The sequence below is a fragment of the Streptomyces sp. NPDC014623 genome (assembly GCF_043088245.1).
Lineage (GTDB): Bacteria > Actinomycetota > Actinomycetes > Streptomycetales > Streptomycetaceae > Streptomyces.
The window spans coordinates 558,735-669,655 of the sequence record NZ_JBIBZU010000001.1; the positions used below are offsets into that span (position 1 = coordinate 558,735).

Genomic DNA, 110,921 nt, shown 5'->3' on the forward strand with positions numbered 1-110,921 from the left:
GTGTGGCCGTCCATGCGCGTCACGGTGTCCTGGGGCAGATCCAGGCGTTGCAACCGGATCATCGTGGCGGGTCCTTCTGCTCCTCGTCGGCCAGATCCTTGAGACGAGCGGACATCTCGTCCAGCCGGGCCGTCGGCGAACTGGTGAGCAGCCGCTTGAGCTGCCTGTACCGGTCGGTCGTCTCGGCGTCGGCGTGGCCGCGCAGCAGATCCATTTCCAGCGCCACCAGTTCACCCCGCTTACGCTCGGCCTGCTCGGAGTAGGGGGTGTCCAGGCCGAAAAGGTCGGACAGCACCGCGTCGTCCCCACTGCCGTAGACCACGCGTTCGTACAGGTCCTCCCCGACGACTTCCGGACGGGCCTCCTCATCGACCCCGGGCAGCCGGATGAGGCCGCCCGGGTCTGCCGACTGACAGACATAAGGGCTGTGCGTGGTGACGATGAACTGGATGTTCGGAAAGTGCCTGGTCAGCCACGAGCCGATACGCCGTTGCCAGGAGACGTGGAGGTGGGCGTCGATCTCGTCGATGATGACGATGCCCGGCACCCGGTTGAAGAGCATCCCCTCGTCGGCGTCCGCCACCACCGCGTCACCGAAGGTGTCGTGGATCTGTTTGAGGATGTCGACGACCAGCGCGGCCACGGTCCGGAAACCGTCGCTCATCTCTCGCAGGGGGAACCGGACGTCGTCCCGCTCCACCCAGAGGCCCTCCGAGTCGACGTCGATGATGCGGTACCCGTCGGGCAGGAGCCCGTCCTGGAGGATGGCGAGTGCCGTGTTCTTCAGGACGGCCGCCCCGACCCGGCCCTCCAACGCCCGCAGGTGCTGTTCGATGAGCCAGGCCACTCCCTCGGCGAGCGAGGCGTCCTCGTGGAAGAGGCTCGCCAGCCGCGCCACCGGCCCGGAAGCGAGCATCAGCCGCTGGACCTCGCCCGACCCGCCCGCCATCCTGCGGAACGGACCGTACGCGGCGCAGAACCAGCCGACGGGGTTGTCCGCCCAGGGACCCCGCCGGGCGTTGCTGTTGGCGGCTTCGGTGTAGGCGATCTCTTCGAGTGAGGGCTGTACCCCGCGTCGCCCGGCCGGTCTGCCGTCCGGTCCACCGTCACCGGGTACGGCCCACAGGAGTCCAGCCTTGAACGGGCCGGCAGGCGGGGGGTCGTGCGAGAACCGGTCGTACTCGGTGTCCCGGGTGATTTCCAGCTCGATGCGTCCTTCGGCGGATCCGTGCGCCACCCAGTTGTCGAATCCGGGAACCAGTCCACGGGCGGCCACCGGACCGCTGAGTGCGAACGCGATCGCCCGCAGCAGAGTCGTCTTCCCGGCCCCGTTCCGCCCTGCCAGGACCGTCCATCCGGCGTGGGTGCCGTCCGGACGGGTCAGACGCAGGTCGACCTGGCGCGGACCGTTGAACGACTTGATGTCCTGGACGGAAACCCGGCTGACGTACATGAGAGCGGTGTCCGTTCGGTCGGTGGGGGTGTGAGTTGCTGGGAAGATTCTCCTACTCCACCTCGGCACCGGCCGGGATCTCGCCGCCGAGGGCCGCGGCAATGGCCGCGAACTCGCTGAGTGCCCCTTGGAGGTCCTGAACGATCTCTTGGGCGATGACCTCGGGCTGCAGTCGCCTGTCCGTATCGTCCAGAGCCGAGTCCTTCACCCAACTGATGTCGAGGTTGACCTTGTCCCGGGCAACCAGCTCCTCGTACGTGAACACCCTGAAGCGGCCGTTGGTGCCCTTCGACGCCACCCGCTCGGAGCGTGGGCGGCCGGGGCGGTAGGCCTCGATGAACTCGTCGAGGTCCGCGCGGGTCAGCGGGCGCTTCCTGAGCGTGAAGTGCTTGCCGGTGCGGAAGTCGTAGACCCAGAGCTTCTCGGTATGGGGCTTGCCGTCGGCACGCGGGGTCTTCTTGTCGAAGAACAGGACGTTGGCCTTCACCCCGCCCGCGTAGAAGATGCCGGTGGGCAGGCGCAGGATCGTGTGCAGGTCGAACTCGTCCAGCAGCCGTCGGCGGATCTTCTCACCCGCGCCGCCCTCGAAGAGGACGTTGTCGGGGAGGACGACGGCCGCACGGCCGTCGATCGCGGTCAGCGACATGATGTGCTGGAGGAAGTTCAGCTGCTTGTTGGGCGTGGTGGCGCGGAAGTCCTCACGGTCGTAGGAGCTGTCCTCGCGCTCGGACCTGCCGTCGCTGCCGATCACCGTGATCGACGACTTCTTGCCGAAGGGCGGGTTCGCGAGGACGAGTGAGGCGCGCCTGCTGCCCGGCTTCTTCGCGAGGGCGTCACCGACCTCGACCAAGCTGTCACCCTCGCTCCTGCCGATGCCGTGGAGCAGCATGTTCATCGCGGCGAGACGGGCGGTGCCGGGGATCAGCTCGTTGCCCCAGATCTTGCCCGAGCCGAGCGCGAGGCGCTGCTCATGGGTCAGGTCACGCATGTGGTGCTTGCGGATGTATGCGTGTGCGGCGATCAAGAAGCCGCCGGTGCCGCAGGCCGGGTCCGTGATCGTGTCCTCGGGCTGCGGGCGAACGGCGTCGACAATCGCGTCGATGAGCGGGCGGGGCGTGAAGTACTGTCCGGCGCCGGCCTTCGTGTCCTCGGCACCCTTGGCCAGGAGGCCTTCGTACGTGTCGCCCTTGAGGTCGGTGCCGATGATCGTCCAGTCCTGCTCGCCGATCAGGTCGACGAGCTTTTCGAGCAGAGCCGGCTCGGTGATCCTGTTCTGCGCCTTGGCGAAGATCGTGCCGAGCGTGGTGCCGGGGCGGGCGCCGAGCTTCTCCAGGATCACGCGGTAGTGCAGCTCAAGGTCCTGGCCCTTCTTCGAGGCCAGTGAGCTCCAGTCGTAACCCACCGGGACGATCTCGGTGGGGTCCCCACCGGAGGAGGGGTCGTTGGCGATCTCGTCGGCCATCTTGAGGAAGAGGAGATACGAGAGCTGGTCGACGTACTCGATCGTGGAAAGACCGTTGTCCCGGAGGACGTTGCAGTAGTTCCAGAGCCTGGCGACCAGCGTCTTGGTCTGCGCGACGACGGCCTGCGGCGCGGGTGCGGATGCGTCGGTGGTGGTCACAGCTCGAACTCCTGCTGTACGGCGGTGGCGGTGGTCGGTTCAGGCGCGGAGGGCCTTTTCGCCCTCCGCGCACGTTTCGTCCCAGGCTGATCCGCTCGCTCGGCCTGGATCCGGGCGAGCAGATCAGCGGCGGGGGCATCAGCGGGGTCTTGGGGGACGAGGCCGCCGGTAAAGGCGCGATTCAAAATAGCGCTCCGCAGACCCGCTGCACGCACCAGGCTGATCTCTGCCTCGGCACTCATGGCGTCGACACCGCTCAGCAACTCGTCACACCTCTGGACCAGCCGCTTCTGCACACCCATGGGCGGAATAAGAAATTCCATTCGCTTCAATCGCTCCAAAGAAATCCGAGCAACGTCTGCGGTGACATCCACCTCCCGCAGGAACCGCTTGGCGTGAAGATGCCTACGGAAGACCATGAGCGCCCATTCGGGCAGCACATCGGCACGCGCCCTGAATCTCAGGAGACTGTCGGCGAACGCGGCATCAGGCGGCATACCGCGATAGAGCGCAGGGGTCCCCACCCGGTTCGGACTCCACTCCCCGCCGATCAGCACATCACCGGAGTGAAGAATATGTTCTTCGAAGGATTCAGAGAGATCTATTTCGGTCACATCTGACGCATCGATACAGTCCTCCGAAATGTTCTCCACGCGGAGGCAGGGCCGCATCCCAGGACCTCGACTCCGGGCATGCAGCACCCGACCACGTCTGACCTCGCCTGCCCGCTCCACGGTCGTCGATACCCATCCTGCGGGCGGACCCTCAGGAACAAGGGAGAGAAGTATGGACCTCCGCAGGATAGCGAGCCGTCGGAGGGACCTCCTGATCGTCTTCGTCGCCGCATCCAAGCGGGAGAGCTGGGCTTCGAGCGCCTCGACAATCCGGGCTTGCTCCGCAAGTGGAGGCAAGGGAATGGAAGCATCGAGGAGTGCCTGCTGTGAAATATTGCGCGCGGAGTCATCCGACCCGGTTTCCGTTTCGAAAGTCGCGCCCCGGATCTGCGGAGACCTCAGAAAGTGAACGAGCCATTCCTTGTTGACGAGACCGCTCGGAACAAGACGCATGATCTCATCCGAGAGAAGGAGCTGCCGTCGGCACCGCCCAACCAGAACAGGATATCCGACGCAGTTTTCGGCGGCGCAACTCACCAAAATGTCACCGGGTCCAATCTCATACGTGGTGTCGATTTGCCGACCAGCCGGAACAGCCATGTTCTCGGATTCGTCGAAATTCCCACGCGCCGTGGAAGCCGCTTTGACGATGCCCCACTCGCCCGGGGCAGCCTGGCGAAGCTCACACGCGACAGGCTTGCCGACTTCAATTTTCAACAACACGTCGGCCAGGCGGACCGCGACCCACCTCTCCGGGAACCCATTCGCGCTCAAGCCAGTACCCGATTCAGTTCAGCCGGCAAGTCCAGCGCCCGCCCTTCCCCATCACATACGTTCACGAACCCCGCCTCTTGCCGCGCTTTGTGCACGGCTCGGTCGACAGGGCGGCGGTTCCATGCCGGGCCATGACGACCACGCCCTGGATGCATCCCAGCCACCACTGGCCGTCCGCGAAGCCACCCCCGCCTGGCTCCGGCGCGGCAACCAGCCCTGGAAACAACCTTCGGCCGCCGTTCGGACGGCCACAACTCGACGTCTGCGCCGTGCGTAGCGAATCTACCTTCGGAGTGAGCCTCGGTGCCGGTGAACGCCCTCAGCCCGCCGACCTGGCGGCCTCCCGCCCGCGCGGGTCGTGATGAGAGATCGAGTCCAGAGGCCCTGAACTAGCGGATGTCGGGTTTTGCGGCCCTCGTCGCACCCGGTCCGGTGCGCTTCCCCCGCCATCCAGGTCCTCGGTTCCGGAGTGCGGGACGCGTCCGGCGCTCGGCGCTCGCATCTCGGGACCCGAGCGCCGGAGGGGGTCCGGTTCACTCTTCGAGGTGTACGTGGAGGAGGCCGCGCCCGAAGCTCGGGCTTCGGGACCCGGGCGTCGGGATCCGAGCACCGGGATCCGAGCGGCTCTTACAACCGGCAGGTAAAAGAAGGGTTCTGGAAAACCTCCCCCCACCTCCCCCACCCGTCACGGCCAGCAAGTATGACCATTAGTGACCAACTTGCCGCGAAGTGTCACGGCTGCTTACGGTGCGACCGAACGAACGACCCCGACGCGGTGTTAGCAGCACCGGCCGGGGTCTCACCTCAAGATCGAATCGAGCGATCCCGTGGTTACCCAGCACCTTAGTCCCGCCCCCTGCGCCCCCGCGCTCTCCCGCCCGTACCCGATGGCCAATCCCGGTTACGGCAAGCGGTCCATGCCGGGCCGACCCGAACCGAGCGCGCACGACTTCGCGCTCCTGCCCGAGCGTGAGCGGTACGTCGCCGGGTTCGTCGACCACCTCCCCGACGGCGCGGCCATGGACGTGAAGAGCCTGGCCAAGCAGCTGCCGCTCTACGGCCAGCAGGCGGTCGGTTCCGCCCTGCGGGCCCTGTCCGTCGCCGGGCACCTGCGGCGCGTGCGGTGCCTCGTCGGCGAGGGCGACCAGGTGCGCTGGGTCTTCCGGACGTTCTGGTCCCGTACCGCCCGCGACAACGAGTGGTGGGCCTCCCACCTCGTCGCCGAGGACCGCGAGGCGGCGCCTGCCGCCGCGCCCCCGCCGCCTCCCTGGGCCCCCGTGGAGGAACCGGTGCCCGTGGCGGCCCCGCCCGCCGCCCCGGCCGTACCGCAGCAGCGGGCCCCGGAGCCCGCGTCGAAACCCGACGCCCCCTCACCCGCCTATCTGGCCCTGGCGCAGCTCGGCCGCGTCGATCCCCGGCTGGCGCTCTCCGCCGCCGACTGCGCGGTCCTGGAGGCGCGGGCCGCCGAGTGGCTGGCCCGGGGCGTGAGCACCGAGTACCTGACCCGGGCCCTCGTCACCGGGCTCCCCCCGCAGGTCGGCTCACCCGTGGGGTTCGTCCGAAGGCGTCTCGACGACAAGATCCCGCCGCGCGTGGCCCCCGTCGTCGCACCGCCCGCACCCGGTGGGCCCGTCCACCGCGCGATGCTGGAGTGCACCAAGTGCGGTGTGCCCGGGCGCCCGGAGGCGCTGCCCGACGGGTTGTGCCGCCCCTGCCACCGGCCCGGCCCTCCGGAGCCGGGGGCCCTTCCGGCCGGGGGCCTCGCCGAGTCCGGCGTCCGCGCCCGCGCGGGCCACGTGCACGAACTGCTGAGGTCGCGCTGAGCCGACGCCGACTCCCGAGCCGGAAGGCGCTGTGCTCGCACCGGCCACGGCGGACGGGCCCGTAGCGCCGCGACACGCTCGGGGCCGCAGCACCCGTGAGGGCCGGTGGTACGACGGACAGGGGTAGTGGGGTTCCGCTCCATGACCGGCCGATCCGGCCTTTTCAGCCTGACGTACCGTCAAGAATCTGATGGGTGAAGGAGTTACCGCTCCGGAGCCCTTATCGTGATCATCGCGGCCTGCGGTGGGGCGATCCGGCCACCGTGGTGGTGTGGACGCGTTCACCGCGGCAGCGACGGAAGGGCGGGGCCGGCGTGTCGATCGAACCGGCGCCGGAGGCGGTGCGGGCGGGCGTTCCACCGCCTACGCCACAGGGCCCTGGCACGCGGCGCCGGGGACGGTGCATCCGCCCCGGTGGTCCCGGCCCGCCCCCGCCACACGTCCGCCCGTGCCCTGGGGCGGTCCGCCCGTGCCGGCGTCGGCACCTGCGTCCGACACGGCGCCGAACGCGGTCCCGCCGCACGCCACCGGACGTGTCAGCCGCGTTCGCCGGTGACAGCAATCCCACCGGCACCCCCTCACCTGCGGCACCGCTGCCGGGGCGCCGCACACGCCGATGACGAAAGAGGCCGATGATGCCCACCCCTGGTTTTCCGCCGAACACGCTCGACTCCGAGGGAGAGCCGATATGGATCAGCGAGCTGGCCAACTGCGACCCGAACCACATCCTGCACGTCGTGCGCGGCATCGAGCCGGCGGAAGCGCTGCAGGTGCTGGGTGCCAAGCCCGGGTTGATCCGGTCCTGCGAGCTGCCCGACAGCAGGCCGGACGAGTGGACGTCACTGCCCTGTGCGGCTCTCGGCATCGAACCGGGAACCGCTGCGGCACTGTTGGCGGGACGCATCGGTGAGTGGACCTTCGTCTACGACGACTCCGGGTTCACCTACGACGACGAGACGACGAAGGCGCTGTCCGCCGATGGGCGGACAGCGGCCATGAGCGTGTACACCATCAACGGGGACGCCAGTCTCACCTACGCCGTCGACGGCGAGCAGATCGAGTGGGTCGACGTGGACGGCCTCGATCCGGAGAAGGACATCCCCGCCATGCCCGCCGGACTGCGCGCGGCATTCGAGGCCGCCGGCACCGTCGAGACGGAGGACTTCGAGCCCGGCGAGCCCGATGGGCTGGTCACCATGCGTGCCGCCTGCGCCCTGGCGGGCCTCGCGCTCACCCTGGACGACGTACGCCGGCTCCCGCTGCTGATCGTGCCGTTCGGCTGACGGCTCCGAAGGACGCCCGGGAAGGCCCCCCTGGAGCGATGCGCGGTGCCGGGGTCCGGGGGCTCCCGGACCCCGGTGCGTTCAGGCCCGGCGCGGCGCGGCGGGGGCGGGCCGACGGTTCGGGTAGGCGGCGTCCGGCACCTCGTAGCCCAGCGCCCTCAGGCTCGCGGCCGCCTCGGCGGGGCTCCGGCCGGTCCGGCTCGCGATGCCCAGGACGTCCTCGACGTACAGGGGCGCCCACCGGCGCCCGAGGGCCTCCAGCAGGTCGATGTCGTCCGTCCGGGGCGACGTGGGCAGCGTGACGGGATATCCGAGGCGGGCGAGCCGCGCGGCGATCTCCTCGGGGCTGCGGCCGGTCGCCCGTGCCGCGCGCAGCACGTGGAGCAGCGACGGGGTGCTGCCCCGGTCGAACCAGGGGCCACGGGAGTCGAGTCCCTGGCTGAGGAGGAGGATGTCCTCCTCGTCGTAACCGTCCAGCTCGGGCAGGTCCTGCCATCCGTAGCCGAGTTCCACCCTGCGGGCGGCGATCTCGGCCGGGGGGCGGCCGAGGACCTTCGCGGTGAGCAGGATGTGCCCGAGGCCGGAGGTCCCGGACCAGGGTGCGTCGCCGTCGGCGTTGAGGCTGAGGATCAGCCGGTCCTCGGGCCGCGGGGTGAAGGGGAAGGTGTAGCCGAGGGCGATCAGCCTCCGCATGACCTCGTACGGGCTGACGCCCAGTCTGCGGCCGGCACTCCACATGTGGTCGGCCGGCACCGGACTCGCGGGGTCGAGCAGGTCTCCCGTGGGGCGGCGGTCCCGGCTGACCAGGACGGGGTCGCCGGCGAACGGGGTGTCGGGCAGCGCGGCGGGGAGGCGGTGGAAGCCCAGGGCGCGCAGCCGCCGGCCGGTCTCGGCGGGGGCGACGGCCTCGGTAGCGGCGCGCAGGAGGATGTGTCCCAGCGGGATCTCCTCGTCCACCGCCGGCCAGTGGGGCGCCCACTCGCTGGTGCCGAGGCGGAACAGGAGGAGGTCGTCCTCGGACACGGAGGCGGGCAGCGGGGGCGCCGGGAGGGCGAGGCCGGTGCAGCCCAGCTCCCGGTAGCGGTCCACGGTCTCCTGGACGCTCCGGCCGGTGGTGGCGGCGGCGTGCAGGACGCGGCCGTACGGCACGGTGTTCTCCAGCCAGTTCGTGGAGCCCCGGCCGTCCGCGCTGACGAGCCGGAGATCGTCCTCGGTGACGGTCCGGTCGGGGACGGCGGGGAGGCACCGGAGGCCCAGCTCCGCCAGGCGGGAGAGGACGGCGGAGACGGACACCCCCCGGGCGTGGGCGGCCCGCAGGACATGGCTGACCGGCACGGGTTCGTCGACGCCGAGCCACCTGTCGCTGTCGTCGAACGACCTGTTGACGAGCCGTACGTCCTCGTCGGTCACCGTGGCGGGCAGCGTCACCTCGGGGATGCGGTAACCCAGTGCCCGCAGGCGGCCCATGATCTCGGCGGGGGGCCTCCCGGTCCGGGAGGCGGTCTTCAGGACGTGGGGGAACCAGCCGGGGTCCTCCTGTTCGAGCCAGGCGTGCCGGTCGCCCTGCCAGGTCGTGCGCGTGTATCCGGCCAGGGCCAGCTCGTCGGCGTCCACGTGGTCGGCCAGCGAGCCCTTGGGCAGGTGGCGGTAGCCGAGCCGGGCGAGCCGGATGACGAGCGCGTTGGGGTTGCGGCCGTGCTTCTGGGCGAGGTGCAGGACGTGGCCGACCGGCACGGGCCCGGCCTGGTCCAGCCAGGGAGGGACGCCGTTCATCTCCTGGCTGATGAGCACGAGGTCGTCGGCGGTGACCTCCGCCGCTCCGGGCTCGACGCGGTAACCGAGCCCCGTGAGGTCCCCGGCCACCCGGACGGCTGCCGCCGCGATCGCCTCCGGTTCCTTCGCGTCGTCCTCGGTGCGGTCGACGATCGTCAGGACCTGGCCGAGCGGCACGAGGGCGTCGTCGCCGAGCCAGGGGGCCCTGCCGTCCACGGAGTCGCTGGCCAGACGGCGGTCGCGGCGGCTCACCTCCTCCGGCGGGCTCCCCAGGCCGGGCGTCCGGTAGCCGAGGCGGGCGTACCGGGCGGCGACCTCGGCGGGTGGCTCCCCGAGCCGTTCGGCGGCCCAGAGGACGCGTCCCCGCATCGTGGCGGGCTCGGTCTCCTCGTACCAGGGCCACTCACCGGACAGTCCGTCGCTGACCAGGACCAGGTCGTCCTCGTCCACCTCGTCCGCCGACGCGGGGAACCGTCCGGGGTCCCGCACCTCGAAGCCGAGTGCGGTGTACGCGGCCGCGAGCTCGGCGGGGGAACGTCTCAGCTGGGTGGCCGCCCAGAGGATGAAGCCCCTCAGCCTCGGGGCGAAGTGGTTCTTGAGCCAGGGGGAGGCGGCGTCGAGGCCGTAGCTGACCAGCTGGGCCGCGTCCTCGGGGAGCTCGGCCAGCCGTTCGGGAGCGGGCACCCGGTACCCGAGTGCGGCGAGCTGCTCCCTGACGTCGTGAGGGCTGCGTCCACCGGCGAGCGCCGCCTGCAGGACGTGGAACAGCGGTACGGGTTCGGCGGGGTCCAGCCGGTCGGTCCCACGGTCCAGGTAGGTGCTGGTGATGAGCAGGGTGTGGGCGTCGAGGGGGTCGGTCGTGTCCGGCACGGGAGGCCTTTCGTGGGAGCGGGGTCCGGGAGGGGCTTCATTCGGCGGCGGCGATGTAGCGCCCGTCGTCGTCCTCGTCGTCGTCCTCGTCCTCTCGCCCGGACAGGTCGACCCGTACTCCCATGGGCTCGAGCGCCTCCCAGATCCGCAGCATCATGGCGTCGCTCAGGTAGTGGTGGTGCAGGTCGAGCGAGCGCAGGTGGGTGAGCGGCTGCCCGTTCAGCAGCGCCTGTGCCCCGACGTCGCCGAGTGTCCCCAGCGACAGGCTGAGCGATTCGAGGCGGGCGACGACGGGTGCGTGTGCCACGGCTGCGGCTATCTCGTCCTGGAAGGTGCTGTTCTGCAGTCCCAGGTGCCGCAGCGCGGGGAAGCGCGTGCCCTCCAGCAGCGGCGCGAGGTCCTCCAGGGTCGTGTCACAGCCGTAGTACTCGTCACCCAGCCACAGTTCCAGGTGCTCCAGTGCCGGCAGGTCGGAGGCCAGGACACCGCGGACCACCTCGGCGGGCAGCCCACCGCACTCGAAGCGCAGGGTGCGCAGTGCCTCGTGGCGCACGGCCGGGAACTCCAGGCCGGAGCTGCCCCGCACCGCGAGCTCCTGCAGCCGCGGGTAGGCCTCCAGGACGGTGGTGACGTCGGACTGCACCATCCAGGAGAGTTCGGACTCCTCGGAGACGAGGTCGCCGAGGAACACCGCTTCCAGGTTGACGAGCCGGGAGCTCGCCCCGACGATCTTCTCGGGCATGCCTCCCAGGCCGTGCTCGGTGTGCCACGGGTAACCGGTGATCAGCGCGCGCACGTCCTCGGCCGGCATGGTCGTGAGGAAGCGCTCCCAGTAGACGGCCGAGTCCTCGTCCCCCTCCCTGTCGTCGAGCTCGATACGCCAGGCCGCGGCATCGGCGGCGGGCAGGCGTGCACCGTGGGTGAACGGGGGGAAGGTATGGGCCGGGAGGCCGTGGAAGTGCCTCACATGATCGATCACAGTCGTCCTTCGGTGGCGTAACGGCTACAACTCCCGTCGTTCTACCAGGTGGTGACGACACGTCCGCTCACGCGCCCTCGTCGCCCCCGCCGCCCGGGAGCACGGCGAACGCCTGCCGGCTGTGCACGAGCAGCTCACGCAGCGCCGGATTGCTCCCGCTCCTCCACACCAGCGCGAGCAGCGCCGGCGTCTCGACGTCCTCGACGGTGCGGGCGGTGAGCCGGTCGCCGTGGCTCGCGGCCATGGAGGTGCTGAGGACGGCGACCCCGAGCCCGCGGGCGGCGAGGTCCGCGACGGCGTCCGCCGCACTGGCCTGCAGCGCGATCACGGGCCGGAGTCCCTGGGCGGCGCAGGCACGGTCGAGCAGCGTGCGCAGACCGGTGCCGGGGGGCATGCAGATGAGAGGACGCTCCGCCAGGTCGCGCAGGGTGACCCGCCGCCGGCGCACGAGGGGGTCCCCGTCCGGGACGGCCGCGACAAGCCGCTCGCTGATGATCGTCAGTGCGTCCAGCCCCTCGGGGGTGGGAGCCGGGGTCCCGATCAGGGCCAGGTCGACGGCGCCGGTGCGCACCCCCTCGACGAGCCGGTCGGAGTTGTCCTCCAGCAGGGAGATCTCGACCCCGGGGTGTGCCCGGTGGAATGCGGCGAGGGCGTCGAACAGCGGGGTGACGGTGCAGCCGATGACCATCCCGACGGTGAGCCGGCCGCGGATCAGTCCGGTCACCTCCCCCACCGCCCGGCCCACCGCCCCGGCCGCGGCCAGCGCGGCCCGGGCGTGTTCGAGCGCGGCCTTCCCGGCGACGGTGAGGGCGGCGGTGCGTGACGACCGGTCGAACAGCTCGGCGCCGAGCTCCCGTTCCAGCCGCCGGATCTGGGCGCTCACACCGGACTGGCTGATGTGCACCCGCTCGGCCGCCCTGGTGAAGTTGCGCTCCTCGGCGACGGCGACGAAGTACTCCAGCTGCCTCAGGTCCATGACCACAGATTCTAGTTCCCATCAGAACCATCTGTTGGACTTCTGACCGGTGGCCGACCAGGCTGGAAGCACGGAAGCCGGACCAGGAGGAACCTCATGCCCGAGTACGAGAAGGCCCTGCGCCCCGAGGACATCACCCGCCTGTTCGTCGAGCGGTCCAACGCCGGCGACGCGGCCGGAGTCGCCGCGCTCTACGAGGAGGAGGCGGTGCTGGCCTTCCCGCCCGGTGAGGTGACGGTGGGGCGGGAGGCGATCCGCGCGCTGTGGGAGAAGGTGCTCGCCGACCGCCCCCACTTCGGACAGGAACAGCCGCTGCCCACTCTGACCAGCGGTGACATCGCCCTGACGTCGACCCCGCCGGAGGACGGGGCCGGAGCCCGGGCCCAGGTCGTGCGGCGTCAGCCCGACGGCAGCTGGCTGCGGGTGCTCGACCGGCCGGAGTTCACCCCGCCGGGACGCTGAACGGGTCCGGCCGGGCCGGGACGGAGTCCCGTGCCCCGCCGCCCGGGCGGCGGGGCCTCCACCTGCTCACCGCGAACCGTCGAGACGCATGAGGGCGGAGTACGCCGACTCCGCCCTCCGGCCCGGGGCCGCCTCGGGGCGGGCGTGGTCGAGGAAACTCCGGGTTCCGCCGTGGTGGCGCACCTTCCCGGAAGCCATGAGGGTGACGGTGTCGGCCTCGTCGGCCAGATCGATCACGTCATGGGTCGACATCAGCACCGGGATACGCGTCGCGACCTCCCCGAGCACATCACGGAACACGGAACGCTGATGCGGGTCGAGACCTGCCGTCGGTTCGTCCAGCAGGATGACGCGGGCGTCGTGGGCGAGGGCGCAGGCGATACCGACGCGCCTGACCTGTCCCCCGGAGAGAGCGGCCGTCTTCTGCCCGGACTGTTCGGTGAGGCCGACCTGTTCGAGAGCGGTGCCTGCTCGCTCCCACGCCCGGGCACGGTTCTCGCCCTTGAGCCAGGCGATGTACGCCACGTACTCACGAGCGGTCAGCTGCGGGGACGTGGGCACCCGCTGGGGGAGCCAGGCCACGTGACGGCGGAACTCACGGGTGGTGGAAGTGATCTTCGAGTCGGTGAACAGGACCGTGCCCGCTGTCGGTTCGACCGTCCCCGCGAGAAGGGCCAGCGTCGTGGACTTTCCCGCTCCGTTGGGGCCGAGCAGGATCGTCAGGCCTTGGCCGGGCACCTCGTAGGTGAACCGGGAGAGGACAGGGCGCAGCCTGCGGCGGTAGGTGAAAGTGACGCGGTCGAGCAGGAGGGTCATCGGTCGGTCCTTGGCGCGAGGCAGGTGAGCAGGACAAGCCCCGTCAGGAAGACGAGGGCGGCGCCCGTCGCGGCGTGGGCGACATCGGCCTTCTCGGTGACGATCACCCAGGGATAGGGGTCGTCGGGATGTCTGCCCCCGGTGAACATGGCGAGGATCATCCAGAACACAGGCACGAGAACCGCCCGGTGTCCGAGAAGAGGCCAGCTTCCGAGGGCGAGACCGCAGAAGAGCAGATGGTTGCGCGCGGCTGTCCACATCGCGTCCGGGTCCAGCGGGGTCATGGCCGCCGCCGCCGCACCGGCGAGGAGGGCGAAGCCCGCCACCAGGGCGATGTCCATCGCGTCGACCCGGCGCACAGCCGATCGCTCCATGCCGGGCAGGCGTCTTTCAAGGCATGCGACGAGGGCGAGGGAAGGCACGAGACAGAAGAAGTCGCTCAGTTCCGCCGGTACGGGACGGCCGCCCAGGTACGCGGGAAGGACGAGGACGAAGTCCGAGGTGAGAGCGATGCTCAGGATGAAGACGAGCAGTGCGCAGGGCAGCAGGCCGAGAGCGCCTCGTTGACGCAGCCACCAGGTCATCCCGGTCGGCCGCCCTGGCAGGAGAGCCGCAACTGCTCGACGTACCAGGCCTTCTGCTCGTCCGGCGCAAGGGCGTTCACCCTGTCCATCTCCGCGAGGAGCTGCTCCTTGCCGTCCCCGGTCCGGAACGACCGCGATTCGCGGGAGAGCCAGGCGAGGTAGTCATCTGCCACCCCCATGGTCCGGGCGGTCCAGAGGGTGCCGTAGTGCAAGGTGTTCCAGTCCGGGGTCTCACAGGGCATTCCCACGATGCCGATCGCCACGCCGTCCCAGGGGACGTCCGGGTTCCCGGCTCCGAGGTCGAGTGTCCATTCCTTCCCCGCGGTGTCCGACTGCCGGGCACCGGACACCGTGATGTCGGTGATACGAGCAGGGATCTCCGAGATGATCCCCTTGGCGTGCAGCTTCGTCGCCATGCCGGCGAGTTCGGTCTGCACGGCCCGGAGGTCTCCGGAGCCCGCGGCAGGCATGCACACCTCCGGCACGCGGCCCTCGCAGGTGACCGGGGCCAGCCCCTTGGCGGCAGGAGCGAACGAGGTCCACTCCCGGGTGATGCCGTAGGCGCCCAGCAGGCCGCCGGCGGCGATCGCGAGGGACAACACGACAGCGCCCGCGCGGATACGTCGAGGGCCGAGGGCCACGACGAGGGCGAGGGCCAGGCAGACCGTCGGCACGACGGCGGCGACCGTCATGGGGAGGGAATACGCCTCACCGAAATTGATCTGCCCGATGGCTCCGGTCACATGGTGCGCCCACCAGCTGCTCGTGCCCAGGGGGAAACTGATTCCGACGAACACGGCTATGGCCGCGAGGGGTGCGGAGTACAACGCGTGGAGACGTCGCCCCAGGAGGAATCCGATGACCGCGTGCGCGGTGAGCAGGACCACGACCATGCCGAACAGCTGCAGCACGTATATGTCGGGAGCGACTCCGGCGATCAGCAGTGCGCCCGCCGTGATGCAGGCCATCAGGGCCGCCATGGTGAGCACGACGAGGAGGACCGGCTGGAGGGCGACGCGCACGGCGGAGCGTGCGGGGCCCGTCTCCCAGACTCCGAGCGCCCGTAGCCGTGTCGCCTCCACCGCGGCCAGCCCGGCGGCTGCGGCGGCCGCCAGCGGAACCGGTGCGTGTATGGCGAAGGCCGCGGCCTCGGCCGGCCAGGGAAGTGAGGAGAAATGGCCCATTCTCCCCTTGGTCGTGAAAAAGACGTAGGCGAAGAAGAAACCGGTCACCGGCAGAGCCAGCACGGCGGAACTGGTGCGTAGTGCGGTGAAGAAACGCATGGAGCCTCGAGGAAATGCAAGGCGGGCCGCCGCGCGGGGTGCACGGCGGCCCGGCGGGATCAGTCGGCCTTGGTCGTGTCCACGACTATCTTCCTGACACTCACCACGCAACTGAGGCACGCAGCATCTGTTTCGAAGTAATACGTGCCGTAAGGAAGGCCGGACTGCGTGTCGGTGCTGACGGCGTTCGTGCCGTTGAAACAGTTGGTGAATCTGAATTTGTCGCGCTGGGTGTCCGTCCCCCACGTGATCAACTGCCAGCGTTCGACCTGGATCCACTTGGTCGTCGCCGTGTGGCAGTCCTTGAACTTGATCTCGTTATAGGATTCGTCGACCCATTCCCGCGACGTGTTGTTATCACCCCACACGGTGGTCGCATCCGTCTCCCAGGCCCAGGCGGACGGGCTGGCGGCGAGCGTGACCACCGCGGCGGCAGCCATCACGACTCCGACGTTGCGCAAGCGCATTCCGAGCAACAGAAAACCCCCCTGCCCATTCGGTTGATGAGGCCCCCCTCAAAGCGAAAACCGAACGACCGGGCGACTGTAGCACCGGTGTCACTCACGGTGAGAGGTAATTGATGACCGGCCGGAGCGCACACTCGTCGCACCGGTGGGCATGTGCCGCGTGTCCGGGCAAGTGACCACCTCGGCGGTTTCTTTCCGGTATGGGGGAAAAGGAACTCGCACCATGCCGGAGCCGTCCGGAGGAACGGTCCGGGGAGGTGTTCGCTCTGCGCGCGTGCTGCCCGCAGGTCAGCCCAGGGCCTCGTCCAGCAGCGCCGCCCACTGCGCCACGACCCTGCGCCGGCGGGCGGTGTCATCGGTCAGCAGGTGCGCGAGGCCCAGCCCCCGGGCCATGTCGAGGAGGCCCTGCACCGTCTCGCGTACCCCGGGCCGGGTCTCGTCCGCGCCGAGGAGTTCGACGGCGATGCGGTGGGTCTCGCGGCCCACGCGCGCCTCCAGTTCGGTGACGCGGGGCCGGAGCTGGGCCTCGTTCGACGCGGCGACCCAGAGCTGGAGCGCGGCGCGGAAGAGCGGCCCCGTGTACAGGTCGACGAGCGCGGCGACGACCTCGGCACGCCCCTGGACGGGCAGGGCGCGCAGGGCCGCGGAGCGTTCCTCGGCGACGTACTCGACGGCGCCGGTGAACAGGTCCTCCCGGGTGGGGAAGTGGTGTTGGGCGGCGCCCCGCGAGACCCCGGCGTGTTCGGCGACGACGGAGACGGTGGAGCCCGCCCAGCCGTGTTCGGCGAGGCAGGCGACCGCCGATGCCAGGAGCCGCTGCCGGGTGGCGCGGCTCCTGTCCTGCTTCGGGGGTGTCACAGCACCCATGCGGGATCCCGTCGTTCCAGGAAGGCCGTCATCCCCTCCCGTGCCGCGTCGGAGGCGAAGAGCGCTGCGGAGCGGGCGACGAGGTCTTCGGTGTGACTGTCGAAACTCCGCAGCACAGTAGCCGTGACCAGCTCCTTCGATGCGGCCAGCCCCTGCGGTGACGCTCTGCGCAGTCCGTCCAGTACTGGTGCGAGCGCCTTGTCCGCATCGTCGGCGGCGGCACTCACCAGGCCGATCCGCGCCGCTTCCGCCGCGTCGAAGCGTTCCCCGGTGAGGTAGTAACGGGCCGCCGCGCGTGGGTCGAGGCGGGGCAGCAGGGGGAGGGAGATGACGGCGGGGGCGAGGCCCAGGCGGGATTCGGTGAGGGCGAACGAGGACTCGGGTCCCGCGACGGAGATGTCGCACGCCCCGAGGAGCCCGAGGCCACCGGCCCTCACGTGCCCGGTGACCCGGGCGACGACGGGCTTGGGCAGGGCGACGACGCTCCGCATGAGGGCGACGAGGTCGTGCGGATCGGGCGGCGCGGTGAGGTCGGCGCCCGCGCAGAACGTGTTGCCGGTGTGGGTGAGGAGCACGGCTCGCACGGCGTCGTCGGCCGCGCAGGCGTCGAGGGCCTCGGTGAGCTCACCCACGAGGCGGGCGCTCAGGGCGTTGCGGTTGGCCGGGTTGTCGAGGGTGAGCGTGGTGACGCCGCGCTCGTGGACCGGGGGTGCCAGGGTCATCGCGGCTTCTCCCGGTCGCGCAGTTCGCGCCGCAGGATCTTGCCGGAGACCGCGCGCGGTACGGCATCGATGAATTCGGCCCGTCTGACCTTCTTGTACGGGGAGACGCGGTCCGCGACGTACGCGATGACGTCCTCCTCCGTGAGGTCCTCCGCGCCGGGCCGGCGCACCAGGTAGGCCTTGGGGACCTCGTTCCCGTCGGCGTCGTGGACCCCGATGACGGCGGCGTCGGCGATCGAGGGGTGGGTGAGGAGGAGGGCCTCCAGGTCCGCGGGGGCCACCTGGTAGCCCTTGTACTTGATGAGTTCCTTGACCCGGTCGACGACGTACAGCCAGCCGTCCGGGCCGGCCCGGCCGACGTCCCCGGTGTGCAGCCAGCCGTCCTCGTCGATCATGGCGGCGGTGGCGTCGGGGCGGCCGAGGTAGCCCTTCATCACCTGGGGGCCGCGGATGAGGATCTCGCCGTCGGTGCCGGGGGCGACGTCGATACCGGGATCGGTGAGCGAGACGATCCGCATCTCGGTGCCGGGCAGCAGCTTTCCGACCGTCCCGGGCGGCGGGTCCGCCACGTCGAGGGGCACGACATGGGTTCCGGGCGAGAGTTCCGTCATCCCGTACGCCTGCCGCACGGCGGGGACGCCGAGCCGGGTGGAACAGGCGGCGGCGAGTCCGGCGTCCAGGGGGGCGGCGGCGCTGACGACGTACTCCAGCGACGAGAGGTCGTAGTCGCCGACGAGCGGGTGCTTGGCGAGGGCCAGGACGATGGGCGGGGCGACGTACAGGCCGGTGATGCGGTGGGTCTGGATCGTTTCGAGGAACTGCGCGAGGTCGAAGCGGGGCAGGACGACGACCGTGGCGCCGTAGCGCAGCGGCCCGTTCATGAGCGCGGTCAGCCCGTAGATGTGGAAGAAGGGCAGCACGGCCAGGATGCGGTCGCGCTCGCCGAGCGGGACGAAGGGCCGCAGCTGTTCCAGGTTGGTCGCGATGGAGCGGTGCGTGAGCATGACGCCCTTGGGGGTGCCGGTGGTCCCCGAGGAGTACGGGAGCACGGCGATGTCCTGGGCCGGGTCGAAGGCGATGTCGGGCTCGGGGGCGGTGGACCCCAGCATGTCCAGTACGGAGGTGTGGCCCTCGGCCTGGTCGCAGACGTAGATCTCCTCGATGCCGCCGGCGAGTCCGGCCGCCCGGCGGGCGACGTCCAGGAGCGGGGACACGGTGACGATCCAGCGGGCTCCGGAGTCCTTGAGCTGCTTGGCGAACTCCTCGGCGGTGGCGAGCGGATGGATCGTGGTGACGGTGGCGCCGGCCCGGGTCGCCCCGTAGAAGACGGGCGGGTAGGCGATCGTGTTGGGGCTGTGCAGGGCGAGGACGTCGCCCTTGCGCAGGCCCGCCGCGGCGAGGTGGGCGGCGATGCGCCGGTGGAAGGTGTCGAGCCGGCTGTAGGTGACGGTCGTCCCGTCGGTCCCGTCGATCAGGGCGGGGAGGTCACCGAAGCCCGCGGCGTTGCCGAGGACGGCCTCGTGGATGGGTGTTTCGAGGGGTGTGACGTCTGCGTACTCGCTGTGGAACACCATTTCGGTCCCCTTCGACGCGGATGGAGAGCCAGAATCGCCCCTGCCGGGGGCTGAGGGGGAGACCCGGGACGCGACCGGAGGCGTCAGTACGACTTCGGCAGGCCCAGGGTCTGGTGGGAGACGTAGTTGAGGATCATTTCGCGGCTGACGGGCGCGATGCGCGAGACACGCGCCGCCGTGATGAGGGAGGCGAGCCCGTACTCGCGGGTGAGCCCGTTGCCGCCGAGGGTGTGGACGGCCTGGTCGACGGCCCTGACGCAGGCTTCCGCGGCGGCGTACTTCGCCATGTTGGCGGCCTCGCCCGCGCCGATGTCGTCGCCCTCGTCGTAGAGCTTCGCGGCCTTCTGCATCATCAGCCGGGCCAGTTCCAGCTCGATGTGCGCCTGGGCGAGCGGGTGCGCGATGGCCTGGTGGGCGCCGATGGGCGCGCCCTTCCAGACGGTGCGGGTCTTCGCGTAGTCCACGGCCCGCTCGAGGGCGTAGCGGCCCATGCCGATGGAGAAGGCGGCGCCCATGATGCGTTCCGGGTTCAGGCCGGCGAAGAGCTGGAGCAGACCCGTGTCCGCCTCCTCACCGACGAGTGCGCCGGCGGGCAGCCGTACGTCGTCGAGGACCAGCTCGAACTGCTTCTCGGCCGCCTGGAGTTCCATGTCGATCCGGGTGCGGGAGAAGCCGGGGGCGTCGCGGGGGACGATGAAGAGGCAGGGCTTGAGTCTGCCGGACTTCGCGTCCTCGGTGCGGCCGACGATCAGGGTCGCGTCGGAGATGTCGACGCCGGAGATGAAGACCTTCCGGCCGCTGAGGATCCACCCTCCCCCGCCGTCGCGGCGGGCCGTGGTGGTGATGCGGTGCGAGTTGGAACCGGCGTCGGGCTCGGTGATGCCGAACGACATGGACAGGGAACCGTCGCAGAGGCCGGGGAGCCAGGCCCGCTTCTGCTCCTCGGTGCCGAAGCGGGCGATCACGGTGCCGCAGATCGCCGGGGAGACGACCAGCATGAGCAGGGGGCTGCCGGCGGCACCGAGTTCCTCCAGGACGATGGAGAGCTCGGCCATGCCGGCGCCTCCGCCGCCGTACTCCGCGGGCAGGTTGACACCGAGGTAACCGAGCTTGCCCGCCTCTTCCCACAGCTCGCGCGGGTGCTCGCCCCTGCGGGCGAGCCCGGTGCTGTACTCGCGGCCGAACCGCTTTCCGAGGGCGGCGACGGCGGCGCGGAGGGCCTGGTGCTCTTCGGTTTCGAGGACGGTGCTCATGGGGTCGTCTCCTCCTGGTGCGCGGGAGCGTGCACGGGTGCGTCCTGTACGACGGCGAGCAGAGCGCCGACCTCGACCTGGAGTCCGGGGGCGGCGTGGAGCGTGGTGAGGGTGCCGGAGGCGGGGGCGAGGACGCGGTGCTCCATCTTCATCGCCTCCAGCCAGATCAGCGGCTGCCCCGCCTCGACGGCCGCACCCGGTGCGAGTCCGTCGGCGAGGCGGACGACGGTGCCGGGCATGGGGGCGAGCAGGGAACCGGGTCCGGTGCGTTCGGCGGGGTCGGTGAAGCGGGGCGGGGCGGTGAAGGCGTACGCGCCGGCGGCCGTGTCCACATGGACCCGGTCCCCGTGGGGGGTGACCGTGAAGTGCCGGGTCACACCGCCGGTTTCGAGGGTGACCGCGCCGGGCCCGGCGACGACGACCCGCTCGCCGGTGCCGGGGGCGGGGACACCGTCCCGGCCGGTGCGGTAGGCGATCTCGTACTCGGTGCCGTCGGGTTCGCTCCGGTAGCGCCTGGTCTGTGGTTGCGAGGCGAGGTTGCGCCAGGCGCCGAAGCGGGCGGGACCGGGGCCGCTGCCGGCCGGGGCCGACGCCGCACCCACGGCCGAGGCGATGGCGGCGGCGGTGGCGGCGAGACGGCGGGCGGAGTCCTCGCCGGGGGAGCCGGCCGCCGTCAGGGCTGCCAGGTGCCGGTCGTAGAAGCCGGTGTCCGGCTGCCCGGCGGCGAAGTCCGGGTGCCGCAGGGAGCGGACGAGCAGCTCCCGGTTGGTGACCGGGCCGTGGATACGGGCGCGTTCCAGGGCACGGGCGAGGAGCCGGACGGCTTCGGTGCGGGTGGGGGCGTGGGCGATGACCTTGGCGAGCATCGGGTCGTAGTGCACCCCCACGGTGTCGCCGCCGGTGTATCCGGTGTCGAGGCGGATACCGGGTGCGCCGGGCACCTCCAGTGTGAGCAGTGCCCCGGTCTGCGGCTGCCAGTCACGTGCGGGGTCCTCGGCGTACAGCCGGGCCTCCACGGCGTGCCCGGTGGCCGGCGGGGGCGTGGCGGAGGGCAGGGCCCCGCCCTCCGCGACGCGCAGTTGCAGGGCGACCAGGTCGATTCCGAACACCGCCTCAGTGACCGGGTGTTCGACCTGGAGCCGGGTGTTCATCTCCAGGAAGTACGGGCGGCCCCCGGCCGACACGAGGAACTCGACGGTCCCCGCGCCCCGGTAGCCCACCGCCTGTGCGGCGGTGACCGCCGCGTCGTGCAGCCCCTGCCGCAACGCGTCGTCGAGGCCCGGCGCCGGGGCCTCCTCGATGACCTTCTGGTGACGTCGCTGGAGCGAGCAGTCACGGGTGCCGAGCGCCCAGACCGTGCCCTGCCCGTCCGCCATGACCTGGACCTCGACGTGCCGGCCCCGTTCGACGTACGGCTCGGCGAAGACCTCGCCGTCCCCGAAGGCGGAGGCGGCCTCGGCAGCGGCGGCCGTCAGCTCGGCCGGCAGCGATGCGAGTTCCCTGACGACGCGCATCCCGCGCCCGCCCCCGCCCGCCGCCGCCTTCAGCAGCAGGGGCAGATCGGCGGCGGTGGCGCTCGCCGGGTCGACCGGGGCGAGCAGGGGGACCCCGGCGGCGGCCATCAGTTCCTTGGCCCTGGTCTTGGAGGCCATCAGCTCGATCGACTCGACCGGGGGCCCCACCCAGACGAGGCCCGCGTCCAGCACGGCCCGGGCGAAGCCGGCGTTCTCCGAGAGGAAGCCGTATCCCGGGTGCACGGCGCCGGCGCCCGCGGCGAGCGCGGCGGTGACGACGAGGTCACCGCGCAGATACGTATCGGCCGGTGCGGCCCCCGGCAGGCGTACGGCGGTGTCGGCCTCCCGTACGTGCAGGGCGCCGGCGTCCGCGTCGGAGTACACGGCGACGGTGGCGATGCCCAGCTCACGGCAGGTGCGGAAGATCCGGCAGGCGATCTCGCCCCGGTTGGCGACAAGCAGTGCGGTGATCATCCGATTCCTCACATCCGGAAGACGCCGAAGCCGCGCGCGCCTTCGACCGGTGCCGTATGGATCGCGGACAGGCACATCCCGAGGACGGTCCTGGTGTCGCGCGGGTCGATGACCCCGTCGTCGTACAGCCGCCCCGAGAGGAACATCGGCAGCGACTCGGACTCGATCTGCTGTTCCACCATGGCGCGCAGTCCGGCGTCGGCCTCGTCGTCGTAGGGCAGTCCCTTCGCGGCGGAGGAGGCACGGGCGACGATCGAGAGGACGCCCGCGAGCTGCTGGGGTCCCATGACGGCGGACTTGCTGCTGGGCCAGGCGAAGAGGAAGCGGGGGTCGTAGGCCCTGCCGCACATGCCGTAGTGACCGGCGCCGTAGGAGGCGCCCATCAGGACGGACAGGTGCGGGACCCGGGAGTTCGACACCGCGTTGATCATCATGGCGCCGTGCTTGATGATGCCGCCCTGCTCGTACTCCTTGCCGACCATGTAGCCGGTGGTGTTGTGCAGGAAGAGGAGCGGGATGTCGCGCTGGTTCGCGAGCTGGATGAACTGGGCGGCCTTCTGCGACTCCTCGCTGAACAGCACGCCCTGCGCGTTGGCGAGGATGCCGACGGGATAGCCGTGCAGGCGCGCCCAGCCGGTGACCAGGCTCGTCCCGTAGAGCGGCTTGAAGGCGTCGAAGTCCGAGCCGTCGACGAGCCGGGCGACGACCTCGCACGGGTCGAAGGGGGTCTTGAGGTCGCCGGGCACGATCCCGATCAGCTCGTCCTCGTCGTACTCCGGCGGCTCGGCGGGACCCGGATCCGGGTGCGCCTTGCGCCAGTTGAGCCGGGCGACGATCCGCCGGGCCTGGCGCAGCGCGTCGTGCTCGTCGAGGGCGTAGTGGTCGGCGAGGCCGGAGGTGCGGGCGTGCATCCCGGCGCCGCCGAGCGATTCGTCGTCGCTCTCCTCACCGGTGGCCATCTTGACGAGGGGCGGACCGCCGAGGAAGACCTTGGACCGCTCCTTGATCATCACGGTGTGGTCGGACATCCCGGGGACGTACGCCCCTCCGGCCGTGGAGTTCCCGAACACGACCGCGACGGTGGGGATGCCGGCGGCGGACAGCCGGGTGAGGTCGCGGAACAGCGCCCCGCCGGGGATGAAGATCTCCTTCTGCGAGGGCAGGTCCGCGCCCCCCGACTCCACGAGCGAGACGCAGGGCAGCCGGTTGGCGAAGGCGATCTCGTTGGCGCGGAGCGCCTTCCTCAGGGTCCAGGGGTTGGAGGCGCCGCCGCGCACGGTGGGGTCGTTGGCGGTGATCAGGCACTCGACGCCCTCGACGATCCCGATCCCGGTGACGAGCGAGGCACCCACCGCGTAGTCGCTGCCCCAGGCGGCGAGCGGTGACAGCTCCAGGAAAGGGGTGTCCGGGTCGACCAGCAGCTCGATCCGCTCGCGGGCGAGGAGCTTGCCACGCCCCCGGTGGCGGGCCACGTACTTCTCGCCGCCGCCCGCCAGGGCCTTGGCGTGCTCGGTGTCCAGCTCGGCGAGCTTCACGAGCATGGCCTCACGGTGGGCGGCGTATTCGGGCCCCGTCGTGTCGAGTGCGGTGGGCAGGACGGTCATGCGTTCGCCTCCGGATCGTCGAGCAGCTGCACGGGGACGGGCACGTGCCGGGACCGCAGCCACTCCCCCACCGCCTTGGCCTGCGGATCGAAGCGGGCCCGCGCGGCGACGCCCTCGCCGAGGAGGCCGTGGACGACGAAGTTGAGCGCCCGCAGCCGGGGCAGGACGTGGCGTACGACGGTGAGCCCGGCGGTCTCCGGCAGCAGCTCCCGGAACCGCTGGACGGTCAGCTCGTGGGCCAGCCACCGCCAGGCCTCGTCCGTGCGGACCCACACCCCGACGTTGGCGTCCCCGCCCTTGTCACCGCTGCGGGCTCCGGCCACGTACCCGAGAGGGGCCACGCGGGTGGGCCCGGCGGGCAGGGGTTCCGGCAGGTCCGGCTCCGCCACCTCGCGGATCTCCCGGTACGGACCGGCCGCGGGGACGCGCTCCCTGGCCCCGCCGGGCAGCACGGCGGTGTGCTCGATCTCGCCCGCCGGTACGTACGCGGCCTCGAACACCCCGTACGGGGAGCCCTTCCCGGGTGGGGCGGTCACGTGGAAGCCCGGGTAGCTGCCGAGTGCCAGCTCGACGGCCGCCCCGGACACGGCACGGCCGACGGCCTCCGCGTCCGGGTCGCGCACGACGAGCCGGAGCAGGGCGCTCGCCGTCTCCTCGGTGGCGGCGTCGGCCCGGTCGGTGCGGGCGAGCTCCCACCGCACCTCGGCGGGGGCCGTGCCCGCGCGGTCGAGGGCGTCGGCGAACTGGTCCCGCACGAGCCGGGCCTTGGCCTCGATGTCGAGCCCCGTCAGCACGAGGACGACCTCGTTGCGCCACCCGCCGAGCCGGGTGAGACCGACCTTCAGCGTGGGGGGTGGCGCCTCGCCGCGTACGCCGCTGATCCGCACCCGGTCGGGCCCGTCCTGCGTCAGGGTCACGGTGTCGAGCCGGGCGGTGACGTCGGGTCCGGCGTAGCGGGCGCCGCCGGTCTCGTACAGCAGCTGCGCGGTGACGGTGCCGAGGTCGACGACGCCGCCCGTGCCGTCGTGCTTGGTGATGACGCTGCTTCCGTCCTCGTGGATCTCGGCGAGCGGGAAGCCGGGCCGGCGGACGTCGTGGTCACCGAAGAAGGCGTAGTTGCCGCCGGTGGCCTGGGTGCCGCACTCCAGGACGTGTCCGGCGACGACGGCCCCGGCGAGGGGGTCGTGGGCGTCCGGTGCCCAGCCGAAGTGGGCGGCGGCGGGCCCGGTGACGAGTGCGGCGTCGGTGACCCGGCCGGTGACGACGATGTCGGCCCCGGCCCGCAGGCAGGCGGCGATGCCCCCGCCGCCGAGGTAGGCGTTGGCGGTGAGACAGCCCTCGGGCACGGGACGGCTGTCGCCCTCGACGTGTGCGACGCGCACGGGTACGCCGGTCCGGTCCGCCAGCTCCCGTACGGCGTCGGCGAGTCCGGCCGGATTCAGCCCGCCGGCATTGGTGACGATCTTCACGCCCCGCTCGTGGGCGAGCCCGAGACTCTCCTCAAGCTGCCTGAGGAAGGTCGAGGCGTAACCGCGCTCCGGGTCCTTCAGGCGGCTCCGGCCCAGGATCAGCATGGTGAGTTCGGCGAGGTAGTCCCCGGTCAGGACGTCCAGCGGGCCGTCGGTGAGCATGTCGCGCACGGCGTCGAAGCGGTCGCCGTAGAAGCCGGACGCGTTGCCGATGCGCAGCGGCCGGGTCATCGGCCCGCCTTGGGGGGCCGCCCGGGGCCTGCGGGTCCCGCGAAGGCCTGGGCGATGTCCAGCCACCGCCCGGCGTCGGGGCCCACCGCCTCGAGGGCGAGGTCGTCGCGGTGGGCGCGCTGGGTGACGAGCAGGCAGAAGTCCAGGAGCGGCCCGGTGATCCGCTGGGCGGCGTCCTCGGGCCCGTGGACGGTCAGCCCGCCGTCGTCGGCGAGCAGTTCCACCCGGAACCGCTCGGCGGGCGGTTGCAGACCCCGTACGAAGTAGGCGTAGTCACGGGCCCGTACGCCGATCCTTGCCACGTGCCGCAGCCGGGCGGTCGGCTTCCTCGTCACGCCGAGCGCGTCGGCGACGTCCTGGCCGTGGGCCCAGGTCTCCATGAGCCGCGCACTCGCCATCGAGGCGACGCTCATGGGCGGGCCGTACCAGGGCAGTTTCGTCCCCGGTGGCTTCGCGCGGAGCGCGTCCTGGAGCCGGGCCCGTCCCTCCCGCCACTCCACGAGCAGCGCTTCGGGCGTCAGGGCTGTGACGGCTTCCTCGGCCGCCTCGCCGACGAAGGTCTCGGGAGCGGCCAGCGCCTTCTCGGCCTCGGCGGCGAAGGCGTCGGGCTCGGTGGCGGCGGTCAGGGCCACCTCGTCGGTCCAGTTGAGGTGGGCGATCTGATGGGCGACGGTCCACCCTTCGGCGGGAGTCGGAACGGCCCACTCGTGTGTTCTCAACCCCGCTACCAGCAGGTCGAGTTCACCGCTCTCCTCACGGAGGTCGTCGAGCACTGCGGCGGTCACGGCCGATGCGTCGGGCACGGTGCGCTCCCCTCGGGGCGTGGCGGTGTGCCCCGGAGCATGCCAGCGCACCGCAGAACGAACAAGCAGGCATGCATGATTTTTTTCGGCCGTCCCGCTCCCGGCGGACCGGGACCTGGGCGGCGGAACTCATCGGGCGGAGCTCATCAGGCGGGACATCGCGACGCTCCTCGACGACGCGGAACGGCCCGGCCGAAAGCTCCCGGTCCTCGGCAGCGGGCGCCCGTCCGCCCCGAGGCGATGGACGACTCGGCGTACGAGCGCATCAGGAGATCAGCGGCGCGCCGGTGAGCACCGCCTCCGGCGCATCCGCTCACCACGGCCCCGGGCCCCACCGCGCCCGGATTCCGCCCGCCGACGACCGGGCCACCGGCCCGTCCTACTCCGCTCGGTCCCCCTCGGCCTGCGAGGGTTCGGTCCGGGGGACGTCGGGGTGGGTCTCGGGGGCCTTGCCTCGCACGGCGGGCTCGTCGCGTTCACCCTCGGCCTGCGAGGGGGTGCGGGAGTACAGCCCGTCGTACTCGTCGGTTCCCTTCGCGGATTCCATGCGCGGGACTCCTTCCTTCGCTCCCCTCCATCGTGCCCCTCACACCCGTTCCCGGCGCGGTGGCGCCGCGCGCGCCTGGGGCGCGGCGGGCTCGTCACCGCCCCTTCGACGCCGCCTCGGCCATCTTCGCCGTGGTGCTGGCACCGTCCAGCGCCTCACGGATGATGTCGGCGTGGCCGCTGTGGTGGGCGATCTCGCGGAAGATGTGCCACAGGACGTGACGGACGGTCCGAACGACCGGCTCGGGAGGCGACCACGGGTACGACGGCAGCGTGATCTCGCGGTCGAGGTCGGCCTCCTCGCGCACCGTACGGTCGAACGCGGCCGCCGCCGCGTGGAATGCCTCCAGCAGCCCGGCCACCGTCTCGGCGTCGGTCATCCGGCTGCCGTCGGGGTCGAGGTCCGCCCAGCCGACCTCGGCGGGGGCGGTGCCCTCGACGACGTCGAGCCAGCCGCGCTGCACGAGTCCGAGGTGTTTCAGGATTCCGCCGAGGGTCAGCTCGCTGACCGTCGTCCGGGCGCGGGCCCCCGCGTCGTCGAGCGCCGCGACGGTGTAGAGGAAGTTGGTGCGCTGATCGGTCACGAGCGCCAGCAGATCGTCGCGTTCCGGCATGTGGTCCTCCAGGTCGGTCGTCGCGACCACCCTAGGATCGGACGCCCGGCCCCGCAGGCGGACCGGACGAGTCCCCCGCGCGGCGGACTCAGCGCTTACGGGCGCCCCGCCCCTGGCTGCGCACCGCGCCCATGCTCGCCCCGATGACCAGGGCGATGGCCAGGGCGTCCGTCGTGGAGAGGGCCTGGTCGAGGACGAGGAAACCCGCCGTGGCCGCGATGGCGGGTTCCAGGCTCATCAGGATCGCGAAGGTGGCCGCGGGGAGCCTGCGCAGGGCCATGAGCTCCAGGGTGTACGGAAGGACCGAGCTCAGCAGCGCCACCGCGACGCCCAGGCCCAGGGTGGAGGGGACCAGCAGCTTCGAACCCGCCTCCATGATGCCGAGCGGCAGCGAGAGCACCGCCGCCACCACCATGGCCAGGGCCAGCCCGTCGGCCTGCGGGAAGCGGCGGCCCGTCCGGGCGCTGAAGACGATGTACGCCGCCCACATGGCGCCGGCGCCCAGGGCGTACGCCGCCCCGGCCGGGTCCAGCCGGTCGAAGCCCCCGCCGCTGAGCAGGACGACACCGCAGAGCGCCAGGGCCGCCCACACGAGGTTGACCAGGCGGCGGGAAGTGACCACGGACAGGACCAGCGGGCCCAGCACCTCCAGGGTGACGGCCGCGCCCAGCGGGATGCGGTCGACTGCCTGGTAGAAGAGCGTGTTCATGCCGCCCATGGCGATGCCGAAGGCCACCACGGTGCCCCAGTCGGCGCGCGAGTGCCCTCGCAGTCCGGGCCGGCAGATGACCAGCAGGACGAGCGCGGCGGCGGCGAGACGCAGTGTGACGACGCCGAGCGCGCCGGCCCGCGGCATCAGCAGGACGGCGACCGCCGCACCGAACTGGACGGAGAGCCCGCCCGCCACCACCAGGGCGACCGGACCGAGCGCGCCCCCACGGCCACGGGAGCGGCCGTGGCCGGGTTCATCGAGCGCCGACGCCGCCTCGGGCAGGGCGACGGCAGCGGCCGGCTCGGCGGCAGCGCGCGGGTCGTTCACCGGAAACCCTTCCTTCAGTCCAATGAAATGCACTAGGGGGTTTACGATACGACACCGTTCGCGAGCCGCTCGCATCCTCACCGTAGAGACCCGCACGCTCCCCGTGAAATGCCGATTGCGCTCCCGTTATGCTCCGGACGCATGAGCACTGGACAGGGCACGGGGAACAGCGGCCGTGGCATCGAGGTCCGGCATCTGCGCGCCTTCCTGGCCGTCGCGGACGAGGGCGGTGTCACCCGGGCCGCCGCCCGGCTCGGGGTCTCCCAGCCCGTCGTCTCCCGCACGCTCGCCGCCCTCGAAAGGCGCCTGGGCGTGCGGCTGGTGGACCGGTCCACCCACCACCTCGCCCTCACCCCCGAAGGCCTCGCCTTCCGGGACAAGGCCGCCACGGCGGTCGGGGCCTTCGACGAGGCCCTCGATCCCGGCCGGCTGCACCACTGGCCGCTGCGGCTCGGACACGCCTGGTCCGCCTTCGGCCCGTACACCACCCCGCTGCTGCGGACCTGGCAGCAACGCCATCCGCAGACCCCGCTCGAACTGCTGCGCATCGACGACCGTACGGCCGGCCTCACCCGCGGCGAGGTGGACGCGGCGCTGCTCCGCGGGCCGGTGACCGCCCCGGGACTCGTCACCGAGGTGCTGTTCACCGAGGAGCGGGTGGCGGCCGTGGCGGCCGACGGCCCGCTCGCCGCCCGCGCCTCGCTGTCCCTGGCCGACCTCACCGGCGGCGCGGTCGTGCTGAACACCGTCTCGGGTGCCACCACGCCCGAGCTGTGGCCCCTGCACGCGCGGCCCGCCACCACCCTCACCGTCGCCAACACCGACGACTGGCTCACCGCCATCGCGGCCGGCCGGGGCAACGGGGTGTCGGGGGCGTCCACCGCGCAGATGCATCCGCACGCGGGAGTCACCTACGTGCCGCTGGACGACGCCCCGGCGCTGCCCGTCCTGCTGGCCCGGCGGGAGGGCCCCGGCCATCCCGCGCTGCCCCGACTGGCCGCGCTCGCCCGGGAGATCGTCGCGCGCGGACCCCGGACGCCACCCGGAGTACTCCCGGCCGACGGGGGATGAAGCACCGGCACAGGCGAGTCGGCACCCTGTACCGATCGGGTCGAACATTCCAGGGGGCACCTCATGGCGGGCACCATCACCGTGCACGGCACGGTCGCAGCCGGCTTCGAGGGCGTGCGGGAGGAGTTCGCCGCCGCACTGGCCGCGGACCACACCGAGCCCGGCGGGCAGCTCGCGGCGCACCACCACGGCCGGCTGGTGGTGGACCTGTGGGCCGGGGAAGGCGTCACCGGGGACTCGCTGCCCGCCGTGTACTCCTCCACCAAGGGGGCCGCCCATCTCGTCGTGGCCCTGCTCATCCAGGACGGCGTCATCGATCCGGACCGTACGGTGGCGTCCTCCTGGCCGGAGTTCGCCGCCGAGGGGAAGGGCGGCTCGACCGTGCGCGAGCTGATGTCGCACCGTGCCGGACCGGTCCGGGCGGACGGCGGGTCCGGCATCGGGGAGCTGGCCGACGACCGCGTCATCGCCCGGCGGCTGGCGGGTCAGCGGCCCTACTGGACGCCCGGCACGGAGTACGGCTACCACGCGCTGACGGCCGGCGCCCTCACCGGTGAGGTGGTCCGCAGGGCCACCGGGCGGTCGATCCAGGAGGTCTTCGAGGAGCGGGGGCGCGCCCCCCACGGACTGGACTTCCACCTGGGCCTGCCCGAGGCGCTCGAACCCCGCTACGTGCACATCCGCCCCGGCGTGCCCACCCCCGCACAGGCGGCGGAGGCCGCGGCGAACCCGCTCGACCCGGCCGGTCTGACGGCGCTCGCGTCCGGCCTCGCCGAGGACCCGCCGCTCGACCTGGTCGCCCTCGCCGACACCCGCGCGGTACGCGCGCTCGGCCCGGCCTCGGTCGGCGGGGTGGCCTCGGCGCGGGGGCTCGCCGGGATGTACGCCGCGGCGGTCTCCGGGCTGGACGGCCGGGCACCCCTGCTCACGCCGGAGACGGTGGCCGGGGCCGGCCGGGTGCGGTGGAAGGGCACCGACGTCGTGACCGGCCGGTCCGATGCCTTCGCCCTCGGCTTCGAGGCGGTGGGGGCGGTCTGTCCGGCCCTGGGTGAGGGCGCCTTCGGCCACTCCGGGGCCGCCGGTTCACAGGCGTACGCCGACCCCGTCAACGGCGTGGCCTACGGCTACACCCGTCGCCGCTTCGCCCTCCCCGGCGGCGCGGCCCCGGAGAACGAGCGGCTGTCGGCAGCGGTGAGCGAGGCCGTCGCCGAGCTCTGACGCCGGAGCACCCCTGGTCGCCGCCGAGTTCGCGCCCTGACGCCGGAGCACCCCCGGCCCTCACCCCGCACGGCCCTCCCCTCCGGGCGAGGGGGGCCGGCCGGTCCGGCCGGGCTACTTGGCGCAGACCGCCTTGTCCGCCTCCACGCGCTGGATGTCCTCCGGCGCCTTCTCGGGAGCGGTGAGCGGGCTGCCCGCCTGCTTGAAGTCCGGGCCCAGGGTCAGCGCCATCGGTTCCATCGCGCCGGCGTCCGTCGTCGTCGGCTTGAGGGCCGAGGCCGACAGGCCCATCATGGCGGCGAGCCGCCGCGCCTGGTCCGCCTGGTTGGGGGCGTAGACGAGCTGGGTCTTCTTCACGTCCTGCGGGGCGTTCGCCTGGTTCGTGGACTTCAGCACACCCCCCTCGTTCTGCAGCCAGTCCAGGGCCGCCTGCGCGGAACCGGCCTTGGCGCCGCCGTTGTAGACGTCGACCCGCACGTCCGCCGGGGCGGCCATCTCGCCCTTCAGCTTGGCTTCCGCCTCGGCCTTCGCCTCGGCCTTCTCCTTCTTCTCCACCGCGGTGAAGGAGACGTCCTCGCGCATCATCGAGAAGACCTGGGGCGCCTTGGACTCGTCGAGGATGACGGTGGCCTTGTCGTTCGGGTTGTCCAGCACCGGGACCGTGGTGAACGTGATGTTCTTGGGGTCGACCGACGCCAGCTCCATCCCCAGCTGACGCAGCCGGTTTATGTCGGCGATCTTGTCGTCGACGGTGAGCGCCTTGGTGGCCGCCTCCGCGAGTGACCACATCTTGGTGGGGCTGGTGAGGGTGTCGTTGGACTTGAGCTTGCGCATCAGCGAACCCAGGAACTGCTGCTGGATCTCGATACGGCTCAGGTCGCTGCCGAAGCCGACGGAGTGCCGGGTGCGCAGGAAGGCCAGCGCCTGCTCGCCCTCGAGGGTGTGCTCGCCCTTGGACAGCTTGAGGTGCGAGTCCTTGTCGTCGATGTCCTTGGCGAGGCAGACGTCCACGCCCCCGACGGCGGACGTCAGGGACTTGACCGCGTTGAAGTCGGCCACCATGAAGTGGTCGACCTCGATGCCGGTGAGCTCGGTGACGGTGCGCATGGTGCAGCTGGGGGTGCGCTCGGACTGCCCCAGGCTCATGTTGAAGCGCCCGCCGGGGGTTCCGGGAATGTCCTTCTCCTCCCCGCTCTCCAGCTGCGTGGGACAGGTCGGGATGTCCGTTATCAGGTCCCGGGGAATGCTCAGCGCGGTCGCGTTCGTGCGGTCCTTGGAGACGTGGAAGAGGATGTTGGTGTCGGCGTGGCCGACACTGCCCGCGTCCCCGTAGCCCTCGTTGCCCTCGCCGGTCCGCTTGTCGGTCCCGATCACCAGGACGTTGATCGCCCGGTCCTTGCTGAAGCCGCCGGTGCCGGCGCCGTCGCTGGAGACGGCGGTGATGTTGCCGTTGAAGTGCTGGTACACGAAGTAACCCGCGGTGCCGGTGCCCACCATCAGGAAGGCGAGCGCACCGCCGGTCCAGACCAGCGCCTTCTTCTTGCGGGACCTGTCCGGCTTCGCCTTGCGGCGCCCGGCCGCCGGTGCCGCCGCGCGGCCTCCCGGCTTCCGTGCCCCGTCCCGGTCACCGCGTCCGCCGCCGGCGCTCCGGCGTCCGCCGCGCTGACCGGGCACGGAGACCCGCTCCCCGGACCGGGGGGCCTCCGGCTTCGACCTGCGGCGTGAGCCGGGCGTTCTCACGTCCGACGTCCCGGCCGGCGCGGATGATCGCCCTGGGGAGGGGGTCAGTCGCAGTTCGTAATCACCGGTGTCGGGGTTGAGTACCCACTGGTCTGCGGGATCGAATCCCTCGTCCCGCCCACGGCCTTGCGCGTCCACGGTTGCCTGCGTCCTCCGTCGGGGCCACGCGGCGCCTCCCCCTTCAAGGCGCGCGGTGTGTCTTACGGCGGTGCCGGCCCTGAAAGCCGACTGCACCGGAGCGCTCACCCTAGCTGGCAACCGGCTCACGGGCGACGATCGTGATAAATCAAGCATCACACAGGGGATATACCGGAGCATTCGCCACCACTCGGCCGTGCGATCCATGACTCATCACGCGCAACTCCGGCCCCATAGCCTTGCCGCAGCTACTTCAAGCCAGATTTCATACAGAAGTGGCCACAAGGAATCCCCAAACAAGTCGCCAATTCTCCTATAGTTGCCATGACTTGATCAGGAACAATCAGTTCCAGTTGTGCTCCTTTCGTCACCGCCAACCGATACATCCCGAACGCCCCCTTCCGCCACACCTGTCCCTTCCTCCGTACCGTCCGTCCCGAGGACTCCGATTGCGCCCTTCACTCCGGCCGACCGCACTCGCCCTGCTGATCTCGGCAGCCGTTACCGGTGCTCTGTGCCTGTGGGCGGTCGCCGCCGCTCCCGCCTCGGTACGGAACCCGCTCGCATGGGGGGCGGGCTCCGCCGCCGTGCTGCTGTGCGTCGCGGTGACCGTCGCGGTCCACGCACTCACCACCGCCCGTAATCTGCGTGCCCTGCGGACCGCCGAATCCGAACGCTTCACCGCCGAGACCTCCCGCCTCGTCTCGACCTCCGCCGCCGAGGCCCAGCGCTTCACCGCGGAGACCGCCCGGATCAGAGCGGCCGCCTCCGCCGAGGCGGCCCGGGTCACCGCCGAGGCGGACGACCGGGTCGCCCGGGTCACCGCCGAGGCCACCGAGCAGCACGAGCGGCTCACCGCCGAGGCCGCGCGGCTGGCCGCCCGTGCCCGGCGCGCCGAGAACGAGCGTTCCGCGGCGATCGCCGCCTGCGCCAACGCCGCGGGCCGGATGCAGGCCCTGGCCACGAGCATGCTGGCCGACCTGCGCGAGATGGAGCACCGGCACACCGCCGAGGACGTGCTCGGCGATCTGCTGCACCTGGACCACCGCACGGCCCAGGCGGGCCGTCTCGCCGACTCCATCGCCGTGCTGACCGGTGCGCGCTCCGGGCGCCGCTGGGCCAAGCCGATCGTCATGGAGTCGATCCTGCGCGGCGCGATGGGCCGTATCGGCGGCTACCAGCGCATCCGCCTCCACTCGACGAGCGATGTGGCGATCGCGGGGCACGCCGCCGAGGGCGTCATGCACGCCCTGGCCGAACTCCTCGACAACGCTGCCAATTTCTCGCCGCCCACCGCCGAGGTGCACGTGTACGTCGAGGAGGTGCCGGCCGGCATCGTCATCACCGTCGAGGACAGCGGCCTGGTGATGAGCGACGTGCAGCTGCGGCGTGCCGAGCGGGCCGTGTCCGGCGCGAGCCAGGACCTCACCGGTATCTCCGGCACCCGGCTCGGCCTCGCCGTCGTCGGCCGGCTGGCCAGGAAGCACGGCCTCACCGTCTCCTTCCGCCCGTCGGCCCGCGGGGGCACGGGGGCGCTGATGATGCTTCCGCAGGAGCTCATCTCCCGCACGCCCGCGCCCACTCCCCTCGTCGAGCCCGCCCGGCGCCCCGAGCCGGAGCCGGACCACGCGACGCCGGACACGGGTGACCGCACCCCGGCGGCGGCCTCCCCCGGGCCCGCGGCACGGCCGGACACCACGCCCCGGCAGCCGGAGTCCGCGTCCGAGTCCACCGGATCCGTCCCCCAGTTCGGCGAGAGCGGTCTGCCCAGGCGCCGGCGCGGCCGCACTCTGGCCGCCGCCGAAGCCCGTAACGGCAACGCCACCCCCGGCGGAGCCGATTCCCCACGGCCCCGTACCACCGACCCGAAGGTCCAGGCTGCCCGGTTCAGCACCTTCAGCCAGGCGGTACGAGCCAATTCCCCGCACCCGGAAGGCAACACCCGATGAGCGCGACCACCGACGAGAAGCTCAACTGGCTGCTGGAGGGGCTGCTCGACCGCACGCCCGGCGCCCGGCACGCCCTCGTCCTGTCCCGGGACGGCCTGAAGCTGTGCCGCACCCCCGAACTCTCCGTCGACCAGGCCGACCAGCTGGCCGCGATCTCCGCCGGCATCCAGAGCCTGTCGCACGGCGCGTCCATCGAGTTCGGTGACGGCACCGGCGGCGTACGGTCCGCGATGACCGAGTTCTACGGCGGCGTGCTGTTCATCGTCGAGGCGGGCGCGGGCGCCCACCTGGCGGTCGTCGCCGCGGAGGACTCCGACGTCGGTCTCGTCGGCCACAACATGAGCGAACTCGTCGAGCAGCTCGGCGAGTACCTCGTCGCCCCGCCGCGTGACCCCGCCGGCGGCACGGCTCCGGTCACGGGAACCACCGGCGTATGACCTCCGTCCCGCGCCCCCGCCCCGGACGCGACGACGACCCGGACCGGCTGTACACCCTCACGGGTGGCCGCAGCCGGTCCGACTCGGCCGCGTTCGACCTGGTGACGCTCGTCGTCGCCGAGTGCGACCCGAGCCCCGGGATGCAGTCGGAGCACGTCGCGATCCTGCGGATGTGCGACAGCCCCACCGCGGTCGTGGAGATCTCGGCCACCCTGAAACTGCCGGTCGGCATCGTCCGCATCATGCTGTGCGACCTGCTCGACACCGGCCGGATCAGCGCCCGCCACCCCCGTACTGCCCGTGTCGAGGACCGGCTCCCCGACACCGACACCCTGGAACAGGTGCTCGTTGGACTCCGCAACCTCTGACCGTGCCGCCCTGCAGGCGACGGCCGACAACGGACTGAAGATCGTCGTTGTCGGCGGCTTCGGGGTCGGCAAGACCACCATGGTCCGATCCGTGAGCGAGATCCGTCCGCTCAACACGGAGGAGACCATGACCCGTGCGGGCGAGGCCGTCGACGACCTCGACGGTGTGCACTCCAAGACGTCCACCACGGTCGCCTTCGACTTCGGGCGCATCACGCTCGACGCGCGTTCGGTCCTCTACCTCTTCGGCGCGCCCGGGCAGGAACGCTTCTGGTTCCTGTGGGACCGCCTCTTCTCCGGCACCCTGGGCGCCGTCGTCCTCGTCGACACCCGGCGGCTCGCCGACTCCTGGTACGCGATCGACCGGCTGGAGCACCACGGCACGCCGTTCATCGTCGCGTGCAACGACTTCGGCGGGCCGCTCCACACCGAGCAGCAGATCCGCGAGGCCCTCGACCTCTCCCCCGACGTGCCGCTCGTGGAGTGCGACGCCCGGGACCGTTCCTCCAGCAAGTACGTCCTGATCACGCTGGTCGAGCACCTCCACGCCCTGTCCCTCGCCCGTGCGAAGACGTCCGGCCCCGCCCTGGCCATGGCCCCGGAGCCCACACCGTGAGCCAGTGCCCCGTGCCCCACAGCCCCGTGCCCCTCTCCGCGCCCCGGCCCGGGACCGACCTCGTGCAGCTGCACCGCGACATGCGCCGTGACCACGGTGCGGTGGCCCCCGTCACCCTCGACGGTGACATACCCGCCTGGCTGATCCTCGGCTACCGCGAGCTGCACCAGGTCGCCAACGACCCGGTGCTCTTCAGCCGGGACTCCGACCTGTGGAACCAGTGGGACCACATCCCGGAGGGCTGGCCGCTGCTGCCGATGATCGGCCGCAAGCAGCCGTCCATCCTCTACACGGTGGGTGAGCGGCACACCGTCCGTGCGGCGATGATCAGCAACGCCCTGGAGTCCGTCGACCCGTTCGCGCTCAAGGGGTACGCGGAGGAGTTCGCCGACGATCTCATCGACCGCTTCTGCTCCGTCGGACACACCGACATCATCGCCGAGTACGCGATGCTGCTCCCGGCGCGCGTCCTCGCGAAGCTCTACGGGTTCGGCGACGAGATCGGGCGGCCCCTGGTGGGCGCGCTCAACGACATGATCAACGGCAGTGAGCGGGCCCTGGCCGGACAGCAGCACCTGGGCTCGGCCATGTACCAGCTCCTCGCCGACAAGCACGCCGAGCCCGGCGAGGACGTCGCGACCCGGATGCTCCAGGACCCGGGCGGCTTCACCGACGAGGAGATCGCCGAGGACCTCATGGTGATGATGGCCGCGGGCCACCAGCCGACCGCCGACTGGATGGGCAACTCGCTGCGGCTGATGCTCACCGACGACCGTTTCACCGCGTCGCTGTCCGGCGGCCGTCACAGCGTCGGCGAGGCCATGAACGAGGTGCTCTGGGAGGACACCCCCACCCAGAACGTGGCCGGCCGGTGGGCGACCCGCGACACCCACCTCGGCGGCCGCCACATCCGCGCCGGCGACATGCTGCTCCTCGGCATCGCCGCCGCCAACAGCGACCCGCAGGTACGCACCGACGGCTCCGCGCTGACCGGCGGCAACAACGCGTTCCTCTCCTTCGGCCACGGCGAGCACCGCTGCCCGTTCCCGGCCCAGGAGACCGCGGAGGTCATCGCCCGTACGGGGATCGAGGTGCTCCTGGACCGTCTCCCGGACGTGGACCTCGCCGTGCCCGCCGAGCAGCTGACCCGGCGCCCCTCTCCGTGGCTGAGCGGGCTGACGGACCTGCCGGTGCACTTCACACCCACCCCCGCGCTCGGAGGCCAGAAATGACCCGGATCGCCCTCGATCCCCTCGTGACCGACCTCGACGGCGAGAGCGCCGCGCTGCGGGCCGCCGGCCCGCTGGCCGAGGTGGAGCTGCCGGGCGGGGTGCACTGCTACGCGGTGACGCATCACGCCGAGGCCCGGCAGCTGCTCACCGACAGCCGCGTGGTCAAGGACATCGGTGTCTGGAACGCCTGGCAGCGCGGCGAGATCCCGATGGACTGGCCGCTGATCGGTCTCGTCAACCCGGGCCGCTCCATGCTGACGGTGGACGGCGCCGAGCACCGCAGGCTGCGCGGCATGGTCGCGCAGGCGCTGACGGTGAAGCGGGTGGAGCGGCTGAGGGCCGGCATCGAGGCGCTGACGAACGCCTCCCTGGACCGGCTCGCGGCGCTGCCCAAGGGCGAGCCGGTCGACCTGAAGGCGGAGTTCGCCTACCCGCTGCCGATGAACGTCATCAGCGAGCTGATGGGGGTGGACGCGGCCGACCACCCCCGGCTCAAGGGGCTGTTCGAGAAGTTCTTCTCGACGCAGACACCGCCCCAGGAGGTCCCGCAGATGATGGCGGACCTCGGCGCCCTCTTCACGAAGATCGTCGACGACAAGCGGGCGAACCCGGGCGACGACCTCACCAGCGCCCTGATCGCGGCCTCCGAGGACGGCGACCACCTCACGAACGAGGAGATCGTCAACACGCTGCAGCTGATCATCGCGGCCGGCCACGAGACGACGATCAGCCTGGTCGTCAATGTCGTCGAGGCGCTCCAGACCCACCCCGAGCAGCGCGAGCGCGTGCTGAGCGGGGAGGTGCCGTGGGAGAACGCGATCGAGGAGACCCTGCGCTGGAACACCCCGACCTCGCACGTCCTGATCCGCTTCGCGACCGAGGACATCGAGGTCGGTGACAAGGTCCTGCCGAAGGGCGAGGCCCTGATCGTCTCCTTCGGCGCGCTGGGCCGCGACGAGAAGCAGTACGGGCCGACCGCCGGCGAGTTCGACGTCACCCGCTCCCCCAACCGCCATATCGCTTTCGGCCATGGTCCGCACGTCTGCCCCGGCGCCGCGCTGTCCCGGCTGGAGGCAGGAATCGCCCTGCCCGCGCTGTACGAGCGCTTCCCCGGCCTGGACCTCGCGGTCCCGGCCTCCGACCTGCGGAACAAGCCGATCGTGACCCAGAACGACCTCCATGAACTCCCGGTCGATCTGGGCTGATTCCGCACTTCTGTCCGCTGCCGCTCCCGCGCCGTTCCTCCCGCCGCGGGGGTCGTCCACGAGCCGGAGCGCGTGTCTCATCCGACGGACACGGTCCTCGACCGCTTCCGGGAGGGACTACGCTCCGGACCGTGGCTGACATCCAGATTCCCGCTGACCTCAAGCCCGCCGACGGACGTTTCGGCGCCGGGCCCTCCAAGGTGCGGACGGAGGCGGTCGACGCACTGGCCGCGACCGGCACCTCCCTTCTCGGTACCTCCCACCGCCAGGCCCCGGTCAAGAACCTCGTCGGCGAGGTGCGTGACGGCGTGCGCAGCCTCTTCTCCCTCCCCGAGGGATACGAGGTCGTCCTGGGCAACGGCGGCTCCACCGCCTTCTGGGACGTCGCGACGCACGGCCTGATCGAGTCGAAGTCCCAGCACCTGAATTTCGGCGAGTTCTCGTCCAAGTTCGCGAAGGCCGCCAAGCTCGCCCCGTGGCTGGCCGACCCGACCGTCATCGCCTCGGACCCGGGCACCCACCCGGACCCGCGGGCCGAGGCGGGCGTCGACGTCTACGCCTTCACCCACAACGAGACCTCGACGGGTGTCGCCGCTCCCGTCAAGCGGGTCGCGGGTGCCGACGAGGGCTCGCTCGTCCTGGTCGACGCCACCTCGGGCGCGGGCGGCCTGCCGGTCGACATCGCCGAGACCGACGTCTACTACTTCGCCCCGCAGAAGTCCTTCGCCTCCGACGGCGGCCTGTGGATCGGCGTGTTCTCCCCGGCCGCCCTGGACCGCGCCGCACGTGTCCACGCCTCGGGCCGGCACGTCCCGGAGTTCTTCTCGCTGCCCACGGCGATCGACAACTCCCTGAAGAACCAGACGTACAACACCCCGGCGCTGGCCACCCTCTTCCTGCTGAACGAGCAGCTGAAGTGGATGAACGCCCAGGGCGGTCTGGACTTCACGACCGGCCGCACGGCCGCGTCCTCGCAAGCGCTGTACGGCTGGGCCGAGGAGTCCAAGTACGCCACCCCGTTCGTCACCGACCCCGCCAAGCGCTCGCAGGTCATCGGCACGATCGACTTCGAGGACGGCATCGACGCGGCGGCCGTCGCCAAGGTGCTCCGCGCCAACGGCATCGTCGACACGGAGCCGTACCGCAAGCTGGGCCGCAACCAGCTGCGCGTGGCGATGTTCCCGGCGATCGACCCGGCCGACGTCCAGGCGCTCACCGCCTGCATCGACTACGTGATCGACAAGCTCTGACGGTCACCCGTCCGGAACGGCCCCGCCCACCTCGGTGTGCGGGGCCGTTCCTGCTTCACTCGGCCGGGTGACGGGCCCCTTGAGAGCCCCGGAGGCGGGCCGTGCTTCCCGCGTCGATCGGTGCCGAGCTGACCCTCGACGTCGCCGAGCTGGTCAAGGCGGGCCGTCGCTGAGACCGTCCGGCACAGGGCGGGCGGTCCGGGCCCGCCGGGACGCGTCCAGGGCCCAGCGCACCTCACCGTCCTCCCCCTCGCCGGTCGCCGAGAGCCCCGCAGCCGCGGCCACGGCGGCGGAGGCCGCGTGCTCCGGATGGATGTGGGCGACGACGGTGCGGACGGAGCCCCGGTCCAGCAGGTGCCGGACCAGCCCCGCGGCCCCCTCCTTCGCGAACCCCCTGCCCTGCCACCGGGTCCCGACCACCCAGGCCACCTCCGCCCGCGCCCCGCGCACGGTGGCCTGGACGTAACCGGCGAGGCACCCGTCGGCACGCACCCGGAGCACCCAGTTCCACCAGCGTTCGGCGGGGTCGGGTGAGCCGGCGCCCTGGCGTTCGTAGCGGGCGCGCAGGGTGCCGGCGTCCTCCGGTGCGCCCCCGGTGTAGGCGTGCAGGGCGGGATCGAAGAGGACCACGGCCATCTCCTCCGCGTGCGCGACGTCGAGCGGGAGCACGTCGAGGCGGGAGGTGGAGAAGGGCTCGGGGGCCCGGCCGTCCTGCATGGGCGGAGCCTACGCCGGTCGCAGGCGTCGCGGCCGCCACGAGGTCCGCGGCCCCGCGGCCGGCGGCGACGGCGGAGAGGGCCGTCGGCATCGGCCGGAAGCGGTCGGCGCCGAGCTGGCGGAGGCCGGTGACCACGGCCGTCGCAGTGCTCATGAAGCCCGTCGTCATCGTCGTGTCCGCCGGGTCCGGCGGCACGGACGGCCTCGACGCCCTGGTCCGGCAGCGCGCGGGACAACGAGAGGGAAAGCGCCCTAAAAGCCCGGATCGCTCACATTTAGTGCACCATGGAACACATGGAGACGATCCGTGAACTAGAGCCTTTCGTGAAGCAGTACACCGTCCTGCTCAGCAGCCGCAGGCCGGACGGATCAGCGGCCCGCACCCCCGTCAGCATCGCCGTCGAGGGCGACCACGCCTACATCCGTACGTTCTCCTCGGCCTGGAAGGCCGACCGGATGCGTAACCACCCGATGGTGGAGATCGCTCCGTGCACCGTGCGGGGCGCGCCGACAGGGCCGCCCGTGAAGGCCTGGGCCCGCCTCCTGCAGCAGGGCTCGAAGGAGAACACCCACGCGGCCCGGACGCTTTCCCGGAAGTACCCGGCGCTCCAGGGCGTGGCCGTCCCGCTCACCCACCGCCTGAAGCGCGACCGCACGCTCCATTACGAACTGCGGCCGGTCACCGACGACGTCTGAGCGGGCGGGCGGCGGGACGGCCCGGGCGTCACGCCCTACCCGCGGCGGCGCTTCACCGCGACCAGGGCCAGCACGATGACGACGACAGCGACCGCACCCCCCGTCGTGGTGCCCTTCGTCCCCTCACCGCCGTCCTCCCCGCCGCCGGACGGCTCCCCGCCGCCCCCGCCGTTCGAGGAGGGCGCCTTGTTGTCGCCTCCGCCGTCGCCGTCGCCGTGGCCCTCCACCTCCACGCGCACCACTTCGCTGCGCTCCCCCTCGGAGCCGAACATCATCGCCGAGCCGTCCGCCGTGTACGTCACCGACTCGGACTGCCCTTGGAGCGGCACGCCCACCGCGTGGCCGGCGCCGAGCCGGCCCTTCTCGAAGGCGTACCTCCGGGCGCTGAAGTACGAGCGCAGGACCAGTTCCCCGCCGTCCGGGGAGAAAGCCCCGTCCGTCACCCACGGCACCTCCCCCACCCGCCGGAAGACGTTGGCCCCGCCGGCCGTGAGCTCCTGCGGGCCCTCGTAGAGGCCACCGCCGTCCTCGTTCTTCGAGGCGATGTACACCCGCCCCGTCGTGGGGTGGACCATCATCGCCTCGGCGTTGCGAGCCCCGTCCGCGTACGTCACGTCGAACTGCGTCGCCCGCACGGTGGCGTCCGCGAGCCGCTCCGGCTCGGGGAAGCGGTAGATCCAGACGTGGTCCCAGGAGCCGTCGAGGTTGTCGCCGATGTCACCGACGTACAGGTTCCCGTCGGGCCCGAGCGAGATCGCCTCCACGTCCCGGGGCTCCCCCACCCCCTCCATGGTGACCGTCGCCACGGTCTTCCCGGTCCGGGAGTCGACGGCGTAGACGTACGGCCCGTCCTCGCTGTCGTTGTGTGTCCAGTAGACCCCCGGGTGGGTCCGGCTGGCGGCGAGTCCGCTGGACTCGGTGATCCGGGAACTCTCGATCGTGAAGGTCCGGTCCGCCCCGTCCCCTTCGTCCGCGACGGCGGGCGCCGTCCCCGCGAGCGACAGGAGGGCGGCGGCGAAGACGGTCGGCAGCGATCTCATGGCACAAGTGTCCACCGTCACGTCGCAGGCCGGAGCTGAGATCGGCCATGATGTCGCCATGCGTTTTCTCTTCGTCGGCGACAGCATGACCGTGGGCAAGGCCGGCGACTTCACCTGGCGATACCGCATGTGGCAGCACCTGGAAGCGACCCTCGGCGACGGCGGCTACACGATCACGGGGCCGCGGACCGAGCTGTACGACACCGAGGCGAACGCCCCGCTCTCCCACGCGTACGGCGACACGGCCTTCCCCGCGCACGCGCGTCGCCACCTCGCGGGCTGGGGCGAGGGCTGGCTCCACATGGCCCCGGTCATCGCGGACACGGTCACCGCGACCCGCGCCGACGTCCTGCTGGTCTCGCTCGGGCTGATAGATCTCGGCTTCTACACGGACAGCACGCAGACCGCCGCGAACGTACGGGCGTTCGTCACCGCCGCCCGCGCCGCCAACCCCCGGATCAAGCTGGTGCTGCTCCCCGTCATACCCAACGTCCGGGCGGAGTCCGACGCCCCCTTCGCCGCCGAGTGCGACCGCTTCAACACCTTGCTCGCGAAAGCGGTCGCCGACCTGGACATCCCCTCGTCCCCGGTCCTGCTGGCCTCGCACCCCGCGGGTTACGACATCCACGCGGACACCTACGACGGCACCCATCCCGGCCCCACCGGCGAACACAAGCTGGCCGGGGCCTTCGCCGACGCGATGCACCAGGCCTGGGGTGTGGGCGGCCCGTACGCGGGAGCCCTGGCGGCGGCCTGATCCGTCCCGGGGGCCGTGGTCCCAGCACACCTCCCGCCTCGCCCTGGAACACCTCCGGCCAGTACCGGCAGCCGTCGGGTCCGGTCGCGGGAAGGCAGGCGACCGGGTCGACCGAGGGGAGCACGGACAGATGGCGGAGAAGCGGGCCGGGCGGGCGAGGGGCTGGAGCTGGAAGCGGGGCCGCGCGGTCGCCCTGGTCTGCCTCCTGGCGGCCGTCCTGCTCGTCCGCCCCGGCCTGGTCCCCAACACCCCCGGCCGCATGGGCAGTCTGCTGGAAACCTTCCTCCCCTGGCTCGGCCTGGTCGTGCCCGTGCTGCTGCTCCCGGCCCTGTCGCGCCGCTCGTTCCTGGCGTCGGCCGCGCTGCTGCTGCCCGTGGCCGCCTGGTTCGCCTCCTTCGGAGGTCACCTGTCCGCCGGCGGCCAGGCACCGGACGGCGCGTTCACGGTGGTCCAGCACAACATCAGCGACGTGAACCCCGACCCGGCCGCCACCGCACGGGCGTTGGCCTCGACGGACGCCGACCTCGTCGCTCTGGAGGAGCTGACGGCCCCGGCCCTCCCCGCCGTCGAAGCCGCCATGGCCGCGAGCCACCCCCACCGTGCGACGAGTGGCACGGTCGGACTCTGGTCGAAGCACCCCCTCACCGGCATACGGCCGGTGGACATCGGACCGGAGGGCGTCGGGGAGGACTGGGACCGGGGTCTGCGGGCCACGGCCCGTACACCGCAGGGCGAAGTCGCCGTGTACGTCGCCCATCTGCCCTCGGTGCGGATCACCCCGGCGGCCGGGCTCACCTCGGGCCGGCGGGACGAGAGCGCCGCTCTCCTGGGCGAGGCCGTCGCCGCGGAGCCCCTGGACCGGGTGATCCTGCTCGGGGACCTCAACGGCACGTCGGACGACCGCGGTCTGGAACCGGTCGGCTCGCTGATGAACCCACCGGGGCCGGGCTTCGCGTTCAGCTGGCCCGCGAGGTTCCCGGTGGCCGGGATCGACCAGGTCCTCACCCGGTCGGCGACGGTCGTCCGCGTCCGGTCGCTCCCCGCCACCGGCAGCGACCACCGGCCCGTGGCGGCGGACATCAGGCTCTGACGGCAACCCGGCGCACCTGGAGGCCCGGCGCGCCCGGGACCCCGCTCAGCCCACCATCTCGACCCCGAGCATCGCGAGCCCCAGCTTGGTCAGCTCCTCCGACACCTCGTCCGGCCGGGCCCTGCGCGGACGACGGGCGTGATGCGCCATCAGCTCGTGGACCGTACCGACCATCACCATCACCACGACCCGGTGGTCCCGCTCCTCCACCTCGCCGCGCACAGCCGCACGCTCGGCCTCACCGGTCAGGAAGTCGGTCCACAGGTCACGCCACCGCTTGCAGTGCGCGTCCACCGCCGGGCTGACCCCCAGCACCTCGACGAACGTCACCCGCGCCTCACGCAGGTCCCGGGTGACCGCCGACACGTACGCGTCGAAGAGCCGCCGGAAGCGCTGCTCCAGCGGACAGTCGTCCATCCCCTCGGAGAGCAGGGCGATCTCCGCCGCTCGCAGTCCGCTGGTCGTGATCTGGTTGTGCAGGGCCATCAGCAGGGCTTCCCGGGAGCCGAACTCGTCCCAGAGCACCTCCTCCGGCACCCCTGCCATCTCACACAGGTCCTGTTCCGACGTCCGCGCGTAGCCGTACACCCCGAACAGCTCCAGGGCGGCGTCGAGGAGCTGCCCACGGGCCCGCGTACGCACACCGTCGACCACGCCGGTCAGTTGGTCCACCGGGACATCCACCACGGGTCCTCCTTGATCTGCCCATGTCCGGTGCGCACGACCGCGGTCGTGCGGGCCGCGAGGGCCGGAAAGGGATCGGCCGCCTCTGGACGGCGCGTGCGCCATTGTCCTGGCACGCCCTGCCGTACGCACCCCGCGGCGCACTATCGGGCGCACAGTCCGCCAGGATCGGTGACAGGTCGCACGGGTGTACACGTAATTGCACCGCCGCACGAGGTACGCGTCCCGTCAGGGTCGACGAGAACAGGAACGGGCAGGGCGGGCGGACTCCTGGTGCGGAAGACCGGTGGCTGCGGCCGGGCCGGCCGGCCGAGCCACCGGAAGGAGTGCGCATGCCCGATGGCCCCGTTCCCGTCGATCTCGCCGACAATTTCTCGCAGTTCGACGCATTGCGGTCGCCGGAGACCGTGGCGGCCCGCAACGACTACGCGGTCGAACCCGTGAAGCTGAAGGGCGAGTTCGTCTGGCACTCCCACGAGGAGACCGATGAGCTGTTCCTGGTCGTCCCGGCCGGCCATCCAGCTGCGGGACGGGGACGTCGTGCTCTTCGTCGTGCCCCGAGGCGTCGAACGCCGCCCCCTGGCCGAGGAGGAGACCGACGTCCTGCTTCTCGAACCGGCCGCGACGGTCAGCACCGGGGACGCGGGCGGACCGATGACCAGGCAGGCCGAAGCACTCGGCCGAGGAGACCGGAGCACGCCCGCGGCCGGAGTCCTCAGAGCCGCTTCAGCACGGCTCGTTTGGCGGTGGCGAACTCGTCGTCGGTGAGGATGCCCGCCTCGCGCAGCTCACCGAGCTCACGGAGCCTCCGCAGCAGGACGTCGTGGTCGTCGGCGGCCGGAGCAGGGCCCGGGCCGAGCGCCGGGGCGGCTTCGGCCGGCGCGGCGGGCCCGGCCGGCTCCGGCATCCGTACGAGTACGGCGGCGGCGACCAGGACCGCGGTGTACTCCCGCTTCGACAGTCCCCACAGATCGAGGCTGTACGGGTCGTACTTGGCACTCGTGGCCGAGACCCCGCCCCGGTCGAAGCGGAGGAAACCGTTCTCCAGCCCGATGGCGGGCACCCAGCGCACCCCGGTCACTTCCGACAGCGGCAGGGAGACCGCGCCGCCCGAGGTCTTCGACTCCTCGGCCTTCCAGTTCCAGGTGAGGCGGACCGTCTTCCCGTCGAAGGACGCCGTGCCGTCCCCGCCTCCGCCCGACACCGGCACCGACGGCCCCGGCAGCAGGAAGCGGTCCACCGGGCCGTCGGGCACCTGCTCGATCAGCAGGGCGTTGCGTATCTCGTCGACGAGGTACTCCGCGACGCCCGTGCGGTCCTTCTCCACCACGAGCTGATACGGATCCGCGGCGTCCTTCAGCCGCCCGTCCGCGGCCCGCAGGACGGGGCAGGCCCCGGTGCGCAGCCGCAGTCGCAGACGGCCGCCCTTGCGGTCCGGCTCGAAGGAGACGCCCGCCACGGCGTGCAGCGGGACGGCCAGTTCACCCAGGTCCTGCCGCACGGGGTGCACCTTGCTGCCGGGGACGATACGCAGCGTGCTGCCGTCGAAGCTCCATGTTCCGTCGCGCGAGATGATGTCCGCCATACCGCGATTCTGCCAGGCGCACCCGGGCGGGGACCCGGCCGAACGCATCACCCGGACCGCGTACGGCGTGACCGCCCGGCCTGCCGCCCCGGCTCCGGCCCCCTGCCCGGGGCGCCCCGGGCGTTCGGGCAGGGTGACCAGGCACGAACGCCCTGAGCCGGAGCGGGGCCGGGGTGATCAGTCCTCGGTGAACTCCTTCTTGGCGCAGATCTCGCCGGGTCCGTTCCAGCAGATCTTCATCAGGTACTTGGAGGTGGAGGAGACGACGTTGTAGTCGAAGTAGTCGCAGCCGGCGTCGCCGCCGTCCGCCTGCGTCTCCCTGAGCTGCCAGCCGCCGATGTAGGTGTAGAGCTTCCCGGTGACGCCGTGCCCGTCGGCACGCGTGTCACAGACCCGGGAGGTGTCCGGGTCAGGGTCCAGGTGCGTCATCGTGCCGAGGGAACGGCCGTCGGTGTCGGACAGGAAAAGCGTGCTGCCGGCGGCACTGGCCGCACCGGACGTCCCCGTCACCAGTGCCACTGCCGCGGTTCCCGCCAACACGGCCCGCGTTGTCCATGCCTTCACTACGGGGTCCTCCCTGAGCCTTCGAACGAAAACAGAAGAGCACAGCCAACCCCAACGGCCCCAGGCGTCCCGAAGGGGCCCCGCCCGCCGTGCTCGGGCCGGGAGTTGGAGGGACCGGAGGCCCGGCGGCCGGCCGGCGCGCAGCGCTTGCGCACCGCCGTTGGCCCGGCAGCCGTGGTGCACGCACCGCTCCGGATCACGCGGCCACGGTGACCGCGTCGACGGCCGGCGTGCGGAGCGTCCTGCGCGCCGTCCCGAGGCTCGTGCCGAGGGTGGCCACGAGGGCGACGGTGATGACGACCAGCCAGGTGGCGGGCCCCTGGTCCGGCAGGACCTGATCGGTGCGGACCATCGTGAAGGGGATGATCCCCGCGATCCCCGCGGCGGTCCCCAGCGTCAGACCGGTCAGTGTGAGGATCACCGCCTCCCAGCCGACCACCCCCAGGACCTGGCCGGGTGTCGCCCCGGCGAGGCGCTGCCGGCCGAACTCGCGACGACGGTAAGAGGTGGCGGCGTAGAGGCTGTTGACGAGCATGATGCAGGAGAAGACGACGATGATGCCGACGACGACGAGGTTGAGGGTCTCCAGGTTCTTGTCGTCGACGGTCCTGGCCGCCCCGGACGCCGCGACCCGGTCGGTCTCCACCCCCTGGATGTAGAGGGTGGCGGTGGCCATACCGGTGAAGACGATCATCGGCATGAGCACTCCTGCCAGTTCCGCGCCGCGTCGGCGCAGATTGCGGGCGCTCAGGTAGCCGCCCGCGCCGCCCGTCGCGGCCAGCGGGCCCTGGATCAGCCCGAGGAGCCTGCCCAGCAGGGCCGGGGCGAGGAGGGCGAAGCCGACGGAGAGCAGGACGGCCCCGTAGGCGGGGAACGCCATCAGCATCTCCTCGGTGCTGTCGACGGCGTACGTCGTCAGGACTCCCCCGGCCCCGGCCACCAGCGCGGCGCAGCCCGCCAGGGTGCGGCCCCTGCCCCGGGAGGGGCCGCGGGCTCCGGTGGCGGCCCCGGTCGCGCGGCGCACGGCGAGGAACGCGGCGCCGGCGGAGGCGAGGACCGTGATGCCGAAGCCCGATCCGAGCGCCGTCGCGCCGAAGACGGGGCCGACACCCGCGGCGACCTGGCCGCTGTCCTTGAACATGTCGAGCAGGAGGCGTCCGCCGAGCACCGCGGGCCCGACGGCGAACGCCCAGCCGGCGAGTGCCACCACGGCGGACTCCCCGACGACCATGCGCGTGATCTGGCCGGGTGTCGCTCCGGTGCAGCGCAGCAGGTGGATCTCCTCGGCCCGCTGGCGGACGGCGACGGTGAGCGTGGAGGCGACGGCGAAGAAGACGAGGAGGGAGCCGTATCCGCCGACGACGCTCGCGGAGACGGTCATGGAATCCGAGCTGACCCCGTCGACCCCGGGAGCCGCCGCCGTGTCGTGCAGGGAACTGAACGTCATGATGACGACGGCGCCGAGGAACGCCGAGAGCAGGGTGGCGAGGAAGCGCCCCGGGCGCTTACGGACCGAGCGCATGGCCAGGAACAGCATCGCTCACACCTCCGTCAACGGGCAGTTGTCCGCACGCCGTCCGGCCGCGCGGTCCCCGAGGCGGGTCATCCGTTCGGCGACGGCCTCGGCGGTGGGGGCGGGGAGATGCCCTGCCAGCCGCCCGTCCGCCAGGAAGAGCACCGAATCGGCGTAGGAGGCGGCCACCGGGTCGTGGGTGACGAGCACGACGGTGCTGCCGTGCAGGCGGACGGCCTCCTGCAGCAGGCTCAGCACGTCACGGGCGCTGCGGGTGTCCAGGGCTCCGGTCGGCTCGTCGGCGAAGATCACGCCCGGCCGGGTGACCAGGGCGCGCGCGATGGCGACACGCTGGCGCTGCCCGCCGGAGAGTTCGTCGGGCAGGTGGCGGAGGCGCTCGCCGAGCCCCATCTGCGTGAGGACCGCCCGGATGACGTCCCGGTCGGCCTTCCGGCCGGCCAGCCGCAGCGGCAGCTCGGTGTTCTCCTCGACGGTCAGGGTGGGCAGCAGGTTGTACTGCTGGAAGATGAAGCCGATCCGTTCCCGCCGGAACTTCGTGAGCGCCGCCTCGCTGCCGCCGCCCATCTCCTCACCGTCCACGAGGATCTGCCCCCGGTCGGGGCGGTCCAGGCCCGCCGCGCACTGGAGCAGCGTGGACTTCCCGGAACCCGAGGGGCCCATGACCGCGGTGAAACTCCCTGTCGGCAGGCTCAGGGTCACGCCGTCCAGGGCGGTCACGGCGCCGTCCCCGGTTCCGTACACCTTGCTCACCGAAACCAGCCGCAGCGCCTCGGCCGTCCGGCCCGCGGGCCCCCGCTTGCGATCGAACATGGTCATCACCCTCTGCTCGTCGGGCGCACCCTGCGCCACGCCGACGACGCTACGGAGGAGGACGGACGAGCACATTGGGCGTACGCCCCCGGCTTCCCGGTGGTGCTGGGTACACCCCGCACGGGGATGAGGACCCGGTGCGGCACCCCGGGGGCGGGCAGCACAGGTGCCGCTGACGGGCCCGGCCCCGTCAGCGCCCCGGGAACGCCTCTCCGCACGCGCTGCAGAACTCCGGCGCCCGGTCCGCGGACAGCCGCCCGCATTCCGGGCACACCAGGTCCAGCATGCAGGGGGCCTCGCCCCCCTCGTGGGCGGGAGCGCGCACGGCCGGCTCGATCGTGAGTCCGGGGCGCCTGCGGTGCACCGTGAGGTACGTCAGCCCTTCCGGTCCCGCCTCCAGGGCGCGGCGCGAGGTGCGGGGCAGCCAGGTGACCGTCGTCGGGGCGAGGTCCAGGGTGCCGCCGGCACCCGTGCGCAGGCTTCCGCCGCCGGCGAGGACGACGAGGAGCACGTCCAGGACGTCCTCCCGGTGCTCGCCGACCCCGGCGCCGGGCGGCAGACGGACGATGTTGGCGTCCAGCTCCCGGCCCTGCTCGGCGAGGTGCCAGAGGGCGCCGCGCTCACCGGGGGCGGCGGAGGCGAGCAGCTCGTCCAGCACCGCCAGCACCTGCGGGGTGGCATTCATGCGGCGGTCTCCTCGGCGTATCGCTGTCGTCTCGCTGTCGGGCTTCGTGGACCTGCTCGAAGTGGGGCTCCGCCCAGCTTTTCACGGGGCGTGTCCCCCGGCACGGGTGGCCGGGGCACACACCCGTCCCCCTGGCGGGCCCGGCACGGCGCCGGCTCGCCCTCGTGGCGGGGAACCGGCAGGTCGGAGCGGTGCGGCCGGACGGAACGGCTCCGTAAGCGGAGGCCTTCTCCGTCCGGTCCGAAACCGTGGAACCGGCCCGGTGACCGCAGTACTCTCGCCGGATGGTCCAGCCGGCATCCCCGGTGCCCTCGGTCACGGACGCCGAGTGCGTCGCGCTCACCCGGGCCCTGCGCCGCCGGGGCACCCTGGTCCTCTCGGTGTTCGCCCTCGTACGGGCCTTCGCCGGGGCGCCCGGGACGGGGTCCCCGGGTGCGGCCCTGGCCATCGAGATCACCGCGGTGCCGGTCACCGCGGCGGCGGTCTTCCTCGCCTACCGCAGGGGCGCCGCCCCGTCGCCCCGGGCGGTCGTCCTGCCGCAGAACTGGGCGCGTTCGGTCGGCATCGTCAACGTCGTCGGACTCGCGGCGATCCTCGCGGTGATCGCGGTGTGCAACGCCTCGGACCGTCCCGCCCTCGTCCCGCCCGCCATCGCGCTGGTGGTCGGACTGCACTACGTCCCGCTCGCGCGCCTCTACGACCAGTGGCAGTACAAGGGCACGGCCGTGCTGCTGAGCGCCGTCGCGGTCCTCGGTTTCGCACTCGCCGCGGCTGGTCCGCCGGACGGGAGCGTGCGCGCCGTGGTGGGCCTGGCCTCCGCGGTGACGCTGTGGGCGTCCGCCTGCCACGTGGCCGTCAGGGGCTGACGGCCGCACCCCCGCCACCCCGCCGCCCTCGCCCTCGAACGCCCCGGCTTGGCCGGAGAAGCCCTGGGTAGGGTGGATGCGACAGACCGTCGTGGACCGGAACGAGGAGCAGACGTGAGCGAGCCGGCGAACATCGCCCTGCAGCAGGAGATCGCCCGGGAGCTGGGAGTCGCGGAGACCTTCGACGCCGAGCAGGAGATCGAACGCCGGGTGGCCTTCCTCGCCGAGCGGCTGACCTCCACGGGACTGCGCGCCCTGGTGCTCGGCATCAGCGGCGGCGTGGACTCCACCGCCGCCGGACGGCTCTGCCAGCTCGCCGTCGAGCGCGCCCGTGCCGCGGGCCACGAGGCCCGGTTCTACGCGATGCGGCTCCCCTACGGCGTCCAGGCCGACGAGCACGACGCCCAGCTCGCTTTGTCCTTCATCCGGCCCGACCACGTGCTGACCGTGGACATCAAGCCCGCGAGCGACGCCACGCAGGCGTCCCTGCTCACCGGCGACGTGACCTTCCGCGACCCGCACCACCAGGACTTCGTGCTCGGCAACGTCAAGGCCCGGCAGCGCATGATCGTCCAGTACGCGGTGGCCGGGGCGCACAACGGCCTCGTCGTCGGCACGGACCACGCGGCCGAGGCGATCTCCGGCTTCTTCACCAAGTTCGGTGACGGCGCCGCCGACCTGGTGCCGCTGGCCGGACTCGTCAAGCGCCGGGTGCGCGCCCTCGCCCAGGCGCTGGGCGCACCCGCCGAGCTGGTCGGGAAGGTGCCGACGGCCGACCTGGAGTCGCTCGACCCGGGCAAGGCGGACGAGCAGGCGCTCGGGGTCACCTATGACGCCATCGACGACTTCCTGGAGGGCAAGCCGGTGGACGAGAAGGACTTCGACACGATCGTCGGCCGCTACCGCCTGACCGACCACAAGCGCCGGCTGCCGATCGGTCCGTCGGACCAGGTGCGGTGAACAGGCGGCCCGACGAGAAGTACCCGCCGATCGAGCCGTACGACCGGGGGATGCTGGACGTCGGCGACGGCAACCTCGTGTACTGGGAGGTCTGCGGCAACCCGGCGGGCAAGCCCGCCCTCGTCGTCCACGGCGGGCCGGGCTCGGGGTGCACGAGCCGGGCCAGACAGTACTTCGACCCGGACCTCTACCGCGTCGTGCTGTTCGACCAGCGCAACTGCGGCCGCTCCACCCCGCACGCGAGCGACCCCGCCGCCGACATGCGGCACAACACGACGGCGCACCTGATCGCCGACATGGAGCTGCTGCGCGAGCGCCTCGGCCTCACGAAGTGGCTGCTGTACGGGGGTTCCTGGGGTTCCACACTGATCCTGGCGTACGCCGAGCAGTACCCGGAGCGGGTCTCGGAGATCGTGATCCCGGCGGTGACGACGACCCGGCGCAGCGAGATCGACTGGCTGTACCGGGGCGCCGGGCAGATCTTCCCCGAGGCCTGGGACCGTTTCCGGGCCGGCGTCCCGGAGGCCGAGGACCCGGCGGACCTCGTCGCCGCGTACGCCCGGCGGACGGAGAGCCCGGACCCGGAGGTGCGGGCGAAGGCGACGGCGGACTGGTGCGCCTGGGAGGACGCGGTGCTGTCCATGGAGGCGCACACCGGTCCGGCCACCTACAGCGGGCGGCCCGGCCGTGACCGGTCGGCGTTCGTCCGGATCTGCGCGCACTACTTCTCACACGCCGCCTGGCTGGAGGAGGGGCAGTTGATCCGTGACGCCGGCCGGCTGGCGGGCATCCCCGGCGTCCTCGTGCACGGCCGCTTCGACCTGGGCGGCCCGCTGGGCACCGCCTGGGAGCTGGCCAGGGCCTGGCCGGACGCCGAACTGGCGGTGATCGAGGACGCGGGCCACCTGGGCGGCCCGGCGACCTCCCGCGCGGTGCTGGCCGCGCTGGACCGGTTCGCCCGGCACGCCTGAGCATGCCCTTGCTTCGAGCGCACTCGAAGGAGTTGGCTTGGGACCATGAAGTACACGCAGCTCGGACGCACCGGACTCAAAGTCAGCCGCCTCGTACTGGGGACGATGAACTTCGGCCCCCAGACCAACGAGAGCGACAGTCACGCACTCATGGACGCCGCCCTGGACGCGGGAGTCAACTTCTTCGACACGGCGAACGTCTACGGCTGGGGCGAGAACAAGGGCCGCACCGAGGAGATCCTCGGCACCTGGTTCGCGCAGGGCGGCGACCGCCGCGACAAGGTCGTCCTCGCCACCAAGGTCTACGGCAACATGGGCGCCGACGGCGAGGCGTGGCCCAACCACGACAAGCTGTCCGCCCTCAACATCCGCCGGGCCGTCGACGCCAGCCTCAAGCGGCTGCAGACGGACCACATCGACCTGTACCAGTTCCACCACGTGGACCGGGACACCCCGGTCGACGAGATCTGGCAGGCCATCGACGTACTGGTCCAGCAGGGCAAGATCCTCTACGCGGGCTCGTCCAACTTCTCGGGTTACAAGATCGCCCAGGCCAACGAGCGGGCCGCCCGGCGCGGCAGCTACGGCCTGGTCAGCGAGCAGTGCATCTACAACCTGATGGAGCGCGGCGCCGAGATGGAGGTCATCCCGGCCGCCCAGGAGTACGGCCTCGGGGTCATCCCGTGGTCACCGCTGCACGGCGGACTGCTCGGCGGCGCGATCCGCAAGGAGCGCGAGGGCGGCGGCGCCCGGTCCACCTCCGGCCGGTCCGGCGAGGCGCTGGCCGACCCGAAGGTGCGGGCCCAGGTCCAGGCGTACGAGGACCTGCTGGAGAAGCACGGCCTGGAGCCCGGCGAGGCCGGCCTGGCCTGGCTGCTCACCCGGCCCGGTGTCACCGGCCCGATCTCCGGCCCGCGCACGCGGGAGCAGCTCGACTCGGCGCTGCGCGCGGTGGAGCTGGAGCTGTCGGACGAGGTCCTGTCGGCCCTGGACGAGATCTTCCCCGGCCCGGGCCCGTCGCCGGAGAACTTCGCCTGGTAGGTATGCGGCGCGTGTGCGGCCTTCGTCCCCGGGTTCAGCCTCCGAGGGCGGAGGCCGCCGCCACGACGACGAACATGAGCACGAGCACGGCCGCCATGACGCGGTTTCTGGTCTTGGGATCCACCCGACGAGCGTAACCGCACCGCTCACCGCCCCAGTGGCCAGGCCCGCACCACCTCGTATCCCGGCTGTTCCCCCGGCACCCCGTCCACCGGAAGGCTGCTGCGTACGAGACTGAGTTCGCCGGCCTCCCAGCGCATGCCCTCGAAGTCCTCCAGCGCCGCCACGTAAGGGGTCAGGTCCGTCTGGACCCGGCTGCGGGCGAGGGTGAGGTGCGGGGTGTGGTGACGGTGTTCCTCCATCGGGACACCGGCTTTGCGCGCGGCGGCGTGCGCGCGCCGCGCCAGCAGCCGCAGCGTGTCGAGCCCGCCCTCGGCCCCCGCCCAGAAGACCCGCCCGTCGAACCGGCCACCGCCGTGGATCCGCAGCGGGAAGGGCTCGGTGCGGTGCGCGGCACGCTCCAGCCGGGTGTACAGCTCCGGCAGCAGCTCCTCGTCGACGTTCCCGAGGAAGGCCGACGTGTAGTGCCAGCCCACTCGGGCGGTCCAGCGGAGGTCCACGGCCCCGGGCAGCTGGTGCAGCGGGGCGACGGCCCGGGCCAGCTCACCGGCGGCGGGCTCCGGGGGCAGGACGGCGGCGAAGAGTCTCTGGCTGCTCATGCGGCGAGTGTCCCAGCGTCCTCGCGTTGCCGGAGCGGTCGTGGGCCTCACGCCGGAGCCGGCGGCTCCCCCCGCGACCGGCACGAGAACACCGCCCTCTCCGGCGAGGAGAGGGCGGCGTTCGTGGTTCGGTTCAGGCCGCCGTAGCCAGCTGCTCGCGCGGAACTATTCGCACGTGCTGGCGACCCGGCCGCAGGTCGACCTTGAGGCGCAGGCCGCCGACACGGGTCAGCATGAAGCCGACGCCGAGCGCCGCCACCATCGAGATCGCCCCGCCGGCCGCCATCCCGGTGCGCGCACCGTAGGCGTCACTGATCCAGCCGACGATCGGGGCGCCCACCGGCGTCCCCCCGGCGAAGACCATCATGTAGAGGCTCATCACGCGCCCCCGCATCTCCGGGTCCGAGGCCATCTGGACGCTCGTGTTGGCGCTGATGTTGGTCGTCAGACCGATCATGCCGATCGGGACCAGCAGCAGCGAGAAGAGCCAGACGGTGGGGGACAGGGCGGCGGCGATCTCCAGCAGGCCGAACAGCGTGCCCGCGGCCACCAGCATCCGCAGCCGCGAGGAGCGGCGGCGGGCGGCGAGCAGGGCACCGGCCAGCGAGCCGGCCGCCATGAGGATGTTGAAGAACGAGTACATCCCGGCGTCGCCGTGGAAGACGTCGTCCGCGAAGGCCGTCAGGAAGATCGGGAAGTTGAACCCGAAGGTGCCGACGAAGCCGACCAGGACGATCGGCCAGACCAGCTCGGGTCTGCCCGACACATAACGCAGCCCCTCGCGCAGCTGTCCCTTGGCGCGCTTGACGGTCACGGACGCGTAGAGCTCGCTCGTACGCATCATCATCAGGCCGATCAGCGGCGCGATGAAGGACAGCCCGTTGAACATGAAGGCCCAGCCGCTGCCGACCGTCGTGATCAGGACACCCGCGACGGCGGGGCCGATGAGCCGGGCGGACTGGAAGTTCGCCGAGTTCAGGCTGACCGCGTTGCGCAGCTGCGCGGGGCCGACCATCTCGGAGACGAACGACTGGCGCGCCGGGTTGTCGACGACGGTCACCATGCCGAGCAGGAAGGCGATCAGGTAGACGTGCCAGACCTCGACGACGCCGGAGAGGGTCAGGGCGGCGAGTGCGATGCCGCACAGGCCGAGCGCTGCCTGGCTGATGATCAGCAGACGCCGCTTCGGGAGCCGGTCGGCGATGACGCCGCCGTACAGGCCGAAGAGCAGCATCGGGAGGAACTGGAGGGCCGTGGTGATACCGACGGCGGCGGCGGACCCGGTGAGGCTCAGGACGAGCCAGTCCTGCGTGATGCGGGACATCCAGGTACCGGTGTTGGAGATCACGGCGCCCGTCGCGAACAGGCGGTAGTTACGGATCTTCAGCGACGAGAAGGTCCCGCCGGTCTTGCTCTCGTGGGTGGAAGTCGGTGCGGGGGCGGAGTCTGCTCCGGATCCCGTACTCAAAAGAGTTCGCCTCCTCGGGCGTGTACGGCGTTCGGACTGACGAGGACGTGACGGCGGGGCGCTGCGGGCTCCGGACCGCGGGCCCGCGCGCCCCGCCGGTCAGAGGTGGGCGAGCTTCTCCAGCACGGGCGCGGCGGCCCGCAGCTTCTCCCACTCGTCCTCGTCCAGGCCCTCGGCGAGGGTGGCCAGCCAGGCGTTCCGCTTGGAGCGGGACTCGGCGAGCATGGCTTCCGCCTGCTCGGTCCGGCTGACCATCTTCTGCCGACGGTCATCGGGGTGCGGTTCCAGTCTGACCAGCCCCTTGGCTTCCAGCAGCGCGACGATGCGGGTCATCGACGGGGGCTGCACGTGCTCCTTGCGGGCCAGCTCACCGGGAGTGGCGGAACCGCAACGGGCGAGTGTGCCGAGCACCGACATCTCGGTCGGGCTCAGCGACTCGTCGACGCGCTGGTGCTTCAGGCGCCGGCCCAGCAGCATCACGGCGGAGCGAAGGGAGCTCACGGCGGCGGCACTGTCACCGTCGTGGATCAGGTCAGGCATGTTCCTTAGCGTAACTCATTAGCAATGCTAAATACCAACCGGTGGTACACGCGCGAGAAACTAATCACCCGAACGAGTGAGTGTGGGGCGGAATGAGCCGCGAAACGACCAGGTGTGCAGCGACGCTGCTTGGTATGGGATCGACAGTGCTCAGCCTGCGTATGGACGGTGAGCTGCTCGACCGGCTCCGCGGGCACGCAGCCAGACGTGGCATGAGCGTCCAGGACTACGTGGTCCGGACGCTCGTCCGCGACGATTTCGACGAACGCTTCCAGGCGGCCGTCGACGAGACGGAGAAGTTCTACGGGGCGGAGCCCCGTCACGCGGACCCGGCCGACCGGGTCACCTGACGGGGCCCCGCCCCGGAGGGGCGGGGCGTGCGCACGCGCTCACGTGAGGCCGAGCGCCGGCATCGCGTAGTAGAAGACGAAGACCGCGGACACCACGTACATGGCCGTCGGGACCTCCCGGCCGCGTCCCGCCGCCAGGCGCATCACGCTGAAGGCGATGCAGCCGATGCCGATGCCGTTGGTGATCGAGTACGTGAGCGGCATCATCAGCATGGCCAGGAAGGCCGGGACGGCGAGCGTGAAGTCGCTCCAGTCGACGTCCCGCACGTTGCCCGCGAGGATCAGGAACCCGACCGCGATCAGTGCCGGAGTGGCCGCCTGCGAGGGGACCATCGTCGCCAGCGGCGTCAGGAGCAGCGCCACCGAGAAGAGCAGTCCGCTCACCACGCTCGCGAGCCCCGTGCGGGCTCCCTCGCCGACGCCGGCCGTGGACTCCACGAAGCAGGTGGACGCGGAGGAGGAGCTCACGCCGCCCGCGGCGACGGCGACACCGTCGACGAGCAGGACCTTGTTGATCCCCGGGAAGTTGCCGTCCCTGTCCATCAGCCCGGTCTCGTCCCCGACGCCGAGGATGGTGCCCATCGCGTCGAAGAAGCAGGACAGCAGCACGGTGAAGACGAAGAGGACGCCGGTCAGGAGCCCGACCTTCCCGAATCCGCCGAACAGGCTGACCTCACCGATCAGGCCGAAGTCCGGGGACGAGACGGGATTGCCCGGCCACTCGGGGACCGTGAGCCCCCAGGCGCCGTCCGGCAGGTCGGCGACGGCCTCGATGACCAGGGCGACGACCGTCATGACGACGATGGAGAGCAGGATGGCGCCCGGCACCTTGCGGACGATCAGCGCGAGGGTCAGCAGCGTGCCGAGGACGAAGACCAGGACGGGCCAGCCGTTGAGATGGCCGTCGCTGCCGAGCTGGAGCGGCACGGTGGTGTGCGCGGCGTCCGGGATGCGGGAGACGAAGCCGGAGTCGACCAGGCCGACCAGCAGCACGAAGAGGCCGATGCCGATCGCGATGCCCTTGCGCAGCGACCGCGGCACGGCGTTCATGACGCGCTCACGGAGCCCCGTCGCGACCAGCAGCATCACGACGATGCCCGCGAGGACGACCATGCCCATCGCGTCCGGCCAGCTCATGCGGGGGGCGAGCTGGAGGGCGACGACGGTGTTGACGCCGAGCCCCGCGGCGAGTGCGATCGGCACATTGCCGATGACACCCATCAGGAGCGTGGAGAACGCGGCCGTCAGCACGGTGGCCGTGACGAGCTGGCCGCCGTCGAGCTGATGCCCGTACATGTCCTTCGCGCTGCCGAGGATGATCGGGTTGAGCACGATGATGTACGCCATCGCGAAGAACGTGGCGAAACCACCACGGACCTCGCGCGCGACCGTGGACCCTCGCTCGGAGATCTTGAAGTAGCGGTCGAGGACGCCGTGGGGCTGCTGCGGTGCCGGCGGCTGATCGACCGGAGCGGTGGCCGAGGAGGACATGTATGACCTTCAGTCGTGCATCGAGGGAATGAAAGCAGTCGAATTTGGATGTTCACACGAATAATTCGAGTCATCCGTAAGCAGATTCAGTATGAATACATAAGGGAAAGATCGCTATCTCCGCGCGTAGATCCTTGGGCCGACTGGCCCGTCGGTGCCCCGGCTAGACTGTCCGCATGCAGAAGTGGACACCCAGGCACGAGGCGCCCGAGCCCCTGGAGGGGCCCGTCGTCGCCACCGTCACCGGCGGCACGATCCTCTGGTTCGTCCTCTTCCTCGTGCAGGTCCCCTTCTACGGCTGGTTCGACGACCGCGGTCACGCCTGGTGGGTCTGGGTGTGCCTGGCCGGTGCCGGGCTGGGCCTCATCGGCATCTGGTACGTCCGGGGCCGTGACGCCGCGCTGAAGCGCGCCGCGGCGCAGGCCGCCGCCGAGGAGTCCGCTCCCGACGGCGCACACCGCTGACGCCGGGCCACCGGCCCCGGACCGCTTCTGCTCCGGCCCCGGGCGTCCCCTGCGCCTGATCCAGGGCCCCGTACGACCTCTGCCCCCCTGCCTACGACCGTGGGACCATTCCGGTCCTCCCCCGGTCGGAACTTCCGGCGCCCGGCGGGTGGAGCACCCCTCCCGCCCGTACGGTCGGAGGCATGACACAGCGGGCACTCGACTCCTCCGGCGAGCAGCCGGACCCCGTAAAGACCTTTCCCGCACCCGCACCACCGGGCGGGCTCACCACCACCGAGGTCGCCGAACGGGTCGCCCGGGGCGAGATCAACGACGTACCGGTCCGTTCGTCCCGCTCGGTCACCGAGATCGTCCGTGCGAACGTCCTCACCCGGTTCAACCTGATCATCGGCGTGCTCTGGGTGATCATGCTGGCCGTCGCGCCCGTCCAGGACAGCCTCTTCGGCTTCGTGATCATCGCGAACACCGGGATCGGCATCGTCCAGGAATGGCGCGCCAAGAAGACCCTGGACAGCCTCGCGTTGATCGGCGAGGCGAAACCGGCCGTACGGCGCGACGGGGTCTCCGCCGAGGTCTCCGTCTCCGAGATCGTCCTCGGGGACCTGGTCGAGCTGGGCCCCGGGGACAAGGCCGTCGTCGACGGCACGGTCGTCGAGGCCGACAGCCTGGAGATCGACGAGTCGCTCCTGACCGGTGAGGCGGACCCCGTGGTCAAGCGGCCGGGGGACCCGGTGATGTCGGGCAGTTTCGTCGTCGCGGGCGGCGGGGCGTTCACCGCCACCAAGGTCGGCCGTGAGGCCTACGCCGCACAGCTCGCCGAGGAGGCGTCCCGCTTCACCCTCGTGCAGTCCGAGCTGCGCAGCGGCATCAGCACGATCCTCAAGTACGTGACGTGGATGATGGTTCCGACGGCGATCGGGCTCATCGTCAGCCAGCTGGTCGTCAAGGACGACAACTTCAAGGACTCGGTGGCCCGCACGGTCGGCGGCATCGTCCCGATGATCCCCGAAGGTCTGGTCCTGCTGACCTCGGTCGCCTTCGCGATCGGCGTCATCCGGCTCGGCCGCAAGCAGTGTCTCGTGCAGGAGCTGCCCGCCATCGAGGGACTGGCCCGGGTCGACGTCGTCTGCCTGGACAAGACCGGAACCCTCACCGAGGGCGGCATGGACGTCACCGAGGTCCGCCCGCTGGACGGCTCCGACGAGGGCTACGTCCACCGCGTCCTGGGCGCCCTCGGCGCCTCCGACCCGCGGCCCAACGCCAGCCTCCGGGCCGTCGCCGACGCCCACCCGGACGGCGGGGGCTGGGACGTCACACGGACCGTGCCGTTCTCCTCGGCCCGCAAGTACAGCGGCGCCGCCTTCACCGAGGACGACGGCGACGCGTCCGCCTGGCTGCTCGGCGCCCCCGACGTGCTGCTGCCCGCCGACGACCCCGCCCTCGCGGAGACGGTCCACCTCAACGAGCAGGGGCTGCGGGTCCTGCTCCTCGCCAGGGTCCGGGGCGAACTGGACGCCCCGGACGCCGTCTCCGGGGCCGTACCGACCGCACTCGTGGTCCTGGAACAGCGGCTGCGGCCCGACGCCGGGGAGACCCTGGCCTACTTCGACGACCAGGACGTCGCCGCGAAGGTCGTCTCCGGCGACAACGCCGTCTCGGTCGGCGCGGTGGCCCGGAAGCTGGGGATGCCGGGTGCCGAACACCCCGTGGACGCCCGCCGGCTGCCCGAGGCCCGGGACGACATGGCGACGGAGATCGAGCGGAACGCGGTCTTCGGCCGGGTCACCCCGCAGCAGAAGCGGGACATGGTCGGCGCCCTCCAGTCGCGCGGGCACACGGTCGCGATGACCGGGGACGGGGTCAACGACGTCCTCGCGCTGAAGGACGCCGACATCGGGGTCTCGATGGGCTCGGGCTCCGAGGCGACGCGCGCGGTGGCCCAGATCGTGCTCCTGAACAACAGCTTCGCGACGCTCCCGTCGGTCGTGGCGGAGGGCCGCCGGGTCATCGGCAACATCACCCGGGTCGCCACCCTGTTCCTGACGAAGACGGTCTACTCGGTGCTGCTGGCGATCCTGGTGGTCTGCTCCCAGGTGGAGTACCCGTTCCTGCCACGGCACCTCACGCTGCTGTCCACACTGACCATCGGCGTACCGGCGTTCTTCCTGGCGCTCGCCCCCAACAAGGAGCGGGCCCAGCCGCACTTCGTACGCCGTGTCATGCGCTACGCGATCCCCTCCGGGGTCATCGCGGCGGCGGCCACCTTCACCACCTACCTGGTGGCCCGCCACCACTACGCCGGTACGGGTGCGCTGGACGCGGAGACGAGCGCGGCGACCCTCACACTGTTCCTGGTCTCCATGTGGGTCCTGGCGATCATCGCCCGCCCGTACACGTGGTGGCGGGTCGCCCTGGTGGCGACGATGGGCCTGTGCTTCCTCGTCGTGCTCGCCGTGCCGTGGCTCCAGGACTTCTTCGCGCTGAAGCTGGTGGGCACGACCATGCCGTGGGCCGCGGTGGGGATCGCGGCGGCAGCGGCGGCCGTCCTGGAACTGGCCTGGCGTGTGGTCGGCCGCCGCTTCGGCTCGTAGCCGGCTACTTCACGTCGACGAAGTCACCCGCGGCCGTGACGGTCGGGGTGGTGGACGTACCGGCGAAGCTGTAGCGCCAGTAGCCGTCCACGGACGCCTTGACGGTGGTCTTCAGCGCACCGGTGCTGCTCGACCTGATGGTCTTGACGGTTGTGTAGGTGCTGCTGTTCTTCTTGCGGAACTGCAGCTTGACGGCCTGGGTGGCGTAGCCCTTGTAGGTGGCGGTCTCCCAGTTGGCGCGCGACAGCTTGCCGGTGACCGTGATGGTCCTGCCCTTCTTGACGGGCTCCGGGGCGGCGTTGACGGTGACCTTGGAGAGACGCTGCAGCTTCGTCTTGGCGAAGGTGTCCTTCTGGACGATCTGGCCGTCCTTGCTGAGTACCGCGGCGCCGACCTTCCAGGTGGTCGCGTCCGAGTTGATCAGCCATGCCGGGTCGACCGTGACCGTCAGCGTGCAGGTGGAGGTCGTGGCGTTGACCGCCTTGCACGTGGCGACGTCCTCGTTCTGCCCGATGCCGAAGCTGTCCTCGGACTCCAGAGTGCTGCCGGTCCACAGGAACGTCGCCGCGTCGGCGATGCCCGAGTCGTCCGTGGCCGTGATGGCGACGGAGACCTTCTTCGGTGCGGTGGTGCCCACCACGATGGGCTTGCCGCCGTTCACGACGGCCTTGGTGATCTTGAGGTCGCCGGTCGCGGTGAGCGCACGGGCGGCCATCCGCTCGTGGGACTGCTTCGGGGCGGAGAGCCCGAAGTCAGGCGTCCAGGTGCGGCCGTCCTCGGCTTGCGCTGCCGGGACGCCGAACGCGGACAGAGCCAGGGCGCCGGAGACAACGGCAACAGTGGCACGAATACGCATGTGTTCCCCAGTGGAGAAGGGGGCCCGTGGCACGGCGTGAGGCCGACGGTCCCCATGTGGTCTGCGAGTCTGCTGACTCGACAGACAAGACGGAGCACACATGTGAATGGTTGTACATCCGAACGACTTTTTTGTGAAGATCACATAAATCAGTCGAACCAACGGTCCCGGGCCAGCTCCTCCGTGCGGGACGGGTCCTCCAGCAGGGCCGCCACCTCGAAGCGGCGCGGCCACTGGCCGGCCGCCCAGGCGAGACCGGCCGCCACGCCCTCCAGCGTGGACGCGTGGACCACGCCGTCGGGGGTGCGGCGCCAGTCCAGCTCGACGCCCCCGGCGCGCAGTTCGCTGTGCTCGACGTAGGTGTCGGGGGTCCCGGCGCCGAGCAGGATCCGCACGGAATCCGGCACCTGGTGCTCCTCGCCCTCCGTCGTCACCACGGCCTCGACGCTCTCGCCGAGCCGCCGCACCTGGAGCAGGTCCGCCAGCTCGGCCGCCCGCGCCGGGGCCACCGGCAGCAGCGGGAGGCCGCCGGTCAGCGGCAGCAGGTCGGGGGCGTCGGCGATCACGACGTCCGCCGCGTCGGCGACCCGCACCTCGTCGTCCACGACGGCCCGCAGCTCGTCGGGCAGCGTGACCTGTTCGGGGTCGAGCTCGGCGAGCGCCGTGTACAGCGAGTGCAGCTGCACGGGGCCGACCGGGCGCTCCTCGTCGGCGAGCCGGCCCAGCAGCTCGGCCGCCCCGCCCGGCTCGTCCAGGAGCGCGGCCACCGAGGTCCGAACGCCGAGGGCGCGCAGCACCTCCGCGTCGTCGAAGCCCGTCGCGTCGGCGGAGTCGTACAGGCCCGCCAGGCGCGGGTCGCCGCCCGCCGCGCGCAGGCCGGCCGGGCGGCGGCCGCCGAGCACGGGGTGGTCGCGCAGCCACCAGGCGGTGTAGGGCCGCACCGACTGCGTCGTGCCGTCCGGGAGGAGCACCCGCACCGGCTGGGTCAGGGCGTCGCGCAGCGGCGGCCGGGCGAGCATCGCCAGCGCCTGCGGCCAGGCGTCGTCGTCGACGAGGTCCAGGTCCCGTACGGCGACGAGCTCGGTGGCGACCGGCGGCACCGGGGTGTCCGGGAGCTGGTCCAGGACGTCCTCGCACCACACGTCGACGGCGTCGAGCAGACCGGCGTCGTCCGGCTCGGCGAAGTCACTGTCGCGGGGCTCCAGTTCATCGGGGTCCAGGACGACGTCGGTGGCCCGCACGAGAGCGAAGGTGGCCAGCACCCCGCAGGCGGTCAGGGGCTGTTCCCCCCAGCGCTCGGCCAGCTCCGCGTCGCACAGGGCGAGTTCACCCGCGCGCATCACCTGGGCGAACGGGCTGTCCGGCAGCACGAGCTCACCGGCGGGCGCCGGTTCGCCGTCCTCGTCGGGCAGGGCGAGTGCGCCCAGCCAGGGCTCCTCGCCGGGCTCGAGGCCGGCGTCGCGCACGAGTGTGAGGACGGTCTCGGCGAGCTCGTCCCCGTCCAGGGCGTCCTCGTCCCACACCTCCCCCGCGTCCAGCGAACCGGCGACGGCCGCCCGCACCTGCGGGGTCGTCAGGACGGCACGGGGGGTGGCGGGCAGGGCGCCCAGCTTCTCCAGCAGGGGGTGGGCGGCGTCCGGGTGGGCCACCTTCAGCCCGAGCCGGGCCAGCCGGCCGAGCACGGGCGATTCCGGCGCGTCCGGCAGGGGCAGGAGGACCTGGCGGGGGCCGATGGTGGTGCGGGGCACGCCCGCGGAGCCCGCGAGGGGCACAGGCAGCCCGGAGAGCCGGTCGGGATCGATCCCGGCCAGGCTGTCGTACAGCCGCCGCCACCAGTCCGGGCCACGCTCCAGGCCGGCCAGCCGGTCGACGGCCTCGGTCAGCGGCACCCTGGCGACACCGAGCGTGCGCAGCTCGGTGCGGCGCTCCAGCCCGGCGGGCAGCAGACAGGGCAGGACCTCGGCGAGGACCCGTACGGTCGCCTCACCCACCCCCTCCACGACCTCGGCCTCGACCGGCCGCAGCGCGGTCGTCCCCGGGCGCGGGGCCCCGGTGCCGTCCCAGTCGTCCCACGGGCCCGCCGCCTCGGCCGGGTCGCGGGGCGCGGCGGGCTCCAGGAACGCGACCCGGGGCAGCCGGTCCAGGATCGCGGCCCGCAGCGCGCCGTCGAGCGGGCCCTTGCCGAGCGCCCCCGGCACCAGTGCGATCGTGGCCACGGACACGGGCTCCCAGCCCGCCAGCAGCTCCGCGTACGCGTCGGCCGCGCGCTGCACCAGGAAGTCGGTCAGCGGGCCCGGCGCGGGGTGCCTGCGGGTGGTGTCCAGCGGCAGCGAGGCGATCAGCAGCGCGGGGACACCGAGGGGCTCGTCGGTGGGGGTCGGAGCGTGCACGACGGGTGCCGTACGGGGGTCCTGGGGCGCGCCGTCCTCGTCCACGGGCACGGCCCACGTCACCGACCAGTGCGGGCGCAGCCGTTCCTCGACGGGCCGGTCGGCCAGCAGCGCCGGCTCCACGGCGCCGTGGCCCGCGACGGTGCGCCAGCGGTGGAGGCCGCGCGCGGAGTCGTCGATGTGCGTGTACGGGCCGTGCTGCGAGCGGTGCAGCGTCCGTGTGCCGTCCGGGGTCTCGATCACGACCTCGTCGAGGCCGGGAAGCGTGAGCAGCAGTGCGTCGTCGACGCCGTCGAGCAGCCTGCCCACGAGGTCCTCGGCGACGCCGTCGCGGAGCGGCAGGACGACGACGGTGTCGTAGCCGTCGGGCGCGGTGCCCTCGGCGGGCAGCGGGAGCCGGAGCAGCGGCACGTGCCCGTCGCGGCGGCGCAGCTCGTCGCCGAGCCCGGGGCTGCCGACGGCGGCCTGCCGCGCGAGGTCGCGCGCCTCGGCGAGGGACCAGCGGACACCGCCGTGCCGCCCGACGACGGCGGGCTCGTCGCTGACGGCCAGTACGGCGGCGAAACCGACGCCGAAACGGCCGACGGCCGACTCGTGGCCCTCACGCTTGGCGGATGCCCGCAGCGTGCTGAGCGACTCGACACCGGTCGCGTCGAGGGGGGCGCCGGTGTTCGCGGCCGCCAGGACGGCCGGACTGCCGGCGTCCGCCGCGTGCAGGGTGAGGCGGAGCCGGCCGGGGACGCCGGCGCGGGCCGCCGCGTCGGCGGCGTTCTGGGCCAGCTCGACGACCAGGCGGTCGCGGTAGCCGCCGAGGGCGAGGTCCTCCTCGGCGTTGGCGTCCTCCCTGAAGCGGGCGGGACCCGCGCCCCAGGCGTCGAGCACGCCGCGCCGCAGTCGCGCCGTCCCGAACGGATCGGCCCCCTCGGTCGCATTCATGCCCACGCTCGTACTCCGCTCTTCCGGTGACCCGTGACGCCCAGTGTGCGCCCGAAGGTACCGCGACCGGGAAGAGCCCGTGACCGCCCCCGGTCCCGGCCTGCTCCCGTCCCCGGCGGAGCCGCCGCGGGGCCCGGCGAGGCGCCCCCGGGTCCCGCGGCGGGCAGGAGGGTCAGGAGTGGCCCAGATCCTCCGTCGAGCCGTCCGGCTGCGCCGGGACCGAACCGGAGCCGCCCGCGGGGCGCAGCGTGTAGTCGTCCACCCGCATCGTGTCCAGCGCATGCGCCGGTTTCGGCGTCTTCGGCATGACCGCCGCCTCGGAGTGCCCCCCGCAGCCGTACGACAGGGAGACCACCCGGCCGTCCGCCGGAGCGAACTCGTTGGCGCAGACCCCGAAGGCCTGCTTCAGCGAGCCCGCCATCGGCACCAGGAAGGCGCACGTGACGCACGACGCCGGCGCGGCCTGCGCCATGGGCGTCCTCGCGCCGAACTCCTCGTCCCACCGGTCGGCCGCCAGCCGGAGCCCGTAACGGGACAGCACCCGGGCGCGCCGCGTACCGAGCTCGTCCGCCACCGCGGCGATCGAGCCGCGCCTCGTCACGGGCAGCTGCGTCAGCTCCGCGTCCTCCACGTCGGCGAGGTCGGCCAGCTCCCGCGAGACCTCGGAGACGGCGGAATTCGGCAGGGGCTCGTCCTCGCCCGTCCAGCCGGGCTCCAGACGCGGGTCCTCCGCCTCGGTGGGCAGGAGGTCGCCGGGGCCCATGTCGCCGGGCCGCAGCCGCTCGCTCCAGGGCACCCACTCGGGGGCGAGGAGCGCGTCCGAGCCGGGCAGCAGCACCGTTTCGTCAAGGGTGACCTTCTTGGCGCGGGAGGCCCTGGCGACCGTCACCGCCCAGCGCCAGCCCCGGTAGCCGGGTTCCTTGGCCTCGAAGTAGTGCGTGACGACCCGGTCACCTTCGGGGACCAGGGCCACGTGCTCACCCACCACTCCTGGCGCGGCGGCCTCCTCCGCCGCCGCGCGCGCGAGGTCTACCGCCTCGGCGCACAGACGGTCAGGGGCGGGGGTACGGGCCGTACGGCTTCGCGTCGTCGCAGCACTCACAGGTCTCGCTTCTCTCCATACGCCGTCTCACGAGCGCGCCAGCAGCTCCATCGATGTCCGATTTCGGCCATGACAGGTGTGGGCGGAGCGGACCTGGGGGCCGCGTCGACGTCCACACCCGTTGTGCCTGCCTCGGGCGCGCCTTCTGCCACCCATTCTGCGGGATCGCGGAGAGGCGCGCGGCCAAGAACAACCGCCGGTGGCGCGTGAGTGCACGCTACCCTCTCCGCCGCCCCGCGCCCACCTGCCCGTCCCAAACAGCCCCGGAACCCTTCCGTGACGGTCACCGGTCCGCCGCCGCGCGGCGGCGGACCCGCCCGGGGAACGCGGGGCGTCCAAGCCGTTCCCGGCCGTCTCCCGGGCGGGGACGACTCGCCCGGCGGAGCGGCCCCGGCCCGATCATGGGTTCGTGACGGCGGGGGGTGGGGCACTATGACCACGTGGCTGCCGCCAGGTCGTCCGACGGGTCCGGTCCGCTCCGCAGGGCGGTCCGGGCGATGGGCCGTGCCCTGCGCGCCCCGTTCACGGGCACCGCGCGGGGGATCAGGAAGGCGACCCACGCCCACGGGGCGGGTGAGTCCGGCCTGGGAAAGCTGATCGAGCTGCACGCGGTCAACGGTGCCGGCGACGTCATGATCACCGTGGCGCTCGCCTCGACGGTGTTCTTCTCCGTACCGACGGACGAGGCACGCGGACGCGTCGCTCTCTACCTCGCCGTGACGATGGCCCCCTTCACCCTGCTCGCCCCGGTGGTCGGCCCCCTCCTGGACCGGCTGCCGCACGGCCGCCGCGCCGCGATGGCCGGCGCGATGTTCGCCCGGGCGGTGCTCGCGATCACGATGTCGGGCGCGGTGGCCACGGGCGGCCTGGAGCTCTATCCGGCGGCCCTGGGCGTCCTGGTCTGCTCCAAGGCGTACGGAGTGGTGCGCAGCGCCGTCGTGCCCCGTCTCCTGCCCCCCCGCTTCTCCCTGGTGAAGGCCAACTCACGGGTCACCCTGGCCGGTCTGCTGGCGACGGGGATCGCCGCGCCGATCGGAGCGGGGCTCCAGAGCATCGGATCCCCCTGGCCGCTCTACGGCGCCTGCACGGTCTTCCTCGGCGGGACCGTCCTCGCCTTCACGCTGCCCCACAAGGTCGACTCCGCGAAGGGTGAGCGCAAGGCCCGTCTCGCCGTCCCGCACGAGGAGGCGCCCCGTCCGGCCGTCACCGGCGGCAGGAGCAAGGACGGCAGGAGCGGCAGTACGAGGGCCGGGGGCAGGAAGGGACGCGAGAAACCGCCCGGGCTGCGGTCCGTCGGGCCGTCCGTCCTGCACGGCCTCCAGGCCAACGCCGCGCACCGCGCGCTCTCCGGGTTCCTCATCTTCTTCCTGGCGTTCCTGCTGCGCGAACATCCCCTGGCGGGGCAGAGCGCCGCCGTCTCGCTCGGCATCGTCGGCGTGGCGGCCGGCACCGGCAACGCCTGCGGCACGGCGGTGGGCTCCTGGCTCAGGGCACGCGGCCCCGAGGTGATCGTCGCGTCGGTGCTGGGGCTCGCCCTGGGGGTCGCCGCGCTCACCGCGGTGTTCTTCAGCACGGTGATGGTCGCCGCCCTCGCCGCGGTGGCCGGTTTCACACAGGCCCTGTCGAAGCTGTCGCTGGACGCGATGATCCAGCGCGACGTGCCGGAGGAGGTGCGGACCTCGGCCTTCGCCCGGTCGGAGACGCTGCTCCAGATGTCCTGGGTCGCCGGCGGTGCGATCGGCATCGCGCTGCCGCTCAACGGAGTGCTCGGCATGTCCGTCGCCGCCGCACTCCTCGCCCTCGGCGCGACCGCATCCGTACGGGGCCTCCTGGGGGCCTCGCGGCGCGGCTCACCGCACCCCCGCGTGGCATGAGCGGAACCGACCGATAACCTTCGGCGCATGACCGTTGCGTTCTTCTCCGGTAAGGGCCGTCGAATCGGCGTCGCTCTTGGTGCCGTGTCCGCGGGACTCCTTGTCCTGTCCGCCTGCGACAAGCCGACGCCGCTCGCCACCGTGACGGTCGGCGGGGACTCGGTGAACACCGAGGCCTCCTGCTACAACGACGGCAAGGCCCTCAAGGAGTCCGAGATCCAGGGCTGCCTGAACAAGAAGGCGAAGAGGTCCGTCGAGGTCGCGATGGACGACAAGGTCCGCTTCGGCGTCGACCCCGAGGTCGCGGAGAACGGCTGGACCCTCTTCATCAACGGCCAGCAGGCCGAGCAGGAGCCGTACAAGAAGACCTACCGGTCGATCCCCGGCAGCGCCTTCTTCGCCAGCCAGACCGGCGAGACCACGGCGGACAAGACGCAGATCAGCGTCGTCGAGACCAAGGGCCAGAAGCTCACGGGCATCTGGCACTTCCAGCTCACGAAGACGTCCTGACCCTCTGACCGCCCTCCGACCCCGAGGTATCGCTGTGCGGGTGCTCGTCGTGACCGCCGTCCCGGCCGAACGGGAAGCGGTCACGCGTGCGTTCGGGGGCGAGCCGCAGGTCCGTGAGGTACCGGGCGCCGAGCTGCACCGGGCCGGCCCCTTCGACGTCCTCGCGGGCGGCGCGGGCCCTGCCGCCGCGGCGGCCGCCACCGCCTTCGCCCTGGCCGCCGCGCCCGCCACGGCGCCGTACGCGGCTGTCGTCTCGGCCGGCATCGGCGGCGGCTTCGCACCCGCCGCGCCCGTCGGCGCCCTCGTCGTGGCGACCGGCATCGTCGCCGCGGACCTGGGCGCCGAGACCCCCGACGGCTTCGTGCCGGTCACCGGTCTCGGCTTCGGCAGGGACACCTTCCTGCCGCCCGGATCCCTCGTGCGGGACGTCGTGGAGGCCACCGGCGCCGTGCCGGGACCCGTGCTCACCGTCTCCACCGTGACCGGCAGCGCGGCCCGCACCGCCGAGCTGCTGGCCGCGCATCCCGGGGCCGTCGCCGAGGCCATGGAGGGCTTCGGCGTCGCGGAGGCCGCCGACCGGTTCGGTGTCCCGGCGCTGGAGCTCCGGGCCGTCTCGAACACCGTGGGGCCGCGTGACCGCGCGGCATGGCGCGTCGGCGACGCCCTGGCCGCCCTCACCGCGGCGTTCGGGAAGACCGCACCTGTAGTGGAAAGTTGGAACCGGCATGACCGACTCGACCGACACCGTGACTGACACCGCGACCGGCACCGCGGCCGGCTCCGCCGGCGCGCCGCTCCCCGCGCTGCGGATCGCCTTCTCGCCGTGCCCGAACGACACCTTCGTCTTCGACGCCTGGGCACACGGGAGGGTTCCCGGCGCGCCCGCCCTCGATGTCACCTTCGCCGACATCGACCTCACCAACGGCATGGCGGAGCGCGGCGAGTTCGACGTGCTGAAGGTGTCGTACGCCGTCCTGCCGTGGGTGCTCGACGAATACGCGCTGCTGCCGTGCGGCGGCGCCCTGGGGCGCGGCTGCGGGCCGCTCGTCCTCACGAAGGAGCCGGGCACGGACCTGACGGGGAAGACCGTCGCCGTGCCGGGCGAGCGCTCCACCGCCTATCTGCTGTTCCGGCTGTGGGCCGCCGAGGCCGTGCCGGGCGGTGTGGGCGAGATCGTCGTCATGCCGTTCGACGAGATCATGCCCGCGGTGCGTGACGGCCGGGTGGACGCCGGCCTCGTGATCCACGAGGCCCGTTTCACCTACCGGAACTACGGCCTGCACAGTCTCGCCGACATGGGCGAGCACTGGGAGGAGACGACCGGGCTGCCGATCCCGCTCGGCGCGATCATCGCGAAGCGCTCGCTGGGCGAGGAGACGCTGAACCGGCTGTCGGAATCGATCCGTACGTCGGTGCGGATGGCCTGGGACGACCCGGAACGTTCGCGTCCGTACGTCCTGGAGCACTCCCAGGAGATGGACCCGGCCGTGGCCGAGCAGCACATCGGGCTCTACGTGAACGAATTCACCGCCGACCTCGGCGAGCACGGTTACGCGGCGGTCCGGGGCCTGCTGACCCGGGCGGCGGCCGAGGGGCTCGTACCGGCACTGGCCCCGGACGCGTTCTCCGTCACCGCACGCTGACCTGCGGCAGGCCGGGCCCCGGGGGCGGGGTCCGGCCCCGCCGTCAGACGTCGAGCTGGTCGGCCACCGCCCTCAGCAGGCCGGCGATCTTCGCGCCCGCCGCCTTGTCGGGGTAGCGGCCCCGCTCCAGCATCGGCGTGATGTTCTCCAGCACCGTCGTCAGGTCCTGCACGATCGAGGCCAGCTCGTCCGGACGGCGCCGCTGGGCGGCGGCGACGGACGGCGTGGGGTCGAGGATCACCACGGAGAGGGCCTGGTCACCGCGCTGGCCGGCGACCACTCCGAACTCGACGCGCTGACCGGGCTTGAGCGCCTCGACGCCGGCCGGGAGCACGGAGGAGTGGACGAAGACGTCGGCGCCGTCGTCGCGCGAAAGAAAGCCGAAGCCCTTTTCCGAATTGAACCATTTGACCTTACCCGTGGGCACGTCTGTCCTCGTCCTCGTACTCGTCGGTGCGCGGGAGAGCCGCGATACGGCTCCGGATAGCAGTACAGCGGGTCCGGGACCCGCCATGCCCCAGGCTAATGGCCCGGGGGCCGGACACAAGACGTCGCCGGATGGTTCCGCCGAGCTGGGACTACCCTGGCCGGGTGAGTACTACTCCTTCCGGCGCGGGCGACCGGCTCGTACAGGCCGGCGCGATCGTCTTCTTCATCGGCGCACTGGCCACACTGGTCACCGTAGCCCCGCTGTTCCTGGGCACCGAGCCGTTCCCGTCCCTCGCCTACGCGGTGTGCATGCTGATGGGCCTGGGCTTCCTGATCGCGGCCGCGGGGGTGGTGCGCTCGGTGTGGGAGAACTCCCCGAAGCGCACCGCCGCGAGGTAGCGGCCCGCGAGGCGCGTCACGCCCCCGCGAAGGCCCGCAGCCAGGCGGGGAACGCCGTGAGGTCCGCCAGGAGCACGTCGGCGCCGGCCGTGCGCAGCTCCTCCTCGTCGCACGGGCCGGTGGTGACGCCGACCGACAGGGCGCCCGCCGCACGCGCCCCGCGGACGTCCCCGGTGTGGTCGCCGACGTAGACCTGCGCGCCGTGCTCGATGAGCGCTTCCGCCTTGCCCTCGGCCCAGAGCCCTCCGACCAGCACGTCCGCGGCGATACCGAGGTGCGCGAGGTGCAGCTTGGCGTTCGGCTCGTACTTCGCGGTGACGACCATCGCCCGCCCGCCGAGCGCCCGCACGGTCTCGACGGCCTCCCGGGCGCCGGGGAGCGCGGTCGTCGGCGTGATCGCCGTGTCCGGGTAGAGCGCGCGGTAGCGGTCGCACGCCTCGTCGACCTCCTCGGCCGGGAACCAGTTCCGTATCTCGTCCTGGAGCGGCGGGCCGAGCCGGCTGACGACCAGGTCGGTGTCGATGTACACACCCGTCTCGGCGGCCAGTGTCTCGTAGGCGACCTTGATGCCGGGCCGGGAGTCGATGAGCGTCATGTCGAGGTCGAAACCGACCGTCAGGGGGTGCAGGGGCATGGCATCCATTGTGCCGACCGCTCCAAGCCGGGTGGAACGAGGCGTGCCCCCCGTGCTCCTCGCCTTCCACGTCCACGCCGTCACCACCGGAACCGTGCTCGGCCTCCGTCCGGCCGGTTCCCCGGACCGGGGCCCCGCGGAAGCGGGCGGGTGAGGCCGTAAAGAGCTGAAGCCTGTGGGACGCGGTGTCAGGTCCGCGCCCCACAGGCGGTCCGGGGGCCTAGGTGCCGGAGGTCATGCGCAGCACCGCCAGCCGCGTCAGCTCGCGGCCCTGCGGCTCGGTGTCGAGGGACCGGTGCAGGGCCAGCCCCTCGATCAGCGCGTCCAGCTGGCGCGCGGTGGCCGGGTCGAAGTGCTGTTCCAGCAGGCGGCGGCTGCGGTTCATCCACGCATGGGTGAGCTCGCGGTACTCGTCGCGCCGGGCGGCCAGCGTGTAGAGCTCCTGGGTGAGGACGAGATCCCGGCGGGGTCCCTCGGAGAGCACATGGATGAGCTCGGTGACGGCCTCACGGGCCTCTTCGGGGGTACGGGCCCGGCCCAGGTGCAGCTCGAAGACGGCCACGATGTGGTCGGCGAAACGGGTGAAGGCCTCGCGCAGCAGGTCGTCGATGCCACTGAAGTGGTACGTCATCGAGCCCAGGGGCACGTCGGCGCGCCCGGCGATCTTGCGGTGGGAGACGCCGGCCACCCCCTCCTCGGCGATGTGGTCGAGCGTCGCGGCGAGGATGCGCTCGCGCCGCTGCGGGTCCGTGCGTCCGGTGGCCATGGCGGCGGGTCAGACGCTGCGGATGACGCGGGCGGGGTTGCCCACGGCGACGACGCCGGCGGGGATGTCCTTCGTGACGACGGCTCCCGCGCCGATCACGGAGTTGTCCCCGATGGTCACCCCGGGGCACACGATGACTCCGCCGCCGAGCCAGACGTTGTCCCCGATGGTGATGGGGAGGGCGGCTTCGAGCTTGTCCCGCCGGGGCCCCGGTTCCACGGGGTGGGTGGGGGTGAGGAGCTGGACGTTGGGGCCGATCTGGCAGTCCTCGCCGATGGTGATGCGCGCGACGTCGAGCGCGGTGAGGTGGTAGTTGACGAAGGTGCGGGCGCCGATGGTGATGTTGCTGCCGTAGTCGACGTACAGCGGCGGGCGCAGGTCGACGCCTTCGCCCACCGAGTCCAGCAGCTCGGCCAGGATCGCCCTGGCCGCCTCGGCGTCCTCGGTGCAGGCGGCCTGGAAGCGGGCCGCGAGGCGCATCGCCCGCTGCTGCCGCTGGGCGATCTCCGGGTCGTCGGCGATGTAGAGGTCGCCCGCGAGCATGCGCTCGAGATGGGTGCGCGGATCGTTGGCGAAGTAGTCCGTCGGCATGCGTACGATCGTACACTCGATTGTTCCGCCGTGTGCGTCCTTCACCTCACCCTGCCAGCCGGCGGGCCCGCCACACCAGGTAGAGCGCCGACGTCACCGCGGCGACCCGCACCACCACGGGCCACACGTCCGCCATCGCGTCCCCCACGGCACCACTCGGGAGAGGTTCGCCCCAACGGCCCTCCGTGCGCCCCCACAGCCAGACGAAGGCCCCGGTCACGACCACGCCCGGCAGGCCCAGCGCGACCCACTTCGCCTCCGCGCGCGAGAACTTGCGCGAGCTGTACGCCAGCAGCCAGCCGCCCCCGAGCGCCAGCCAGGAGCCGAGCACGGCACCGGCCACGAGCAGCGCGGCGGCCAGCAGCAGCAACGGGTTCGAGAGGCGGGGCCGCACGGCCGCCCCGCCGTCCGCGGCGACGGCCCTGGGGCGGCGCGGCCGCAGCCTGAAGCGGGGCCGGGGCACCGGCGGCACGGGCTCCTTCCCCTCCGCCGGCACGGGCTCCTTCCCCTCCGCCGGAGTGCGCGGCCCCGGGGCCTTCGGAGTGCCCGGCATGCCGAACAGCTCCGGGCTCTCCAGCCCGCCCACGAATCCCGGCACCGCCGTGCCCGGGCTCATGGGCCCCTGCACACCCTGAACGCCTTGCGCGCCTTCGCCGAAGGGCCCCGGCTCGATCCGCCACCACTCGGGCTCCTCCCCGGACGGCGCCTGGCCCAGGCCCGCCATGTGCGGCGCGGACGCCGACGGCCAGCCAGGGGACGGCTCCCCCGGTACCGGCACCGCCGAGGCGGGCGCCCCCGGGTCCGGCTCCCCGGTCCCGGGCGCCGCGCCCGGGACCTCCTCGGCCTGCGGCGACGCGTCCTTGCGCAGCATGTCCTTGCGCGACGCGTCCTTGCGCGACGCGTCCTTGCGCAGCACACTCCGCCGTGCCCGTGGCACTCCTCGCGGACCGGCGGCACCCGTGGACGCCTCCGCCCGGGGCGACGGCAACGGCACCGACCCGTCATCCGACCCGGCTGCCGCGGCCACGAGTTCACCCGGCGCGCCGAGCCGGCCCAGGATGCGCCGGACCGCTGCCGGAGAGTCCGAGCCGTCCGTGCCGCGCTGCCGGTCGATCTCGCCCCGCAGCGTCGCCACGAGCCGCATCCGGGCACCCGAGGGCAACTGCTGCTGCTGGGCCAGGTCACCGACCCGGCTGAGGTAGTCGTAGACGAGCTGGTCGCTCTCGATCCCCATGCGATGGTCCTCCCTCCACCCTCCCTGCCCCGACGGTAGCGTTCCAGGGGCTACCGTGGGACGGATGGGGACGACCACACCACCGCGCACGCTCGCCGAGGCCCTGCGCGCCCGGGGCGACGAATCGCTGGCAGGGCTGCTGCGCGCCCGCCCCGACCTGCTCAGCCCCGTGCCGAACGACATCACCCAGCTGGCGACACGGGCCGGCACGCGTGCCTCCGTCGTCCGTGCGCTGGAGCACCTCGACCGCTTCGCCCTGCAGACCGCCCAGGCGCTGGCCGTCGCACCGGACCCGGCTCCCTACGACACGCTGCTCGCACTCCTCACCGGTGACGGCCGGGACGACGGCGACGGGCGCGGCGACGCGGGCGCGGCGATCACCGCCGCGCTGCCCGCGGCTCTCGGCACCCTTCGCGAACAGGCCCTGGTGTGGGGCGAGGACACCCGGCTGCACCTCGTGCGCACCGCGCGCGAGCTGCTCGTCCCGTCCCCGCAGCACCCCTCCCCCACGGGCCTCGGCCCGACCGTCGCCGAGGCCACGGCCGGGATGTCACCCGGGAGGCTCCAGGAGATCCTGACCGCCGCCGGGCTGCCGGCCACCCATGACCCGGTGTCCGCCGTCGCCGCCCTGACCGGACTCTTCACGGACCGGACCAGGATGGCGGAACTGCTGGACACCGCACCGGTCGAGGCACTGGCCGTGCTGGACCGGCTGGTCTGGGGACCGCCCTACGGCGAGGTCACCCCGAATCCCGCACCGCCCGTGCAATGGCTGCGCGACCGCGGCCTGTTGCTGCCCGTGTCGACGCGCACCGTCGTCCTGCCGCGCGAGGCGGCACTGCACCTGCGGGCCGGCCGCGCCCACCGGGTCCCCGAGCCCGTGCCGCCGGCACTCGTGGCAGCGGCCGAGCGCGACCCCCAGGCTGTGGACAGAGCGGCGGCGGGCCAGGGCTACACGGCCCTGTCCACCGTCGAGGAGCTGCTGAAGCTCTGGAACGACGGCGGCCCGGCCGTCCTGCGCGCGGGCGGCCTGAGCGTGCGCGAACTGAAGCGCACCGCCGGCGCGCTCGACGTCCCCGAGCCCGTCGCCGCCTTCTGGATCGAACTCGCCTACGCGGCGGGCCTGCTGGCCTCCGACGGCGAGACCGACGAACGGTACGCGCCGACGCCCGCCTCCGACGAGTGGCTGGACCTCCCCGCCCAGGACCGCTGGACCCACCTCGCCACCGCCTGGCTCGCCGCCACCCGCACCGCGGGGCTGATCGGGGGCCAGGACGCGAAGGGCCGGGCCCTGTCGGCGCTCGGCCCCGACCTGGACCGCTCGGCCGCACCCGGGGTACGCCGCCGGGTCCTGGACCTGTGCGCCTCGCTCCCGGCGGGCACCGCACCCGATCCGCAGACCCTGCTCGCCCGGCTCAGCTGGGAACGTCCGCTGCGCGCGTCGGCACCGGGCGGCCCGGCCGCCCCGGGCGACGCCTCCGACCTCCGCTCGCGGATCGCCCTGTGGACGCTCGACGAGGCGGAACTGCTCGGGATCACCGGCCGCGGGGCCCTCGCCTCCCAGACCCGGGCACTGCTCGGGGCGGGCCCCGGCGAGGCCGCCGCCCGCCTCGCCCCGCTGCTCCCCGAGCCCCTGGACCACGTGCTGCTCCAGGCCGACCTGACGGCCGTCGCCCCCGGCCCGCTGGAACGCCCGCTCGCCGGCATGCTCTCGGTGCTCGCCGACGTCGAGTCCAAGGGCGGCGCGACGGTCTACCGCTTCACCCCCGGCTCCGTACGCCGCGCGCTCGACGCCGGGCAGGCGGCGGCCGACCTGCACTCCTTCCTGGCCACCCACAGCCGTACGCCGGTGCCGCAGCCGCTGAGCTACCTCATCGACGACGTGGCCCGACGCCACGGGCACCTGCGGATCGGCGCCGCCTCCGCGTACGTCCGCTGCGACGACGAGGCCGTGCTCAACGAGATCCTGGCGGACAAGCGCGCGGCCCCCCTGCGGCTGCGCCGGCTCGCACCGACCGTCCTGGCCGCGCAGGCCGACCCCGGGGCGCTGCTCGAAGGGCTGCGCGAGATGGGGTACGCCCCGGCCGCCGAATCCGCCGAGGGCGACGTCCTGATCACCCGGGCCGGTGCCCGCCGCACACCGCCCCGCACGCCGCCCGTCCCCGTCCCCGAGGGCCCGCCGGTCCCGGACACCGCACTGCTGACCGCCGCGGTCCGCGCCGTCCGGGCCGGTGACGCGGCCGCCAGAGCCGTGCGCAAGGAAACCTCCGGCACGGACGCGGCGGGCTCCCTGCCCCGCACCACGGCCGCCGAGACCCTGGCCACGGTCCAGGCGGCGGCGATGACCGGCTCGGCGGTCTGGATCGGCTACGTCAACGCGGACGGCGCCGCCAGCCAGCGTGTGATCGCCCCGGTCAAGGTCGAGGGCGGCTTCGTGACGGCGTACGACCACACGGCCGACGAGGTCCGGACGTATCCGCTGCACCGGATCACGGGCGTCGCGGAGCTCGCCGACGAACAGCCGGCCTGACGGATCACGGAACCGGGAGCCCGCCGAGGACGGCGGCCTCACGCAGCACGTCGGTGAGCATCGGCAGGGTGAGCCGTCCGGTGAACGTGTTGCGCTGGCTCGGGTGGTAACTGCCCAGCAGGTGCAGCTCCTGCCTGCGCTCCGTGGCGGGCAGCACGACGTGCGCCCCGTGGCCGAAGACGGGACGCGGGCGAGGCGTCCGCCAGCCCGCCCCGGCCAGCACCGGGAGCAGGGCCTGCCAGCCGAACCCGCCGAGCGCCACCACCGCGCGCAGTCCCGGGCTCAGCAGGTCCAGCTCGGCGGCCAGCCACGGGCGGCAGGCGTCACGCTCCCCCGGGGTGGGTCTGTTCGCCGGGGGAGCGCAGTGCACGGGGGAGGTGAGCCGCACACCGCGCAGGGCGAGTCCGTCCCCGGGGTGTGCCGAGGTGGGCTGCGAGGCCAGGCCCACCTCGTGCAGTGCGGCGAAGAGGAAGTCGCCGGTCGCGTCGCCCGTGAACATCCGGCCGGTCCTGTTGCCCCCGTGCGCGGCGGGCGCGAGCCCGACCACCGCCACCGCCGCGTCCGGAGGCCCGAAACCGGGGACCGGGCGTCCCCAGTACTCCCAGTCCCGGAAGGCCGCGCGCTTGACGCCGGCGACCTCCTCCCGCCAGGCCACCAGCCGGGGACAGGCCCGGCACCCCGTGACGAGCGCGTCCAGCTCGCCGAGTCCGGCGCACCCCGGGGCGTGTCGGGCCGGGAAGTCCCGGTCGCCGGGGCCGGGTGCCCGCCCCGCGGTCTCCTTCGCGTCCATCCCTCCACGCTACGGCCCCGCTCGGCCTCACCCCGCGTGGGCCGGCACCTCGCCGGGAGCGGCCGCCGGGCACCGCCGTGACCCCGTCGGCGGGCCCTGCACCGTCCGTGCCGCCGGGGTTCGGACGGCTCGCCGTGCCCGGGCCCGGACTGCCCGAGGGCGAGCCGGTGTCCGGTTCGACCCGGCCGGGCACTTCCGGCCGTACGGGGCTGTCGGCCGGCGCGTAGCCGGTCGCGGCTATGCCCGGCGGGATCGCGGCGACGGCTGCCAGGGTGGCGAGACGGTGCGAGAAGGCCATGCGCGGAGCGTGCCCTCCGCACCCGCGGGCCAGGATGAAGCCACGAGGAGGAAACCTTCGTGTGACTCCTCGTGAACGGCCCCGCCTCATGCCCTCGACGTAGCCGCCCGGTCGCGGCCGCGATGCGGCACACTGGACGTTTGGCCGTTCGCACCCGTGCGGCCACCCCACGCCGGAAAGGGCCGACGCGCGTGACCGGACCCCTCATCGTCCAGAGCGACAAGACGCTGCTCCTCGAAGTCGACCACGAGCTGGCCGAGGCCTGCCGCCGTGCCGTCGCGCCCTTCGCCGAGCTGGAGCGTGCCCCCGAGCACATCCACACCTACCGGGTGACCCCGCTCGGCCTGTGGAACGCCCGCGCCGCGGGGCACGACGCCGAGCAGGTCGTCGACGCGCTCGTGGAGTACTCGCGCTACCCCGTGCCGCACGCGCTCCTCGTCGACATCGCCGAGACGATGGCGCGGTACGGCCGCCTCACCCTGTCCAAGCACCCCGTCCACGGGCTGGTGCTGACGTCCAACGACCGGCCGGTGCTGGAGGAGATCCTCCGCTCCAAGAAGGTCCAGCCGCTGGTCGGGGCGCGCATCGACCCGGACACCGTGGCCGTGCACCCCTCCGAGCGCGGCCAGATCAAGCAGACGCTGCTGAAGCTGGGCTGGCCGGCCGAGGACCTCGCGGGGTACGTCGACGGCGAGGCCCACCCGATCGACCTCGACCAGGACGGCTGGGCACTGCGCCCGTACCAGAAGCAGGCCGTCGAGGGGTTCTGGCACGGTGGCTCGGGTGTCGTCGTGCTCCCCTGCGGCGCGGGCAAGACGCTCGTCGGTGCCGGTGCGATGGCCGAGGCCAAGGCGACCACGCTGATCCTGGTCACGAACACGGTCTCCGCCCGCCAGTGGAAGCACGAGCTGGTCAAGCGCACCTCGCTGACCGAGGACGAGATCGGCGAGTACAGCGGTACGCGCAAGGAGATCCGGCCGGTCACCATCGCCACGTACCAGGTGCTGACCACCCGCCGTAAGGGGATCTACCCGCACCTGGAGCTGTTCGACTCCCGCGACTGGGGCCTCGTGATCTACGACGAGGTGCACCTGCTCCCCGCGCCCGTCTTCAAGTTCACCGCCGACCTCCAGGCCCGCAGGCGCCTGGGGCTCACCGCGACACTGGTGCGCGAGGACGGGCGCGAGTCGGACGTCTTCTCGCTCATCGGGCCCAAGCGGTTCGACGCCCCGTGGAAGGAGATCGAGGCGCAGGGCTACATCGCGCCCGCCGACTGCGTCGAGGTCCGTGTGAACCTCACGGACTCGGAGCGCCTCGCCTACGCGACGGCCGAGGCCGAGGAGAAGTACCGATTCTGCGCGACGACGGCGACGAAACGGAAGGTCACCGAGGCGCTCGTACGCAAGCACCGGGGTGAGCAGACCCTCGTCATCGGGCAGTACATCGACCAGCTGGACGAGCTCGGTGAGCACCTGGACGCCCCGGTGATCAAGGGTGAGACGAGCAACGCCCAGCGCGAGAAGCTGTTCGAGGCGTTCCGCCAGGGCGAGATCAGCGTGCTGGTCGTGTCGAAGGTCGCGAACTTCTCGATCGACCTGCCGGAGGCGACGGTCGCCATCCAGGTGTCGGGGACGTTCGGTTCGCGCCAGGAGGAGGCGCAGCGGCTCGGGCGGGTGCTGCGGCCGAAGGCGGACGGGCACGAGGCACGGTTCTATTCGGTGGTCGCGCGCGACACGATCGACCAGGACTTCGCGGCGCACCGCCAGCGGTTCCTGGCCGAGCAGGGCTACGCGTACCGGATCGTCGACGCGGACGAGCTGCTCACGGAGAGCTGACAGGGGCGGGGCCGTTCCCGCCGGGGCTCAGCGGTGACGGCGGACCACGCCCGCCTCCTCCGCGTACTCGCCGAGAACGGCCACCCCGAACGCGGCGCGCGCGAAGACCGCGACGGCGCGCACCGCGTCTCCCATGCGGTGGCTGTGCGGGTGACCGGTGGCCGCGGTCGCGCCGTGCGCGGGTCCGGTCCTGCGGGGGTTCAGGTAGAGGGTGCTCATGTGTTCCATGGTGCTCCGTCCGCCCGCGCCCCGGCATCGGCCTGCGGACCGAAGCGCGCGGGGGCCCGGGTAGGCCGGAGGTCGCACGGCGTCCCCTACGGGGCGGACACGGCGCCGGCGTCCCGTCCTGCTCCTTATGCGTTCGACCACCGGGGGCGCTGTCGATACAATCGCCGGTCTGCCCGCCTCCCGCACCGTGGTACCGGCCCGCCCTTCGAGCGGGCGGCAGCCGGGGGAGCGCCGCCGACCGGACGGAAACCGGCCGACACCCCGCGCACGCGCCCACCCCGCGTGCGCATCTCTGTGTGAACGTCCCCGAGCGGACCGGGCGGTCGGCCCTGTCCGCCGTCCTGCGTCGAACAGCCGGAGGCAACACCGTGCCCGCGCACGAAGAGTCAAGCAATCCACTGGTCAGGGAGCGTGCGCATCTCGCCGCGTCCCGCGCCGCGTTGCGCGCCATGCGCGAGGACGTACAGGCGCTCGACATCCGCGACGTCACGGCGAACTGGGTCAACGCCGCGGTCCTGCAGTCGCAGATCGACGACCGCATCAAAGCGCTCGCCGACCTCTCCCACACCCCGCTGTTCTTCGGCCGCCTCGACTATCTGCACGAGGCCGGCGCCGAGAAGGCGGAGGGCGCGTCAGGAGGGCCGGCGCGTAGCGCCTCGGCCGGGGGCGGCGGTGGGCGACGGGAGGGCGAACGCTTCTACATCGGGCGCCGCCACGTCCACGACGCCCACGGCGACCCCATGGTCATCGACTGGCGCGCGCCCGTCTCGCAGCCGTTCTACCAGGCCTCCAGGAACAACCCGCTGGATGTCGACCGCCGCCGCCGCTTCGGCTACACCGGCGGCGAGCTCACCGCGTACGAGGACGAGCACCTCACCGACCCGGCGGAGACCGAGCAGACCAGCCGGCTCCTCCAGGCGGAGATCGAGCGCCCCCGTGTGGGTCCGATGCGCGACATCGTGGCGACGATCCAGCCCGAGCAGGACGAGATCGTGCGCAGTGGGCTGGGCGGGACGGTCTGCGTCCAGGGCGGGCCCGGAACCGGGAAGACGGCCGTGGGTCTGCACCGGGTGGCCTTCCTCCTCTACGCGCACCGCGAGCGCCTCGCCCGCACCGGCACCCTCGTCATCGGCCCGAACCGGTCGTTCCTCCACTACATCGAGCAGGTCCTGCCGGCGCTCGGTGAGCTGGAGGTGCGGCAGGCCACCGTGGAGGACCTGGTGGCGGCGCGCGTCGAGATCCGCGGCACGGACGAGTCCGCCGCCGCGGTGATCAAGGGTGACGCCCGGATGGCGGAGGTCCTGCGGCGGGCGATCCGCTCGCACGTGACTCCTCCGGCGGAGCCGGTCGTGGTGGTGCGCGGCTCGCGGCGCTGGCGTGTCCCGGCCCACGAGATCGAGGAGATGACCGGCGACCTGCTGGCCCGCGACATGCGGTACGGGGCAGCCCACGAGGCCCTTCCACAGCGCATCGCGCACGCCGTCCTCGTACGGATGGAGGAGGCGGGCGAGGCGCCGGACGACCGGGTGCAGAACGCGGTGGCGCGCAATCCGGCGGTGAAGGCCGCGGTGAAGGCGGTCTGGCCGGCGGTGGACCCGGCGAAGCTCGTGCTGCGGATCCTGACGGACGCGGATTTCCTGGCCGCGCACGCGGAGGGAATCCTCACCGGCGACGAGCAGAAGCAGATCCTGATGCCCCGGCCCGCCCGCAGTGTGAAGTCGGCGAAGTGGACGGCGGCGGACGCGGTCCTGATCGACGAGGCGGCCGACCTGGTGACCCGGACGCATTCGCTGGGCCACGTCGTCATCGACGAGGCCCAGGACCTGTCCCCCATGCAGTACCGCGCGGTGGGCCGCCGCTGCTCGACCGGTTCGGCGACGGTGCTCGGCGACCTGGCCCAGGGGACGACGCCGTGGTCGACGCAGAGCTGGGAGCAGGCGCTGTTCCACCTGGGGAAGGCGGACGCGGTGGTGGAGGAGCTGACGGCCGGTTTCCGTGTGCCGCGCGAGGTGATCGCGTACGCCTCCCGGCTGCTCCCCGCCATCTCCCCGGGCCTCGCCCCGGTGGAGTCGGTGCGTGAGGCGCCCGGTTCGCTCGCCGTGCGTGAGGTGGCGGCGGCGGAGCTGGACGCCGCGGTGGTCGCGGCGTGCGAGGAGTCGCTGCGCCATGAGGGCTCGATCGGCCTGATCGCCGCCGACGCCCGCGTCCCGGTCCTGTCGGCGGCCCTCGCGGCGGCCGGCCACGGCTGCCTCTCGCCCGGCGAGGAGACGACGGCCGGTTCCCGGCTGACCCTGGTCCCTGCCTCACTGGCGAAGGGTCTGGAGTACGACTACGTCGTACTGGACGAGCCGGCGGCCGTGGTCGACGGCGAACCCGACGAACGCACGGGTCTGCGCCGCCTGTACGTGGCTCTGACCCGGGCCGTGTCGGGTCTCGTGGTCCTGCACGCCGCACCGCTGCCGGAACAACTGGCGTAGACGGGTGGGCCACTGGCGGGGCGGGGCGGCGTCGGGGCCGCACCGTCCCGCCATCCCCATTGGTGATCAAGTCCCTTAATTCTGCGGGACGTTGCGCGGAGCGTTTACAGACCACCCGGTGCGCGCTACTTTCTTGGGAGCGCTCCCACGAGCCCCCTCCCCCACCCGCACGGCGCGCCGCCCAGTCGGCGACCGGGCCCGTGACGGACGGGCTCCATGCGCACGAACAGGTCACCAGGGTCATCTGCCCCACCCAGAGAATCCCGAAGGAGATCAACCTCATGGCCATGCGACACATCATTCGGAGGAAAGCCCGGATGCGCGCTCCCCGCACCCTGAGCCTCATGGGGGCCGGCCTCCTGACTCTCGGCCTGGCCGGTCTGTCCACCCCCGCGTCCGCCCACGGCGTCGCCATGGACCCGGGCTCACGCAGCTACCTGTGCTACAAGGACATGATCGCGAGCGGGAACCAGATGCCGTCCAACCCGGCCTGTGCCGCAGCGGTCACCCAGACCGGCACCACGCCGCTGTACAACTGGTTCGGCGTCCTGGACTCCAACGGCGGCGGCCGGACCACGGGGTACATCCCCGACGGCGAGCTCTGCAGCGGCGGTCACCGGGGGCCGTACAACTTCTCCGCGTACAACGCGGCCCGCAGCGACTGGCCCACGACGCACCTCACCGCAGGTGCCACCACCAAGGTGAAGTACAGCAACTGGGCGGCCCATCCCGGCAAGTTCAACGTCTACGTCACCAAGGACGGCTGGACGCCGAACAAGCCCCTCGCCTGGGGCGACCTGACGCTCACCCAGACCGTGAACAACCCGCCGCAGGCCGGTGGCGCGGGCTCGGACGGGGGCAACTACTACTGGAACCTCCAGCTCCCGCAGGGCAAGACCGGCAAGCACATGATCTTCATCCACTGGATCCGCTCGGACAGCCAGGAGAACTTCTACTCCTGCTCCGACGTCGTCTTCGACGGGGGCAAGGGCGAGGTCACCGGCATGAAGGGCAGCCGGATGTCCGCGGACGAGCTGGCGAAGGCCGCGGAGAAGGCCGGCACGCCGGCCGTACCGGTCCACGCGGAGCACGCCGGGCACGCGGCCCCGGCCGGTGAGGCCCGGCTGGTCGCCTCCGCCGACGACTCCTCGGCCGGTTACCTGCCCGCCGCGACGGCGGTCTCGCTGACGGGAGCCGCCCTGATGTTCGCCGCGGGAGCGGTGGCCCACACCCGGCGCCGCCGCCAGGCCGAACAGAACCGCTGACCGCGAGGAGCCGGGCGTGGCCCCGGGCCGGTGATCGCCGGCCCGGGGCCACGCCCCTCCGCCCCGGAGCGTCCCCGGCCCCGTCACCCGTCAAGCGCCGCGCGCCACTCCCGGACCGCCGCCGCCTCCACCGGGCCGCTCCAGCCGCCCGGCCGCGCCATGCCCCCGATGTGGAAGGCCTCGATGCCCGCGGCGCGCAGCCGCGGCAGATGGTCGAGGCGCAGGCCGCCGCCGGCCATGATCTGCGGCTCGTAGCCGGGCAGGTCCGCGTGCCCCGCTTCGGCCACCAGGGTGTCCATGCCCGCGTCGACTCCGCCCGGCGAGCCCGCCGTGAGGTAGGTGTCCAGCCCCGGCAGGTCCGCGAGGTGCTTGCGCAGTACGTCACGGTCGGCCGCGCGGTCGATGGCGCGGTGGAAGGTCCACGGGCAGCCGTCCAGCTCGGCCACGAGCCGCTCGACGGCCACCAGGTCGACGTGCCCGTCCTGGTCGAGGAAGCCCAGGACGAATTCCTCCGCCCCCGCGGCCCGCATCGCGTGGGCCTTCTCCACGAGGAGGCGGATGTCGCCCGCGGCGAACCCGTCCGTGAGCCTGAGCATGACCCGCAGCGGGATGTCGACGGCGGCCTTGGTCTCCGTGAAGACCGCCACGGGCGGGGTGAGGCCGTCGGCCGCCATGTCGGTGACCAGTTCGAGGCGGTCCGCGCCGCCCGCCTGTGCTGCGACCGCGTCCTCCGCGTCGAGAGCGATCACCTCCAGGAGTGCACGGTTGCTCATGGTGTTCCATTCCGTCGGAGCGGCTGTCACTACAGGTCTAGTCCAATAACCAGACTACGGGTCAGCCACCCCGGGCGCAGCTCCCCGCGCGCACGTACGGGTGAAGATACGCGAGGCCGCGGCGGCGTCCGTGGAACGGACGCGCCGCGGCCTCGGGGGTCACGGGGGCGGGGACGTCAGGGCTGGACCGGCATCGACCAGCAGTTGGAGACGGCCTTCTTGCCGGAGAGACGGTCGGTCATCCAGGAGATGGCAGCGCCCTGGTCGGCCAGGTAGGGGGCGAGGTGGTTGGTGAGGATCTTGTCCCCGAGATTGGGCAGCAGGACGGCCTCGTACGTCACGTTCGCACCCTTGCGGCACCAGTCCACCGCGAGCTGCCGCGACTGCTGGTGGCCGACTATGTCGTCGTGGACACCGGTCGCCAGGCGCACCGGGGAGGCCGGCTTCAGGGTGCCGATGCGCTGCTGGTCGAGGACCGCCTGCAGCTTCGGCTCGGCCGCGATGACGTCGGCGATCGGCTTGCCGTCGGCGGTCCACTTCTTGCTGTTCGTGAAGCCGTGGCCGAAGACCGCGTCACCCACGCACATCGTCGAGGTGTCCTTCAGTGCGGCCTTGCCGGCGTCGTTGGTGTGCGCGTCGATCACCGCCTTCAGGGACGGGTCGGACTGGGCGAAGCCGTTGATCGACCAGCCCAGCGCACCGGCCAGGGCGCTTCCGTCGATGCCCTTCATGACCTCGGTGAGGTCGGCGGGCGGGGCTCCGGCGTAGGTGCCGGCCAGGGCGACGTCGGGGGCGTAGGCGGGCTGGAGTTCGGCCGCCGAGGCGCTGGCTCCGCCGCCCTGGCTGTAGCCGTAGAGGCCGACCCGCGACTCCGGGGTGAGTGACGTGCCGGGGACGGAGCGCGCCGCGCGGACCGCGTCCAGGAGGGCGTGGCCCTCGTCGACCCGGTTGACGTAGGTGTGCAGCCGGTCGGTGGTGCCGAGGCCCACGTAGTCGGTGACGACGACGGCGGCTCCGGCGGCGAGGAAGCGGTACACCGCGAGGTTGTCGTAGCCGATGGACACCGTGCCCTCGCCGATGGTCAGCGGGTGCTGGAGCGACAGCGAGGGTGCGCACTGGTCACCCTGGCCCATGGTCCCCGAGGCCAGCGCCACCAGCGGGCGGGGGCCACCGCCCCGCCACGCGGCGGACGGTTCGATGTACGCGCCGGTGACGGCGACGGGTCCGCCGCCCGCGTCGGTGGACTTGTACATCAGCCGCGTCGCGGTGCCGGGCAGCCGGCGGCCGTCCAGACCGGGGAGGCTGAGGCCCAGCGGCAGCGGTTCCGTGCGGACGAGGGACCCGTCGGCGGCGGGCAGCTCCGCCGGCGGGTCGTAGAAGACGGGGATGGTCACACCCCGGGAGACCACCGGCTCCGAACCGGCGGGCCCTGCGGCCGAGGCCGGTATCGCCGCCGCTCCCAGGCAGACGGCGACGGCCACCGACGCGGCGAGCAGGCGTCCCGTGCGGCGTCCCCGCCGACGGGGCTCCAGGAGGTGGGGGGTGTTGACGGTCGAGCTCGAACGGGTGGTCTTGCGCGGACTCACGGCTCACTCCTCGTTCTGCTCCGATGAAGGTGAGCGCAAGCTAGCACCGCGGCGTTACCTTAGGTAACTCATCAGTAAGTTACGCTTCGGTAACGCGTGCGGGGCGCCCGGAGAAGGGGGCTCGGCCGTTTCTTGCCGGCAGGTGCCCGCTCACGGGTTCCCCTCACGCCCGGACGAACCGCACCGGCGTCCCCGGGACCGCCTGTGCCGCCCCCGCCAGCGCCGCTTCGGCGACCACGCCCACGACCGGGTAACCCCCCGTCGTCGGATGGTCGTTGAGGAAGACCACGGGCAGCCCGTCCGGCGGCACCTGCACGGCTCCCAGCACCATGCCCTCGCTGGGCAGTTCGCCGTCCCGCACACGCCGCAGGGCGGGGCCCTCCGTACGCAGGCCGATGCGGTTGCTCCGCTCCGAGACCCGGTACACGGCGGTGGTGAGTGTGCGCAGAGCCGCCTCGGTGAACCAGTCGTCGCGCGGACCCGGATACAGGGGCAGCACCAGCTCGGCGGGTGCGCCCGGCCAGGGCACGACGCCGGTGCGCGGGGTGTCGCCCGGCCGGCCCAGCGGCAGGACGTCACCGTCGCGCAGGACCGGCGGGCCGAGCCCCGAGAGCAGGTCGGCGGACCGGCTGCCGAGCACCGGCTCGGGCACCAGGCCGCCCGCGAACGCCAGATAACCGCGCAGCCCGTGCACCGCGGGTCCGGCCTCCAGCACCGAGCCGGCGGGGACGCGGACGGGCGCGCCCCATGCGGCCGGGCGGCCGTCCACGGTGACCCGGCACCCCGCCCCGCCGACGACGGCGAGCACCGGCCGGGCGCCGGTCACCCGGACCGCGCACCCCGTGACGGTGGTCTCCAGCACCGCCGCGTCCGGCGCGTTGCCGACGAGCCGGTTGGCGAGCCGCCGGGCGGGCCCGTCCAGCGCCCCGGCCCGGGGTACGCCGAGGTGCGCCCAGCCGGTCCGCCCCCCGTCCTGCACCGTGGTCAGGGCTCCCGCCCGGACGACTTCGAGCCCCGGGTTCATCCGCGCACCTCCGCCGCCACGAAACGCACCCGGGTACCGGGGCCGAGCAGCGCCGCCGGTTCACGCTTCGGGTCCCAGAGGGCGTCCGGCTCCGGCATCCGGCCGATGAGCTGCCAGCCGCCGGGGGACGGGCGCGGATAGACCCCGGTGTACGGGCCGGCCAGCGCCAGCGCCCCGGCCGGCACCCGGGTCCGGGGCGTGGCCCGGCGCGGCACGCGCAGATGTCCGGGCAGCCCCGTGAGGTACCCGAAGCCGGGCGTGAAGCCGCAGAAGGCGACCCGGAATTCCGTACGGGCGTGGATGCGGGACACCTCGTCGACGGCGACGCCCCACGCCTCGGCCACATCGGCGAGATCCGGACCGTCGTAGACGACGGGTATCTCGACGGCCTCCCCCGCCGCCCGGCTCAACGGCGGTACGGTCCACGACCGCAGCCGCCCGGCGAGCGCCCGGTCCTCCACCCCGTCCAGCAGCACCGTCCTGGCGCCGGGCACGATCTCACGCACGGCGGGGAGCTCACCCGCGGCCCGGCGGCGCAGCAGCTCCGCGTGGAAGGCCTCCGCGTCCTCGCCGGAGGCCAGTTCCACGAGCAGGGCGCGGGGCCCGGCCTCCAGCACCCGTACGCCGCTCACGCGAACGCCCGCACGCGGACGCCCGCGTCCTCCAGCGCCGCCCGGACCCGCAGGGCGAGCGCCGCGGCCCCCGGGGTGTCCCCGTGGACGCACAGCGACCGGGCCGTGACGGCCACCCGGCTGCCGTCCGCCCCCGTCACGACACCGTCGACGGCCATGCCGACACTGCGGCGTACGACCTCGTCCGCGTCGTGCACCACGGCACCCGCCTCGCTCCGCGGCACGAGCGTGCCCCTCGGGGTGTACGCGCGGTCGGCGAAGGCCTCCCCGACGGGGGTCAGGCCTGCCGCCTGCGCGTGCGCGAGCAGGCGCGAACCGGGCAGTCCGAGGACCGCGGGGCTGCCGCCGGCGAGCACCACGCCCGCGACGACGGCGGCGGCCTGTTCCTCGTCGTGGACGACACGGTTGTAGAGGGCGCCGTGCGGTTTCACGTACGAGACCGTGGAACCGGCCGCCTCCGCGAAGACCCGCAGGGCGCCGATCTGGTAGGCGATCTCGGCGGTCAGCTCGGCAGCCGGCACATCCATGGCGCGCCGCCCGAACCCGGCCAGATCGCGGTAGGAGACCTGCGCGCCGATGCGGACGCCCCGCTCCGCCGCCGTGTCACAGACCCGCCGCATCACGGAGGCGTCGCCCGCGTGGAAGCCGCAGGCCACGTTGGCGCTGGTGACACAGGCCAGCAGCGCCTCGTCCTCGGTGAGGGTCCAGCGCCCGAACCCTTCCCCCAGGTCCGCGTTGAGGTCCATCGGCCGCGCCTGGCGCGTCACATTCGTCAGATCCGTCACAGTCGCACGCTAGCGATTGTTCAACAATCTGACAAGGGTCCGTCCGCCGCCCGGGACGCCCGTACGGTTCACTGGGCACTGCGTCTGCGCACTGCTGACGGAACACCAGGCACACCCTGGGCCTCCGGCGGCGGCGGACGCGACGGGCACGACCGTACGGCAGGCACACCGGACAAGGGGCGGGGCATGGCGGGGACAGGCAACGGCGGGAGGACCGGCGGCACGCCGGACCTCTCGGAACTGGCGGCACACAGCGTCTCCCTGGAGCGGTCCGGTACGGCCGAGCGGGTCAGCGCCATCCTGCGGGACCGGATCACCGAGGGCTATTTCCCGCCCGGCAGCCGCCTGTCCGAGGAGAGCATCAGCGGCGCCCTGGCCGTGTCGCGCAACACGCTGCGCGAGGCGTTCCGCCTGCTGTCGCACGAACGCCTCCTGGAACACCGCCTCAACAAGGGCGTCTTCGTCCGCGTCCTGGCCGTGGACGACCTGGTCGACATATACCGGGTGCGGCTCCTCGTCGAGTGCGCCGCCCTGCGGACCCTGGGCGAGCCACCGTTCGACCTGACGGCGGTCGAGGCGGCGGTGTCGACGGGCGAGCAGGCCGCACTCCGTGACGACTGGCCCGCCTGCTCCACCGCCAACATCCGTTTCCACCAGGCACTGGCCGGCCTGGCGAACAGCCCCCGCACCGACGAACTGATGCGCAACGTCCTCGCCGAACTGCGGCTCGCCTTCCACGTGATGGCCGACCCCCGCCGATTCCACGAGCCCTACCTCACCCGCAACCGTGAGATCACGGACAGACTGGCCGGCGGGGACGCGGCCGGTGCCGAACGCATGCTCGCCTTCTACCTGGAGGACTCCCGACGCCAGCTGGCCGAGGCGTACGCGCAACGACTCACGGAGCGGTAGCCCGGGTTGTTCCATGATCCACGCCCCGTCGCCCCCCTTCCGGAGTGACCGCATTTCGCCCCACACGCGCATGGAACCGGGCAAAAAAACCTGCCCCTCCTCCCTCCCGTGACGCCGAATCCGATCGATGTAGCTCACACCCTTGTGGGATTGTTGAACAAGACCCTAAGGTCTCGCGTTAATACCCCCGTCTGAGCAGGAGCGTGCACCGCCACGCCCCTGCGCGGAAGAAGGCCGACGCGTGATCGTTCTCCTCGGCGTGCTCGTGGTGATCCTCGGATTCGCCACCCGTCGCAATCCTCTGCTCGTGGTGGGTGCCGCCGGCATCGTCACGGGGCTGCTCGGCAAGCTCTCGCCGCAGGAGGTGCTGGCCACGTTCGGCAGCAGCTTCGCCTCCTCCCGTTCGGTGACGGTCTTCGTCATCACCCTGCCCGTCATCGGGCTCCTGGAGCGCTACGGACTCCAGGAGCAGGCCCGTACCCTCATCGGCAAGCTGGGCAAGCTGACCACCGGCCGCTTCCTCACGCTCTACCTGCTGATACGGCAGCTCACCGCCTCCGTGGGCCTCACCAGCCTGGGCGGCCCCGCGCAGAGCGTGCGGCCTCTGATCGCCCCGATGGCCGAGGCGGCCGCCGAGGCCAAGGCGGGTCGTCCGCTGCCGCAGAAGCTGCGCGAGAAGGTCCGCTCGCACGCCTCCGGCGCCGACACCATCGGAGTGTTCTTCGGTGAGGACTGCTTCATCGCCATCGGTTCGATCCTGCTGATCACCGGCTTCGTGAACTCCACGTACGACCAGCACCTCGAGCCCCTGCACCTGGCCCTGTGGGCGATCCCCTCCGCGATCTGCGCCTTCCTGATCCACGGGGCCCGCCTGCTCAACCTGGACCGGCAGCTGGAGCGCGAGCTCGCCGTCGCCGCCACCGAGAACGACCTGACGGCACACGCCGGGCCCGGTAAGGAGGAAGCCAAGTGATCAAGTCCGAGTACTTCTTCTGGCTGGTCGGCGCGGTGTTCCTCGTCATGGCCGCGCAGATGGTCATGGACCGCACCAACCCCAGGCGTTTCGGCTCCGCCGGCTTCTGGGGCCTGCTGGGCGCCGCGTTCTTCTACTCCACGGGCGTCGTCGACGAGTCCCTCCCCGCCGAACCGCTGGGTGTCGCCGTCCTGGTCCTGATCGTGCTGGGCGGCTGCGGTCTCACCGGCAAGGGCGAGTCACGCACTCCTCCCCGAGAGAAGCGCGTGGCCTCGGCCGCGTTCCTCGGCAACAAGCTGTTCCTGCCGGCCCTCACCATCCCCGTCGTCGCGATGATCTGCGCGACGCTGGTGAAGAACTGGAAGATCGGCGGCGAACCGGTCCTGGAGCCGGGCTACGAGACCATTCTCGGCCTGGGTGTCGGCGCCGTCGCCGCGTTGGTCGTGGGAATGGTGCTCCTGCGCGAACGGAGGCTCTCCGTACCGCTGCACTCCGGCCGCAACATGCTCGAATCGATGGGCTGGGCGCTGATCCTGCCGCAGCTGCTCTCCGTCCTCGGCTCGATCTTCCAGTCCGCCGGCGTCGGGGAACAGGTCGGAAGGATCAGCGAGGCACTGCTGCCGGACGGTCAGAAGCTCGTGGCCGTGGCCGTCTACTGCTGCGGCATGGCGCTGTTCACCATCGTCATGGGCAACGCCTTCGCCGCGTTCCCGGTGATGACCGCCGCGATCGGCTGGCCCGTCCTCATCGAGCAGATGAACGGCAACGCGCCCGCCGTCCTCGCGGTCGGCATGCTGTGCGGCTTCTGCGGCACGCTGGTCACACCGATGGCCGCCAACTTCAATCTGGTCCCGGCGGCGCTCCTGGAGCTCAAGGACCAGTACGGCCCGATCAAGGCCCAGCTCCCCACGGCAGCGGCCCTGCTGGTCTGCAACATCGTGATCATGGCCCTCTTCGCCTTCTGACCCGGCCCGCCCTCTCCCCCGCCCGGATCGCGCCCGCGCCGGACCGCCCCCGGCCCGGGCCGTTCGCCCGTCCCTCTGGAGTCCCCCATGTCCCCCACGTTCCCCGCCGCGTACGCCGTCCCCTTCGCGGAGCTGGCCCTCGCCAACGTCGTACGCGAATACCCCAACGCACCCGCACACCTCTACACCGGGCCCGAGGAACTCGTGGCGCCCCGTACGCTGCACCCCGCCTTCTACGGGGGCTACGACTGGCACTCCACCGTGCACATGCACTGGCTGCTCGTTCGCATCGTGCGCCGCTTCTCCGCCACCGGCGATCTCCCGGCCACCCTCACCACCCGCATCCGGGGGGTGCTCGACACCCATCTGACTCCTGGGAACATCTCCGTCGAGGCGTCCTACCTGCGCGGCCGGCCGCACTTCGAGCGTCCCTACGGCTGGGCCTGGCTGATCGCACTCGCCGCGGAGTGCCGGGCCCTCGCCACGCCCGACGGCGACCGCTGGGCCGACGCCCTGGCCCCCGGCGTGGCAGCGGTCGGCGACCTGCTCGGAGCCTGGCTGCCCAAGGCCACGTACCCGGTCCGGCACGGTGTCCACAACAACAGCGCCTTCGGCCTGGGGCTGATCCTCGACGCGGGTGGGACCGCCGGGCTGCCGGCACCGGTCCTCGACGCGGCGACGGACCGGCTGCGGGCCTGGTTCACCGACGACCACGACGCCCCCGCCCACTGGGAACCCTCCGGCCAGGACTTCCTCTCCCCCGCCCTGGCCGAGGCCGACGCCATGCGGCGGGTGCTGCCTGTGGCGGAATTCCGTACCTGGCTCGCCGCGTTCCTGCCGGCCCTGGTCTCCACCGCGCCCGACTCCACGCTGCTCGACCCGCCGGTGGTCTCCGATCACGCCGATCCGCAGATCGGCCACCTCCTCGGCCTCACCCTGAGCCGGGCGGCCGCCCTCCGTTCGATCGCCGGCGCGCTCCCGGACGGCCCGGCCCGCAACGCGCTCCTGACCTCGGCCGAGGCCCACCTCACGCTCGGCCTGCCGACGGTGTCCTCCGGGGACTTCTCCTCGGACCACTGGCTGGCGACGTACGCGGCTCTGGCCCTGGACACGGCGCCCGGTCACTGAACACCCGGCCCGTCCCCCGGGCCGGCCGTGCGCGCGGGGCGTCACCCGGGCGCGGAGGGCACCACCCGGACGCGGGGGACCTTCGTCCTACCCTCGGCCTATGAGCGACAGCGCCCCCGGCACATCCGGCAGCACCTCCGAGAGCGGCATCCCCGAGAGCGGCACCCCCGAGAGCCCGTCCCCCGGCGGCGCACTCCGTGGCCGCTGGCACGAGGCCCTGCTCGCCGCACGCGGCGGGCCGGGCCCCGATCCGGGCCCGTACGCCGACGCCCTCCTCGCGCGCTGGGCCGAACCCCAGCGGCGCTACCACACCACCGCCCATCTGACCCAGGTGCTGGACCACGTCGACACCCTGGCCGGCCACGCCTCCGACCCCGCCCTGGTGCGCCTGGCCGTCTGGTTCCACGACGCGGTCTACCGCCCCGACCGCTCCGAGAACGAGGAGCGCAGCGCAGCGCTCGCCGAACGCGCCCTGCCCGAGGCCGGTGTCCCCGAGGCGGCGACCGCCGAGGTCGCCCGGCTGGTCCGGCTCACCGTCACGCACGACCCGGCGGACGGTGACACCAACGGCGAGGTGCTGTGCGACGCGGATCTCGCGATCCTGGCGGCGGCCCCCCAGGAGTACGCGGCGTACGCGGCGCAGGTGAGGGAGGAGTACGGCTTCGTCCCGGACGGCGCGTTCCGCGAAGGGCGGTCGGCCGTCCTCCGGCACCTGCTGGAGCTGCCGAAGCTGTTCCGTACGCCCCACGGGGCGGCGGAGTGGGAGCCGAGGGCGCGGCAGAACCTGACCACCGAACTGGCGCTGCTCACGCGCTGAGACAGGGGAATGACAGGGACGAAAGCACTGTTGGCCACTGTCATGCCCGATTCCGCTTCCAGCCGCCCCCGCATGCCGGTGGCCGTCTACATCCTCGGCCTCTCGGTCTTCGCCCTCGGTACCAGTGAGTTCATGCTGTCCGGACTCCTGCCGCCCATCGCCGACGACATGGACGTGTCGATCCCGCAGGCCGGGCTCCTCATATCCGCCTTCGCGATCGGCATGGTGGTCGGCGCCCCGCTGCTGGCGGTCGCCACGCTGCGGCTGCCCCGGCGTACGACGCTCATCGCGCTCATCACCGTCTTCGGACTGGGCCAGATCGCGGGCGCGCTGGCGCCGACGTACGAGGTGCTGTTCGTCTCACGGGTGATGAGTGCGCTGGCGTGCGCCGGCTTCTGGGCGGTCGGCGCCGCGGTCGCCATCGCGATGGTGCCGGTGAACGCGCGGGCCAGGGCGATGGCCGTGATGATCGGCGGACTGTCGATCGCCAACGTCCTGGGAGTGCCGCTGGGTGCGTTCCTCGGGGAGAGCTTCGGCTGGCGTTCGGCGTTCTGGGCGGTGGGCGCGGCGTCCGCCGTGGCGCTGGCCGGCGTCGTCACACGCATCCCGCGCATTCCGCTGCCGGACGAGAAGCCGCAGCTCAAGCGGGAGGTCGCGATCTACCGGGACCGTCAGGTGTGGCTGTCGATCGTGATCACGGCTCTCGCGGCGGGCGGCGTGTTCTGCGCGTTCAGCTATCTCGCGCCGCTGCTGACGGATGTGGCCGGACTGGATTCGGGCTGGGTGCCGTGGGTGCTCGGGCTGTTCGGCGTCGGCGCGCTGATCGGTACGACGATCGGGGGCCGGGTCGCGGACGCGCACCTCTTCGGTGTGCTGCTGAGCGGCATCAGCGCCTCGGCGGTCTTCCTGGTGGCGCTGGCGCTCTTCGCGTCGAACCAGGTCGCGGTGGTCGTTCTGGCTTTCCTGCTGGGGCTGTCCGCCTTCTACACGGCTCCGGCGCTCAACGCCCGGATGTTCGACGTCGCGGGTGTGGCCCCGACGCTGGCGGGGGCGACGACGACGGCCGCGTTCAACCTGGGCAACACGAGCGGCCCGTGGCTGGGCGGCGCGGTGATCGACGCGGACTTCGGCTTCCGGGCCACGGCCTGGGCCGGCGCCGCGATGCTGGTGCTCGGCCTGGCGGCCGTGACGGTCTCGATGCGGCTGCGCGGCGGTGCGCCGTCCCGACGGGTCGCGGGCACCCCGGCGCACAGCATCCCGGGACAGGCGCTCGGGCCGGAACGGGCCGTCAGCCCGGGGCGGGACGTTCCGGAGCAGGCCGCCCCTTCGGGCGCCGCAACCCGGCGGCCGTGAGCCGGCGCACGATCTCCTTCGACCCGACCTCCCGCGCCCCGGCGCGCACCGCGTCCGCGTAACGCGCCTCGGGGATGTCGTAGTGGTCGCGCTCGAAGGCACGGGGCGGGCAGCCGATCGCGGCGGCGAAGGCGTGCAGTTCCGCGAACGACTCGTCGCTGACCAGGTGCGACCACATGCGGCCGTGCCCCGGCCAGGTCGGCGGGTCGATGTAGACGGTCACCGGCGGAACACCTCGGCGAGCGCTCCCACCCGTGCGACGGACACCGTCGCCTTGGTGCAGACCCAGTGCGGATCGGGACCGAGCTCCGGTTCGACGTCCAGGGCGTGCGGCCCTCCCTCCGTGCACACCGGGCACAGCGGCCAGCGCCCGTACTGCTCCAGGAGAGCGTCCTGGACGTCCTGCGCCACGAGCCCCGTGACGAAGGAGGCACCCTCGGGCCACTGCTCGGCCCACCACCGCCGGTGAGCCACCGCGTCCTCGACCATCGAGACGATCCTGGCCTCCGCCACATCGCCCGCGACGAGGTCGGCCATCACCAGCGCACGCGCGGTGTGCAGCTCCTGTTCCAGGCTGTTCAACTCCATGGCCCCATTGTCCCCCGCCGCCTGCCGCCCCGAGCCGGGTCACCGGAAGCCCGGAACTCCACAAACAGACATATCACCCACTTCTTCACCCGCAACTCCCCTTCGGCCGAGGAGGGATTGACGGGGCGGAAGGTTGGAAATAACTTTCAAGGGTGACCAATGACGTGAAGGAAAGTTTCAGCCCGGACTCGCCGCCCGCCCCCGCGGCTCTCGCCGCCAAGGTGCGGACCCTCGCCCCGTCCATGACCCGTTCCATGCAGCGGGTCGCCGAAACGGTCGCGGGGGACCCCGCCGGGTGTGCCGCCCTCACCGTCACCGGTCTCGCCGAGCTCACCGGCACCAGCGAGGCGACCGTCGTCCGCACCGCCCGCCTCCTCGGTTACCCGGGCTACCGGGACCTGCGCCTCGCGCTCGCCGGCCTCGCCGCTCATCAGCAGTCCGGCCGGGCGCCCGCCGTCACCGCCGACATCACGGTCGACGACCCGATCGCGGACGTCGTCGCGAAGCTCGCCTACGACGAGCAGCAGACCCTCGCCGACACGGCCGCCGGCCTCGACACGGTGCAGCTCGGGGCCGCCGTGACCGCCGCCGCGACCGCGCGCCGCATCGACATCTACGGTGTGGGCGCCTCCTCCCTCGTCGGCCAGGACCTGGCGCAGAAGCTGCTCCGGATCGGCCTCATAGCCCACGCCCACACGGACCCGCACCTCGCCGTGACCAACGCGGTGCAGCTCCGCCCCGGCGACGTGGCCATCGCGATCACCCACTCCGGCTCCACGGGTGACGTCATCGAGCCGCTCCGGGTCGCCTTCGACCGCGGTGCGGCCACGATCGCGATCACCGGACGCCCGGACGGGCCCGTCTCGCAGTACGCCGACCACGTGCTGACCACGTCCACCGCCAGGGAGAGCGAGCTGCGGCCCGCCGCCATGTCGAGCCGCACGAGCCAGCTCCTCGTCGTCGACTGCCTCTTCATAGGAGTCGCCCAGCGGACGTACGAGACGGCCGCACCCGCGCTGTCCGCCTCCTACGAGGCGCTCGCCCACCGCCACACCGCACGCAGCCGCTGACCCCGGCGAGCACCCGCCCCCACGACCGTACGAAGACGAGAAAGCAGCGCTGCTCATGCCTTCCACCACCGACGCGAACGCCGGCGCGACCACCCCCGGCGGCTACGGCGAACTGCGCGCCCAGCTCGCCACGCTCACCACCGAGGCGTTCCGGCCGGAGTTCGCCGAGATCGACCGGCTGCCGACGCAGGAGATAGCCCGCATCATGAACGGCGAGGACGCCACCGTCCCCGCAGCCGTGGCCGAGAAGCTGCCGCAGATCGCCGCCGCGATCGACGCCACCGCCGGGCGCATGGCGCGCGGCGGCCGGCTGATCTACGCGGGCGCCGGCACCGCCGGCCGTCTCGGTGTGCTCGACGCCAGCGAGTGCCCGCCGACCTTCAACACCGACCCGTCCCAGGTCATCGGCCTGATCGCGGGCGGCCCCTCCGCCATGGTCAAAGCCGTCGAGGGCGCCGAGGACAGCAAGGAGCTGGCCGCCGCCGACCTCGACGGCCTGGGCCTCACCGCCGACGACACGGTGGTCGGCATCTCCGCCTCCGGCCGCACCCCGTACGCCATCGGGGCCGTCGAGCACGCCCGCGCCAAGGGCGCCCTCACCATCGGTCTCTCGTGCAACGCGGACTCCGCGCTCGCAGCGGCGGCCGAACACGGCCTGGAGATCGTCGTCGGGCCCGAGCTGCTCGCCGGCTCGACCCGCCTCAAGGCGGGCACGGCGCAGAAGCTCGTCCTGAACATGCTGTCGACGATCACGATGATCCGGCTGGGCAAGACGTACGGGAACCTCATGGTCGACGTACGCGCTTCGAACGAGAAGCTGCGCGCCCGCTCCCGCCGGATCGTCTCCCTCGCCACCGGCGCCTCCGACCAGGAGATCGAAGCCGCGCTCGCCGCGACCGGCGGTGAGGTGAAGAACGCCATCCTCACCATCCTCGGCGGGGTCGACGGCCCCACCGCCGCCACGCTCCTGACCGACTCCCACGGCCACCTCCGCGCCGCCCTCGCGGCCGTCCGAACCACCTGACGCACCACTCCCCGCACAGCAAGGCACCACGCACATGGCTACTGAAGACAAGAACCGCGCCACTGCCGCCGCGCTCCTGCCGCTTGTCGGTGGCGCCGCGAACGTCAGCTCGATCGCCCACTGCATGACCCGGCTCCGGCTGGGCCTGCACGACCGCTCGCTCGTGGACGACGAGGCCCTCAGGGCCCTCCCCGCGGTGATGGGCGTGGTCGAGGACGACACCTACCAGATCGTCCTCGGCCCGGGCACCGTCGCCCGGGTCACCCCCGAGTTCGAGCAACTGGTCGAGGAGGGGCGGGCGTCGAAGACCTCCGCGCCCGTCCGCACGGCCGAGGAGCTGGCCGGCAAGGGCGCGGCCCTCAAGGCTCAGCAGAAGGCGAAGAACTCCACCCCGTTCAAGCTGTTCCTGCGCAGGATCGCGAACATCTTCGTCCCGCTGATCCCCGCCCTGATCGGCTGCGGCATCATCGCCGGCCTCAACGGCCTGCTGGTGAACCTCGGTCGGCTGACCGCAGTCACCCCCGCGCTGGCGGCGATGGCCTCCGGCTTCATGGCCCTGATCGCGGTCTTCGTCGGCTACAACACGGCGAAGGAGTTCGGCGGTACACCGGTCCTCGGCGGTGCGGTCGCGGCGATCATCGTCTTCCCCGGCGTCGCGGACATCGAGGCCTTCGGCCAGACCCTCGCACCCGGCCAGGGCGGCGTCCTCGGCGCCCTCGGTGCGGCGGTCCTCGCGGTGTACGTCGAGAAGTGGTGCCGCCGCTGGGTGCCGGAAGCCCTGGACGTCCTGGTCACCCCGACCCTGACCGTCCTGATCTCCGGCCTCGTCACCATCTTCGGCCTGATGTACGTGGCCGGAGAGATCTCCTCCGCCATCGGTACGTTCGCCGACTGGCTGCTCTCCACGGGCGGCGCGGGCGCGGGCTTCCTGCTCGGCGGCTTCTTCCTGCCCCTGGTGATGCTGGGCCTGCACCAGGCCCTGATCCCGATCCACACGACACTCATCGAGCAGCAGGGCTTCACCGTCCTGCTGCCGATCCTCGCGATGGCCGGGGCCGGCCAGGTCGGCGCGGCGGCCGCGGTCTACCTCCGCCTCCCCCGGAACGAGTCGATCCGCAAGACCATCAGGTCCGCCATGCCCGCAGGCCTGCTGGGTGTCGGCGAACCCCTGATCTACGGCGTCTCGCTCCCGCTGGGCCGCCCGTTCGTCACGGCCTGCGTGGGCGGGGCGTTCGGCGGTGGCTTCGTGGGCCTGTTCAACCAGCTCGGTGACTCGGTCGGTTCGACCGCCATCGGCCCGTCCGGCTGGGCCCTGTTCCCGCTCCTCGACGGCAACCACGGCCTCGGTTCCACCGTCGCGGTCTACGCGGGCGGCCTGCTCGCCGGCTACGTCGCGGGCTTCGTCGCCACGTACTTCTTCGGCTTCAGCAAGGCGCTGCTGGCGGAGTTCGACGTCTCCCAGGAACCGGTCCCCTCCACGGTCACGGCCGCCGGCGGGACCTCGGCGCCCGGCTCGGGCGACAGCCCGGCGAAGGAGCCGGCGGGCATCTGACCGCACCCTGCGGACCGGCCGCGAATGGTCACGAGAAGGTCGCGAATTTTTTTCCCCGGGAACACGTGTGTGTAGGAAATGGATCGTCGGGCACCAGATGCCTCGGAGGTTGATAACAATGGTTCCCCTGCTTCTCGTTCTTTTGCTCGCTCTGATCCTTTTCGGTGCCGGTTTCGCACTCAAGGCGCTTTGGTGGATCGCGGTGATCGTGCTCGTGGTGTGGCTGATCGGATTCTTCGTGCGCCCGGCAGCCAGCGGCGGCAAGCGCGGCCGGTGGTACCGCTGGTAAACACCCCGACCGGCAATAAGCGCGGGCGGCTCAGAACTTTCACGTTCTGAGCCGCCCGCGCTTATTGCTGCGTTCACCGAATTCACCATGTGTGGACCGCAAAAGCCCGGGCAGTCGATATGTGAGCGGCACTCGCCCTCATCGTGAGGTGATGCGCGTGCCGGACGAACCGTCGAGGAAGGAGCCGAACATGAGCGACCATCTGTGGGGTTACCAGCCCACGAGCGGTCATACCGCAGGCGCCGACCTGACCGGATTCTCGGTCGAGGCGACGGACGGAAGCATCGGCAAGGTCGACAAGCACTCCGACGAGGTGGGCTCGGCCCACATCGTCGTCGACACCGGTGTCTGGATCTTCGGCAAGAGCGTCCTGCTCCCGGCAGGCACGGTCAAGGGGATCGACACCGAGCACAGGACGATCTTCGTCGACCTGACCAAGGACCAGATCAAGGACTCCCCGGAGTTCGACAAGCACAAGCATGCGGGAGACCCGGGCTATCACGACCAGGTCGGCACGTACTACGACAGCTACCGCATGTAGAACCTGACGCACCGTGCGCAGAGGCGGGGCCGGCTTCCTCCATGGAGCCGGCCCCGCTGTTCAGTGCGCAACGCCCCACGCTCCCTCAGACCGGGAAGCCGCCCGTGGGCAGGATCACGTCGAAGGGGCCCGGCAGCAGGAGCGGCTCACCGAAGGGCACGGGGCCGGAACGCTTGTACGTGCCGTCCTCGTTCGGCTCCGTGAACAGCGTGGCCATCGCCCCGCGTGTGTCGAACCGGTCGATCAGCAGGTGCATCGGGACCCCGCCCGCGCGTGGGCGCGGTACTTCTTCGTCCGGGCGGGCCCACCGCCGGCGTGTACGCGCTGCTCCACCTCACCGGCCCCTGCGCCCCGGCACGGTCGCCCTCTTCCTGGAGTGGCGCCCGGACAACACCTACGCCGCCCACGTCGCCGGGCTCCTCGTCCCGATCGCCGTCGCCCTGCTGCCCACCGGCGCCCTGGCCCTTCCGGCAGCGCACACCGTCCTCGCGGTGCTCCACCAACGGCCGGCCCGGCGGTCGTCCGGCCACGACCGCCGGAACGACCTCACGCCAGGCGCTCCCCGCTCATGACGGCAGCCGCCCCTCCCAGTTGACCTCCTTCACCCGCGCACGCAGCACGAGCCCCGGTGGAGCCGCCCGGACAGCTTCCGGCGGGCAGTCCCATTCCGCGCCGCCGCCCGGGGGGCGCAGCTGTACGTACGGTCCGACGCGGCCCATCACCCGGCCCACCCTGCCGTCCCTGCCGTCCACCGCGAACGTGCCGGGCTCCGGCTTGCACGGCTCCAGTCCTTCAACTGTCATGAGACGCCTTCGCTTCGAGCTGTGCGCTCAGCCGCAGCGCCGTCTCGATCGAGCACCGGCCGAGGTCGACGAGCGGCGCCGGCTCGTCGCCCGCGCACGACACCGGGTCGATCCGCAACGACGGCAGCTTCACGCCGACCCCCGCGAGCCCGGCCCGCAGCCGCGCCACCGCGTCCTCCGCGGCCCGCACTCTGTCCGCTGCTTCTTTGCGCCGTTCCGTAGCCGTCATCATGATCTTCCCCATTTCCACGCTGAGTAGTTGCTATGCATACACAGCGTGGCCAATTCCTCGCTACCGTGGAAGAGGTGCAGTTCCAACACCCGCACGTGTGCCCCTCGGAGTCGCCATGCCCGGACCCAAGAAGCTCGACCCCTCCTCCTCGCCCCGGGCCCTCCTGGGTGCCGAACTACGCCACCGGCGGGAGGCGGCAGGCCTTTCGCAGGAGGATCTCGGGGCCCCACTGTTCGTCAGCGGCTCCTTCATCGGGCAGCTGGAGGCCGGTACGCGTCGCATGCAGGCGGACCAGGCCCAGAAGCTGGACGAAGTGCTGGACGCGGGTGGTTTCTTCACGCGGAACTGCGCGGCCCTGAAGAAGTCCAAGTACCCGGACCACTTCGCGGAGGCGGCGGAGGCGGAGCGCCTGGCGACCGCGATCCGGGAGTACGCGCCCCTCTTGATCCCCGGCCTGCTCCAGACCGAGGCTTACGCGCGAGCGGTGTTCCGGGCATACCAGCCCACAGCCACGGAGGACGTGATCGATGACCTGGTGGCGGCGCGGCTGGAACGGGCCCAGTTGCTGAGCGATCCAACGACGCCCCTGTTGTGGGCCGTGCTGGACGAGGCGGTTCTACGTCGACGAGTCGGCGGGCCGGGGGTGATGGCGGAGGCCTTGCGCCATGTGGTGGGGCTGGCCCGGCGGCACCGCGCGATCGTCCAAGTACTGCCGTTCTCCGCAGGCGCACATGCTGCCTTGGACGGTGGCCTGAAGCTCATGTCGTTTCCCGACGCGCCCCCGCTCGCCTATCTGGACGGGCTCGGTTCCGGCCAGTTGCTCGACGAGCCCTCCATGGTCCGCAAGTACGAACTGACTTACGATCTGCTGGTGGCAAGCGCATTGTCACCGGAAACTTCCCTGGCCCTGATCCGATCCGTAGCGGAGGATGACTCGTATGAACATCAGCAGCTCTGACTACGGCCTCTCCGCTGAGCACTGGCGCAAGTCCACCTACAGCGGCGGCGACGGCGGCAACTGCCTCGAAGTCGCCGACGGCCACCCCGGCATGGTCCCCGTCCGTGACTCCAAGATGACCGACGGCCCGGCGCTCGTGTTCCGGACCGGTGCCTGGGCGGTCTTCGTGGCCGGCCTCAAGCACGCGTAACCCCCCGCAGGGGCAACGACTTTCGTCGCCCTCCGTCGCAACGAACGGTGACAGCGTCGTCCTGCCGGGGGTCTCTACCGTGGGCGCGTGACTCGTGTGGATTCCATGGCCCCCGCAACCCCCGCCCCCGACCCCCGGACATCGGCGGTGAGGGCGCGCCTGGCGTCCTGGTCGGCCGTACCGGGGAGGGCCCTCTTCGCGCCCGGGATGTGGCCGACCAGGCGCGTCGTGGGCGAATCGCTCCTGAGCCTGGCCCTCACGCTGCTCGCGGTGGGCGCCGGGCTCACGGACGACAAGAGCGCCGTACAGGCCGTCGGTATCGGCCTGGCAGCCGGCCTGTTGTCGCTCCTGCGCCGTGGACTGCCCGCCTCCGTGCTGCTCGCCACCGGGGCCGGCTCCGCGCCGTTCATCGGTTTCGCGCCGTTGCTCCTCGTCGTCGCCTGGTCGGCCGGGAGACGGATCGACGGTCTCGGCAGGGCATGCGGGGTCTTCGGCCTCGCCTACGGCCTCACCCTGGGTCTGAGCGTCCTGTCGGAACCGCGCACGTCGTTGTCGCTCCTGGCACTCGCCGGAATGTTCCTGCTGGTCGCGATCCTCGTACCCGGTCTCGCGGGACGCTACTGGTCGCAGCGCCGGACGCTGACCGACACCCTCCACGAGTACAACGCCCAGCTCCTGCGCGAGCGGGCGATGCTCGTCGGGCAGGCCAGGATGCTGGAGCGTCAGCGCATCGCGCAGGACATGCACGACAGCCTCGGTCACCAACTCGCGCTGATCGCCGTGCACACCGGCGCGCTGGAGGTGGACCGCGCGCTCACCGGACAGCAGCGCGAGGCCGTCGGCGTGCTGCGTGAGGCGTCGGTGGCCGCGATGCACGAACTGCGTGACGTGGTGGGCGTGCTGAGGGACGGCACGGCCGCCACCCCCGCCGAGGGGGACTCCCAGGGCGCGGGCGAGGAGTCCCCGGGGGCGCCGTCACGTGGAGTGGCGGGCATCGGCAACCTGGCCGAGACGTCCCGGAGGGCAGGCACGGACGTGGAGGTCCGGCGTTCGGGCGAGGTGCGTCCGCTCGCTCCGACCGCCGACCACGCGGCGTACCGCGTGGTCCAGGAAGGGCTGACCAACGCCCATAAGCACGCGCCGGGGGCCTCGATCACCATCGGCCTGCGGTACGAGCCGGACTCGCTCGTCGTGGAGGTCGCCAACGGCCCGGTGGCGGAACCGGGGCGCGGCGCCGTGGCGAGCGGTGGCCAGGGGCTGACCGGTCTCGAGGAGCGGGCCCGGCTCGTCGGCGGCATGGTGCACGCGGGCCCCACGGCTGACGGTGGCTTCCGGCTGGCCGGCGTCCTGCCGTACACGTCGCCCGGTGACGCGAGGACGACGTTCGTCGCTCCGCCGGACGACTTTCGGGCGCAGAAACCGGCGGGCCCCGCAGGTGAGAGTGATCCGGTCATCGACTGGAACGGTCTCCCGAAGGAGTTGGCCAAGGCAGTGAACAGGAACAAGAGGGGCAACGGCATAGCCATCGGGTGCGGAGTGGTGGCTCTGGTCGCCGTCGTGCTCGTGATCGTGGTGGTCGTCGCGGGCGTCTTCCTCGTACGTGAGGCGGACAAGGCGATGATCGACCCGGCGCAGTACGACGCCGTGACGATCGGCCAGTCGGAGAAGTCCGTCCGCGAGCAGCTGCCGCAGGGTGACTCCTTCCTGAACACCGGCCCGGGTGACGGCGCACCGCCCGTGCCCGCCGGCGCGAAGTGCCTCACCCTTCTCTCCACCGACTTCGGCAGTAGTTGGGACGCGGAGCCGGTGTTCCGGTTCTGCTTCAAGGACGGCAAGCTGATCGAGAAGAAGTCCTTCGAGACGGCTTGAGGGAACACGAGCCCGGAGCCCGGCAGGCACGGCGATCGGGGATGATGGCCGCATGCCCGCAGAGTTGACCGCCCAGGACCGCTCAGGAGAGTCGTGATCAGGGTTCTTGTGACGGACGACGAGCCGCTCATCCGGGCGGGCATCAGGATGATCCTGTCCTCGGCGGACGACATCGACGTCGTCGCGGAGGCGGCGAACGGCCGTGAGGCGGTCGAGTTCGCCCGGTCCCAGCGGGTCGACGTCGCACTGCTGGACATCCAGATGCCGGTCATGGACGGGCTGACGGCCCTGGCGGAACTGCGCCGGACCGTCCCCGGGGTGCGGGTGCTGATACTGACGACGTTCGGGGAACGGCACAACGTGCTGCGGGCCCTGGCCGAGGGCAGCGCCGGCTTCCTCCTGAAGGACTCGGCGCCCGCCGAGCTCATGCGGGCCGTGCGGGCGGCGGCGGCCGGGGAGGCGTACCTCTCGCCGGGCGCCACCCGGCACGTCGTGGACTCGCTGGCCTCCGGCGGGACCACACAGCGCGCGGAGGACGCCCGGCGCAGGCTGGAGAAGCTGACGGACCGCGAACAGGAGGTCCTGGCCCTCCTGGGCGAGGGCCTGTCCAACGCGGACGCCGGCCAGCGCATCCACATGAGCGAGGCCACGGTCAAGACGTACGTGAGCCGCATCCTCGCCAAGCTGGGCTGCGAGAACAGGGTGCAGGCCGCCCTGCTGGCGCGGGACGCCGGGCTGGGTGTGTGACGCGGGGGCGTCTCAGACCACCTGGATCACGTGCTTCCCGCGTACGCCCCCCGCCTCCAGCGCCCGGTGTGCGGCCGCGATCCCGGCAAGCGGGTGGACGGTGTCCACCACGGGACGGATCGCACCGCTCTCCACATGGCTGGCCAGCCGGGCGAGGAGGTCATGCTTCGGGTTGCCGCTGAAGAAGCGGACCCGGCGGGAGCCGTGGACCGTGGAGGCGAGCAGATAGGAGAGGCTCGCGACCGGGTGGTCGATGTCGAAGGCGATGGAGACCATACGCCCCCCGGGGGCCAGCAGCCGCCGGAAGGAACGGTGTTCGGTACCGACCGTGTCCAGGACGACGTCGAAGGAGCCCAGGTCGCCCGGACCCGTCGTCGTATAGCTGTAGGCCTCGTCCGCCCCCAGCTGCCGGACGAAGTCGAGGTTCTTCCCGCCGGCCAGCGCGGTCACGTGCGCGCCCAGCGCCTTGCCGAGCTGGACGGCGATGCTGCCGATCCCGCCCGCGCCGCCCCGCACCAGCAGCCGTTCCCCCGCCTTCAGCCGCGCCTCGGTCTCCAGCGCGGTGACGGCGGTCGTCCCGGCGGGCAACGACGCGGCCTCGACGAGGGTGATGTTCCCGGGGGCGTACGAGAGGCGGCGCGGCCGGACCGCGACGTACTCCGCGGCGCTGCCGAACCTCCGGCCCAGGAGCCCCCACACCCGGTCGCCCGGTCTCAGTCCGGTGATCGCGGGGTCCACCGCCGCCACCTCGCCCGCGAAGTCGAGCCCGGTGCGCTGAGGGAACCTGCGGCCCGTCACCAGCCGGACGCGTCCGGCTCGTCCGTACAGCTCACCGCCGTTGACGCTCGCCGCGTGGACACGGACCAGCACCTCGCCCCGCCGGAGCTCCGGCACGGGAATCCTGCCTTCGTACAGCACCTCGGGAGGGCCGTACCGGTCGTAGAGCGCTGCGCGCATATCGTCCATACGTCCCACGCTAGACGGGTAAGTGGACGACCCCCTCCATATGAACCGAAGTGAGAAACATGGCTGCTCAGCCCTATCAGAAGCCTCCCGGTGCACTGCGCTCCGATGCCCGCGGGAACCGCGAGCGCATCCTCACCGCGGCCCGCGAGGCGTACGGCCTCCACGGGATCGACGTGCCCATGGCGGCGATCGCCCGGCGCGCGAAGGTCGGGGTCGCCACGCTCTACCGGCGCTTCCCGACGCGCGCCGCGCTGGTCTCCGAGGCCTTCGCCGAACAGCTGGCCCACTGTGCCGCCGTCCTCGACGAAGGGCTGGCGGACCCGGACCCGTGGCGCGGCTTCTGCTCGGTCGTCGAGAAGGTCTGCATGATGCAGGCGGCGGACCGGGGCTTCACCGAGGCGTTCCTCGCGCAGTTCCCCGAACACGCCGAATACGCCGAGAAGCGCGCCCGCGCGGAGGAGGGCCTGGCCCTGCTGATCCGGCGGGCCAAGGACGACGGCCGGCTGCGCCCGGACTTCCACGTGCACGACATCACGCTGCTGATGCTGGCCAACTGCGGCGCCACCACCGGGGCGGGCGACGACGCGCCGGCCGCGTCCAGGCGCCTGGTCGCCTACCTGCTCCAGTCCTTCCGCGCCGGGGCGGCGGCCCCGCTGCCGCCCCCCGCGCCTCTGGGGCTCGGCCGGATTCCGGTGCAGGTGACCGCAGGAGCGCCCCGGTCCCGGTCCGGCGCGCCGAGCGTGCCGGACGGGAACTGCGAGCGGTCCGGGCAGGCACCCCCTACGCGGCCGGAGGGCCCCTGAACCGTTACGGGCGCCGGGCTTCTGGCGGGCCACGTCCTGAGCGCGGCGGGAGCAGGCGTCGGCGCGCGAAGCCGCGCACACCGCCGCAGGCCCGCCCGGCGCCGTGCCCACCGACGGCGTGCGGAAGCCGGTGGTGGCGGTCCGGGCCGGGTTCGTCCCCCGGTCGGAGCGGACCGGACGCGCCCGTGGGGTACGGGCCCGGACGCGGCGCCCTCCGGAGGACGGCCCGCCCGGGCCCGTGGGAACTGCTACGCCCGCATCAGCCCGAGGCGCAGGCACGGCCGTTCAGCTTGAACGACCCGGGGTCCGGCGCCGGTTCCGCCGCCGAGGTGTTGAAGCCGAAGTCGACCGCCGCACCCGGTGCGAGGGTCCGGTTCCACGACAGCGGCCTGGCGCTGACCGTACGGCCGGACTGGGCGAACTCCGCGCTCCAGGTGTGGCTCAGGCGCTGCTCCCCGGAGAGCAGCCAGGTCAGCGACCACGGCGAGACCGGCTCCGCACCGGTGTTCTGGACGCGGACCGTCACCGTCGAGCCGCTGTTCCACGGGTGCGAGGAGTACACGACCTTGCAGCTACGGGCCTGGTCGGCCCGTCCGTCACCCGCGTCGTCCAGGTAGGAGGCGATGAAGGCCAGGGGCGCGTTCCAGTTGATGGTGATCTCGTTGGTCGCCCAGGAGCCGATGTCGTCGATGTAGCACATGGCGGGCGCGCAGCCGGTCAGCTTCTCCGCCGCCACCGGGTCGCCGGAGGCGACCGCCGTGAGGTTGGGTCCGCCCGCGATCGAACCGGGCGCCGGGTTCGGCAGCGACGGGTCGTTCTGGTTCGCCCAGAAGCGGTGGTGCTGGTTGTGGGAGTCCCGCTCGCCGTAGCCGGTGACGTACGACTGGTTGAGGGGGTTGCGGCCGAGCAGGTAGTCGGCGCCCCGCAGCACGGCGTCCTGGTAGACGGCTTCACCGGTCAGGTCGTGGGCCGTGGCCAGCACGGTCATGTTGTTCAGGACCTGGCTGTTGGAACCCCAGACGTAGTCCTGGCCGCTCGGCGCGTACGGCAGCCCGTAGGCCTGCGCGCGGGACTGTGCGGCGTAGCGGTCGGCGGCCGTGGTGACGACGGAGCGGACCTCACCGAGCTGCGCCGGTGTCAGACCGTTCGGCACGGTGGCCAGCGTGAGCACGCCCAGCCCGCCGGTGGAGCCCCAGGAGATGCCGCCGCCCGCCGGGAAGACCGCGTCCGTGTCACCGTGCAGGCTGGAGGAGAGCACCGCCTGGCGGTAGGTGTCCTCGCCCGTCGTGGTGAACAGCTCGGCGGCGGCCCAGTAGAACTCGTCCGAGACGTCGTTGTCGCTGTAGGCCCCGCCTCCGGTGCCGTCGTTCGGGTCGGCGAGCACGTCCGGGTGCTTCTTCGCCGCGGCCCACGCGGTCTCGGCGGCCCGCAGGCAGCGGTCCGCGAAGTCCTCGTCGAAGGGGGCGTAGAGGCGGGCGCACTGCGCGGCCGAGGCGGCGAGATTCAGCGTGGCCGCCGTCGACGGGGGGTGCAATTCGCGCTGCTGCGGGTCGAGATGCGGTTTCATCGGCAGCCCGGTCCACGCGGCGTCGTGCATCTTGTGGTGCGCCATGCCCGCCAGCGGCTCACCCGCCGGTACCTGCATCCTGATCAGGAAGTCCATCTCCCAGCGCGCCTCGTCCAGGATGTCCGGCACCCCGTTGTCGCGTTCGGGCACCCGCAGCTCACCGTCGCCGAGCTCGGCCGACTCGGCGTCTGCGGCGGTCAGGGTGCGCTCGTACGTGGACATCAGCTGGGCCACCGAGATACCGCCGTTGACCACGTACTTCCCGTGGTCGCCCGCGTCGTACCAGCCGCCCGACACATCCAGCCGGTAGTCGCAGACCCCCGGCTGGCAGGGGACGTCCGTGTCACCCTTGTTGGGCGCGACACCGATGTGGCCCGCCGGGCGCGCGTACTCCTCACCGACGAGGTCCGCCTCGATCGGGGTGCCGCTGCGGTTGTGGTAGAAGTACGCCAGCGCGTCGGAGCGCAGCCCGTCGTACAGGTCACCGCGGATCGAGAACGGCTCGCTCACCTCACCGTCGACCTCCACGGTGTAGCCGTCGCCCGACGTGGTGAGGTCACCGAAGTCGAAGGTGTGGACCCGCTGCCGTGAGCTGGGGTCCTCGCCCTGCGGAACGGTCGTGCCGGTGGCGGCCGTCGAGCCGTCCCCGGCCTTCACGGTCCATGTCAGCGGCGCGTCGGCGTCGGTGACCACGGTGCCGCTCTTGGGGCCGTGGGGCAGGTACCCGACCTGGTTGACGCGGACGGGCGACCCGGTGTCCGGTACGTACACGGGCGGTTCGGCCCCGCCCCGCAGCGACACGTCGTCCAGGCAGAAGGTCGCCGCCCGCTCACCGCCGCCGATCTGCAACTGCACCGACGCGGCGGGCAGGTCCGCCGAGGCCGTGAACGTACGGGTCACCCGGGTGGCCTCCGTACCCACCGGGTCCGCGGTGGCGAGCACCGACGTGTACGGCTCGGCCGCCTCCTGGACCCGGGTCTGGGCGGTCAGGGGCACGGTCGAACTGGCCGTGTAGGACAGCTCGTAGCTCTCACCCGCCACGACCGGGACGTCGTTCTGGCCGACGATGACGTCCCAGGCGTTGGCCGTGCCGGCGGGCACCTCGGTACACAGCCGGCCGTCCGACACGGCCGACGGCGCGTTCGCCGTCCACCACCAGGGAGCGGTACCGGCGGCGAAGTCACCGTTGGTGATCTGCTCGGGACCTGGTTCGGCTTCCTGGGCACCGGCCGTGCCGGGCACCGCCAGCGCCGCCGCGAACAACAAGGCGGCGGCTGACATCCCGAACACGCGTCTCCCGTGCCGGGGGCGGACGCGCACGGGCCGTGCGGAGAGTGGTGAGGCATTCACCGGGAAGGCCTTTCGTCAACGGATGCGGTGGGCAGGGAGCGGAGCACCCCCACGGGTGGGAGCGCTCCCACCCGCATTGTGGAGGCGGATGGCGCGTTCCGCCAGGGTCATGACAGAGAATGGCGGAATATCCGGGAGGGCCGGCGTCCGGCTCCGGCGGGGCCGCTCCGGCACCGGCGGGGAGCGCTCTCACCCCCGCTGACGGTCCCCGGCGCTAGGCTGTAGGCGCCCCGGCGGTGCCCCGTCCTCCCGAGCCGCCGCCCAGCAACGAGGAGCGCCCGCCTTGTCCGAGCAGCACCCCGGGCCCCGGCCCACCCTGGAAGCCGTCGCGGCGCGGGCGGGGGTGTCGCGGGCCACCGCGTCCCGGGTCGTCAACGGCGGCGACGGGGTCCGCAAGCCGCTGGTGGACAAGGTGCGCCGCGCGGTCGAGGAGCTCCGGTACATCCCGAATCACGCCGCCCGGACGCTGGTCACCCGGCGGACCGGGGCGGTGGCCGTGGTCATCGCGGAGCCGGAGATCCGGATCTTCTCCGACCCGTTCTTCTCCCTGCAGCTGCGGGGCATCAGCAAGGAGCTGGCCGCCAGCGACACCCAGCTGGTGCTGCTGATCGTGGAGGGGCCCGCGGACTACGACCGCATCGCGCGCTACCTGTCCGGCGGCCACGTCGACGGTGCCCTCGCCTTCTCCCTGCACACCGACGACCCGCTGCCCGCGATCACCCGGCGGGCCGGGGTGCCGACGGTCTACGGGGGCCGGCCGAGCTGGACAGCGGGCCCCGGGGAACAGGCCGTGCAGTACGTGGACGCCGACAACCGGGGCGGAGCGCGGTCGGCCGTGCAGTACCTGCGGGGCCTCGGCCGGGAGCGCATCGCGTACATCGGAGGGCCGTCCGACCAGACCTCGGCCATGGACCGGCTCGACGGCTACCGGGACGTCCTGCCGGAGGCGGACCCCACGCTCGTCACCGAAGGCGCGTTCACCGTGGAGAGCGGGGCGCGGGCGATGGCCGAACTGCTGGAGCGGCGGCCCGACCTGGACGCGGTGTTCGCAGCCAGCGACCTGATGGCCTCGGGAGCCCTGCGGGTGCTGCGCGAGCGCGGGATCGCGGTGCCCGGGCAGGTCGCCCTCGTCGGATTCGACGACATGGAATCGGTGGCCGAGGCCGCCGACCCGCCCCTGACCACCGTCCGGCAGGACATCGAGGGCCAGGGGCGGCTGATGGCCCGGCTGCTGCTGCGCGGTCTGGACAAGGCCCGCGCGGGAGCCGGCCGCCCCGACTCCGTGATCACCCCGACCACGCT

Annotated in this window: 105 protein-coding genes and 1 pseudogene (2 of these 106 cut by a window edge); 49 read left to right on the forward strand and 57 right to left on the reverse strand. The window is 72.3% G+C overall.

Going from position 1 to position 110,921, the window contains the following annotated elements; translation table 11 throughout:
• The 4 genes in view from ACF1FZ_RS02670 to ACF1FZ_RS02685 are tightly spaced (at most 52 nt apart) and all read right to left on the reverse strand, a layout consistent with a single transcriptional unit that may run on beyond the window.
• Nucleotides 1-62, reverse strand: the 5' end (the start) of a protein-coding gene (locus ACF1FZ_RS02670) for an HNH endonuclease (RefSeq protein WP_391771523.1). Its footprint begins 682 nt before the window's first position; only the first 62 of its 744 coding nucleotides appear in the window; its start codon is at nt 60-62; its stop codon lies beyond the left edge, outside the window.
• Complete coding sequence (locus ACF1FZ_RS02675) at nt 59-1,453, reverse strand: AAA family ATPase (protein WP_391771524.1); 1,395 nt, start codon at nt 1,451-1,453, stop codon at nt 59-61. The genes ACF1FZ_RS02670 and ACF1FZ_RS02675 overlap by 4 nt, the downstream gene beginning before the upstream one ends.
• Before the next feature lie 52 nt (nt 1,454-1,505).
• Complete coding sequence (locus ACF1FZ_RS02680) at nt 1,506-3,074, reverse strand: N-6 DNA methylase (protein WP_391771525.1); 1,569 nt, start codon at nt 3,072-3,074, stop codon at nt 1,506-1,508.
• Nucleotides 3,071-4,411, reverse strand: coding sequence for a restriction endonuclease subunit S (locus ACF1FZ_RS02685; RefSeq protein ID WP_391771526.1), 1,341 nt, complete (start codon nt 4,409-4,411; stop codon nt 3,071-3,073). Before ACF1FZ_RS02685 ends, ACF1FZ_RS02680 begins: the two co-directional genes overlap by 4 nt.
• Before the next feature lie 878 nt (nt 4,412-5,289).
• Between ACF1FZ_RS02685 and ACF1FZ_RS02690 the strand changes: the two genes are divergently transcribed.
• Together ACF1FZ_RS02690 and ACF1FZ_RS02695 are read left to right on the forward strand one after the other, a co-directional pair.
• Nucleotides 5,290-6,285 carry a MarR family transcriptional regulator gene (locus ACF1FZ_RS02690; RefSeq protein WP_391771527.1) on the forward strand — a complete coding sequence of 332 codons (996 nt, stop codon included), beginning with the start codon at nt 5,290-5,292 and terminating at the stop codon, nt 6,283-6,285.
• Between the two features lie 632 nt (nt 6,286-6,917).
• Nucleotides 6,918-7,568 carry a DUF6461 domain-containing protein gene (locus ACF1FZ_RS02695; RefSeq protein WP_391771528.1) on the forward strand — a complete coding sequence of 217 codons (651 nt, stop codon included), beginning with the start codon at nt 6,918-6,920 and terminating at the stop codon, nt 7,566-7,568.
• An 81-nt stretch (nt 7,569-7,649) separates the two neighbouring features.
• Here the strand turns inward: ACF1FZ_RS02695 and ACF1FZ_RS02700 are convergent, their stop codons facing one another.
• From ACF1FZ_RS02700 to ACF1FZ_RS02710, 3 genes are all read right to left on the reverse strand, one after another.
• The gene (locus ACF1FZ_RS02700; RefSeq protein WP_391771529.1) at nt 7,650-10,211 is read right to left on the reverse strand and encodes a hypothetical protein; all 2,562 of its coding nucleotides are present in this window, start codon (nt 10,209-10,211) and stop codon (nt 7,650-7,652) included.
• Between the two features lie 37 nt (nt 10,212-10,248).
• Nucleotides 10,249-11,190 (reverse strand): STM4015 family protein, encoded by a 942-nt coding sequence (locus tag ACF1FZ_RS02705; protein WP_391771530.1) that lies wholly within the window; start codon nt 11,188-11,190, stop codon nt 10,249-10,251.
• A 67-nt stretch (nt 11,191-11,257) separates the two neighbouring features.
• Nucleotides 11,258-12,166 carry a LysR family transcriptional regulator gene (locus ACF1FZ_RS02710; RefSeq protein WP_391771531.1) on the reverse strand — a complete coding sequence of 303 codons (909 nt, stop codon included), beginning with the start codon at nt 12,164-12,166 and terminating at the stop codon, nt 11,258-11,260.
• 96 nt (nt 12,167-12,262) lie between these two features.
• Between ACF1FZ_RS02710 and ACF1FZ_RS02715 the strand changes: the two genes are divergently transcribed.
• A complete protein-coding gene (locus ACF1FZ_RS02715; RefSeq protein ID WP_391771532.1) occupies nt 12,263-12,628 on the forward strand; it encodes a YybH family protein in 366 nt (121 codons plus the stop codon).
• 66 nt (nt 12,629-12,694) lie between these two features.
• On the opposite strand, the gene ACF1FZ_RS02720 is transcribed toward ACF1FZ_RS02715, so the two are convergent.
• From ACF1FZ_RS02720 to ACF1FZ_RS02790, 15 genes are all read right to left on the reverse strand, one after another.
• Entirely contained in the window at nt 12,695-13,444 is a 750-nt protein-coding gene (locus tag ACF1FZ_RS02720) for an ATP-binding cassette domain-containing protein (RefSeq protein WP_391771533.1), read from the reverse strand.
• Complete coding sequence (locus ACF1FZ_RS02725) at nt 13,441-14,028, reverse strand: hypothetical protein (protein ID WP_391771534.1); 588 nt, start codon at nt 14,026-14,028, stop codon at nt 13,441-13,443. The genes ACF1FZ_RS02720 and ACF1FZ_RS02725 overlap by 4 nt, the downstream gene beginning before the upstream one ends.
• The gene (locus tag ACF1FZ_RS02730) at nt 14,025-15,311 is read right to left on the reverse strand and encodes a magnesium transporter (protein ID WP_391771535.1); all 1,287 of its coding nucleotides are present in this window, start codon (nt 15,309-15,311) and stop codon (nt 14,025-14,027) included. Before ACF1FZ_RS02730 ends, ACF1FZ_RS02725 begins: the two co-directional genes overlap by 4 nt.
• A 59-nt stretch (nt 15,312-15,370) precedes the next feature.
• Nucleotides 15,371-15,778 (reverse strand): hypothetical protein, encoded by a 408-nt coding sequence (locus ACF1FZ_RS02735; RefSeq protein WP_391771536.1) that lies wholly within the window; start codon nt 15,776-15,778, stop codon nt 15,371-15,373.
• A gap of 288 nt (nt 15,779-16,066) precedes the next feature.
• Complete coding sequence (locus ACF1FZ_RS02740; RefSeq protein ID WP_391771537.1) at nt 16,067-16,645, reverse strand: TetR/AcrR family transcriptional regulator; 579 nt, start codon at nt 16,643-16,645, stop codon at nt 16,067-16,069.
• Nucleotides 16,633-17,367: an enoyl-CoA hydratase family protein gene (locus ACF1FZ_RS02745; RefSeq protein ID WP_391771538.1), complete on the reverse strand. Its 735-nt coding sequence runs from the start codon at nt 17,365-17,367 to the stop codon at nt 16,633-16,635. The genes ACF1FZ_RS02740 and ACF1FZ_RS02745 overlap by 13 nt, the downstream gene beginning before the upstream one ends.
• Nucleotides 17,364-18,941 carry a 4-coumarate--CoA ligase family protein gene (locus ACF1FZ_RS02750; protein ID WP_391771539.1) on the reverse strand — a complete coding sequence of 526 codons (1,578 nt, stop codon included), beginning with the start codon at nt 18,939-18,941 and terminating at the stop codon, nt 17,364-17,366. Before ACF1FZ_RS02750 ends, ACF1FZ_RS02745 begins: the two co-directional genes overlap by 4 nt.
• A gap of 83 nt (nt 18,942-19,024) precedes the next feature.
• Nucleotides 19,025-20,194, reverse strand: coding sequence for an acyl-CoA dehydrogenase family protein (locus ACF1FZ_RS02755; RefSeq protein WP_391771540.1), 1,170 nt, complete (start codon nt 20,192-20,194; stop codon nt 19,025-19,027).
• Nucleotides 20,191-22,182, reverse strand: coding sequence for a biotin carboxylase N-terminal domain-containing protein (locus ACF1FZ_RS02760; RefSeq protein WP_391771541.1), 1,992 nt, complete (start codon nt 22,180-22,182; stop codon nt 20,191-20,193). The genes ACF1FZ_RS02755 and ACF1FZ_RS02760 overlap by 4 nt, the downstream gene beginning before the upstream one ends.
• A gap of 8 nt (nt 22,183-22,190) precedes the next feature.
• On the reverse strand, nt 22,191-23,786 hold the full coding sequence (locus tag ACF1FZ_RS02765; RefSeq protein WP_391771542.1) for an acyl-CoA carboxylase subunit beta: 1,596 nt from the start codon (nt 23,784-23,786) through the stop codon (nt 22,191-22,193).
• Complete coding sequence (locus tag ACF1FZ_RS02770) at nt 23,783-25,486, reverse strand: acyclic terpene utilization AtuA family protein (protein WP_391771543.1); 1,704 nt, start codon at nt 25,484-25,486, stop codon at nt 23,783-23,785. Before ACF1FZ_RS02770 ends, ACF1FZ_RS02765 begins: the two co-directional genes overlap by 4 nt.
• Nucleotides 25,483-26,289: a TIGR03084 family metal-binding protein gene (locus tag ACF1FZ_RS02775; protein WP_391771544.1), complete on the reverse strand. Its 807-nt coding sequence runs from the start codon at nt 26,287-26,289 to the stop codon at nt 25,483-25,485. Before ACF1FZ_RS02775 ends, ACF1FZ_RS02770 begins: the two co-directional genes overlap by 4 nt.
• A 379-nt stretch (nt 26,290-26,668) precedes the next feature.
• A complete protein-coding gene (locus ACF1FZ_RS02780) occupies nt 26,669-26,836 on the reverse strand; it encodes a hypothetical protein (protein WP_391771545.1) in 168 nt (55 codons plus the stop codon).
• Between the two features lie 94 nt (nt 26,837-26,930).
• Nucleotides 26,931-27,449, reverse strand: a complete 519-nt coding sequence (locus ACF1FZ_RS02785) for a DinB family protein (RefSeq protein ID WP_391771801.1) — start codon at nt 27,447-27,449, stop codon at nt 26,931-26,933.
• Nucleotides 27,450-27,537: 88 nt separating this feature from the next.
• A complete protein-coding gene (locus ACF1FZ_RS02790) occupies nt 27,538-28,488 on the reverse strand; it encodes a DMT family transporter (protein WP_391771546.1) in 951 nt (316 codons plus the stop codon).
• Between the two features lie 141 nt (nt 28,489-28,629).
• On the opposite strand from ACF1FZ_RS02790, the gene ACF1FZ_RS02795 reads away from it, so the two are divergent.
• The gene (locus tag ACF1FZ_RS02795) at nt 28,630-29,559 is read left to right on the forward strand and encodes a LysR family transcriptional regulator (RefSeq protein ID WP_391771547.1); all 930 of its coding nucleotides are present in this window, start codon (nt 28,630-28,632) and stop codon (nt 29,557-29,559) included.
• Between the two features lie 63 nt (nt 29,560-29,622).
• Nucleotides 29,623-30,777 carry a serine hydrolase domain-containing protein gene (locus ACF1FZ_RS02800; RefSeq protein WP_391771548.1) on the forward strand — a complete coding sequence of 385 codons (1,155 nt, stop codon included), beginning with the start codon at nt 29,623-29,625 and terminating at the stop codon, nt 30,775-30,777.
• 114 nt (nt 30,778-30,891) lie between these two features.
• Here ACF1FZ_RS02800 and ACF1FZ_RS02805 read toward each other — a convergent pair whose 3' ends face one another.
• Nucleotides 30,892-32,655, reverse strand: coding sequence for an LCP family protein (locus ACF1FZ_RS02805; RefSeq protein WP_391771549.1), 1,764 nt, complete (start codon nt 32,653-32,655; stop codon nt 30,892-30,894).
• 449 nt (nt 32,656-33,104) lie between these two features.
• On the opposite strand from ACF1FZ_RS02805, the gene ACF1FZ_RS02810 reads away from it, so the two are divergent.
• The 7 genes from ACF1FZ_RS02810 to serC all read left to right on the forward strand — a co-directional run bounded on the left by ACF1FZ_RS02810 (nt 33,105) and on the right by serC (nt 39,712).
• Nucleotides 33,105-34,604, forward strand: a complete 1,500-nt coding sequence (locus tag ACF1FZ_RS02810; RefSeq protein ID WP_391771550.1) for a sensor histidine kinase — start codon at nt 33,105-33,107, stop codon at nt 34,602-34,604.
• On the forward strand, nt 34,601-35,041 hold the full coding sequence (locus ACF1FZ_RS02815) for a roadblock/LC7 domain-containing protein (protein ID WP_391771551.1): 441 nt from the start codon (nt 34,601-34,603) through the stop codon (nt 35,039-35,041). Before ACF1FZ_RS02810 ends, ACF1FZ_RS02815 begins: the two co-directional genes overlap by 4 nt.
• A complete protein-coding gene (locus ACF1FZ_RS02820) occupies nt 35,038-35,409 on the forward strand; it encodes a DUF742 domain-containing protein (protein ID WP_391771552.1) in 372 nt (123 codons plus the stop codon). Before ACF1FZ_RS02815 ends, ACF1FZ_RS02820 begins: the two co-directional genes overlap by 4 nt.
• Entirely contained in the window at nt 35,390-36,025 is a 636-nt protein-coding gene (locus ACF1FZ_RS02825) for an ATP/GTP-binding protein (protein ID WP_391771553.1), read from the forward strand. Before ACF1FZ_RS02820 ends, ACF1FZ_RS02825 begins: the two co-directional genes overlap by 20 nt.
• A complete protein-coding gene (locus ACF1FZ_RS02830) occupies nt 36,022-37,257 on the forward strand; it encodes a cytochrome P450 (RefSeq protein ID WP_391771554.1) in 1,236 nt (411 codons plus the stop codon). Before ACF1FZ_RS02825 ends, ACF1FZ_RS02830 begins: the two co-directional genes overlap by 4 nt.
• Complete coding sequence (locus ACF1FZ_RS02835) at nt 37,254-38,462, forward strand: cytochrome P450 (RefSeq protein ID WP_391771555.1); 1,209 nt, start codon at nt 37,254-37,256, stop codon at nt 38,460-38,462. The genes ACF1FZ_RS02830 and ACF1FZ_RS02835 overlap by 4 nt, the downstream gene beginning before the upstream one ends.
• A gap of 131 nt (nt 38,463-38,593) precedes the next feature.
• The gene (gene serC, locus ACF1FZ_RS02840; RefSeq protein WP_391771556.1) at nt 38,594-39,712 is read left to right on the forward strand and encodes a phosphoserine transaminase; all 1,119 of its coding nucleotides are present in this window, start codon (nt 38,594-38,596) and stop codon (nt 39,710-39,712) included.
• Between the two features lie 153 nt (nt 39,713-39,865).
• Here serC and ACF1FZ_RS02845 read toward each other — a convergent pair whose 3' ends face one another.
• Nucleotides 39,866-40,429, reverse strand: coding sequence for a GNAT family N-acetyltransferase (locus ACF1FZ_RS02845; protein WP_391771557.1), 564 nt, complete (start codon nt 40,427-40,429; stop codon nt 39,866-39,868).
• Nucleotides 40,430-40,723: 294 nt separating this feature from the next.
• Between ACF1FZ_RS02845 and ACF1FZ_RS02850 the strand changes: the two genes are divergently transcribed.
• A complete protein-coding gene (locus ACF1FZ_RS02850; protein WP_391771558.1) occupies nt 40,724-41,125 on the forward strand; it encodes a PPOX class F420-dependent oxidoreductase in 402 nt (133 codons plus the stop codon).
• 35 nt (nt 41,126-41,160) lie between these two features.
• Here ACF1FZ_RS02850 and ACF1FZ_RS02855 read toward each other — a convergent pair whose 3' ends face one another.
• Complete coding sequence (locus ACF1FZ_RS02855; protein ID WP_391771559.1) at nt 41,161-42,165, reverse strand: WD40 repeat domain-containing protein; 1,005 nt, start codon at nt 42,163-42,165, stop codon at nt 41,161-41,163.
• On the opposite strand from ACF1FZ_RS02855, the gene ACF1FZ_RS02860 reads away from it, so the two are divergent.
• On the forward strand, nt 42,164-42,922 hold the full coding sequence (locus ACF1FZ_RS02860) for a GDSL-type esterase/lipase family protein (protein WP_391771560.1): 759 nt from the start codon (nt 42,164-42,166) through the stop codon (nt 42,920-42,922). The genes ACF1FZ_RS02855 and ACF1FZ_RS02860 overlap by 2 nt on opposite strands.
• 130 nt (nt 42,923-43,052) lie before the next feature.
• Nucleotides 43,053-44,012: an endonuclease/exonuclease/phosphatase family protein gene (locus ACF1FZ_RS02865; RefSeq protein WP_391771561.1), complete on the forward strand. Its 960-nt coding sequence runs from the start codon at nt 43,053-43,055 to the stop codon at nt 44,010-44,012.
• Nucleotides 44,013-44,057: 45 nt separating this feature from the next.
• Here ACF1FZ_RS02865 and ACF1FZ_RS02870 read toward each other — a convergent pair whose 3' ends face one another.
• The 6 genes from ACF1FZ_RS02870 to ACF1FZ_RS02895 form a co-directional block, all read right to left on the reverse strand.
• A complete protein-coding gene (locus tag ACF1FZ_RS02870) occupies nt 44,058-44,699 on the reverse strand; it encodes a TetR/AcrR family transcriptional regulator (protein ID WP_391771562.1) in 642 nt (213 codons plus the stop codon).
• Nucleotides 44,700-45,411: 712 nt separating this feature from the next.
• Nucleotides 45,412-46,281, reverse strand: coding sequence for a DUF4429 domain-containing protein (locus tag ACF1FZ_RS02875; protein WP_391771563.1), 870 nt, complete (start codon nt 46,279-46,281; stop codon nt 45,412-45,414).
• 177 nt (nt 46,282-46,458) lie between these two features.
• Complete coding sequence (locus ACF1FZ_RS02880) at nt 46,459-46,821, reverse strand: hypothetical protein (protein ID WP_391771564.1); 363 nt, start codon at nt 46,819-46,821, stop codon at nt 46,459-46,461.
• 220 nt (nt 46,822-47,041) lie between these two features.
• The gene (locus tag ACF1FZ_RS02885) at nt 47,042-48,382 is read right to left on the reverse strand and encodes an FtsX-like permease family protein (protein WP_391771565.1); all 1,341 of its coding nucleotides are present in this window, start codon (nt 48,380-48,382) and stop codon (nt 47,042-47,044) included.
• Between the two features lie 3 nt (nt 48,383-48,385).
• Complete coding sequence (locus tag ACF1FZ_RS02890) at nt 48,386-49,189, reverse strand: ABC transporter ATP-binding protein (protein ID WP_391771802.1); 804 nt, start codon at nt 49,187-49,189, stop codon at nt 48,386-48,388.
• A gap of 190 nt (nt 49,190-49,379) precedes the next feature.
• Nucleotides 49,380-49,874 (reverse strand): hypothetical protein, encoded by a 495-nt coding sequence (locus ACF1FZ_RS02895; protein WP_391771566.1) that lies wholly within the window; start codon nt 49,872-49,874, stop codon nt 49,380-49,382.
• A gap of 284 nt (nt 49,875-50,158) precedes the next feature.
• On the opposite strand from ACF1FZ_RS02895, the gene ACF1FZ_RS02900 reads away from it, so the two are divergent.
• The 4 genes from ACF1FZ_RS02900 to ACF1FZ_RS02915 all read left to right on the forward strand — a co-directional run bounded on the left by ACF1FZ_RS02900 (nt 50,159) and on the right by ACF1FZ_RS02915 (nt 53,712).
• A complete protein-coding gene (locus ACF1FZ_RS02900) occupies nt 50,159-50,740 on the forward strand; it encodes a DUF7010 family protein (protein WP_391771567.1) in 582 nt (193 codons plus the stop codon).
• A 114-nt stretch (nt 50,741-50,854) separates the two neighbouring features.
• Complete coding sequence (gene nadE, locus ACF1FZ_RS02905) at nt 50,855-51,700, forward strand: ammonia-dependent NAD(+) synthetase (protein ID WP_391771568.1); 846 nt, start codon at nt 50,855-50,857, stop codon at nt 51,698-51,700.
• Nucleotides 51,697-52,671, forward strand: coding sequence for a prolyl aminopeptidase (gene pip, locus ACF1FZ_RS02910; RefSeq protein WP_391771569.1), 975 nt, complete (start codon nt 51,697-51,699; stop codon nt 52,669-52,671). The genes nadE and pip overlap by 4 nt, the downstream gene beginning before the upstream one ends.
• Nucleotides 52,672-52,716: 45 nt before the next feature.
• Nucleotides 52,717-53,712, forward strand: coding sequence for an aldo/keto reductase (locus ACF1FZ_RS02915; RefSeq protein ID WP_391771570.1), 996 nt, complete (start codon nt 52,717-52,719; stop codon nt 53,710-53,712).
• Between the two features lie 146 nt (nt 53,713-53,858).
• Here the strand turns inward: ACF1FZ_RS02915 and thpR are convergent, their stop codons facing one another.
• The 3 genes from thpR to ACF1FZ_RS02930 form a co-directional block, all read right to left on the reverse strand.
• Nucleotides 53,859-54,431, reverse strand: coding sequence for an RNA 2',3'-cyclic phosphodiesterase (gene thpR / locus ACF1FZ_RS02920; protein WP_391771571.1), 573 nt, complete (start codon nt 54,429-54,431; stop codon nt 53,859-53,861).
• Between the two features lie 133 nt (nt 54,432-54,564).
• The gene (locus tag ACF1FZ_RS02925) at nt 54,565-55,899 is read right to left on the reverse strand and encodes an MFS transporter (protein ID WP_391771572.1); all 1,335 of its coding nucleotides are present in this window, start codon (nt 55,897-55,899) and stop codon (nt 54,565-54,567) included.
• Between the two features lie 99 nt (nt 55,900-55,998).
• Nucleotides 55,999-56,439, reverse strand: a complete 441-nt coding sequence (locus tag ACF1FZ_RS02930) for a MarR family winged helix-turn-helix transcriptional regulator (protein ID WP_391771573.1) — start codon at nt 56,437-56,439, stop codon at nt 55,999-56,001.
• Between the two features lie 134 nt (nt 56,440-56,573).
• On the opposite strand from ACF1FZ_RS02930, the gene ACF1FZ_RS02935 reads away from it, so the two are divergent.
• On the forward strand, nt 56,574-56,789 hold the full coding sequence (locus ACF1FZ_RS02935; protein WP_391771574.1) for a hypothetical protein: 216 nt from the start codon (nt 56,574-56,576) through the stop codon (nt 56,787-56,789).
• A gap of 39 nt (nt 56,790-56,828) precedes the next feature.
• Here the strand turns inward: ACF1FZ_RS02935 and ACF1FZ_RS02940 are convergent, their stop codons facing one another.
• Nucleotides 56,829-58,280, reverse strand: coding sequence for an NCS2 family permease (locus tag ACF1FZ_RS02940; protein ID WP_391771575.1), 1,452 nt, complete (start codon nt 58,278-58,280; stop codon nt 56,829-56,831).
• Nucleotides 58,281-58,456: 176 nt separating this feature from the next.
• Here ACF1FZ_RS02940 and ACF1FZ_RS02945 point away from each other — a divergent pair, with 176 nt between their 5' ends.
• Together ACF1FZ_RS02945 and ACF1FZ_RS02950 are read left to right on the forward strand one after the other, a co-directional pair.
• Nucleotides 58,457-58,744 (forward strand): DUF2530 domain-containing protein, encoded by a 288-nt coding sequence (locus ACF1FZ_RS02945; protein WP_391771576.1) that lies wholly within the window; start codon nt 58,457-58,459, stop codon nt 58,742-58,744.
• A 182-nt stretch (nt 58,745-58,926) separates the two neighbouring features.
• The gene (locus ACF1FZ_RS02950; protein WP_391771577.1) at nt 58,927-61,335 is read left to right on the forward strand and encodes an HAD-IC family P-type ATPase; all 2,409 of its coding nucleotides are present in this window, start codon (nt 58,927-58,929) and stop codon (nt 61,333-61,335) included.
• Nucleotides 61,336-61,339: 4 nt separating this feature from the next.
• Here the strand turns inward: ACF1FZ_RS02950 and ACF1FZ_RS02955 are convergent, their stop codons facing one another.
• The 3 genes from ACF1FZ_RS02955 to ACF1FZ_RS02965 all read right to left on the reverse strand — a co-directional run bounded on the left by ACF1FZ_RS02955 (nt 61,340) and on the right by ACF1FZ_RS02965 (nt 66,619).
• On the reverse strand, nt 61,340-62,191 hold the full coding sequence (locus ACF1FZ_RS02955) for a DUF5707 domain-containing protein (protein WP_391771578.1): 852 nt from the start codon (nt 62,189-62,191) through the stop codon (nt 61,340-61,342).
• 149 nt (nt 62,192-62,340) lie between these two features.
• A complete protein-coding gene (locus ACF1FZ_RS02960) occupies nt 62,341-65,517 on the reverse strand; it encodes a sacsin N-terminal ATP-binding-like domain-containing protein (RefSeq protein ID WP_391771579.1) in 3,177 nt (1,058 codons plus the stop codon).
• Between the two features lie 172 nt (nt 65,518-65,689).
• On the reverse strand, nt 65,690-66,619 hold the full coding sequence (locus ACF1FZ_RS02965) for a DUF3027 domain-containing protein (RefSeq protein ID WP_391771580.1): 930 nt from the start codon (nt 66,617-66,619) through the stop codon (nt 65,690-65,692).
• A gap of 440 nt (nt 66,620-67,059) precedes the next feature.
• On the opposite strand from ACF1FZ_RS02965, the gene ACF1FZ_RS02970 reads away from it, so the two are divergent.
• Genes ACF1FZ_RS02970 through ACF1FZ_RS02985 form a run of 4 tightly spaced genes read left to right on the forward strand, consistent with a single transcriptional unit; the run spans nt 67,060 to nt 70,646 of the window.
• Complete coding sequence (locus ACF1FZ_RS02970) at nt 67,060-68,493, forward strand: MFS transporter (protein ID WP_391771581.1); 1,434 nt, start codon at nt 67,060-67,062, stop codon at nt 68,491-68,493.
• A gap of 27 nt (nt 68,494-68,520) precedes the next feature.
• A complete protein-coding gene (locus ACF1FZ_RS02975; RefSeq protein ID WP_391771582.1) occupies nt 68,521-69,003 on the forward strand; it encodes a DUF2771 domain-containing protein in 483 nt (160 codons plus the stop codon).
• A 34-nt stretch (nt 69,004-69,037) separates the two neighbouring features.
• On the forward strand, nt 69,038-69,757 hold the full coding sequence (locus ACF1FZ_RS02980) for a futalosine hydrolase (RefSeq protein WP_391771583.1): 720 nt from the start codon (nt 69,038-69,040) through the stop codon (nt 69,755-69,757).
• The gene (locus ACF1FZ_RS02985; RefSeq protein WP_391771584.1) at nt 69,729-70,646 is read left to right on the forward strand and encodes a 1,4-dihydroxy-6-naphthoate synthase; all 918 of its coding nucleotides are present in this window, start codon (nt 69,729-69,731) and stop codon (nt 70,644-70,646) included. Before ACF1FZ_RS02980 ends, ACF1FZ_RS02985 begins: the two co-directional genes overlap by 29 nt.
• A gap of 43 nt (nt 70,647-70,689) precedes the next feature.
• Here the strand turns inward: ACF1FZ_RS02985 and ACF1FZ_RS02990 are convergent, their stop codons facing one another.
• Entirely contained in the window at nt 70,690-71,073 is a 384-nt protein-coding gene (locus ACF1FZ_RS02990) for a cold-shock protein (RefSeq protein ID WP_356885206.1), read from the reverse strand.
• A gap of 164 nt (nt 71,074-71,237) precedes the next feature.
• Between ACF1FZ_RS02990 and ACF1FZ_RS02995 the strand changes: the two genes are divergently transcribed.
• Nucleotides 71,238-71,474 carry a hypothetical protein gene (locus ACF1FZ_RS02995; RefSeq protein WP_391771585.1) on the forward strand — a complete coding sequence of 79 codons (237 nt, stop codon included), beginning with the start codon at nt 71,238-71,240 and terminating at the stop codon, nt 71,472-71,474.
• Between the two features lie 16 nt (nt 71,475-71,490).
• Here the strand turns inward: ACF1FZ_RS02995 and ACF1FZ_RS03000 are convergent, their stop codons facing one another.
• The gene (locus tag ACF1FZ_RS03000) at nt 71,491-72,108 is read right to left on the reverse strand and encodes an HAD family hydrolase (protein WP_391771586.1); all 618 of its coding nucleotides are present in this window, start codon (nt 72,106-72,108) and stop codon (nt 71,491-71,493) included.
• Between ACF1FZ_RS03000 and ACF1FZ_RS03005 the strand changes: the two genes are divergently transcribed.
• Complete coding sequence (locus tag ACF1FZ_RS03005; RefSeq protein ID WP_391771587.1) at nt 72,107-72,262, forward strand: hypothetical protein; 156 nt, start codon at nt 72,107-72,109, stop codon at nt 72,260-72,262. The two genes, ACF1FZ_RS03000 and ACF1FZ_RS03005, sit on opposite strands and share 2 nt — an antisense overlap.
• A 66-nt stretch (nt 72,263-72,328) precedes the next feature.
• Here the strand turns inward: ACF1FZ_RS03005 and ACF1FZ_RS03010 are convergent, their stop codons facing one another.
• Genes ACF1FZ_RS03010 through ACF1FZ_RS03020 form a run of 3 tightly spaced genes read right to left on the reverse strand, consistent with a single transcriptional unit; the run spans nt 72,329 to nt 74,699 of the window.
• Nucleotides 72,329-72,874, reverse strand: coding sequence for a TetR/AcrR family transcriptional regulator (locus ACF1FZ_RS03010; protein WP_391771588.1), 546 nt, complete (start codon nt 72,872-72,874; stop codon nt 72,329-72,331).
• Between the two features lie 9 nt (nt 72,875-72,883).
• Complete coding sequence (locus ACF1FZ_RS03015) at nt 72,884-73,465, reverse strand: sugar O-acetyltransferase (protein WP_391771589.1); 582 nt, start codon at nt 73,463-73,465, stop codon at nt 72,884-72,886.
• 46 nt (nt 73,466-73,511) lie between these two features.
• Nucleotides 73,512-74,699, reverse strand: a complete 1,188-nt coding sequence (locus ACF1FZ_RS03020; RefSeq protein ID WP_391771590.1) for a hypothetical protein — start codon at nt 74,697-74,699, stop codon at nt 73,512-73,514.
• A 64-nt stretch (nt 74,700-74,763) separates the two neighbouring features.
• On the opposite strand from ACF1FZ_RS03020, the gene ACF1FZ_RS03025 reads away from it, so the two are divergent.
• Nucleotides 74,764-77,229, forward strand: coding sequence for a helicase C-terminal domain-containing protein (locus ACF1FZ_RS03025; RefSeq protein ID WP_391771591.1), 2,466 nt, complete (start codon nt 74,764-74,766; stop codon nt 77,227-77,229).
• Nucleotides 77,230-77,233: 4 nt separating this feature from the next.
• Here ACF1FZ_RS03025 and ACF1FZ_RS03030 read toward each other — a convergent pair whose 3' ends face one another.
• Nucleotides 77,234-78,019: a uracil-DNA glycosylase gene (locus ACF1FZ_RS03030; RefSeq protein ID WP_391771592.1), complete on the reverse strand. Its 786-nt coding sequence runs from the start codon at nt 78,017-78,019 to the stop codon at nt 77,234-77,236.
• 489 nt (nt 78,020-78,508) lie between these two features.
• Between ACF1FZ_RS03030 and ACF1FZ_RS03035 the strand changes: the two genes are divergently transcribed.
• Nucleotides 78,509-80,152, forward strand: a complete 1,644-nt coding sequence (locus ACF1FZ_RS03035) for a DNA repair helicase XPB (protein ID WP_391771593.1) — start codon at nt 78,509-78,511, stop codon at nt 80,150-80,152.
• A 27-nt stretch (nt 80,153-80,179) separates the two neighbouring features.
• Here ACF1FZ_RS03035 and ACF1FZ_RS03040 read toward each other — a convergent pair whose 3' ends face one another.
• Nucleotides 80,180-80,371, reverse strand: a complete 192-nt coding sequence (locus ACF1FZ_RS03040; protein ID WP_391771594.1) for a hypothetical protein — start codon at nt 80,369-80,371, stop codon at nt 80,180-80,182.
• Between the two features lie 458 nt (nt 80,372-80,829).
• Here ACF1FZ_RS03040 and ACF1FZ_RS03045 point away from each other — a divergent pair, with 458 nt between their 5' ends.
• Both ACF1FZ_RS03045 and ACF1FZ_RS03050 read left to right on the forward strand, forming a co-directional pair.
• Nucleotides 80,830-82,857 carry a HelD family protein gene (locus tag ACF1FZ_RS03045; RefSeq protein WP_391771803.1) on the forward strand — a complete coding sequence of 676 codons (2,028 nt, stop codon included), beginning with the start codon at nt 80,830-80,832 and terminating at the stop codon, nt 82,855-82,857.
• A gap of 317 nt (nt 82,858-83,174) precedes the next feature.
• Complete coding sequence (locus tag ACF1FZ_RS03050; protein ID WP_391771595.1) at nt 83,175-84,122, forward strand: lytic polysaccharide monooxygenase; 948 nt, start codon at nt 83,175-83,177, stop codon at nt 84,120-84,122.
• Nucleotides 84,123-84,205: 83 nt separating this feature from the next.
• Here ACF1FZ_RS03050 and ACF1FZ_RS03055 read toward each other — a convergent pair whose 3' ends face one another.
• From ACF1FZ_RS03055 to ACF1FZ_RS03075, 5 genes are all read right to left on the reverse strand, one after another.
• The gene (locus ACF1FZ_RS03055; RefSeq protein WP_391771596.1) at nt 84,206-84,895 is read right to left on the reverse strand and encodes a copper homeostasis protein CutC; all 690 of its coding nucleotides are present in this window, start codon (nt 84,893-84,895) and stop codon (nt 84,206-84,208) included.
• A 176-nt stretch (nt 84,896-85,071) separates the two neighbouring features.
• A complete protein-coding gene (locus ACF1FZ_RS03060) occupies nt 85,072-86,481 on the reverse strand; it encodes a lipase family protein (protein WP_391771597.1) in 1,410 nt (469 codons plus the stop codon).
• 163 nt (nt 86,482-86,644) lie between these two features.
• The gene (locus ACF1FZ_RS03065; RefSeq protein ID WP_391771598.1) at nt 86,645-87,505 is read right to left on the reverse strand and encodes a biotin-dependent carboxyltransferase family protein; all 861 of its coding nucleotides are present in this window, start codon (nt 87,503-87,505) and stop codon (nt 86,645-86,647) included.
• Complete coding sequence (locus ACF1FZ_RS03070) at nt 87,502-88,137, reverse strand: allophanate hydrolase subunit 1 (RefSeq protein ID WP_391771599.1); 636 nt, start codon at nt 88,135-88,137, stop codon at nt 87,502-87,504. Before ACF1FZ_RS03070 ends, ACF1FZ_RS03065 begins: the two co-directional genes overlap by 4 nt.
• Nucleotides 88,134-88,883: a LamB/YcsF family protein gene (locus tag ACF1FZ_RS03075; RefSeq protein ID WP_391771804.1), complete on the reverse strand. Its 750-nt coding sequence runs from the start codon at nt 88,881-88,883 to the stop codon at nt 88,134-88,136. Before ACF1FZ_RS03075 ends, ACF1FZ_RS03070 begins: the two co-directional genes overlap by 4 nt.
• Nucleotides 88,884-89,108: 225 nt before the next feature.
• Here ACF1FZ_RS03075 and ACF1FZ_RS03080 point away from each other — a divergent pair, with 225 nt between their 5' ends.
• The 6 genes from ACF1FZ_RS03080 (at nt 89,109) to ACF1FZ_RS03105 (ending at nt 95,070) form a co-directional block, all read left to right on the forward strand.
• Nucleotides 89,109-89,834 carry a GntR family transcriptional regulator gene (locus ACF1FZ_RS03080; RefSeq protein WP_391771600.1) on the forward strand — a complete coding sequence of 242 codons (726 nt, stop codon included), beginning with the start codon at nt 89,109-89,111 and terminating at the stop codon, nt 89,832-89,834.
• Nucleotides 89,835-90,075: 241 nt separating this feature from the next.
• The gene (locus ACF1FZ_RS03085) at nt 90,076-90,807 is read left to right on the forward strand and encodes a DUF969 domain-containing protein (RefSeq protein WP_391771601.1); all 732 of its coding nucleotides are present in this window, start codon (nt 90,076-90,078) and stop codon (nt 90,805-90,807) included.
• Nucleotides 90,804-91,772 carry a DUF979 domain-containing protein gene (locus ACF1FZ_RS03090; RefSeq protein WP_391771602.1) on the forward strand — a complete coding sequence of 323 codons (969 nt, stop codon included), beginning with the start codon at nt 90,804-90,806 and terminating at the stop codon, nt 91,770-91,772. Before ACF1FZ_RS03085 ends, ACF1FZ_RS03090 begins: the two co-directional genes overlap by 4 nt.
• An 87-nt stretch (nt 91,773-91,859) precedes the next feature.
• Nucleotides 91,860-92,900 (forward strand): DUF2891 domain-containing protein, encoded by a 1,041-nt coding sequence (locus ACF1FZ_RS03095; protein WP_391771603.1) that lies wholly within the window; start codon nt 91,860-91,862, stop codon nt 92,898-92,900.
• A 100-nt stretch (nt 92,901-93,000) separates the two neighbouring features.
• On the forward strand, nt 93,001-93,717 hold the full coding sequence (locus ACF1FZ_RS03100) for a hypothetical protein (protein ID WP_391771604.1): 717 nt from the start codon (nt 93,001-93,003) through the stop codon (nt 93,715-93,717).
• A gap of 72 nt (nt 93,718-93,789) precedes the next feature.
• Nucleotides 93,790-95,070 (forward strand): Cmx/CmrA family chloramphenicol efflux MFS transporter, encoded by a 1,281-nt coding sequence (locus ACF1FZ_RS03105; protein WP_391771805.1) that lies wholly within the window; start codon nt 93,790-93,792, stop codon nt 95,068-95,070.
• Here ACF1FZ_RS03105 and ACF1FZ_RS03110 read toward each other — a convergent pair.
• The gene (locus tag ACF1FZ_RS03110) at nt 95,006-95,293 is read right to left on the reverse strand and encodes a DUF4031 domain-containing protein (RefSeq protein ID WP_391771605.1); all 288 of its coding nucleotides are present in this window, start codon (nt 95,291-95,293) and stop codon (nt 95,006-95,008) included. The two genes, ACF1FZ_RS03105 and ACF1FZ_RS03110, sit on opposite strands and share 65 nt — an antisense overlap.
• Entirely contained in the window at nt 95,290-95,658 is a 369-nt protein-coding gene (locus ACF1FZ_RS03115) for a hypothetical protein (protein ID WP_391771606.1), read from the reverse strand. The genes ACF1FZ_RS03110 and ACF1FZ_RS03115 overlap by 4 nt, the downstream gene beginning before the upstream one ends.
• A gap of 152 nt (nt 95,659-95,810) precedes the next feature.
• On the opposite strand from ACF1FZ_RS03115, the gene ACF1FZ_RS03120 reads away from it, so the two are divergent.
• From ACF1FZ_RS03120 to ACF1FZ_RS03140, 5 genes are all read left to right on the forward strand, one after another.
• Nucleotides 95,811-96,728: a MurR/RpiR family transcriptional regulator gene (locus tag ACF1FZ_RS03120; protein WP_391771607.1), complete on the forward strand. Its 918-nt coding sequence runs from the start codon at nt 95,811-95,813 to the stop codon at nt 96,726-96,728.
• A gap of 55 nt (nt 96,729-96,783) precedes the next feature.
• Nucleotides 96,784-97,752 carry an N-acetylmuramic acid 6-phosphate etherase gene (gene murQ / locus ACF1FZ_RS03125; RefSeq protein WP_391771608.1) on the forward strand — a complete coding sequence of 323 codons (969 nt, stop codon included), beginning with the start codon at nt 96,784-96,786 and terminating at the stop codon, nt 97,750-97,752.
• Between the two features lie 34 nt (nt 97,753-97,786).
• On the forward strand, nt 97,787-99,304 hold the full coding sequence (locus ACF1FZ_RS03130; protein ID WP_391771609.1) for a PTS transporter subunit EIIC: 1,518 nt from the start codon (nt 97,787-97,789) through the stop codon (nt 99,302-99,304).
• A gap of 118 nt (nt 99,305-99,422) precedes the next feature.
• The gene (locus ACF1FZ_RS03135) at nt 99,423-99,593 is read left to right on the forward strand and encodes a hydrophobic protein (protein WP_104787922.1); all 171 of its coding nucleotides are present in this window, start codon (nt 99,423-99,425) and stop codon (nt 99,591-99,593) included.
• A gap of 190 nt (nt 99,594-99,783) precedes the next feature.
• Nucleotides 99,784-100,134 (forward strand): PRC-barrel domain containing protein, encoded by a 351-nt coding sequence (locus ACF1FZ_RS03140; RefSeq protein WP_391771610.1) that lies wholly within the window; start codon nt 99,784-99,786, stop codon nt 100,132-100,134.
• Between the two features lie 85 nt (nt 100,135-100,219).
• Here the strand turns inward: ACF1FZ_RS03140 and ACF1FZ_RS03145 are convergent.
• The 3 genes and pseudogenes from ACF1FZ_RS03145 to ACF1FZ_RS03155 all read right to left on the reverse strand — a co-directional run.
• A pseudogene (locus ACF1FZ_RS03145) lies at nt 100,220-100,431 on the reverse strand (Uma2 family endonuclease); the annotation flags it as partial.
• 269 nt (nt 100,432-100,700) lie between these two features.
• A complete protein-coding gene (locus ACF1FZ_RS03150) occupies nt 100,701-100,937 on the reverse strand; it encodes a hypothetical protein (RefSeq protein WP_391771611.1) in 237 nt (78 codons plus the stop codon).
• Complete coding sequence (locus tag ACF1FZ_RS03155; protein ID WP_391771612.1) at nt 100,927-101,181, reverse strand: hypothetical protein; 255 nt, start codon at nt 101,179-101,181, stop codon at nt 100,927-100,929. The genes ACF1FZ_RS03150 and ACF1FZ_RS03155 overlap by 11 nt, the downstream gene beginning before the upstream one ends.
• 103 nt (nt 101,182-101,284) lie before the next feature.
• On the opposite strand from ACF1FZ_RS03155, the gene ACF1FZ_RS03160 reads away from it, so the two are divergent.
• From ACF1FZ_RS03160 to ACF1FZ_RS03175, 4 genes are all read left to right on the forward strand, one after another.
• Entirely contained in the window at nt 101,285-102,127 is an 843-nt protein-coding gene (locus ACF1FZ_RS03160; RefSeq protein WP_391771613.1) for a Scr1 family TA system antitoxin-like transcriptional regulator, read from the forward strand.
• Nucleotides 102,108-102,317, forward strand: coding sequence for a DUF397 domain-containing protein (locus ACF1FZ_RS03165; RefSeq protein ID WP_391771614.1), 210 nt, complete (start codon nt 102,108-102,110; stop codon nt 102,315-102,317). The genes ACF1FZ_RS03160 and ACF1FZ_RS03165 overlap by 20 nt, the downstream gene beginning before the upstream one ends.
• Before the next feature lie 207 nt (nt 102,318-102,524).
• The gene (locus ACF1FZ_RS03170; protein ID WP_391771806.1) at nt 102,525-104,186 is read left to right on the forward strand and encodes a sensor histidine kinase; all 1,662 of its coding nucleotides are present in this window, start codon (nt 102,525-102,527) and stop codon (nt 104,184-104,186) included.
• A gap of 93 nt (nt 104,187-104,279) precedes the next feature.
• Nucleotides 104,280-104,933: a response regulator gene (locus ACF1FZ_RS03175; RefSeq protein ID WP_391771615.1), complete on the forward strand. Its 654-nt coding sequence runs from the start codon at nt 104,280-104,282 to the stop codon at nt 104,931-104,933.
• Between the two features lie 12 nt (nt 104,934-104,945).
• On the opposite strand, the gene ACF1FZ_RS03180 is transcribed toward ACF1FZ_RS03175, so the two are convergent.
• Nucleotides 104,946-105,899 (reverse strand): NAD(P)-dependent alcohol dehydrogenase, encoded by a 954-nt coding sequence (locus ACF1FZ_RS03180; RefSeq protein WP_391771616.1) that lies wholly within the window; start codon nt 105,897-105,899, stop codon nt 104,946-104,948.
• 59 nt (nt 105,900-105,958) lie between these two features.
• On the opposite strand from ACF1FZ_RS03180, the gene ACF1FZ_RS03185 reads away from it, so the two are divergent.
• Nucleotides 105,959-106,702 (forward strand): TetR/AcrR family transcriptional regulator, encoded by a 744-nt coding sequence (locus tag ACF1FZ_RS03185; RefSeq protein ID WP_391771617.1) that lies wholly within the window; start codon nt 105,959-105,961, stop codon nt 106,700-106,702.
• 259 nt (nt 106,703-106,961) lie between these two features.
• Here ACF1FZ_RS03185 and ACF1FZ_RS03190 read toward each other — a convergent pair whose 3' ends face one another.
• Nucleotides 106,962-109,550 carry a glycoside hydrolase family 9 protein gene (locus tag ACF1FZ_RS03190; protein WP_391771618.1) on the reverse strand — a complete coding sequence of 863 codons (2,589 nt, stop codon included), beginning with the start codon at nt 109,548-109,550 and terminating at the stop codon, nt 106,962-106,964.
• A gap of 352 nt (nt 109,551-109,902) precedes the next feature.
• On the opposite strand from ACF1FZ_RS03190, the gene ACF1FZ_RS03195 reads away from it, so the two are divergent.
• Nucleotides 109,903-110,921: the 5' portion of a LacI family DNA-binding transcriptional regulator gene (locus ACF1FZ_RS03195; protein WP_391771619.1), read on the forward strand. It continues 22 nt past the right edge of the window; 1,019 of the gene's 1,041 nt are visible here — the first part of the coding sequence; the start codon lies at nt 109,903-109,905; its stop codon lies beyond the right edge, outside the window.

Excerpts from the sequence above, each read along its gene's own strand:
- ACF1FZ_RS02795 (WP_391771547.1), top strand. The coding sequence starts at position 28,630 with ATGAGCACTGGACAGGGCACGGGGAACAGCGGCCGTGGCATCGAGGTC.
- ACF1FZ_RS03165 (WP_391771614.1), top strand. The coding sequence starts at position 102,108 with ATGAACATCAGCAGCTCTGACTACGGCCTCTCCGCTGAGCACTGGCGC.
- ACF1FZ_RS02975 (WP_391771582.1), top strand. The coding sequence starts at position 68,521 with ATGACCGTTGCGTTCTTCTCCGGTAAGGGCCGTCGAATCGGCGTCGCT.
- ACF1FZ_RS02985 (WP_391771584.1), top strand. The coding sequence starts at position 69,729 with ATGACCGACTCGACCGACACCGTGACTGACACCGCGACCGGCACCGCG.
- ACF1FZ_RS02740 (WP_391771537.1), bottom strand. The coding sequence starts at position 16,645 with ATGGGTGCTGTGACACCCCCGAAGCAGGACAGGAGCCGCGCCACCCGG.
- ACF1FZ_RS03150 (WP_391771611.1), bottom strand. The coding sequence starts at position 100,937 with ATGACAGTTGAAGGACTGGAGCCGTGCAAGCCGGAGCCCGGCACGTTC.
- ACF1FZ_RS02770 (WP_391771543.1), bottom strand. The coding sequence starts at position 25,486 with ATGACCCGGCCGCTGCGCATCGGCAACGCGTCCGGCTTCTACGGCGAC.
- ACF1FZ_RS03030 (WP_391771592.1), bottom strand. The coding sequence starts at position 78,019 with ATGGACGCGAAGGAGACCGCGGGGCGGGCACCCGGCCCCGGCGACCGG.
- ACF1FZ_RS02875 (WP_391771563.1), bottom strand. The coding sequence starts at position 46,281 with ATGGCGGACATCATCTCGCGCGACGGAACATGGAGCTTCGACGGCAGC.
- ACF1FZ_RS03180 (WP_391771616.1), bottom strand. The coding sequence starts at position 105,899 with ATGGACGATATGCGCGCAGCGCTCTACGACCGGTACGGCCCTCCCGAG.
- ACF1FZ_RS02800 (WP_391771548.1), top strand. The coding sequence starts at position 29,623 with ATGGCGGGCACCATCACCGTGCACGGCACGGTCGCAGCCGGCTTCGAG.
- ACF1FZ_RS03190 (WP_391771618.1), bottom strand. The coding sequence starts at position 109,550 with ATGTCAGCCGCCGCCTTGTTGTTCGCGGCGGCGCTGGCGGTGCCCGGC.
- ACF1FZ_RS02945 (WP_391771576.1), top strand. The coding sequence starts at position 58,457 with ATGCAGAAGTGGACACCCAGGCACGAGGCGCCCGAGCCCCTGGAGGGG.
- ACF1FZ_RS02730 (WP_391771535.1), bottom strand. The coding sequence starts at position 15,311 with ATGCGTTTCTTCACCGCACTACGCACCAGTTCCGCCGTGCTGGCTCTG.
- murQ (WP_391771608.1), top strand. The coding sequence starts at position 96,784 with ATGCCTTCCACCACCGACGCGAACGCCGGCGCGACCACCCCCGGCGGC.
- thpR (WP_391771571.1), bottom strand. The coding sequence starts at position 54,431 with ATGAGCAGCCAGAGACTCTTCGCCGCCGTCCTGCCCCCGGAGCCCGCC.
- ACF1FZ_RS02765 (WP_391771542.1), bottom strand. The coding sequence starts at position 23,786 with ATGACCGTCCTGCCCACCGCACTCGACACGACGGGGCCCGAATACGCC.
- ACF1FZ_RS02725 (WP_391771534.1), bottom strand. The coding sequence starts at position 14,028 with ATGACCTGGTGGCTGCGTCAACGAGGCGCTCTCGGCCTGCTGCCCTGC.
- ACF1FZ_RS02820 (WP_391771552.1), top strand. The coding sequence starts at position 35,038 with ATGACCTCCGTCCCGCGCCCCCGCCCCGGACGCGACGACGACCCGGAC.
- ACF1FZ_RS03130 (WP_391771609.1), top strand. The coding sequence starts at position 97,787 with ATGGCTACTGAAGACAAGAACCGCGCCACTGCCGCCGCGCTCCTGCCG.
- ACF1FZ_RS02695 (WP_391771528.1), top strand. The coding sequence starts at position 6,918 with ATGATGCCCACCCCTGGTTTTCCGCCGAACACGCTCGACTCCGAGGGA.
- ACF1FZ_RS02860 (WP_391771560.1), top strand. The coding sequence starts at position 42,164 with ATGGCACAAGTGTCCACCGTCACGTCGCAGGCCGGAGCTGAGATCGGC.
- ACF1FZ_RS02865 (WP_391771561.1), top strand. The coding sequence starts at position 43,053 with ATGGCGGAGAAGCGGGCCGGGCGGGCGAGGGGCTGGAGCTGGAAGCGG.
- ACF1FZ_RS02935 (WP_391771574.1), top strand. The coding sequence starts at position 56,574 with ATGGGATCGACAGTGCTCAGCCTGCGTATGGACGGTGAGCTGCTCGAC.
- ACF1FZ_RS03135 (WP_104787922.1), top strand. The coding sequence starts at position 99,423 with ATGGTTCCCCTGCTTCTCGTTCTTTTGCTCGCTCTGATCCTTTTCGGT.
- ACF1FZ_RS02930 (WP_391771573.1), bottom strand. The coding sequence starts at position 56,439 with ATGCCTGACCTGATCCACGACGGTGACAGTGCCGCCGCCGTGAGCTCC.
- ACF1FZ_RS02955 (WP_391771578.1), bottom strand. The coding sequence starts at position 62,191 with ATGCGTATTCGTGCCACTGTTGCCGTTGTCTCCGGCGCCCTGGCTCTG.
- ACF1FZ_RS02845 (WP_391771557.1), bottom strand. The coding sequence starts at position 40,429 with ATGCAGGACGGCCGGGCCCCCGAGCCCTTCTCCACCTCCCGCCTCGAC.
- ACF1FZ_RS03025 (WP_391771591.1), top strand. The coding sequence starts at position 74,764 with ATGGGGACGACCACACCACCGCGCACGCTCGCCGAGGCCCTGCGCGCC.
- ACF1FZ_RS02715 (WP_391771532.1), top strand. The coding sequence starts at position 12,263 with ATGCCCGAGTACGAGAAGGCCCTGCGCCCCGAGGACATCACCCGCCTG.
- ACF1FZ_RS03105 (WP_391771805.1), top strand. The coding sequence starts at position 93,790 with ATGCCGGTGGCCGTCTACATCCTCGGCCTCTCGGTCTTCGCCCTCGGT.
- ACF1FZ_RS03095 (WP_391771603.1), top strand. The coding sequence starts at position 91,860 with ATGTCCCCCACGTTCCCCGCCGCGTACGCCGTCCCCTTCGCGGAGCTG.
- ACF1FZ_RS03055 (WP_391771596.1), bottom strand. The coding sequence starts at position 84,895 with ATGAGCAACCGTGCACTCCTGGAGGTGATCGCTCTCGACGCGGAGGAC.
- ACF1FZ_RS03100 (WP_391771604.1), top strand. The coding sequence starts at position 93,001 with ATGAGCGACAGCGCCCCCGGCACATCCGGCAGCACCTCCGAGAGCGGC.
- ACF1FZ_RS02755 (WP_391771540.1), bottom strand. The coding sequence starts at position 20,194 with ATGAGCACCGTCCTCGAAACCGAAGAGCACCAGGCCCTCCGCGCCGCC.
- ACF1FZ_RS03005 (WP_391771587.1), top strand. The coding sequence starts at position 72,107 with ATGGCATCCATTGTGCCGACCGCTCCAAGCCGGGTGGAACGAGGCGTG.
- ACF1FZ_RS02785 (WP_391771801.1), bottom strand. The coding sequence starts at position 27,449 with ATGCCGGAACGCGACGATCTGCTGGCGCTCGTGACCGATCAGCGCACC.
- ACF1FZ_RS02900 (WP_391771567.1), top strand. The coding sequence starts at position 50,159 with ATGGTCCAGCCGGCATCCCCGGTGCCCTCGGTCACGGACGCCGAGTGC.
- ACF1FZ_RS02760 (WP_391771541.1), bottom strand. The coding sequence starts at position 22,182 with ATGATCACCGCACTGCTTGTCGCCAACCGGGGCGAGATCGCCTGCCGG.
- ACF1FZ_RS02855 (WP_391771559.1), bottom strand. The coding sequence starts at position 42,165 with ATGAGATCGCTGCCGACCGTCTTCGCCGCCGCCCTCCTGTCGCTCGCG.
- ACF1FZ_RS02745 (WP_391771538.1), bottom strand. The coding sequence starts at position 17,367 with ATGACCCTGGCACCCCCGGTCCACGAGCGCGGCGTCACCACGCTCACC.
- ACF1FZ_RS03000 (WP_391771586.1), bottom strand. The coding sequence starts at position 72,108 with ATGCCCCTGCACCCCCTGACGGTCGGTTTCGACCTCGACATGACGCTC.
- ACF1FZ_RS02750 (WP_391771539.1), bottom strand. The coding sequence starts at position 18,941 with ATGGTGTTCCACAGCGAGTACGCAGACGTCACACCCCTCGAAACACCC.
- ACF1FZ_RS03065 (WP_391771598.1), bottom strand. The coding sequence starts at position 87,505 with ATGAACCCGGGGCTCGAAGTCGTCCGGGCGGGAGCCCTGACCACGGTG.
- ACF1FZ_RS02850 (WP_391771558.1), top strand. The coding sequence starts at position 40,724 with ATGGAGACGATCCGTGAACTAGAGCCTTTCGTGAAGCAGTACACCGTC.
- ACF1FZ_RS03050 (WP_391771595.1), top strand. The coding sequence starts at position 83,175 with ATGCGCGCTCCCCGCACCCTGAGCCTCATGGGGGCCGGCCTCCTGACT.
- ACF1FZ_RS02710 (WP_391771531.1), bottom strand. The coding sequence starts at position 12,166 with ATGGACCTGAGGCAGCTGGAGTACTTCGTCGCCGTCGCCGAGGAGCGC.
- ACF1FZ_RS03115 (WP_391771606.1), bottom strand. The coding sequence starts at position 95,658 with ATGGAGTTGAACAGCCTGGAACAGGAGCTGCACACCGCGCGTGCGCTG.
- ACF1FZ_RS02720 (WP_391771533.1), bottom strand. The coding sequence starts at position 13,444 with ATGACCCTCCTGCTCGACCGCGTCACTTTCACCTACCGCCGCAGGCTG.
- ACF1FZ_RS02885 (WP_391771565.1), bottom strand. The coding sequence starts at position 48,382 with ATGCTGTTCCTGGCCATGCGCTCGGTCCGTAAGCGCCCGGGGCGCTTC.
- ACF1FZ_RS02780 (WP_391771545.1), bottom strand. The coding sequence starts at position 26,836 with ATGGAATCCGCGAAGGGAACCGACGAGTACGACGGGCTGTACTCCCGC.
- ACF1FZ_RS02815 (WP_391771551.1), top strand. The coding sequence starts at position 34,601 with ATGAGCGCGACCACCGACGAGAAGCTCAACTGGCTGCTGGAGGGGCTG.
- ACF1FZ_RS02960 (WP_391771579.1), bottom strand. The coding sequence starts at position 65,517 with ATGAATGCGACCGAGGGGGCCGATCCGTTCGGGACGGCGCGACTGCGG.
- ACF1FZ_RS02835 (WP_391771555.1), top strand. The coding sequence starts at position 37,254 with ATGACCCGGATCGCCCTCGATCCCCTCGTGACCGACCTCGACGGCGAG.
- ACF1FZ_RS03185 (WP_391771617.1), top strand. The coding sequence starts at position 105,959 with ATGGCTGCTCAGCCCTATCAGAAGCCTCCCGGTGCACTGCGCTCCGAT.
- ACF1FZ_RS02890 (WP_391771802.1), bottom strand. The coding sequence starts at position 49,189 with ATGTTCGATCGCAAGCGGGGGCCCGCGGGCCGGACGGCCGAGGCGCTG.
- ACF1FZ_RS02915 (WP_391771570.1), top strand. The coding sequence starts at position 52,717 with ATGAAGTACACGCAGCTCGGACGCACCGGACTCAAAGTCAGCCGCCTC.
- ACF1FZ_RS02895 (WP_391771566.1), bottom strand. The coding sequence starts at position 49,874 with ATGAATGCCACCCCGCAGGTGCTGGCGGTGCTGGACGAGCTGCTCGCC.
- ACF1FZ_RS03010 (WP_391771588.1), bottom strand. The coding sequence starts at position 72,874 with ATGGCCACCGGACGCACGGACCCGCAGCGGCGCGAGCGCATCCTCGCC.
- ACF1FZ_RS03140 (WP_391771610.1), top strand. The coding sequence starts at position 99,784 with ATGAGCGACCATCTGTGGGGTTACCAGCCCACGAGCGGTCATACCGCA.
- ACF1FZ_RS02940 (WP_391771575.1), bottom strand. The coding sequence starts at position 58,280 with ATGTCCTCCTCGGCCACCGCTCCGGTCGATCAGCCGCCGGCACCGCAG.
- ACF1FZ_RS03040 (WP_391771594.1), bottom strand. The coding sequence starts at position 80,371 with ATGAGCACCCTCTACCTGAACCCCCGCAGGACCGGACCCGCGCACGGC.
- ACF1FZ_RS03080 (WP_391771600.1), top strand. The coding sequence starts at position 89,109 with ATGGCGGGGACAGGCAACGGCGGGAGGACCGGCGGCACGCCGGACCTC.
- ACF1FZ_RS02735 (WP_391771536.1), bottom strand. The coding sequence starts at position 15,778 with ATGCGCTTGCGCAACGTCGGAGTCGTGATGGCTGCCGCCGCGGTGGTC.
- ACF1FZ_RS03015 (WP_391771589.1), bottom strand. The coding sequence starts at position 73,465 with ATGCCGACGGACTACTTCGCCAACGATCCGCGCACCCATCTCGAGCGC.
- ACF1FZ_RS02675 (WP_391771524.1), bottom strand. The coding sequence starts at position 1,453 with ATGTACGTCAGCCGGGTTTCCGTCCAGGACATCAAGTCGTTCAACGGT.
- ACF1FZ_RS03045 (WP_391771803.1), top strand. The coding sequence starts at position 80,830 with ATGCGCGAGGACGTACAGGCGCTCGACATCCGCGACGTCACGGCGAAC.
- ACF1FZ_RS03160 (WP_391771613.1), top strand. The coding sequence starts at position 101,285 with ATGCCCGGACCCAAGAAGCTCGACCCCTCCTCCTCGCCCCGGGCCCTC.
- ACF1FZ_RS03020 (WP_391771590.1), bottom strand. The coding sequence starts at position 74,699 with ATGGGGATCGAGAGCGACCAGCTCGTCTACGACTACCTCAGCCGGGTC.
- ACF1FZ_RS03075 (WP_391771804.1), bottom strand. The coding sequence starts at position 88,883 with ATGGACCTCAACGCGGACCTGGGGGAAGGGTTCGGGCGCTGGACCCTC.
- ACF1FZ_RS02950 (WP_391771577.1), top strand. The coding sequence starts at position 58,927 with ATGACACAGCGGGCACTCGACTCCTCCGGCGAGCAGCCGGACCCCGTA.
- ACF1FZ_RS03155 (WP_391771612.1), bottom strand. The coding sequence starts at position 101,181 with ATGGGGAAGATCATGATGACGGCTACGGAACGGCGCAAAGAAGCAGCG.
- ACF1FZ_RS03170 (WP_391771806.1), top strand. The coding sequence starts at position 102,525 with ATGTGGCCGACCAGGCGCGTCGTGGGCGAATCGCTCCTGAGCCTGGCC.